This is a genomic window from Chitinophaga sp. (assembly GCF_017745275.1).
Taxonomy (GTDB): Bacteria; Bacteroidota; Bacteroidia; order Chitinophagales; family Chitinophagaceae; genus Chitinophaga.
In genome coordinates, this window is record NZ_JAGHZS010000005.1 from 57,672 (window position 1) to 173,014 (window position 115,343).

The window sequence follows — 115,343 nt, forward strand, 5'->3', positions numbered from 1 at the left end:
TTAGCAAAAATGCAGCGGAGAACATAGTATATGTTAATCTCCGCTGCATTTTTGCTAAAAGCTAAAAGCTAACTGCTAATAGCTCTAATAGCTCTAATCACCGCCTGAGCGCTGAAAAATGGTAAGCCCAGAACAGGGCCAGCAGTAAAAAAAGGACACTGAGAATAATAACGGTGAGGTATATATAATTATCCGATTTTCTCCTGGTGCGGTACCGTTTATGCAGTTTTTTTAACAGCTCCCATTTCATCTCTCTGATCCATCCGGGTATCTTCTCTTTTTCTTTGATGGCAGCCAGTCCTTCGAGTGCATCACTGCAAAGTTCGCAATCGGCCAGGTGCATTTCTACTTCATGTTGTTCTTCAGCAGTCAGCTTACCCTGTACATAGTCCAGCAGCTGCTGTTGAGAAGGACAGCTAGTAGTTACAAAGATATCGTTGAAATGCTCGTTCATATCACTATTGTGCAAATTAACTTTTGTTTGCGCGTTGTTGTTTTTCCAGTAAAAGTTTCAGGTTTCTTTTGCCATTCTGGATATAGCTTTTTACCTGTAGCAGGTTATATCCGGTTTGATCAGCAATTTCCTGGTATGATTTCTTTTGCAGGTAAAACAGCTGTACACAAACTTTCTGTTCAGGGTTTAGCAGGTTGATGGCCTGTCCCATATTTTCCAGCAAGATATCCTTTTCCTGGAATACCCGCTTATCTTCTTCCTCTGCAGCGATGCCTCCCATATGTTTATCGGAAATTTCTTCCTTGTATTTCATATGCTTTTGCCGCAACTGCATGAGGCAGTAGTTTTTAGTTACCTGGTAAATCCAGGCCCTGAAATATTGAATCTCATGTTTATTGATGTCGGATAACATCTTGAGAAAGATTTGCTGCACAGCATCGCGTGCATCTTCTTCGTTCTTCAGGTACTTCATGCACATACCCAATAATAGTACGGCATAGCGGTCAAACAGCACACCTATCCAATCACTGTTGTTATCAGCTTTGAACCGTTGCAGTAGCTCCTGGTCTGTTAGTTGTTGTATGTCTGGATTATTCACAGGCTAATAAATGGAATGCTGCATATAGGATGCAGCATTCACAAAAGTCCATAATATTTTTGATATATTTTTATCACATACTGTCTAAAGCCTGCTGGGCCGCACTTTTCATGGATCCTTCCATGCGTATCACTTCCCGGAACATACGGCGAGCCTTGCCCATCTGACCCTTGCTGCGGTAGCAGATGGCCAGCTGGTAGCGCGCCAATTCCACGTACTTGCCTGAGCTCACTGATTCAATTCTTCTGTACCGGTCGATGGCCTCACCGAGGTTGCCCTGTTGTTGGTATACCATGGCTGCCTTGTAAAGATATTCATCGCTGTTAATAGCGGTAGCCGGTGTTTCTTTTTTAGGAGGATCCGGGGGAGGAGCGGGTTTATCCTCTTTGGGAGCGGGCTTTACCTCTGGTTTGGGATCCGGTTTTTTATCATCGTCTTTCGCTTTGTCGGCGGCAGCCTTTTTCAGTGAGTCGGCCTGCTTTTGTAATGCCTGTTGCTTTTTCACACTATCTGCTGCATGCTTCTTTTGCAAAGCCTTTAATGCTGCTGCTTTTTTCAGTGCAGCAGAATCGGGGTGGGGGGTATTGGCGGCAATCAGCGGTTTGGCGGATGTTTCAGCCGGATGCGTTACCGGTGCAGTGGCTGACGGCGTATTGTGTTCCGGAGTAATTACCGGTGCAGTGGTCACTACTGTATCCTTAACGGAGTCTTTGGCTGGCAGCGTAGCGGCCATCACTCTTACCGGCGGCTGGTTCCGCATATGACCGCGTAGTACGTATATACTGCCAATGCCCAGGCCAATAAATGCTACCATCCAGAAGTAGGTGAGCAAATGTTCTTTGTTCTTTTCCTTGCGGGTGTATTGCGCAACTTTCTGTACATGCGAAACAGGTTGAATACTGTTGTGTACGTAGCGTTGCAACTTATTGGTGAGGTCCTGGTAATTATCGGTGTTCTCTTCTTTCTCCAATGCCTGCAGGGCATCATAACACAGATCACAATCTGTGAGATGTTGTTCTACAAGATGTCTCTCCACATCAGTCAATCTGCCGTCCAGATAGCGGGGCAACTGATCTCTGCTGAGGCAACGGATAGCGGAAAAAATCTTTAGTACTTTATCATTATTCGGTTTACTACTTAACATATCCCTGGTTCATAAATAGCTTGGCAAGTTTTCCTTTGGCTGCTTTCAGCTGGGATCTCAGCTTATCACGTGATAGGCCGGTGGCGGCTGAAAGATCTGCAAAAGATTTATTTTCAAGATAAAATTGCGTGATAATGGATTTGTCGTCTGGATGAAGTCGTTCCAATGCCTGTTCCAGGCGTACAATCAGATCCTGCCGGTCAATAATGTTGGTAGCGGCTTTGTCCACTGTATTTTCAATGTGTAATAAATCTCTGCCATCGCGTGATGGATAGAAAGGGGTGTTTTTTTCCGGTTTACCCAGGTATCCTTTCTGAATATGCAAGATCCATTCATTTGCCTTGTAGATAGTCTGCGTTTTAAGACTGGCACTCAATCTTTGTAGCAGGGTGGGAAAAACAATATTGGGGTCCAGGTTGGGGTTGTTCTTCAGATGTGGAATGGTAACAGCAACCAGGAGATGACTGTACCTGTCCATCAATACGCCTTCTGCCTCGCGATCACGTTGTTTCCTGGCGCGGGATATTAGCTCTTTGTCCGATAAATTGGTTAACTGTTGTTGCATAAACTTATTACTTTATATTTACGTACAAAAGCGGAAAAAGTTCATTTAGCGCATTAATTTATTGAATAATAAAACGGATTTATACAATTAATATGCCATACGCCATTGTCATTGTGCCAGTTGCGCCATTACGGGCTGCAGCGTCACATAAGAGTGAAATGATTTCCCAATTGCTGTGGGGGGCCTGTGTAGAAATCATGGAAACGGCTCCCGGTGGTTGGGTGCAGGTGAAAAACCAATACGACGAATATACTGGCTGGGCTACTATGGCTCACCTGGAACCTATTGAGGAAGTATTATTCCGGACACCGGCTACCTGGTATTTTCCAGGCTGGGTGAACCGTGTTACCATGAACGGACAACCCATGCAGGTCCCTTTTGGTTGCCTGGTAAAGAGTCCCGATAATAACGCCACGCAATGGGGAAATATTACCGTAAAATTCGAAGATAAGCCACTTCCCTATACGAATACTGCGGTAGCAGATGTAACGGCGTTAAAACAGGCTGCGATGCAGTTTTTAAATACGGCATATCTCTGGGGAGGCGTGAGTGTGTTTGGGATAGATTGCTCCGGGTTTACCCAAAATGTATTTAAATTATCCGGTATTCCGCTCTGGCGGGATGCTTATCAACAAGCTACCCAGGGGCACCTGGTGGATTTTTTACAGGAAGCCCGCCTCGGTGATCTGGCTTTCTTCGATAATGAAGAAGGCAGAATTACGCATGTAGGCATCCTGCTCAATGATCACGAAATCATCCACTCTTCCGGTAAAGTCCGTATCGATCCTATCGATAACCAGGGTATTATTAATGCGGATACTGGTCTCCGTACGCACCAGTTGAGGATTATAAAAAGATATTTCTAAACCGGGAGCAGAAAGCAAAAAGCAGAAAGCAAAAAGCTATTGTCGCGTATATCATTCGCTTCAATAGCTTTTTGCTTTCTGCTTTTTGCTTTCTGCTCTTTATCTAGCTCTGTTTGAAAATCTTGCGATAGTCTTCAAAGCTTTGTGTGATAATTTCTTCTGCTTTGGTTTTGTCCTGGAATTCTTCTACCACAACGGTTTTCTTTTCCAGTTTTTTATATTCTTCGAAGAAGTGACGCATTTCATCGATGAAATGAGGCGGCAGTTCAGAAATATCGTTGATGTGGTTTACGCTCATATCATTAGCAGCTACGGCGATGATTTTATCATCTGCTTCACCACCATCTATCATCTGCATTACACCGATTACTTTCGCTTCTACAATACACATAGGCACACACTCCACTTGAGACAATACCAGGATATCCAGTGGATCATGGTCGTCGCAGTATGACTGTGGAATAAAACCGTAATTGGCAGGATAGTATACAGAAGAATAGAGAACACGGTCCATTTTCAGTAAACCGCTTTCTTTATCCAGTTCATATTTGGCACGGCATCCCTTTGGAATTTCAATAATTGCATTTACAACATTTGGCACTTCAGAGCCAGGGCTCACACTGTGCCAGGGATTTGTCATCATAATAATGTTCTTTACTTTAAGGTTTATTGTTCAATATTGGATTAATGTAGAAAAGTGAATAAGGTATTCACCTCACTTTTCATGAAGATATGGTTAGGTTTCCGGTAAGTAAAAACAGGAAAATCGCCACACATTCAATTCATTAATGCGTGGCAAAATTAAGGGAACTACCCGTTAATAGCTAAAAATTATCCTTTCCTTTTGTGTAAAAAGAATGAATTTATTTAGTTTCAGGCATAATAATACCGGTAGCGGCGGCAGAATCTGCGGATAAAACCCCGGTAGAATCTAATGCATTACCTGTTTGCGGTGCGTAGTTAGGTATGATACTGTCGAACGTCAGGGATATTTTCCATTGTCCGTTTTCTTTTACCATCTGAAGCACTTCTTTCTGGTGGGCAGAGGAGTTGAGTATAGTGACGGCAGCTTTGTCGCCGTTTTCTTCAATATTGACAACCTCTATCCTTGCATTCTTGATCTTTTCTCTTTCAGCGCCACTGCGGCGGCCATCAAAAATAGCATAGATCTGTATTACCTGTTGAGACTCCTTGGTGGCATAGTCTCTTGCCTGGTCGTAGTTCGAATCCTGAATCGCATGCATAAACGCCAGCGCTACCTCTTCTGGGGAAGCTCTCTTTTTACAACTGCCCAACAGCAACGTTGTAGTCAATGCCAGTGTCATGATTCGAAAAAAATTGGTCATGCGGTCGATAAATTATGATATATCACAACAAAAATAGGGGTAAACTTCAATTCTGCAAAGTCGTACAACAATAGTATAGCTCATTCACAGGCTTCCGGACTGAATCTTTCCCTTGGATAAAAACAGGTGAACTTACGGCAATCGCCGTTAACAAAGAGTTAATATTTTAATATTTGGCTATTTTGCTACCGGATATTTTTTCCCAACCCAGCAGTTGTGGTGGGAAAAAATATCCGGCAAACGCCATAGCCAAACAGTAAAATCATTTATTTGTCCTTATTGGCTTCATATGCCTTGATGATGGCTTTCACCAAACGGTGTCTTACCACGTCTTCTTCATCAAGTTCCACATGTGCAATACCCTCAATGTTGCGAAGGATGCGACAAGCCCTGTCCAGACCGGATTGTTGATTTTTAGGTAAATCTATCTGCGTAAGGTCACCGGTGATAATGGCCTGGGCAGATGCGCCGATACGGGTTAGAAACATTTTGATCTGCAAATCAGTAGCATTCTGCGCCTCATCCAGGATAATAAATGAATTATCCAGGGTACGACCACGCATATACGCCAATGGAGCAATCTCAATAACGCGGTTGGTCATGTAGTAACTCAACTTCTCCGCAGGGATCATATCATCCAGCGCATCGTACAATGGCCGCAGATATGGGTCAATCTTTTCTTTTAAATCTCCCGGAAGAAAACCCAGACTTTCTCCTGCTTCTACAGCAGGGCGGGTGAGAATAATCTTCTTTACGGCTTTGTTCTTTAACGCACGAACCGCCAATGCCACAGCAGTATAGGTTTTACCGGTACCAGCAGGTCCAATCGCGAAGATGATGTCATTCTTCTCCGCCAGGGCTACCATCTTTTTCTGGTTAGCGGTACGGGCTCTTACCGTACGTCCGTTAGGACCAAATACCAATACTTCATTGGGGTTACGCTCGCTGAAATTGTCAATTTTTGTGCCTTCCTCGTCTCCAAGAATCTGTTCAAAATAGTTCTCCGTCAGATTACCATTTCGCTCCAGGTATTTAACGATCTGACCAATTTTTTCCTCCGCTGTAGCCACTTCTTCCGGTGCCCCACTCAATTTTAACTGGGTACCCCTGGACAGGATCTTAAGCAATGGGAATTTCTTTTTCAGCAGATCTAGTTTTCCGTTGTTAACACCGAAAAACTCAATGGGATTAATACTGTCTAAATTGATAATGGATTCAGTCAATGATTCTTGATTTAATTGTCCAGGAAATGATCGGTATTTTTCAATCCGAATATATTTAAATCTTGTACAACCTGGAAGACGCAATTGTTAAGCTATCACTAAATTCTGTACCCGTTCTGTTTGAAGGTTTCCACTTTAGCTGCAATATCCTTATTGCTCAAAGCGATGATACGGGCTGCCAGAATAGCTGCATTGCGCGCTCCGGCTTTTCCTACCGCCAGGGTACCAACTGGTAAGCCTGCAGGCATCTGTACAATGGAATATAAAGCATCAATGCCGCCTGGTAAACCACCATCTAATGGAACTCCCAGAACTGGCAGCGAAGTGTAAGCAGATACTACTCCCGGTAAGGCTGCTGCCATGCCCGCTGCGGCAATAATTACGCCAAATCCTTTCTCCTGTGCGGTTATACACAATTCCCTTACTTTATCAGGATTACGATGAGCCGAAGCTACCACCATTTCGTTTTCAATGCCAAAATATTGAAGGTGCTTCTGTGATTCTTCCATTACTGGCTTGTCACTCTCGGAACCCATGATAATCAAAACTTTCATCTCTACTAGTATTTAAAAAAATGATAATCTATATAACCAGCCCAAAGATATCGATCGATTAGCAATTTCGGAAAACTGAAAATCCACAACGCGTGGATAAATGATTAAACCCCGCCATTCATCTCCCCATTAAACGTGCATTAGTAAAGAATTGACCTTTATTCCAACATTTTATTACTTTTACCTGCACAATAGGGATTTTTTATTATATAATGCCTACTTTAGGATTTCCTGATACAACGATCTTAGATTCTGCTATCATATGAATGTAGTTATGCTGGACCAGCACTACCGGCACTTACAGCATCTCGAAGCCGCTATTAATGCCTGTGCACTCTCTGTTACAATAGATGCCGCCGGTACGGTGACTGCGGTAAATACGCAGGTGGTAGCCGCTTTGCAGCAATCATCCGATCATATCGTAGGCCAACCTCTGACCAGCATACTCCGCCCCGCTAACGCAGACCAGTGGCAAAAAATATGGAATACTCTCCTGGCCGGTCAACCGGTACAGGAACAATGCTGCTTTCTAAAAAATGAACATACACCGATCTGGCTCGAAGCCGGTATCAGCCCGCTACTCAATAGCAGCGGTACCATGGAACACTGTATGCTCATTGGTATCGATATCACCTCCCGCAAACTCGCCGAAATAAAAAGAGAACAAAATGAAATCTATTACAGCCAGGTACTGGAAAATCTTCCTCTCGGCCTGCAACAGTTTACAACCGACGGCAGGAGCATAGACATGAACAGTCGCCAGCGCGAAATATGGGGCGACGCGCATCCTTTCTTCACCAAACCGGAATACCAATGGCTGCAGGACCCGTTCTACCGCCTCAATGGCCTCTCCGATCTGTTTGAAGAAGTGATCACTTCTGGTAAAACACTCAAACGGGAAATACTACTCAGCTACCGCGAAAAAAGAAGCGAAAATATTACCCGGCTTTATCCCGTGTACTTCGAAGCCACCCTGTTCCCGCTCACAGATCAGCAGCGGAATATGGTCAATGTATTCCTCATCCTGGACGATATCACAGAGAAAAAACTCTCTGAACTCAGTCTCCAGAAAAGCGAACGTCTCCTCGATAATATCATCGAAAACCTGCCCATCGGCTACATTCAGTTTGATAACTTCGGGTTTATACGGCGCATCAATCAAACTCAACGCTTCTTCTTTAATTCGCCGTATCCCGCAGGGCGACAGCCTTTCAATGTAATGAACGACGACCTGTCCACCATGTTTGAACTGGACAAACTCTTCATCCAGGCACTGGAAGAAAACAGGTCGCTGCGCGTGGAAAAGAAAATCGACTTCTCCCAGGATAAACGCTGGACCACCGTTGGCCGCGAAGTGTACCTGGACCTTACCGTATTTCCTGTGATAGAACCAGTAGACAAAGAGATGATTGTAGTGGCGCTGGTGAATGATATCACAGATAAAAAAATGCAGGAACTGGAAAACAGGAAAAACCAGGAATTCCTGCAACAAACCGGTACCATCGGCAAAATCGGCGGCTGGGAACTGGATATAGAAAGCAATAAAGTACGGTGGACAGACGAAGCCTATCATATTCACGACTGCCCCGTAGGGGCTGAAATTGACCTTAAAAGGGCCATGGGATATTATACTCCTGAGTCCAGGGAAATACTCGACACGCTGGTAAAGCAGTGCCAGGCCGGTAAACCTTTTGATGCACAACTTACCATCGTATCTGAACGGCAACAAACCAAAAGAGTGCGCTCCATCGGGCAGCCCGGCTACGTAGATGGCCGCCTTGTCAGAATGTACGGTGTAGTACAGGATATTACTGAACAAGCGGAAATCAGGGACGCCCTCAGCCGTAATACAGAACTGATGCGGCTTTTCTTTGATACCATCGACATGGGATACGCCGCCATGGAGAAAAACGGGAATGTTAATTTCCTGAACCGCAAGGCCGAAAAAATGATTGGCCACCCGGTAGCCATAGGCAGCAATATCTTCGAAGAATTCCCCCGCCTCAGTGGTACCGTATTCTTCGCCCGTTTGCAGGAATGTATTCTCCAGCAGGCATCTCAGTCGTTTGGCATTTATTTCCCCGGGGTGGATAAGTGGTACGACTTCCTCCTCACACCCATGCAGGACGGCGGGATCTCCGTATTCATGCGCGATATCACCGACAGCCGTAAAATGCAGAAGGACCTGAGAAAAGCCAATGATCAGTTGTCGAACCTGAATAAAAACCTGCTCAATCAGAACAAGCAGCTGGAAGACTTTGCCCATATCACTTCCCATAACCTGCGGGCGCCAATCGCCAACCTCAAGGCTTTGATGCAGATGCACAATGAAGCCATCGCGCAGCAGGAGAGAGACCTGTACCTCGGCATGGTACATGAGGTGATTAAAAAGATAGATGAAACGCTGAACGACCTCGTGGAAGTGGTACAGATCCGGAAAGATGTGAATGTGGAGCGGGAGAAGCTGTTGTTCTCCGAACGGTTGCAGAAAGTAAGGGACGTATTGCTGGTAGATATTGAAACCAGTAATATCCAGATTACATATAACTTTGGTGAAGAGCCGGTCATTGAATACCCAAGGGTATACCTGGACAGTATTTTACAGAATTTTATTACAAATGCGATCCGTTACCGTTCTTCCGAGCGTACTCCTGCCGTACATTTGCAGACCTGGAAGGAGAATGAAAACATTATATTAAGTGTGCAGGACAACGGTGTAGGCATAGATATGGAACGTTTCGGCAACAAATTATTTGGCTTCCGTAAAACGTTTCATAAGAATAAAGACGCAAAGGGAATAGGCTTGTTCATTACCAAAACCCAGGTAGAAGCAATGGGTGGAAGTATAAGAGCAGAAAGCCATCCTGGACAGGGAACAAAATTTATTATTACATTTAGATCAGAATAAACCCCCTTTATGAAGTTGATCAATACGATTTTTATTGTTGATGATGACCCGATTCACCAGCAGATTGCTAAAATCATGATCGAACGGCAGGCTATCAGCACTAATATCCGCGTGTTTTCAGACGCACAGGATGTGCTGGACTATCTCCGCGAAAACGCGCAGGATGTTGCCGCGTTGCCGGATCTTATTTTGCTGGATTTGAACATGCCGGTGATGGATGGCTGGGAGTTCCTCGAAGAGTATGCCGCGTTTTGCGGTCAGCTCCCCAAAAATATCCGGATCTTTGTGCTCACCTCTTCTATCGATGAAAAGGACCGTGAGCGGGTAAGCGGATATGATTTTGTTACAGGTTATCTCACCAAGCCACTATCCAAGGAAATTATTGCGCACTTGTCTTAAGTGTGTGGATGGTTTTCTCCGGATCAGCAGATGAAAACACCGCGCTACCTGCTACCAGTACATTAGCGCCTGCATGAATGAGCTGCCCTGCATTTTCGGTTCCTATTCCTCCATCTACTTCAATCAATGCATGTGCATGGGTGTCTGATATGAGCTTTCTCAGCTGCTTAATTTTATGATAGGTTTGTTCGATGAAGGTCTGGCCACCAAAGCCGGGATTTACACTCATGACCAGTACTACGTCAATATCGCGGATCACATTTTCGAGCATGCTGATGGGGGTATGCGGGTTTAATGCAACACCGGCTTTCATGCCCAGTCCTTTTATCTGTTGTATGTTTCTGTGAAGATGAATACATGCTTCGAGGTGCACTGTTAAGATATCCGCCCCGGCTTTTTTGAAATCTGCCGCATATTTTTCCGGCTCTTCAATCATCAGGTGTACATCGCAGGGCTTGTTCGCTCTCTTCTTTATCTGCGCAATCACCGGCAGGCCGTAACTGATATTAGGTACAAATCTCCCATCCATTACGTCCAGGTGAAACCAGTCGGCTTCACTGCGGTTTACCATATCAATATCTTTTCCCAACTCGAGGAAGTTCGCTGCCAGTAAAGATGGCGCCACTAAAACAGGATGTTTTTCCAATGCTGTATTTTTGAGTCGTGTAAATTTAAGCAATTAAGGCTTCAGTCTTTGCAACGCTTCTTTCGCTTCCCTGAAATCTTTTTTAAATGAAGTTGCCTTGGCATAATCATCAATTGCCATTGCCTTATTGCCTAATTGTTCCTGGGCCTGGCCACGGTAATAATAAGCCCAGGCATCGGTGGGGGCTGATTTCGCAGCCAGGTTATAATACGTATACGCCTCTTTCCAGGCTTTTTTATCACTGTAAATTTTTCCCAGTGCCAGGTAGGCTTTTTCAAAGCCAGGATCCGCTATAATGCATTTCCGGTAGGAGAGCTGTGCATTGGCCGGGTCTCCCAGTTCTTCCTGGAACTGTGCGGCTTCATATAAGGGCCACGCATTGGTAGTATCCATACGCCATGCCTGGGTATAATAACCTAATGCAGCAGGCGCCTTGCGGCTGCGCAACAGGTCGGCCAGCTCCATTACCGCCTCAAATTCAGGTTGTGCACCGGCGGCATGAATGGCAGAGGTGAGGTGGCGGATAGCGGTAACGGTGTCCTGCTTATCTTCCGCCATGCGGGCTTTTAAGTAAAAGGCTTTGTCGCGTCCTTCCGTGGTAGCTGCCAGCACGTTGGCTATACTATCTGCGGAAGCATATGCTTTATTTTCTATCAGTACTGTTGCCAGCCGGTATTGCAGGTACGTATAGCCGGGGGCGGTAGTTAATGCCTGCCGGAAGTAATCAGCGGCTTTTTTATAGTCGTTTACCATCAACGCGGCTTCACCCGCGCCGGCCCAGTAATCTGTATTGGCAGGCGTTAATTTGGCTGCTTTTTCAAAGTCGGCTTGCGCTAATGCAGGATTGGTATTAAACAACAGTAAAGCACGGCGGTAATACAACTCCGGGTTGTCCGGAAACTGCCGGATAGAGTCCGTAACAGGACGGATGATATCACTTTGCAATACTGAGTCGGCATTGGCTGTGGCAGCCGGTTGCCGGGTGCCGCCATTGTTACAGGCCACGGCACCCGCTAATAACAGGAGGATAGATAAATACTTCATACGAGCGCCAAAACTACAGAATCCTTATCGCATTAACCACTTTTTGAATGTGGTGTAGTCTGCGGGTAGTAAAGTAGCTTCTTTTTCTTTGCTGTATAAAGACATCACCTTGGCCGGTGTATATATTTCTTCGCGGATCGACTTCGGCGCAGTGTCTTCAAATTTCACCGGGTGTGCGGTTTCCAGGAACACACCGGTGAAGGCAGGGGCTTGTTCCAGGTAACGTTGCAGGCCCATGAAACCTACGGCCCCATGCGGATCCAGCATATAATGATTTTCTTTCCATACCTGCTCCATGGTACGGGCGGTATCTTTATCATTAAAGCTATAGGCCGTCAGCTTTTCCGCAAGGGCAGGCAAACTATTGCCGAATAATTCCAGTATCCGCACAAAGTTGCTGGGATCAGCCACATCCATGGCATTGGACAGTGTGGGTGAGGCTTTACCCGGCTCATATTTCCCACTGGCCATGAAGCGGGGAACGGTATCATTGATATTGGTGGCTGCCACAAAATGAGCCACAGGTAAGCCCATAGCCGCCGCCATCATGCCGGCGCAAATATTACCAAAGTTACCGCTGGGCACAGCAAATACCAGTTTAGGATGAGCGGCTTTCATCTGTTTATAAGCCAGGAAATAATAGAACATCTGTGGCAGCCAACGGGCCACATTAATGGAGTTGGCACTGGTCAGCGAACGATGATCCTGCAGCTCTTTATCCAGGAATGCCGTTTTCACCAACTGCTGACAATCGTCGAAAGTGCCCTGTATTTCCAGTGCATGGATGTTTTTTCCTAGTGTGGTCAACTGTTTTTCCTGCAGGGTACTCACCTTTTTGGAAGGGTAAAGTATCACCACTTCTACGCCAGGAACGTCATAGAACCCGCTGGCCACGGCTCCGCCGGTATCGCCGGAAGTGGCTACCAGCACGGTAACGGGTTGACTGCTGTTGCGGCGGAAATAGCCCAGGCAACCTGCCATAAAGCGTGCGCCTACATCTTTGAAGGCGAGGGTAGGGCCATGAAATAATTCAAGGGCAAAGGTATGACCGGTAACTTTCTGCACAGGGAAAGGAAAGTGCAGGGTGTCGGCCACAATCTTTTTTAAAGCTGCTTCGGGTATTTCGTCACCTACAAATGGGCGGATAACCTGTAAGCCGATTTCATGATCCGTATATTCGTGCAGGTGAGTAAGGAAGTGTGGGTCTAACGTAGGAATCTGTTCCGGAAAATATAACCCTCTGTCTGGCGCCAATCCCTGTACTACTGCTGTTTCGAAATTTACCTGGTGCTGCTTGTTTTGTAAGCTGAAATACTGCATGGATAATACGATAATTTTTGTTAGTCAATCACTTTAACACCGGCGGTGTTGATTTGGGACACATAGATTTTATAATCTACTCCCAGTGGTGCGTAAACGCTATCCATAGTAGCCGCTACTTTGCGGGCATTTTCTTCTCCTTTGCTCAACATAAATACAGAAGGGCCGGAACCTGAAATACCGCCGCCGAGTGCACCGGCTTCTTTGCATTTCAGTTTCAGTTCATGAAAGGCCGGAATGAGAATGGCGCGTACTGGTTCTACAATCACGTCTTCCAGGGAGCGGCTGATCAGTTCGTAGTCGTCCTGGTACAAACCTGCTACCAGTGCACCCACATTACCCCACTGCCGGATGGCATCAGTCATCAGTACTTTCTGCTTCAAAATTTCACGGGCATCCGAGGTTTTTACTTCTATTTGCGGATGTATAACGGTTACCCATAAGTGTTCGGGTGTATGCAGCGTGGTGATATCCAGCGGACGGTAACTCCTCACCAGTGTAAATCCACCGAGAATGGCCGGTGCTACGTTGTCGGCATGTGCGGAGCCACAGGCCAGCCTTTCTCCTTCCATGGCAAATCGCACCAGTTGTTTCCTGGTAAAAGGTTCGCCCAACAGGTGGTTCACGCCTACCACAGCGCCCGCGCTGCTGGCGGCGCTGGAGCCAATGCCGCTGCCGGGATGTATCTTCTTAAAAATCTCTACTTCAATCCCGATATCCGGTTGATCATATTTCTGCAATAAGGCCTGTATCGCTACGCCTGCTACGTTACGGGACGGTTCCAGCGGCAGATCTGCACCATGGATGGCGGTAATACGGATGCCCGGTTCAGACACCCTGCGAAGGATCATCTCATCTCCCGGCGCATCCAGCGCCAGCCCGATTACATCAAAACCACAAGCCACGTTCGCTACAGTTCCCGGCGCAAATACTTTTATACTATCCATATAAAGGTTTAGTTAGTTTAATTTAATAATTGATTCCTACGTTTGCAAGGCTTTGGTAAGGATTAATGAAAAGTTCATTACCTGGCGCTGCGGATAATATCTGCAAAAATGCCGGATGCAGTAACGTCTGCACCAGCACCGGCGCCTTTTACAATCAGTGGCTGGTCTTTATAGCGACTGGTAGTATACAACACGATATTATCTTTTCCTTCCAATTGAAAAAACGGGTGATCCGGTGCTACACTTTGCAATCCTACCGATGCTTTGCCATCTACATAGCTGGCCACAAATTTCAGGCGTTTGCCTTCGGCAGCGGCTTTTTCCCGAAGGCCCTGGAAATGGCCGGCATGTACATCCAGTTCTTCGTAGAAGTCGGGTACGGAAGGCGCATCCAGGCAGGCAGCGGGGAGAAAGGAGTGGTTGGTGATTTCATCCATTTCAATGGCGGCGCCGCTTTCCCTTGCCAGGATGAGTATTTTTCTCATTACATCTTTACCACTCAGGTCTATACGTGGATCCGGTTCAGTGTATCCTTCGTCCTGTGCGGCTTTTACTACTTCGCGGAAGCTGGCGCCATTCACAAAATGATTGAATACAAAGTTCAGGCTGCCGGATAACACGGCTTCGATACGATGTACTTTGTCGCCACTTCTGATCAGGTCATTGAGCGTGTTGATCACCGGTAACCCTGCGCCTACGTTGGTTTCAAAAAGGAAGGAGGCATTGTATTTCCGGGCCAGGTCTTTCAGTTGTTTATAATACACATAGTCGGAAGAGCAGGCAATTTTATTGCAGGTAACCACGGAAATACCATGTTGCAGGAACTCGTGGTATACGGCAGCGATATCCCCACTGGCAGTATTGTCTACAAATACGCTGTTACGCAGGTTCAATGCTTTTATTTGCTGCACAAAGTCGGCAGTGCTCATGTGGCTGCTGCCTTCCAGTTGGGGACGCCAGCTTTCTAGTGCAATACCGCTGTCGGCTATCAGTGTATGTTTGCTGTTAGCGAGACCAATAACGCGCACCTGTAAGCCCAGTTCATCACGCAGGTAATGCTGCTGTTGCTGCAGTTGTTCCAGCAGCTTGCTGCCTACATTGCCTACACCGGCGATGAAGAGGTTTACCTGTTTCAGCGGGGTTTCAAAGAAGGTTTCGTGCATCACGTTCAGGGCTTTCTTGATGTCGGCCTTATTGATCACAGCAGAGATATTTTTCTCGGTAGAGCCTTGTGCAATGGCGCGCACGTTAATCCCGTTGCGACCCAGGGTGCCAAAGAGTTTGCCGCTGGTGCCGTGATGGTTCTTCATTTTATCACCTACTACTGCTACAATGCAGAGGTCTTTTTCCACATGCAGGGGCTCAATGCGTTTTTCCAGGATTTCCTGGCCAAATTCACTGTCCACCGTAGTTTTGGCTTTGAGCATATCCGCTTCATGAATCCCTACGGTAATAGAGTGTTCAGAAGAGCTCTGGGTAATCAGGATTACGTTGATCCGTTCCCGTAAGAGGGATTCAAACAGTCGTTTCGAGAAGCCGGGAATGCCCACCATGCCGCTTCCTTCAAGGGTCAGCAAGGCAATGTGCTGGATGCCGGAGATGCCGGTAACAGGGAAGCTGCGGTCAGCACTGTCTTGTATGAGGGTGCCGTGATCTTCTGGAGCAAAAGTGTTTTTGATCCAGATGGGAATACGTTTACTCATCACCGGTTGTATGGTAGGAGGATAAATAACTTTGGCGCCGAAGTGCGACAGTTCCATTGCTTCCACGTAAGAGATATGTGAAATAGGAATGGCCTGGGATACAATACGGGGATCGGCAGTCATCATACCGCTTACATCTGTCCAGATGTCAAGTACATCTGCGTTTACAGCGGCGGCGATGATAGCAGCGGTATAGTCGGATCCGCCGCGGCCCAGGGTAGTGGTCTCCCCTTCGGCGGTAGCGGCTACGAAGCCTGGCAGCACTACATAATCAACGGTGGATTGTGCGAAGTACTGGGTAATATTATGATTGGTGGCAACAAAGTTAACGGCGGCGTGACCGAAGTGATGATCGGTGACAATAAGTTCCCGGCTGTCTTTGCAGGTGGCGGAGAGCCCCTGTTGTTTTAATTTTTCCGCTACAATGGTACAGGACATCAGTTCACCGTAGCTCATGATTTTATCCAGGGTACGGGGACTGAGTTCTGCTACCTGGAAGATGCCATCACAGAGGTTTTCGAGGGCATTCAGTTTTTTCTTCAGTTGGCTGATCTGGCTGCTTTGTGCAGTAATAGGGAACAGTTCACGGATCGTATCCAGGTGCCTGGCTTCAATTTCCTGTAATATGTTTTTGTAATCTTCCTTGCCCTGTTCTGCGAGTTGTCCGCAGCGTATAAGCTTGTCCGTTACTCCGCCTAATGCAGATACGATGATGGCATATTGTCCGGCCGGTTTATATTTTTTGAGGATGTGGCAAACCTGTTCTATTGCTTTGGCGCTTCCAACTGAAGTGCCGCCAAATTTTAATACTTGCATATGGAAAATTTATACGTAGATAAACTCCGGGTCCTCCCGGTGAAGTACCACCTTCGTGGTCGTTGGATCATATGTGAAAATTAACCCCGCAGTGGGGTTGTAATAATTGTTGTGGACGTTGTTGCCATAATAGTGTCCGTGTCCTGCTGAGTGGCAGGAGTAACAGAGAATTGATATGTATAAAACGGTATCACTATTTGAAATATGACGATTGTGTAACAAAAGTCTACAATTACACCGGTAAATAAAAGTGCAGTGGATATTTTTAGAAATATTTTAAAAAATTGCTTTTTTATTTGTTTTTGTACCTGTTTTAGTGTTGTTTATTGAGTTTAGTGTAATAAAGTTAGTGTTTGTATATGTTTTTGTTATTTCAATATGAACTGAAAATTATAGTTGTATGACTTTTGTGTGACAATAAAGATGCTTTCTGCAGGAAACGACGGAAGGAATTGTCAGCCTTGCAGGTAGTTTTTAGTGAATACTATTTGAAACACTATTTTGGATAATATAGAATTATATCCTTAACTTAGTTGCCTAAACAATTGCCACTTGTATACAAGTAACAGTCAGCTTAACTACTACTTTCTCATGGCCACACTCGCCATGGATTCGACTTTGGCATAACCTCTTCCAACGGCCGCTACCGGCCATTCTTCGTATTTATATACCGTAACTTTGTATTGATAGTTTTGGCTATCCGGGTGCATGTGTATCTGATATTTTTTTACTGCCTTTACGGGTTGCGCGTGGACATATAATTTCGATCATACACCAACAGGAATCATACACCCATTCAATTTTAATTGTACACCAAATTTTAATTGTACACCAAAACAATTCTTTTTCAATTTACCTGTTATGCCACATTATCATAAACTCGGACAAATACCGCATAAACGCCATACCCAGTTTCGCAAACCGGATGGCCAGCTGTATTCGGAACAGTTGTTTTCCACGGAAGGATTCTCGTCTCACTCCAGCTTATTATATCACTGTCATCCCCCTACGGAAATTGTGAAAGTAGATGAGCCTTATTCCGTAGCCCCTAAGGTAGCGGAAGAAAAAATGCTGAAACACCGCAGTTTTATGGGCTTCAACATCAAACCGGAAGACGATTTTCTGCAAAGTCGCAAAGCAGTACTGGTCAACAGCGACCTGCATATTGTACTAGCCTCTCCCCGCAAAAGCATGGAAGGCTACTTCTATAAAAATGCAGACGCAGATGAAATGATCTTTGTACATGAAGGCAGCGGCGTACTGAAAACACAATACGGACAACTTGAATTTGGCTATGGCGATTACCTCGTAATACCACGTGGTACTATTTACCAGATCTCTTTCAACAGCGCAGATAACCGCCTGTTTATTGTAGAATCGTTTAGCCCTATCCGTTACCCAAAAAGGTACCTGAGCAAATACGGACAACTGCTGGAGCATTCCCCGTATTGTGAGCGGGATATCCGGCAGCCGCAAAACCTGGAAACCATCGATGAAGCGGGCGACTTCCTGATTCGTATCAAAAAGAAAGGCGTGATATATCCGATCCACTACAAACATCATCCGTTTGATGTGGTAGGATGGGATGGATGCGAATATCCATTCGCCTTTTCCATTCACGACTTCGAACCTATCACCGGCCGCGTGCATCAGCCACCTCCGGTGCATCAGACATTTGAAGGCAACAACTTCGTAGTGTGTTCTTTCTGTCCCCGTTTATTTGATTACCATCCGCAGTCCATTCCGGCGCCTTATAACCATAGTAATATCGACAGCGATGAGGTATTATATTATGTGGATGGCGACTTTATGAGCCGTAAGCACGTGGTACGCGGTATGATCACCCTCCATCCGGCGGGTATTCCGCATGGCCCGCACCCGGGCGCTGTGGAGAAAAGCATTGGCGCAAAGGAAACAAAAGAACTGGCAGTAATGGTAGATACCTTCCATCCCCTGCAAATCACAGAAGAAGCGCTGGGCATCGAAGATGGCAGCTATGTAGTGAGCTGGGCAGAGTAACAGATTAATTTGAACGGCAACCAACCACCTTATAAACACCAAAACAATTGAATGTTATGGAAACAGCATTAATGAATGCAGACAACTTAACCGGTCAGCAGGATTTTTTACCACTCAACGGAACAGATTATGTTGAGTTTTATGTAGGCAACGCCAAACAGGCCGCCCTTTACTACAAAACAGCTTTCGGCTTTCAGTCAGTCGCCTATGCAGGCCCTGAAACGGGTGTGAGAGACAGAGTATCCTATGTACTGGTACAAAATAAATTGCGCTTTGTACTCACTACTTCGCTGCTTCCCGATACAGAAATTTCCCGTCACGTGGCAAAGCATGGTGACGGTGTAAAAGTATTGGCATTATGGGTAGACGATGCCCGTGCTGCTTACGAGGAAACTGTAAAACGCGGTGCTACTCCTTATATGGAGCCAACCGTAGAGAAAGATGAGTTTGGAGAAGTAGTACGCAGTGGCATTCACACTTACGGTGATACTGTTCACGTATTCGTAGAACGCAAAAACTATAAAGGCTTATTCCTGCCAGGTTTCAAAGAATGGAAAACGGCGTATCAGCCAACTGATACCGGGTTATTATACGTAGACCACTGCGTAGGTAACGTGGGTTGGAATGAAATGAATACCTGGGTAGCGTTTTATGAGCGTGTAATGGGCTTCAGAAACCTGCTCTCGTTTGATGATAAGGATATCTCTACCGAATATTCTGCGCTTATGAGTAAAGTGATGAGTAACGGTAACGGACGTGTGAAGTTTCCGATTAATGAACCTGCAGAAGGCAAAAAGAAATCACAGATAGAAGAGTACCTGGATTTTTACGGCGGCCCCGGTGTACAACATGTCGCCATTGCTACCAATGATATTGTGAAAACGGTATCTGAACTGCAAAGCAGGGGAGTAGAGTTCCTGAAAGTGCCGGGAGAATACTATGAAACGCTGTTGGATCGTGTGGGTAAAATAGATGAAGCGATTGCACCACTGCAGGAACTGGGAATCCTGGTAGACAGGGATGATGAGGGATACCTGTTGCAGATTTTCACCAAACCATTGCAGGACAGACCTACTGTATTTTTCGAAATTATTCAGCGCAAAGGGGCACAGTCTTTTGGTAAAGGGAACTTCAAAGCCTTGTTTGAATCTATAGAAAGAGAACAGGCATTGCGCGGTAACTTATAATTTATCTATGCTCGCTTTAGTGCTCCTGTAAGGGAGCGTCCATCGGCCCCGGCTGATGAAGTTTACAACAATTTACCTGCAGGAGGGTGTTTCAAAATTATATTTGAGACACCCTCCTTATTTTTTGATATTGATAATCAATTATTTATTACTTCTGAAACAAAGGTTAAACTACATTTATCTTCTTTACAATTTATTAATAAACACTGCAGTAAAATGTTAATAGAAACTAATTTGAATTAGTTGTTATATATAAAAATGTGCAGTTTGTGTTAGCGAATTCATCTGTTCTGGCCGATACATTTGAAAAATAATAAGCAGAACTAACTTTTTTCTTTTGTTTTAATAAATATTTATTATTTTTAATGTGTAATTAATAACCATATGAAAACCGTACATGTAAGAGTCAGTTTGCTTTAAGTTGTTTGTTGTTAACAACTTAATAACCATATCTCTCTTCAGTTCGCCATAGTTTTGCGTATTCTTTACACAAAGTAAATATTTAGTATTTGTAACCTAACATTTGTAATCTATGCTCAACATTTCTGCTGCCCAACGGGCCGGGTTTGCCGTATTGGTAATGGCATCAACAATCGTTTTCTCATCATTCCGCTCCGACAGGAGCAATCAACCAGGTACTTATCTGCATAAAATATCTTCTCCTGCCGGTCAAACCGTGCTGGAATATAATGCCGATAAAACCATTCAGAAAATTACACAGTTCCGTAAAACGGAAAACGCTACTTACACCGATGTACAGCTTCCGGTATATGAAAAAGGCCGCCTGGTAAAAAGCCTGTTCGCAGACGAAGAAAATGCCACTACCGGTGACCTTTACACGTCGTTTGACTATGCCGGCGACAAAGTAGCTAAAATCAGCTACTATCGTAATAATGTTGTGTATACTTACGATTCACTCGTATACAATGAAAATGGGAAGCTGGCAGTTCGCTACCAGTTTGGCAAAAATCCGCTGAAAGGTAACTGGGAAAACACCGGCTATCAGCAATTGACCTGGGATAACGAGGGTAACGTAGCGCAATTGGATAACTTTGCTAAACAGCCAGGCTACTCTAAATTTGTACATACCTCAGCAGTGAGCTACACGTATGATAAACAGCAGAATCCTCAGCAGTTACAGCCTGAGCTGGGCTACCTGATGGACCTCAGCGCAGCTAATTTATCTGCACATAATATCCTCACAGAAAATATCAGCAGCACCAACTCTTCCCGCGTAGTTACCAGCACTTATTCGTATGCCTATAACGGTGCGAAATACCCGGTACGTGGTACCTACACTTCCGGTATGGACGCGGCTGTAGTAAAACTGGAATGGATTAAACTACAGTAAAGCAATAATCACTTAACTTTACAATATAAAAATAACTGTTCCGTTTTTTATGAGGATACAAACGCTGTTCGGTGTATTGTTTTTGTTAGGTGGGATTTTCCAGGCTTTTACGGCTATATTGATCTATCAGGGGCACAAGCACTATATATTGAAGATTGCCAGCAAGAGAGTGAGTATGGTAATATATTTTATTTTTGCCCTCTTATTGTTTTATCTTGCCTACGTAAACCTGGTTTAAATATTAAAATTTGTTGAATTAGTATATGAAGCGACTTGTTGTAATCGTTTTGGTTTTATTAGGTGCAGGCAACCTGTTTGCCCAGCAATCCTTCCTCGAAAACCAGAAAATGTTTCCCAAAGTAGGGGAGGCATACCGTGAGAAGGAAGAGTTGCTGAAGAAAGAGTTCGAAAAGAAAGGGTTGACTTATCCTGCAAAGTATATGTTTATCCGCTCCTTCAAGCTCGACAGTGAAATGGAGATCTGGGTGAAAAATAACGCCTCTGATACGTTCCGCCTGTTTAAATCGTACCGTGTTTGTACACTGTCCGGAAAAATGGGCCCTAAACGCAAGGAAGGCGACCGCCAGGTACCAGAAGGATTCTACTATATCAACGACTTTAATCCTAACAGCAACTACCACCTGTCGCTTGGTATCAACTATCCCAATTTTTCAGATCGCATTCTGAGTGACGCCAAAAATCCAGGTGGCGAAATTTATATTCATGGTAACTGTATCACCGTAGGTTGTATCCCGTTAACAGATGAGTTCATTGACGAAGTATACATCCTCGCCGTAAACGCCAAAAATGCCGGACAGGACTTTATTCCGGTACACGTTTTCCCCGTGAAATTTGGCAACGCAGGATCCATGAATTACCTGGGTACATTTACACTGACAGATGGTTCCTCCAAACAATTCTGGACTGAACTCAGAGGTGCCTACGATTACTTTGAAAAACATCACCGCCTGCCGGTAGTACTGGTAGATGATAAAGGGAAATACGTGATGTAAGCAGATAAGAAATTTTTGAAAAATGGAAAATATTTTGGGAGATAAGAAACGCTAAAGCGGTTTTTATCTCCCAAACTTTTTTTAAAGCAAACACACCCGGAAAGCCTTAAAAATCAGGTAGTTCCGGTATTAAAAGCCCCCTTAGTGTAACTTTTACACCATTATTCCTGCCTTTTACCCATATTAATTTGGTTTTTAGCAATATTTTTTCCAACTTGTTCGGAGGTCAAATCAATTTACCAGTATGCACAGAAGAGACGCAATAAGGAATGTGGCGATTTTGTTAGGCACCGCCATTTCCGCTTCCACGTTATCAGCTTTAGAAAGCTGCACAGGCTCCGCACCGAAAAACTATGATTTGCAAAAGCCGGAAACCAAAACGTTACTGGCGGAAATCGCGGACACCATCATCCCCCGAACCGATACGCCCGGCGCTAAAGACGCCAAAGTAGAGGAATTCATCATTGTAATGATGAATGACTGCTATAAAAAAGAAGACCAAAAGGTATTCCTGGACGGCCTGTCGAAAATTGACGCCGCCAGCAAAAAAGAATTCAACAAAAGTTTCATGGAAATCACCCCTGAGCAACGTACCAAACTGCTCACGGCGATTGAGGAAGAACGCGTGAACTATAACAAGCGTAAAGACAAAAAAGAAGGAGATCCTACCCATTACTTCCAGTACCTGAAAGAATTAACCCTCCTGGGCTATTTCACCTCAGAGCCAGGCGCTACCAAAGCCCTGCGCTATGTACCTATTCCAGGGAAATACGAAGGCTGCATTCCTTACACCAAAGGAGAAAAAGCCTGGGCGGTATAACACCTCTTTTTTAAGCTTAAATCTGATCTTACATGAACCTGAATATAAAAGCACAGGAAGAGCACACCTATGATGCCATTGTGATTGGCTCAGGTGTGAGTGGAGGATGGGCAGCAAAAGAGCTGACCGAAAAAGGACTTAAAGTATTAATGCTCGATCGTGGTAAACCGCTGGAGCACGTGAAAGACTATGATACGGCCACCAAAGATCCATGGCAATTCAAACACCGCGGCCGTATCACGGTAGATCAGCGCGAAACACATCCCAAGCTGAGCCGCGACTACCCTTATTCTGAACACAACGAGAAATTCTGGATCAACGATTCAGAAAGTCCATACAACGAAGTAAAACGTTTCGACTGGTATCGTCCGGACATCGTGGGTGGTAAATCCATTATGTGGGGACGTCAGTCGTACCGCCTCAGCGATATCGATTTTGAAGCCAACCTGAAAGATGGTATTGCTGTTGACTGGCCTATCCGCTACAAGGACATCGCTCCCTGGTACGACTATGTAGAGAAATTTGCCGGTATCAGTGGTACCCGCGAAGGCCTGCCACAGCTCCCTGATGGCCAGTTTATGCCCGCCATGGAAATGAACTGTGTAGAGAAGGACCTCAAGAAATCAGTAGAAGATAAATTCAAAGGCCGTATCATCACCATGGGCCGTGTGGCTAACATCACACAGCCATTACCAGGTCGTGAAAAATGCCAGTATCGCAACCTTTGCAGCCGCGGATGTCCGTTTGGTGCCTACTTCAGTACCCAATCGTCTACACTGCCTGCTGCCAGAGCTACCGGCAACCTCACGCTGCGCCCGGATTCCATCGTAAACTCCGTGATCTACGATGAGAAAGCCGGCAAAGCTACCGGCGTAAAAGTAATCGACAAACACACCAAACAAATGGTGGAATACTACGCTAAAATCATCTTCATCAATGGATCTACACTGGGTTCTACTTTTGTGATGATGAATTCTATCTCTTCCCGCTTCCCGAACGGACTGGGAAATGATAGCGGCGTACTCGGTAAATACCTGATGGATCACCACTTCCGCACCGGCGCCTCCGGCACCGCGGAGGGATACGATGACAAATATTATTTCGGTCGCCGTGCAAACGGTATCTATGTACCACGTTACCGCAACATTGGCAGCGACAAACGCGATTATATCCGCGGATTTGGCTACCAGGGTGGTGCCAGCCGATCAGGATGGAGCCGTGGTATTGCCGAAATGGGTGTAGGAAAAGACTTCAAGGAAATGCTCACCGAGCCAGGTCAATGGAGCGTTGGTATGGGCGGTTTCGGTGAATGCTTACCTTATGAAGCCAACCAGGTAACGCTGGACAACTCCGTGAAAGATGCCTGGGGCCAACCGGTATTGAAGTTCGATGCAGAATTCAAAGAGAACGAAAAGAAAATGCGCGTAGACATGATGAATGATGCCGCAGAAATGCTGGAAGCAGCCGGATTGAAAAACGTAAAAACATACGACAACGGCTCTTATCCTGGTATGGCGATCCATGAAATGGGTACCGCACGTATGGGACGTGATCCGAAAACCTCTGTGCTCAACGGCTTCAACCAGATGCACGCAGTGAAAAACGTATTCGTAACCGATGGTTCTTTCATGACTTCCGCTTCCTGCGTAAATCCTTCCCTCACGTATATGGCTATGACAGCCCGTGCAGTGGATTACGCTGTAAAAGAATTAAAGAAAGGAAATATTTAACATGATAGTACTTAGCGGTCAGGAGATGGCTTTTTGAGTAAAAAGTCATGCCCTGGCCGCTAAACACTTATAACACCCTTGTAACATGAACCTGAATATAAAGGCGCAGAAAGAAAATACCTACGATGCTATTGTGGTAGGATCCGGTATCAGTGGCGGATGGGCGGCGAAAGAGCTGAGCGGAAAAGGATTGAAAACCCTGGTGCTGGAAAGAGGCCGCAATGTAGAGCATATCAAAGATTATACTACCGCGTTGAAAGCGCCCTGGGAATTCGCCCACCATCTCAATACTACCAGCGAGATGCGCGAAAACCATCCTATCCAGAGCCGCTGCTATGCTTTCGATGAAGCTACCCAACAGTTCTGGGTAAACGATAAAGAGAATCCTTACAATGAAGTAAAGCCTTTCAACTGGTTGCGTGGCTATCATGTAGGTGGACGTTCGCTGATGTGGGGCCGCCAGGTATACCGCTGGAGTGACCTCGATTTTGAAGCCAACGCAAAAGACGGTCACGGTGTTGACTGGCCTATTCGTTATAAAGACATTGCGCCCTGGTATGAATATGTAGAAAGATATATCGGCGTAAGTGGACAGGCAGAAGGGTTACCACAATTGCCCGACGGCGTTTTCCTGCCACCCATGGAAATGAATTGCCTGGAAAAACATGTGGCAGCAAGAGTAAAGGAAAAGTATAACGACCGTATCATCACCATTGGTCGTGCTGCACACCTGACCAAGGGATTGAATGGTCGTGGTCCTTGCCAATACCGTAGTCTTTGCGCCCGTGGTTGTCCGTTTACCGGCTACTTCAGCAGCAACGGCGTAACGTTGCCAGCTGCTGCCGCTACCGGCAATATGACGCTGCGCCCGGATTCTATCGTATTGGAGGTATTATACGACAAAGATAAAAGCAAAGCCACTGGTGTAAGAGTGATGGATTCCCACACCTTACAAACCGTAGAGTATTATGCAAATATCATCTTCCTGAATGCCTCTACACTGGGTACCGCCTGGATTATGATGAATTCTGTATCTGACCGTTTTCCGAATGGCTTTGGAAATGATAGCGGACAATTGGGACATAACCTGATGGATCATCACTACGGCGTAGGCGCCGGTGGCGAATTTGAAGGTTTCGAAGATCAATACTACAGCAGTGGTCGCCGCCCTAATGGCATCTATATTCCACGTTTCCGTAACACCAACGCACAAACGATGCGCACCGATTATGTACGTGGATTTGGCTACCAGGGTGGTGCAGGTCGTGGCAGGGGTACCAGCGGGGATGGTATCGGTGTACAACTGAAAGCTGCGCAAACTGAACCTGGTAAATGGAGTATGGGAATTGGCTCATGGGGCGAACATCTGCCTTATTTTGAAAATAAGGTGACCATGAACAAAGAGAAGAAAGATAAGTATGGATTGCCAACATTAGACATCGACTGCGAGTTTAAGGAGAATGAAATGGCCATGCGTAAAGACATGAAAGCAAGTGCCATTGAAATGCTGGAAGCTGCAGGATTGAAAAATGTGGGCGGTTACGATGGCGCACCACCTCCGGGACACTGCATTCACGAAATGGGAACTGCCCGTATGGGTAAGGATCCTAAAACATCCGTGCTGAATGGTTTTAACCAGGTACACGCGGCAAAGAATGTATTTGTATCTGATGGCGCCTGCATGACTTCCTCTTCCTGCGTGAATCCTTCTATCACCTATATGGCGCTTACCGCCAGGGCATGTGATCATGCCGTTAATGAACTAAAGAAAGGGAATATTTAGAAGCAGAGAGCTGAAAGCTGAAAGCTTAAAGCCGAAAGCAAAAAGCAAAAAGCTATTAAAGCGGTTGATCATTGCGGATATTATTATTCGCTCCAATCAACCGCTTTAATAGCTTTTTGCTTTCAGCTTTTTGCTTTCTGCTATTTTTCGCGTATTTTGTACGCTTATCTGCAACATATTATTTGAACAATGAAGAAAGTAATTTTAAGCGGTATGCTGGCGCTGTCTTGCTGGATGGGACAGGCTGTACAAGCACAAAGCAAACATTCCTTTGCCTTGAGTAAAACTGATTTTATGCTGGATGGTAAGCCATTCCAGGTGATTAGTGGTGAAATGCACCCGGCACGTATTCCCCATGAATACTGGCGTCACCGTATCCAGATGGCGAAAGCGATGGGCTGTAATACAATTGCAGCTTATGTTTTCTGGAATTACCATGAGCCGGTGAAAGGGCAGTTTGATTTTAGCAGCGGCAATCACAATATTGCGGAATTTATCAAAATAGCACAGGAAGAAGGAATGTGGGTATTGCTTCGCCCGGGTCCTTATGTATGCGCTGAATGGGAGTTCGGCGGACTGCCACCTTACCTGTTGCAAACACCGGACATCAAGGTACGTTGTATGGATCCACGCTATATTGCAGCAGTCCGTACATACGTAGACCGTTTGTCGGAAGAAATAAGGCCTTTACTGGTGACGAATGGCGGACCAGTAGTAATGGTGCAGATAGAAAATGAATACGGTAGTTATGGTAACGATAAAGATTATCTGAATACCTTGAAAGAAATGTGGGTGAAGAACGGTATCAATGTACCGTTTTACACAGCAGATGGTGCCACCGCTTATATGCTGGAAGCTGGTGGGGTAGAAGGAGCCGCCATAGGACTGGATTCCGGTGGTTCCGAAGCAGATTTTGCTGCAGCTAAAAAGCAAAACCCGAACGTTCCCGCCTTCAGCAGTGAATCGTATCCCGGTTGGTTAACCCATTGGGGCGAGCAGTGGCAACGTCCGGGCATAGAAGGAATTTCCAAAGAAGTGAAATTCCTCATGGATACAAAACGCTCTTTTAACTTGTACGTGATTCATGGTGGAACCAATTTTGGTTATACTGCCGGCGCCAATTCCGGCGGTAAAGGCGGTTATGAACCCGATGTAACCAGCTACGATTATGATGCACCTATTAACGAACAAGGAGCCGCTACGCCGAAGTACCAGGCATTGCGTCAACTCTTAGGTACCTATCTCCCGAAGGGTAAAAAATTACCGGCTATCCCGGCACCCATTCCTACTATTACCATTCCTGAATTCCAGCTTAGTGCATTTACTTCCGTATGGGATCATTTGCCAACAGCTACAAATACACCGCAGCCCAAGCCCTTTGAAGCTTTCGGACAGGACTATGGCTTTATGTTGTACAAAACCACACTGATCGGGCATAAGAGCGGTAAATTGACCATTAAGGATTTGCACGATTATGCTACTATATTTATCAATGGAAAATATGTAGGTAAACTGGATCGTCGTTTGGGAGAAAAAACCATTGATATTCCGGTAACCGATGTGCAAAACCCGGTGCTGGAAATCCTGGTGGAAGGTATGGGCCGTATTAATTTCGCAGATGCTATCATCGATCGCAAAGGGATTACGGATCGTGTAGTCCTCAACGGTATGACCCTGATGAACTGGGAAGTATACGGTTTACCAATGACAGAAAAATTTGTAGAAGGCCTGAGTGCTTCTGCTGTTAATACCACTAAGCCGGGACAGTTCTTTAAAGGTACTTTTAATGTCGAAAAAACGGGGGATACTTATATTGATATGTCTGCCTATAAAAAAGGCATTGTATGGGTAAATGGTCATAATCTGGGCCGTTTCTGGGAAATAGGACCACAGCAAAGACTGTACTGTCCAGCTCCATGGCTGAAGAAAGGTGCCAATGAAATCGTTGTATTCGATTTGCACCAGGAAACGGCAGCACCGGTGTCCGGAGCAGCAACGCTGTAAAGCTGAAAGCATAAGGCACAAAGCAAAAAGCTATTGAGGCGATTGATCGAAGCGTAGGATTAAATATCCGCTCTGATCAATCGCCTCAATAGCTTTTTGCTTTGTGCCTTATACTTTCAGCTTTTTTTCCCCTGTCTTGCTTTTAACAGCGAAAATTGGTAACTTAGAAAGACTGGTTTTTCATTTATTTACTGTCTTAAAAGGCTTGCCATGGGAAAAGTACGTAATATCCTGCAGGTAAAGGGTCATGCAGTATACTCAATAAACCCGGACAACACCGTTTTTGAAGCGCTTGAAATGTTAGTAGATCATAACGTAGGCGCACTTACGGTAGTTGATAGTCAGGAGCAGTTCCTCGGTATCTTTTCAGAAAGGGATTACGCCCGCAGAGTCATACTAAAGGGACGAGCCTCCAAAGAAACACTGATCCGCGAAATCATGACGGAACACCCTATTACAGTAACGGAAGAAGATTCTATTGAAGACTGTATGGCACTCATGACAGATAAAAGAATTCGTCACCTGCCTGTTGTAGATGCACAGAGCCGGTTAATAGGCCTGATATCCATTGGTGATGTGGTGAAGTTTATTATAGATGATCAGCGCCATATCATTAATAGCCTGGAACATTATATTACAGGAACACATAGGTAAAGCAGAAAGCAAAAAGCAAAAAGCAAAAAGCATAAAGCTATTGAGGCGATTGATCGAAGCGTAGGATTAAATATCCGCTCTGATCAATCGCCTCAATAGCTTTATGCTTTATGCTTTCTGCTAAGAAATCATCCCGCTCTGTTTTGCTCGTCCGTAGTACCTGTTTTCCTTTCTCTGGCAGCTTTAATACTCGCACTGCCAAATTTATAACTGAAGGTAAGATTCACCGTTCTGAACTGCCAGGTATTGAAGATACTCATGTTGAGGTTGGCGAATTCTGCTGCACCACGATAGGCTTCATTACGAAGGATGTTATTGTAGCTTACTTTGACGGTAGCGTTTTTATTCAGGAACATCTTCTGTACGCCCAGGTTCAGGTTGTACTGGCTGTAGCCTCTGAAAATACCGAATACAAACGGAGAGTTGTAATATCCCATTACTTCTACTTTTATATCATGTGGCAGCGTGATGGTATTGGTGCTGCTGATATAGTAGTTAAAATTATAACGGAAGTAAGGCGCATTGGTAGCAGGATCTTCAAACTTATATTGGTTATAGGAAAGATCTACACTGTTATCACTGGTCCACCATTTGGTTACTTGTACCGGCAGTGTGAGTAGCAGGCTATAGATATCTGTTTTATCGTAGTTACGTTCTGTACTGATGGATGCCTTTGTACTGTCGTTTTGCGTAATAAACTCCTCCATCATATCCTTAATCCGTGAGTATCGCAGGGTAGCAATATACTTATCTTTAAATGTATAGGATAATTCAGCGATGTTACTGTATTGCGGCTTTAAGTAAGGGTTTCCCTGGAAATAGGTGTATTTGTCGAGATAGAACATAAAGGGATTTAATTGCCCATATTGCGGCCGCTCAATTCTGCGTGACATTGCCAGGCTGATCTTATTTTTATCATTTATTTTTTGTTCTATGTTGAGGTTAGGGAAGTAGTCGGTATATGAACGTTTTACATACTTATCTACCGAAAACGAATGCCCGGTAGACTGGGTATTTTCTACTCTTAAACCCAGCTGCACTACTGTTTTATGTATTTGTTGTTTATAGTTGGCATAGGCTGCGTATACATTTTCCTGGTAGTTAAACCGATCGCTTCTGGAAGGTGCAGGAACGAAGATTCCTTTATACAAGGAGTCAAATTCCAGTGCGTTGGTGGTAGTGACAAAGCTGGTTTTAGCTCCTGCTTCCAGTTTGATGTCTTTATTGACAGGCCAGCTGAGGTCGGCCTTTAAACTTTTAATGATTACCTGGGTATTTCCCAATGTTTGAATGCTATTCGGATTTCTGTTTAATTTCGTGTGGCTGTCAAATACACTGTCGTTCAACTGCATCCGGCGGTGGTTATTGAATTGGGCGTAGTCGGCATCAAAGCTGATTTCACGGCCGCCGGCGGTGTCAATAATGCCTTTGTAATTAAGATTAACTGCAATGTTGTCGAATTTATTCTGGTTTACCGTAAGTGAATTCAACACAGAATCCGGCGGCAGATTAGGCCTGCCCAGGTGAGTCTGGCTATAAATCTGGTTGTTGAATGCATTTTTAAAGCCATTGGCCAGCACGCCAATAGTGTGCTTCTCATTGATGAAGTAATCCATCCCGAGTTTGAGGTAGTTATTTTTGAAGCGGTTACGCTGAAATACATCCTGTTGCATAAAAGTAGTGCTGCCGTCGTTTCCCGTTACGGAACGCTTATAATCGCGGGTTACCTGCCGGGGATAGTCGCCCTGGTCGAAGTTGCCGAAGATGTTGAATTTCTCTGTTCTCCAGTTAATATTGCCGGATAAGCCGTAGCGGCCATATCTTGATTGGGTAAGGGTGGCGCTGATATTACCGTTTATCCCGGTCATTTTCCCTTTTTTAGTTTTGATATTGATGATACCGCCGTTACCGGAGGCATCGTATTTGGCAGAAGGGCTGGTAAGGATTTCTATGGAAGCAATACTTTCCCCGGGAGTAGTTTTCAGGAGATTGGTTAACTGTTCACCGCTTAAATACGTCAGTTTACCATCGATCATTACGGTAACACTTTGTCCCTTCAGGGTTACGTTTTCGTTGTTATCTACCTGTACACCGGGTGCTCTGCGCAATAAATCCAGGGCGGTGTTACCGGAGGCAGCCATGCTATTTTCAATATTCATCACGGTCTTGCCTGCGGAGCTTTCTATGTAAGGCTTCTGGGCTGTTACGTTGATGGCCTGCAGGTTTTTACCCAGCGGGGGTAATGCCATATTAGCCAGGTTGATCGTTTTATGGGTGGCATCTATCTGAAAGGCAGTACTGTAGGAGGTGGTATACCCCATTTGAGAGGCCTGTACAAAGTAATGCCCGGCGGCAATTTTGTCGAATGCGCAGGTGCCGTTTTCGGCGGTCATTTCTCCTTTTACAAGGGCGGAGTCTTTTGCCTTCCGCAGCATGACGCTGGTGAAGGGGAGGGGCTTGCCCGCATTATCTGTTACGGTAAGGGTAATTTTTCCTGTTGCGTTAGATTGTTGTGCAATAGCCGAATAGGCGCAGCAAAACAGCATTCCCAGGGCTACGATGATTGTTTTCATACTATCGTTTCCGTTATATGTTTTCTCAAAAGCTAAACCAGTAAATAAGTAGGGGGCTTACGTTCTATTTCTTCGGGTAACTATGCTGAAAGTATCTGAATACCAGGTCTATCATATTATTTGCTGTTTCCAGCGGCATTTTCTCTGTGTCATTCACTATGCAGGCAGTACTGGCAGGTGCAGCGGGTGTTTCCCGGAAATTTCCGAGCGTAATCAGATATATAGGCAGTTCATACGGTCGGTTAGCCGTATGTGGGCCATGGGCTGCCAGTTTTCCCCCGAGTACTACCATGAGCATCAGGAAAGTACCCAGGCCTAAAACGATAGCAACTTTTTTCATACCTCATTCATTTTAACTAAAGACGAACAGGTAAAAAAAAAGTTGCACGAAAGGACGGAATAATTTTACGGGATAAGTTTATTTTTTCCAGAGACGTTGTATGGTGGCTGGCGAACGCTGCTCCAAAAGAACAGTATGCCCGTTACTGAGTTCTTCCAGTAAGCTGGGCTGGTAATAACGTACGGTCAGCAGCTCCAGCCCCTCATTATACACGATTTTGAATTGCTGATGCAGGGTTTTGATCAGCAGTTCTATCTTTTCCGGGTTATTATCTATGCAGCAGGAAAAGTTAATGGCCCCGTTCTGCATCAGGTTTATTTTCACCTTCAGCCCGTGGAAGATCTCATAGATATCGCTAATCTTATCTTCTGTAATAAAAGAGTAGTCTTTGGAGGTGATATTCAGCAAAACCTGGTTCTTTTTCAGCACAATAATGGGAGGCAGTTGTTTTACATCCGCTGTTTCCCTGATCACGGTACCTGGCAGGTTTTTATCCAGGAAGCATTTTACCAGCAATGGTATCTGTTTGTTTTGCAGCGGTTTAATGGTTTTAGGGTGGATCACCTGGGCACCATAGTAAGCCATTTCAATCACTTCTCCATAACTGATCTCTGGTATATTGACGGTATTAGGGAACTGCTTTGGATCTGCATTTTTCAGGCCTTCCACATCTTTCCAGATGGTTTGGCTTTCAGCATCCAGCATATTGGCAAAAACAGCTGCGGAATAGTCGCTGCCCTCGCGGCCCAGGGTAACGCTTTCATTTTGATCGGTAGCGCCTATAAAGCCCTGTGTAATCACTATGTTGGTATTCCCGAAAAGCGGCAGCACTTTTTCTGTTACCTGCCGTTGGGTATAGGTCCAGTCAATGTTGGCATCCCGGAAGTTGTCGTCTGTCCGGAAAATATCCCTTACATCTAACCAGATGTTGGTAAGACCAATGCTATTAAAAAAGGCACTCACAATGGCGGTACTCAGCAGCTCACCCACGCTCACGAGTTGATCGTAGTAGTAATCGTAGGTACGCAATGGCTTTTCTCCCAGGGTCCATTCTGCTTCGGTAAAGAACTGCTGCAGTTGTGTGAACAGCGGATGCTCCCGGGTACCCAGCAGCGCTTCGGCCACATTCAGATGATGTTGCTCAATATTAAACAGCAATTGTGCGGCAATTTCCCTTTTCCGCTGGAAAAAGTTTTCCGCCACTTTTTCCAGCTCATTGGTTGTTTTTGCCATGGCAGAAATAACAATGAGGAGTTTTTCATCCGGGAATGACTGTACTATTTGCGCCACCTGGCGGATACGTTCAACACTTTCTAAACTTGCGCCACCAAACTTGAAAACCTTCATATGATAGTTTATCTTCTATTAAAAAATTATTTGGCAAAGTAAAACAAGTTTAGAATTGTTTTAAAATCTGTTTGCGGATAAATGACACCCCCGTTAAAATAGTGGCAATTCCTTTAATTTCGTTCATACAACCTAACGTTATGAATCTTAAGCAAAAAGTAATGACCCTGGATGAATTCACTATCCAGGAATTGCGGAATTATCCGGGTGCAACCGGACAGCTATCCGGTTTGCTGCGCGATATAGGGCTGGCAGCGAAAAGGGTAAATGTGGAGGTAAATAAGGCTGGTATTGCGGACATCCTCGGAGAAGCCGGTAAGACCAACGTGCAGGGCGAATCCGTAAAAAAATTAGATGAATTTGCCAACGAACAATTTATCAGTTCCCTGGAAACCAGCATCTATTGCTGTGGGGTAGCCTCCGAAGAAAATGAAAACTTCATCCCTTTCCATGATGAGCATTCCAAAAAATCAAAGTATGTGGTACTGCTGGATCCATTAGATGGTTCCAGTAACATAGATGTAAATGTATCTATCGGTACCATTTTCTCGGTATATCGCCGCCTTAGCCCTGAAGGTACGGAATGTGAACTGGAAGACTTCCTGCAGCCAGGTACCTACCAGATTGCCGCCGGCTATATCATTTATGGTTCTTCTACGATGATGGTATATGCTACCCGCCGCAGTGTACAGGGCTTCACACTCGACCCTTCCATCGGGGAGTTCTGCCTGTCGCATCCTAACCTGAAATGTCCGCCCGACAGCGATATTTTCTCCGTTAACGTTGGCTACTACCACTTATACGAGGAAAAGATCCGTAAGTCTATCGATCATTTCATGGCCCGCAACGAAAACGAGCGTATTTATCGTCATCGTTTCGTGGGATGCATGGTCGCGGAAATACATCGTACCCTCATCCAGGGAGGGATCTTTATGTATCCGGCTTTCGGCAAATATTCCTCCGGACGTTTAAGACTTTGTTACGAGTGTAATCCCATGTCGTTTATCATGGAAAAAGCCGGTGGCGTAGCCATGGCCAATAGTAAGCAGCGACTGCTGGAACTTAAACCGGTGCAGTTGCACCAACGGATGCCTATTTTCATCGGCTCCAAAAACATGATGGATGCCTGGCAGCACATCATGAACGGTTAACAGCAAAAAATATGTAAAAAAACGGTGTACCCGGAATACAAAACATTCCAGGTACACCGTTTTTAATTTCTGGTACAACAGTTGTTAAACATGAGGCTGTTTTAATAGTCTTAGTATTAACCATCATTTATTTTTAATTATTAACCATTTTTATTCTATGTTGATTTTGAAGAACCAACGGATCCTTACGTTACTGTTAGCGATGTTTGCTTTTTTCCAGGCCAGCGCGTGTTCACGTGCCACCACCCGTTCGGCAGACAGCAGTAACGCCGGTGGTAGTATGACCGAGCAAATCCTTTACTACACCAATAAGTTTCGTCAGTCCAAGGGGTTGAAGCCTTTACAGCTGGATGCCACCATCAGCCAGCAGGCGCTCCGCCATAGCCGCGATATGGCCAACGGCAGCACCGGCTTCGGGCACGAAGGATTTGAAGAACGGGTAGCCAATGTCTCCAAAAAAATGGGCCGTGTTTCCAGCGCCGCTGAAAACGTAGCCTATGGTACACTTGACGCGGAAGCAGTGGTTAACGGCTGGATTAAAAGCCCTGGCCACCGCAAAAACATGCTGGGCGATTACACCCTGATCGGTATTGGAACCGCTGATAAAGGCAGAATCACGTTCTTTACACAAGTCTTTATAAAGCAGTAAGTTGATCAGCGCGGATTTTGTCTTTGTACAGGATTAAACTGATTACACTGATTTTTATTTTTTTACTAAGAAAGATGGGAGATCGGAGCGGGTATACCTGCTTCGATCTCCCATCATCTTTTTAAATCATTAAAATATCCTCTATCTTATCAGTATAATCCCGCGCAACGACAAAATCCGCTCTGCTTTCTGCTCCACTTTTACTAATTTGCCCCCATGGAAAAGAAAAAGATCATTGAGGTAAGTAACCTGGTTAAAAAATACGGGGATTTTACCGCGGTAAAAGGAATCAGCTTTGAGGTGTATGAAGGGGAGATCTTCGGCCTGCTAGGCCCTAATGGTGCGGGTAAATCAACTACCCTGGAAATTATTGAAACACTTCGGGATAAGACGGAAGGAAAGGTAATTGTTGGCGGCTATGACCTCGACAAAGATCCTAACGACATCAAAAAGATTATCGGTGTACAGTTGCAAAGCTCCGGCTATTACCCGGGACTGAACCTGGTGGAACTGATTGAAATGTTCGGCGGCCTTTATAACCAGCCGGTATCGCCTATGCAACTGCTGGGGATGTTCAACCTGGAAGATAAGGCCAAAGCAAAATTCAAAGAGCTTTCCGGGGGCCAGAAGCAACGCTTTTCCATTGCTACCACCCTGATCAACAAGCCACAGATTATTTTCCTGGATGAACCTACCACCGGGCTGGATCCGCAGGCCAGACGTAACCTCTGGGACCTGATCCAGCAGGTACGCAACCAGGGCACTACTGTAGTGATCACCACCCACTATATGGATGAAGCAGAATTCCTCTGCGATCGCTGCGCAATTGTTGACAGCGGGCGTATCATTGCCATCAACTCACCGGACGCACTGATCGATCAACTGGTATCTTCCGGTTTCGAAAGACAAAAAGAAGTAAAGAAAGCCAACCTGGAAGATGTGTTCATTCACCTTACAGGCAAGGATCTGCGGGAAGAATAAAATCAATATCCAATGGAAGCACTGAAATATCCTATTGGCCGTTTTGTAGCATTGCCGGAATATACACCTGCTATGCTGCAGGGGTTTATTAAAGACATTCACTATCTGCCTCAGCTGATAGAAATCGCAGTGCAGGACCTGGATGAATACCAACTGCAAACACCCTATCGCCCCGAAGGCTGGACGGTAGCGCAGGTAGTACATCACCTCGCCGACAGTCACATGAACGGGTACACCCGCATGAAGCTGGCTCTCACAGAAGACGCGCCCATCATCAAGCCATATGAAGAAGGCGCCTGGGCACTATTGCCGGATGTGAAGTTTACACCTATCAATATGTCCATTACGCTGCTACATGCACTGCATACCCGCTGGACCTCCCTGATGGAACACTTAACGCCGGCCGAGTGGGAACGGACATTTATTCATCCGGCCAATGGAACGCAGCATAATTTGAAAACCCATGCGGCCAATTATGCCTGGCATGGAAAACATCACCTCGAGCACATATTGCGCCTGAAGGAAAGAATGGATTGGTAAAGCTTTGATATATGAATATGGATTGGAAATTATTGTCGTCGGAATACCTGTTTAAAGACGGCTGGCTTACTGCTCGCAAGGACAAATGCGAAACACCTTCTGGTAAAATAATAGCACCGTATTATGTACTGGAATACAATAACTGGGTAAATGGTGTGGCATTGCGGGAAGACGGACAGGTGATTATGATTCGTCAATACCGGCACGGAATAGGAAAAACACTGCTGGAAATTCCCGGTGGTACTATGGACCCCAGCGATCCTTCTCCACTATTTGCCATGCAACGGGAAATGCTGGAAGAAACCGGTTACGAATTTAAAGAATGGATATCATTAGGGACTATTGCGCCCAATCCTGCGTCCAGCAATAATTATACGTATATGTTCCTAGCTACCGGCGGCGTAAAGGTGCAGGAGCAGCAACTGGATCATAACGAAGAAATTGAAATTGTAACGATGCCGCTGGGAGAACTGCAGCAACTGGTATTGGACAACAAGATCGAACAAAGTCTGCACACCACCTGTATCTTCTACGCGTTGCTGCATCTGGGTAAAATGGGCATGAAGTAGTTTACATCACTTCCGCCACCACAAAAAAGCTTCCACATACCAGGATCAGATCATCCTGCTGGGCATGTTGCCTGGCTGCCTGTAAGGCTGCCTGCACAGAAGCATGGGCATGTCCATGTAATCCGCTGGCTGCCGCCATTTCTGCCAGCGCTACTTCGTCCAGGGCACGGGGAATTTGTGCTTTACAAAAATAATAATGGGCAGTAGTGGGAAATAAAGGCAGCACTTTTTCTACTTCCTTGTCTTTTACAAAGCCCACTACAATATGCAACTGTTGATAGTTGACATGGCCCAGTTGTTCCATGATTTCCCGGATACCCGCCTCATTATGTCCCACATCGAGCACTGTGAGAGGATGCTGCTGAATAACATCCCAGCGGCCTCTTAAGCCAGTAAGTTTTTTTACATGCGACAGGGCGGCACTGACGTGTTCCCAGGTAATATGCCATCCGTTTTGTTGTAATACTTTAACAGCAGATAATACCCCCATCACATTTTTTTCCTGGTATTGGCCATTCAGGTCGAGTTGTAACTGACGCATTATTTGCTGGCGTGTATCCAGTAACGTTATATCCAGGTGGCTACCGTTGATAGCACTGGAAGACTCCATCCATTCCTGGTCCGCAAAGTGAATAGGAGCGTTTAGCGCGGCAGCTGTATCGATAAAAACAGGGGCTACTTCTGATTGCGTTTCACTGATAACTACCGGTACGCCTGCTTTGATAATACCGGCTTTTTCTCTGGCTATCTGGGGGAGGGTATCTCCTAAAATATTTTTATGGTCAAAGCTGATATTAGTGATCAGCGATAGTTCAGGGGTAATAACATTGGTACTGTCCAAACGTCCGCCCAGTCCCACTTCTATGATGGCGATATCTACGGCCTGTTCGCGGAAATACTGGAAGGCCATAGCTACCGTCAGCTCAAAGAAAGAAGGTTGTATATCTCCGATATGCGACCGCATTTGTTCTGTAAAACGGATCACAAATTCTTCCGGCACTACCTGGCCATTGATGCGGATACGCTCTCTGAAATCCAGTAAGTGTGGAGAAGTATATAATCCGGTTTTGTAGCCTGCCTGCTGGAAAATAGCCGCCAGCATATGGCTGGAAGAGCCTTTCCCGTTGGTACCGGCAACGTGGATGGTTTTAAAGTGATGTTGCGGATGATCCAATATCTCCAGCAACGCCAGTGTATTATGTAAATCTGTTTTAAATGCACTGGCGCCCACCCGGGTGAACATGGGTAGCTGCGCGAAAAGATAGTCCAGGGTTTCTTTGTAAGAGGCCATATTTTTAATAATTAACCGGGCAACCCAGTTGGCCTTTGCCACCTTTGCTATCGCCCCGTTGGAACATGCTTGAATTTAACCGCAAAGCTACGAAAGCGGCCGCATGATCGATACGTCTTTCAAAAAGGTTGGTAAAAAGAGTAGAAGAGCCCAGCAGCAGGGGGCCTACACGAAATGCAGCACCAATATCAGCCTGGCCGTTATGGTTGATAGACATAGGTAGGTAGGCTCCAAAGATCTGTGTTTCATAACGCGGCGTAATATTCAATTGGGTAAGTGCATAGGTTTTGCTGATATCTGTCTGACCAGCGGTTAATGCAATCACTACCTGTGTACTTACAAAAAATCGACCGTCAATATTGTAATCACCCATCAGGTTCAGGGCAGTTGGCAAGGTCATATTGAAAGTAGAGTCGCCAGGCAATGGAGTGAAATATTTATTCAACCGGCGTGCATATTGTTGCAGGCTCTCGTTTTTCCGGTATTCAATGTCTTTGGGCACTATATGGTCTTTCACCAGGCTAAGATCTGTATTAATGGATCCTTTGGTGTATTTGATTTTACCGATATCTGTAATGGAAACGCCTATACGAAATTTGTAGTCGTCGGCATCTGTGTTTTCATAAGAGCCGAAGCCGCCATTGTCGGGGCGGTACTCATATATTACGCCGATATCGGCACCCACACCGGCGTTTTCAAACAGTTTCAGGTTGCTTTGTGCAGGCGATTCCCAGTGATCGAGTTCTTTGTTATAGCCATAGCGCAGCGTACCGCTGCTAATAGTAGCATCCTGGTTATTATTGAGGCGAAATGCCACATCCTTTGCAGAAGCGTAACCGGCCGCCACACCGCTCAGCAGTTTAAGGGTAACGCCGGCTTTCCAGCGACCTGTATAAGTTTCTTTTAAAACACGCGCATAGCTTAATCCCAGCTCATGCCAGATATGGGCGCTAACACCTGTTTGCGGAATACTTAAATTAACATTACGATACCCGGTGTTGGGGTAATCTACTCCAAAGAAATTAGCGATAGGGGTAGTTACATTTCCGGCATTGCCACTGCTACGCATGCGCCACACAAATGATACTGATTGTTTTTCATCGATCGCGTATAATACAGAGGGCAGCATCACTTCTGCCATTCCCCAGCCATTTTGTTTCCTGTTGGCACCTTCATCCAGGAAATAATCGCGGTTGCGGCGGAGGGTGTCGGGCATACTGAACAATACAGACTTGGGTATACTCGCATACGTGTTGCCGGCATTTACGTCTACTCCCACGATATTGACATCCCATTTATAACGATAGCCAGCAGCACTGGCGGGGTTGGATAGCACGCCATAAATGCCCGCATGGTTGCTGTTATTGTATCCCGGAAAAGTTTGTGCCATAGCGGCATAAGTCAGTAGTAGCAGTACTGATGTGCTGAAAAGGATACGGTTTAGTCTTACAATCATTACTGGCGATAAAAAATAGGTTTCTCGAAATGACACGAAAATCTTGCTCTTTGTTGCTCTTGAAGTCATAGGTAGAGTTATAGGAAATCCGGGTCCGGTTTTTAATACGGCGATAGCAGTGAATACACAGCTATACGATATTTAAAACACGGTAATTATTATTCAGCTTTAAAATAGAAACGTATGGTCCCAAACTGTTCTTCAGGAGCATCCGGATTGGCATTATATTTCAGTTGTCCGCTTCTGGCTGCTTTTTTTGCAATTTCAATCAGCTGTGGATTGCTGATGGTGGACCCTTTCATACTAAAAGTGGCAGCCGTCACATTTCCTTGTTGGTCTACTTTAATATTGATGGCTACATAGCCTGTTTCGGTACCATCGTAGGTGACTTGTGGTCGTCCGATCAGGCTTCTGCCATTGAGGTGAAAATCGGAACGTCCTCCTCCGAGTCCGCCGCCCGTATATCCGCCGCCGTTAGGGTTGCCTCCCAGTTGGCCACGATCGCCGGGTTTGCCGGTATTTCCTTCTCCGGTGGCATTGTTGGAACCGTTGGCATTGTTACCGCTATTAGCACTGTTACCGGTACCGCCGCCAAATACTGCTTTAGGTTTAGGAGCAGGTGGTGCAGGTCTGGGAGGTGCTTCTGTAGGCTTTTTAGCAGGTTTCACCACCGGTTTGGGTTCCAGTTTTTTAGGAAGCTCTTTGGGCTTCTCTACTGGCTTTTCCGGCTTTTTCACTTCGGGAGCTTCTTCTTCATCCTGTGTGGCAATGTCCTGAGGAGGTTCGCTGGCATCTTTTGCAGCAGTAACAGGGCTTTCGGCAGGTGCCGGTTCCGGAGCTGCTGCGCTGGGTGGATTGGGATTCAGTGGTTGCTCGGTTCCCATCCCTTCATCAGAGGTACCCAGGTTCACTTCCATCCCCAGATCCTGGTCGGGCAGGGGTGGAGGAGCAGAAAAGCCGGTAAATATAAGCGCTACTAACAGCAACGCATGAACGCCGATAGTAATGCCTAGTGCCTGAATATTTTTTTTACCGTTTTTTTCCTCCATGATAACTCTATTGAGCGCCTGTTTTGACCAAAGTTAATGTTTTGATCCAGAAAAAATAATCACTCATCAAAAGATGAATTCCGGATCTTTGCAAAAACTGTGCTGTTAATCCGGTTTTTGCTATTTATTTTTTTTCGCCAATTTTATGAACCTCGCAAAACAAACTATCCGTCTTTATCAGAATGCCTACACCGGCCTTTCCCCTGCTACCTGGTGGTTATCACTGGTGTTGCTGATCAATCGTAGTGGTACCATGGTCATTCCTTTTATGACGGTGTACCTCACACAACATCTACATTTCTCTATTGCCCAGGCAGGCCTTGTGATGGCTTGTTTTGGCTGCGGCGCTATTGTGGGCGCGCTGCTGGGCGGATGGTTATCTGACAAAATTGGCTTTTACCAGGTACAGTTCTGGAGCCTCTTCTCTAACGGATTATTGTTCCTTTTATTGGGTCAGATGCGCACGTTTGAGCAAATATGTATCTGTGTATTCGTGATGAGCTCTGTGGGAGATGCCTTCCGGCCGGCCAACAGCATTGCTGTAGCGGCTTATAGCGCTCCTGAAAACCGTACCCGCTCCTATGCATTAAACCGGTTGGCTGTGAACCTGGGTTGGTCGGTAGGCCCGGCTGTGGGCGGTATTCTGGCCAGCTTCAGCTACCAGTTACTTTTTTGGGTAGATGGATTTACCTGTATGGCGGCCGCAGTACTGATGCGAATTTTCCTGCCACCGGTGCCTGCACCGGCTAAAGCCGAAAAAGCAAAGGTGATGAAGGAAGATAAAGTATGGAAGGACGCTATTTACCTGTGGTTCCTATTATTTGCTACCGTGAATGCCATTTGCCTGTTCCAGTTCAGCAGTATCGTTCCCTTGTATTTTAAAGACGTGATGCACATGGAAGAATGGCAGATAGGCCTGAACATGTCTATCAACGGTATTCTCATTGCCCTGGTGGAAATGATCATGGTGTACCGGCTGGAGGGTACACGCCCCAATCTTGTATTCATCGCGAGGGGGGCGGTGATGGTATGTATCTCCTACCTCTTGCTGAGTATATTGCCGCCGTTCTGGGCGGTAGCGGGCTTGTTTATGGTCGTGATCACCTTCGGTGAAATGTTCTGCCTTCCTTTTATGAACAGTTTCTGGATTGCCAGAAGTAAGGATCATAACCGCGGACAATATGCAGCCCTGTATACCATCTCTTATTCGCTGGCCAATATCGTATCGCCTACTACCGGCGCTTTTGTGGTACAACATCTCGGATTTAAGCCCTGGTGGGTGCTGACCGCCCTCGGTTGTGTATTGTCAGGAGCAGGGTTCTGGTGGCTGCAAAAGAAGCTGGCAACGCACAAAGCTGCCGCGCCGGCATCCAGCCTGGCACAGTAGGGAAAACATATGATGCCCGGCCCGGGATATGGTCGAAATTGTTAAAGACTTTACAATTATTGTCCTCAAAATGCTAATTTTGCTTAAAAAGTAGTAAAATTGGTTAATGAAAGTAATTCAATTTACTGTTCCCGTGGCCGAGCAAGGTGCTGTAGTGATACAGGAAGATATTCTCCCATACTTCTATAATTATCTGCATCGTCATAAGGAGGCACAGGTTACACTCATCATAAAGGGAGAAGGCACACTCATTGCCGGCAATTATACCCAGCCATTTAAGGCCGGGGAAATTTATGTGATTGGTGCTAACCAACCGCATATGTTTAAAGGGGATGCCCGGTATTTTGAAAATTTACAGGAGAAGAATATTCACGCTATTCATATTTTCTTCGATCATGAACAGGCGTTGCAGGGATTGTTTTCCTTAAAGGAAATGGAAACGGTCCGCAAATTCTTACAGCTTACTGCCAACAGCCTTCAATTACCTGCTGATCACGCCGAAAAAATAGGCGCAGATATTTTAAAAATCTCGCGTCTCAGCGGTGCAGAGCGGCTCCTGGCATTTGTGGGCATGCTGGTGTATTTCTCCAAACAGGTGAAGGAATGGAAGTCTTTATCCACCGGGTTCTCCAGGCACTCCTACAGCGAATCGGAAGGATTGCGCATGAACGATATTTATCAATATACACTGGAGCATTACGCGGAGAATATTTCACTCGGGCAAATTGCGGGAGTAGCCCATCTGACAACCTATGCCTTCTGTAAATATTTTAAGAAACATACCCGCAAAACTTATCTTGAATTCCTGAATGAAATCAGGATTAATGTGGCTTGTAAGAAAATCATTAATGGAGATTTCGATAGTATCGCTGCTGTAGCCTATGCCACCGGCTACAACAATCCTATCACCTTTAACCGGGTATTCCGCAAGGTAACAGGCATGTCGCCTTCGGCGTATGCACGCCAGTATCGGTTTGAAGAAGTTGAAAGTTGATATAGAAGCATAAAGCATAAAGCCGAAAGCAAAAAGCTATAAAAGCGAATGACCAAAGCGAGTATTTAAACTTTCCGCTTTGGTCATTCGCTTTTATAGCTTTTTGCTTTCGGCTTTATGCCTTATGCTTAATCAATGTGCGAAATCCTCCATATAGTCACCCGTAATGCGCTCCATTGGCGGATTGAAATAACCGAATTTAAGATCGGGGAATTCCTCATGGATCAGTTCCTGTAATTGTTTCACACCCAAACATTCTCCGGTTTCTGTGATGCCCAGTTTACCCAGGTACCAGTCCGGATCGATGTTGAAGTTACGCCACTGAATCATATTCAGGCCCGTTTCGCGGATCAGTTTGCGCAGTGCCTCGTATTCATCTGCACTATCGGTCATGCCCGGGAATACAAAGTAGTTGATCGATGTCCAGCCACCAAATTCGCGTACTACTTTCAGGCTTTCGATGATATCTTCAAAAGCATAGTTGTTAGGACGGTAATAAGGGGTATAATATTTTTCCTGGGCAGAGTTCAGGCTCACACGGATACTGTTCAAACCTGCTTCACACAGGGCTCTTACGGCATCAGGCTTGCTCCCGTTGGTGTTGATATTGATACTGCCTTTAGGTGTATGTTTACGTATTTCGATGATAGACTCCCGGATGGTTTCCCACATCAGTAAAGGCTCGCCTTCGCAACCCTGGCCAAAGCTCACGATAGGGAAGGGCGCAGTTTCCAGGTGTGGCACGGTGTATTCTACAATTTCTGCTGCAGTTGGTTTAAAACGCAAACGGTCCTGCGTAGAAACAATGCTTTCTTCCTCCGGCTGGAATGAAATGCAGCCAACGCAGTTGGCATTACATGCGGGTGAGGAAGGAATAGGGCATTCCCATCTTCCCATAAAGTAATTACGCGCAGCAGGACACTCATAAGTCAGGGCACAGTTCTCTGCCAGGTGCTGTACCAGCCTGTTATGCGGATAGGCTTCTGTCAGTGTTTTTACGCCTTGTTTCACCTTTTTGGCGTCGAATCCGGCGCATTCCTGGCGGATATCGGCTTCAATACGGGTAGCGGGTACATAAAACTTGCCATCCAGCCAGCCCACAGCCGTGTAGCAAAACAGCGGCAGTGTAGGCGCGTCCGGCATGGTTTCGTATGCTGCCAGGTAAAAACCGGTATGTGCCGGCGGAATGAAGGCAGCTACGGCCCATCCTTTATCACAAAGCTGCATATCGCCGGTGGCGGCATTGATACCAATACCACGGCGTCCGGGCAACTCATACAAATTACCTCCTTCCGGTAATTCGATCCACTCATCTGCTTCCACCGGCCATGCATCCCAGCCACTACGGCCGGTTACATACATGCTGGTATCTTCAAAAATATTCCCTTCACCGTCAGAATATAATATGTAAGGTGTCTGTTTTAACATTTTGTGATTTTATGGCCTGCTGGCGGAAATTGTTTACTGAACCCTGCTCTGAAAGAAAGTATTTAATGTTTCTCTTTCTTCTTTGCCCGGTTCATCCAGTATTTCCAGCTGCAGAATCTTGTTATTTTTATAGTCTATTGTCAGTAAGTCGTTCCGCAAAATTACGTTATTCAGCTCGTTCCAGCCAACCAGCTTTTTAGAGAAGGTGGTGGGGAGTGTAATACCGGTGGTATCCAGTTTTACATAGGAAGGCTTAAAGATGATATATTCCATCCAGCCTACATACGCTAAACCAATACCTGTCAGGAACGAAAACAAAGCGCTCAGTGGCTGCAGGTGCGACAAAAAATACAAACTACCTGTAAAGCAGATCAGTGCTTCTATCATCCGCGCGACAGTATTGGCTTCCGAAAACTGTTTAAACCGCTTCATGCTGAAGGGAAATGCTATCGCCAGTAACCCTACTGCCAGGAAAAAGACCACCAGGAACCAGTTAGGCTGCGGACTGCGGTATACGGCAATCGCGTTAATCAGGAACAGGATGCCAACCAAACCGTGCATTACCGGTAATAACCGGATTCTACTACTGGTGTTGGGATGCAGGATGCGCAAACTATGCATGTACAGGAATGTAAGATTAAGAATTAGAACTTATCAACAGGTTACACAGTTTGAACAATACGCGGGCACCTACGTTAGCATCCCATTCGTCGTGGGAAGCGCTCACTTCATTCAGATCAAACCCAATCAGCTTGCGGCCGCTGGCCAGCACCCGCTTAAAGAGATAATATACCTGTTCTACTTCAAAACCACCCGCTACCGGCGTACCTGTATGCGGACACAGTTTAGGATCCAGCCCGTCGATATCAAAGCTGATATATACCTGCTGTGGCAGGGTAGCTACAATGCTGTCGCAGATCGACTGCCAGGTTTCCCCTTCAAATTGTCTTTCTTTGATTTGTTTATCGAAGAAGGTCGCTACGCGGCCTTCGCTGTTATTAATATAATCTACTTCTTCTTCACAATAGTCGCGGATACCTACCTGTACCAGTTTCGACAGTTGCGGTACTTCTGCCAGGGCATTGTACATAATAGAGGCATGGGAATAAGTGAATCCTTCGTAAGCGTCCCGCAAATCGCAGTGTGCATCGATCTGGAGAATACCGAAGTCGCCGGCGTGTTCACCAATGGCTTTGAAGAAGCCCAGTGGTGTACTGTGATCACCGCCTACCAGTCCTACCAGCTTGCCTTTTTCCAGCAAAGCTTTGGTTTGGGTGTATACCCATTCGTTCATGGCACGGGTACCGTTCCCTACGTCTACCAGTGTTTTTTTCAGAAATTCATTTTCAGAAATATCTCCCCCTTCAGTCAGGAATTTCAGGTACAGCTCTGCTTCTTTACGCAGGTAATCGCTGCGTAGTAACAGGTGCTTATCTGGTTCACGCATGTAAAAACCCTGTTTCCAGCCATCTTTCACATCAGCATCATAAAGATCGATCTGAAAGGAGGCCCTGAAAATACGCTCTGGTCCACGGGCTGTACCATTATTATAAGATACGGTTACTTCCCAGGGAACAGGTAATAATACCAGCCGGGCTTCGTCCTCAGAAAAAGGTAAGCCAAAAACGTTGTTGGATAAAAGACCAACTGAGTTAGGGTCAAATTGTGATAAATCTGCCATGATAAAATCGTACTTTTCTAAATTCCGCGCAAAGATAGGATTATGTTTACTTACAGCCCTCCTTCTGTTAAAAAGAATTGCCTTTTATATAAAATTTGTCCGAAGAAGGTCATTTTGACTTAATTTTGCCGATTAATCGGAAACAATTAAAAGAAAGGAAAAGGCAAGAGAGGTTAGGTGCGCGCTGGTAAAGGGTTTTGCTGTTTGAATCAAATCAATAGGGAAGATAATTTTCATATGAAAAAAACAAATATTATTCTGCTGGTGGTAATTGCGGTAGCAATTGGAGTGATAGTAACAATGGTGGGGGATTTCAGTACCTATGAAACTTTTGCAACAGCCCGTGAAAAGGAAGGAAAAGAGTTTCATGTGATCGGGAAGCTCGATACATTAAAAGCTATGAACTACGATCCCATCAAAGATGCTAACTTATTTAGCTTCTATGTACACGATAAAACCGGGGAATCACATAAAGTAGTATTCTACGGAGCCAAGCCAACCGACTTCGAGAAAGCTGAATCCATTGTACTCACTGGTAAAATGGAAGGAGGCGAATTTCATTGCAGCAAAATTCTGATGAAATGTCCTTCTAAATATAAAGACGACCAGGTGGTGGTCGGCAATAAACAACTTTAAAGTAACTATTTGAACATTTTGAAGGGTTGTCCGGCATACACCGGCATGAACAGTTATTTCAAAATGCGCAATGCCGGAATATTCACATCTCTAGAGGAATTTTATGAAGTTTGTAGGGGAACATTTACTGCCGGGCCAACTAGGCCACTTCTTTGCCATACTGGCATTTGTAGCATCTATAGTAGCCACGGTTGCTTATTATAATGCCGTTAAATTAAAAGAACCTTCTTTACAGGAATCCTGGAAACGACTGGCACGCTGGTCTTTCGTCATCCAGTCTGCTGCCGTGATCGGTGTTTTCTCCTGCCTGTACTATATTCTGTATAATCACTTTTTTGAATATAAATACGCATGGCGTAATACGTCCCGTGACTTGCCTATCCAATATCTTTTATCCAGCCTTTGGTCCGACCAGGAAGGTAGCTTCCTGCTCTGGAGTATCTGGAATAGTATACTGGGCATTGTCTTGATCCGTACTTCCAAAAAATGGGAAGCGCCGGTAATGACCATTTTTTCGCTTGCACAGCTGATTATGGCCAGCATGCTGCTTGGCATATTCATCCTGGGTTACAAAGTAGGCAGCAATCCGTTTATGCTCCTGCGTCAGGCGCCCGAAAACCAACTGGCACCTATTTTCCAGACGGCTGACTACATGCAGCATATCCACGATGGAAACGGTCTGAACGTAACCCTCCAGAACTACTGGATGGTGATTCACCCGCCGATCCTGTTCCTGGGCTTTGCTTCCATGATCATTCCTTTTGCCTTCGCTTTTGCCGGGGTTTGGACCCGCGATTATACCGGTTGGGTAAAACCAGTACAGCCATGGGGCCTGTTTGCCATTGCCTTACTGGGTACAGGCATCATGATGGGTGCCGCATGGGCTTATGAATCCCTGAACTTCGGTGGTTACTGGGCCTGGGATCCGGTAGAAAATGCCTCCCTGGTACCGTGGCTTACCATGGTAGCTGGTGTACACACCCTGCTGGCCTACAAAGCAACCGGGCACTCGCTGAAGTCTACCATCTTCTTTTTCTTTATTTCTTATGTAATGATCCTCTATTCCTCCTTCCTTACCAAAAGCGGTGTGCTGGGAGATACTTCCGTACACTCGTTTACGGACATGGGGATGACAGCACAGTTACTGTTTGCGATGCTGGTATTTACCATACCATCTATCACATTGCTGGTCATACGCAGAAAAGAAATTCCATCTGTGAAGAAGGAGGAAAACAGCTACTCCCGTGAGTTCTGGCTGTTCGTGGGTTCCCTGATTATGCTGATTGCCGCTATCCAGGTAACCTTCACCACTTCGATCCCGGTGTGGAATAAGCTGATGAGCTTCACCGGCCTCAAAGGACTGCTCAATACGAACGATATTGCGCCGCCATCAGATGTCATTTTCCATTATAACAAAATTCAGATCTGGATTGCCATTGTACTGGGTGTATTAACCGCCATTGTACAATTCATGAGATATAAGGATACTCCCCGTGGAGAACTTACCAAAAAACTGGCAATTCCTACATTGGTGTCTTTACTGTTGACCGGCCTGATCGCCTGGAAAGGTACCATCACCTTCGATAAATATGGCGCCGGGTTCCTCACGGCTATTTACATGATGCTGTTTGCCAGCATTTACGCCATTGTGGGTAACGTGACTTATATTTTCTCCGGTCTGAAAGGCAAGCTGAAAAACGCAGGTGCTTCTGTAGCACATATCGGTTTTGGTATGGTGCTGTTAGGTATACTCATTTCTTCCGCCAAAATGGAAGTGATCTCCTATGATCGCATGAAGATGCTGAATGATGGCTTCTTCAGGAAAGAAAGCAAGCAAAATCCGCGCGAAAACATCATGCTGCCAAAAGACGTACCGGTACAAATGGGCGATTATCATGTAACCTATACCGGCGATTCTATTGCAAAAGGTGATGCGAAAACCTATTACAAGGTAAATTATGAGAAGAAGGATAAAGCAACCGGTAACGTTGTAGAACGGTTTACCCTTTACCCGGATGCGTTTGTAAACAGGAAAGAAAACTCTATTTCCTCCAATCCTGCTTCCAGACACTATCTGACAAAGGATATCTACACCTACGTATCTGCTGCACCTAACAAAGAAGAAGAAGCGAAAGCGGATACTACTCCGTACGTATCACACCTGATGAAACAGGGTGATTCCGTATTCTTCTCCAAAGGATTTATTGTACTGAAAGGATTGAACACCAAACCGGAAAGCCGCAATTATGTGCCACAAAATGGTGACCTGGCGGTAGGCGCAGAGCTGGAGGTATACACTCAAACAGACGACCACTTTAAGTTACAGCCGATCTACTTCATCCGCGACAGCAGCTATCAGTATAGTGTGGAAGATACGTTGGCGCCGCTGGGACTGAATGTAAGGTTCTCCAAGATAATGCCTGCAGAGAACAAGATCGAGCTGAAGGTCAAAGAAGCCGCCGGTTTCAGCGATTATATCGTGATGAAAGCCCTGATATTCCCTTATATCAACGTTTTGTGGTTAGGGATCATCATTACCGTGGTGGGTACTTTTATGAGTATTTATCAGAAAGTAAGAAGAAGATAGGCGCTGCCTGTATTTTATAAGAAGAAATCCTCCGGTGGCGATGCTGCCGGAGGATTTTTTCTTTATTAAATCCGGTTCCGGTGCATGTCAATATCAGAATTCTTATCTACATTTAGCTATTAAATGTCCTTATGATGCGTAGGTGGTTGCGTATAGCCCTCATCGTTATAGCCACGCTTGCCGTGGTATATTTGCTCGGACCCAAACCGGCAACACCCGTATATAATCACACATTACCACCTGTCCCGCCAGCCGGTCCGGCACTGGAAGCCTATATCCATAACAAGGAAGCACAACACCGGCTGAAACCGGATAATGAAGCACGCATTGTGTGGCATGATTCCCTGCACCGTAAAACACCTTATGCGGTAGTTTATCTCCACGGTTTTTCCGCCAGCCAGGAAGAGGGAAATCCTGTGCATCGTGATTTTGCGAAACGTTTCGGCTGTAACTTGTATTTATCACGACTGGATGGACATGGCATAGATACTTCTGATCCGTTGTTACACATGACTGCGGAGGGATTATGGGAAGACGCAGAAGAAGCATTGAGCATAGGCAAAGCACTGGGCGACACAGTGATCCTGATGGGAACCTCCACTGGCGGAACACTGGCGTTGCAACTGGCAGCCGCTTATCCCCGCGACGTATATGCGCTGATAAATATGTCGCCTAATATAGCCATTAACGATAAACTGGCATTTCTGGCGAATGGTCCCTGGGGACTGCAGCTCGCCCGGTGGGTCAGTAAAGGAGATTTTCGCCGTGGCACAGATACGGACACTACACGGGCAAAGTACTGGAATAACAGTTATCGCCTGGAAGCTGTAGTGCAACTGCAAAATCTGCTGGCATCCGCTATGACGCCTGCCACCTTTGAAAAAATACAGCAACCGGTATTGAATCTCTATTATTATAAAGATGAAACCCACCAGGACCCCACTGTAAAAGTATCTGCCATCCTGGAGATGGAGCAGGAGCTGGGTACGCCGGCTACCATGAAAGCTGCCATCCCTGTTCCGGGCGCCGGCGCTCATGTTATGGGCTCCGCGCTCACTGGAAAAGATCTGCCTGCGGTAGAAAAAGCGATCAGTGACTTCGCCATCAATAAGTTAAGAATGACGCCGGTTCGGTAACACTATTTAGTTAGGCGCAAATCTGAAATCTTTTATAACTTGTGGTAACATTCTATATCTAAGCAACGTTAAGTAAACTATGCGCCTTCGTTTCAAACAAATTATCGTTTCTGTTTTCCTGGTATTGGGGATATCCCTTTGCCATACAGGCGCGATGGCCCAGGAAGCACATGGCGCAGACGTTATCCCATTACACGCTATCGTGGTGGGAAAAGATACCATCCCGGTGATCACACTGGCCATATTCGACGTTGTGGAAAAAATGCCGAAAGCATTGCGCAAAGAACGCGAACGCTGGAGCCGTTTACGGAATGCGGTATATGTTACCTATCCCTATGCCAGGTCTGCAGCAAAAGTGCTGAAAGATGTGAATGCCAGCATGGCCAACATGAATAAAAGGGAACGCAAAGCTTTCCTGGCTACTAAAGAAAAAGAACTGAAAGCCCAGTTTGGTGATAAACTGGAAAATCTCTCCGTATACCAGGGTAAAGTGCTCATGAAACTGATCGACCGTGAAACAGGTCAGAATTGTTATGAAATTATCAAAGAATTGAAAGGTGGTTTTAATGCCCGTGTATGGCAAACCGTTGCTTTTTTCTTTGGCGGTAATCTCAAAAGCGATTATGACAAACAGGAAGATAAAGACATTGAAGTCATTGTACAGGAACTCGAAATGTACCAGCACTACCGCGCCTATAATTAATTCATTTATCTTCGTAAGATTCGCCTTTAACCCAACTGGTTTATTATGATGAAAGCATGGATCTTACTTGTCAGCTCCCTTTTTATGTTCACAGGTGCTATGGCGCAGGCCGTAGCAGACGATGATCCGGTGTATGTACTGGATAGTGTGGTGGTGACCCAGGCCGTTGTTGGCCAGGTATCTCCGGATCGCATTGGATTGATGACCATTGCCAAAGGGTCCAAAGCGGTATTGAAATACGGCAGCCAGGCCGAAAATGGCGTCGTATATATAGAAACCAAACCTTTTGCCCGCAAAAGGGTACAGACACTATTACGCAGCAAATCGCCCCAATACGACAGTTTGTTGAACAAATACGGAAACGACAGCTCATTTTTATATGTGGTAAACGGTCATCCTATGGAGCCGACAAATGAAACCCTCTTCATGACATTAGATCAGAAAACTTTCCGCTCCATCAATATTCTTACAAGGGAGCAAATAGTAAAATCATTTGGGGAAGCAAAACATGAAGCTGTTATTGTGATCACCAGCTCAGAAGAGTAATTTATTTCCCATCTTTGCACCTCAATTTACAGCATATGAAACTAGATATACTGGCAATAGCGGTGCACCCGGACGATGTGGAGCTGGGCTGCGCAGGCACATTGATGATGCATGCACAACAGGGGATGAAAGTAGGAGTGGTAGATCTGACCCGTGGAGAACTGGGTACTCGTGGTACACCGGAACTGCGCATACAGGAAGCTGCTGCTGCTGCTGAAATTATGGGGCTGGAAGTAAGGGAAAACCTTGGCCTGGCCGATGGGTTTTTCAGAAATGATACGATGGAGCAAATGGCCATTATTACCGCCATCCGCAAGTATCGCCCCGATATTATACTGGCGAATGCTATAGACGATCGCCACCCGGATCATGGACGTGCCGCCCAACTGATATCCGATAGCGCCTTCATGGCAGGATTACGGAAAATTGAAACTACACTGGACGGCCAATTACAGGAAGCATGGCGCCCAAAACAGGTGTTCCACTTCATACAGGACCGTTATCATGAACCGGATTTTGTGATCGATATTACGCCGGTGATTGACCGGAAGCTGGCTGCTATCAAGGCTTTCTCTTCACAATTCCTGGCGCCGAAAGACAATGAACCGCAAACCTATATTTCCGGCTCCAGCTTTTTTGATAGTGTTGTTTACCGTGCCAAGATGTTTGGCAAAATGGTAGGGGTGGAATATGCAGAAGGTTATACCTCTGCCAAAAAGATTGGTGTTCGCAGTTTTGCAGATCTGATTAATATTACTACCTGAGCATAAAGCTATTGTGTTTTGTTCTAAAGAGCGGAAAGTAAAAACTAATGTGTTTTTACTTTCCGCTTTCTTTTTTCCGCTTTTACTTTTAGATTTATAGTAAACCAAAGGAAGATTTTTTTTCGCTTCATCAATCGCTTCAATCGCTTTATGCTTTCAGCCTTATAAAATATGAGAAAACTATCCATCCTGGCGTTATTGCTGATCATTGCCTTTACTGCCAACGCCCAAAAAACAGACAAGGCGCTTACCGCCATTTTAACGCCTCTTTTAAAGGACTTTCACGGTCAGGTGGGCATTTATGTGCACCACTTGAAAAAAGACCGCACGGTGGCTATAAAGGCAGATACCACGTTTCCTACTGCCAGTATGATTAAAACTGCTATCCAGGTGGGTATTTTTAATAAGCTGGCCAAAGGGGAACTGCAATACCATCAAAACCTGGTGTATCGCGATTCTTTGTTGTACAAGGGCGAAGATATCCTGGGTTCATTCCGCGACAGTGAGCAGATCGCTCTGGATAAGGTGGTGATGTTGATGTTGACGATGAGCGACAATACGGCGAGTTTGTGGCTGCAGTCGTTGGCCGGGGGCGGATTAACCATTAACCAGTGGTTGGAAGAGCATGGATTTGAACATTTACGGGTCAATTCCCGCACAAAAGGGAGGGAGGCCAACCGGCAGGAGTATGGATGGGGACAAACCAGTCCGCGTGAAATGGCGCGGCTGATGGAAATGATATACAAGGGGGAAGTGATCAATCCTGCTGCCAGTGAGCGGATGTACCGGAATCTTACGCGTAATTACTGGGATACACAGGGATTAACACAGGTACCCCCAAACGTTCGCACCGCGTCGAAAAATGGCGCGGTGGACGAATCACGTTCAGAAGTAATAATGGTGAATGCACCTCACGGTGACTATGTATATTGTATTATTACCAAAAACAACCAGGATCAACGTTGGACTCCTGATAATGAGGCGTGGCAATTGTTGCGAAAGGTGGGTTTTGCAATCTGGCAGCACTATGAACCGGACAGCCAATGGAAACCCGACCCCGCTTTGGGGCAGTTTTAGATACGGTCAATGGGACCCGCTAAACACTAAATGAACAGATCTCGTGTAGCGTCAAATTCATCGTGTTTAATGATACTGTTTTTAATAAACGGAATCAAAGCAAGTCCAATCGTTATAACCACCAGTAAAAAGTATTTTTTCTTCATTTCCATGCTACTTGTGTTAAAAAAGTTCCACTTATATAACTAAATAACGTGCCAAATTGTTACAGAAATACCATGAAAATGTTAACTCCGGGATATTTTTTTTGAGTATATAAGCCCAAATTATTCCATTGTTCCTGCCTGTACTGTGGAAAACAGGATATATAGAGAAACTCAATGTCACATTTTTAAAATCTATTTGATTACTAATGAATGTAATGTGATCTTTGCGCCGTCAAAAAGTATATAATCATTAGTCTGTAAATCAAAAAGAGAATAGTTATTATGAAAAATGTTATCTTATCCGTAGGGTCAGAGTTTCCCGAATTCAAAAAAACGGCAGTTGTATCTATTGAAAAAGGTAAAGAATTCTATGAATTGTCTTCTGAAGAACTGAAAAACTCCGGCAAATGGATGGTGATGTTCTGGTGGCCTAAAGACTTTACTTTCGTATGTCCTACTGAAATCGCTGAATTCAACAAACACGCACAGGATTTCGCTGACCGTGATGCAGTATTGATCGGTGCTTCTACTGACAGTGAGTTTGTACATGCTGCATGGAGAAGAGATCATGAAGACCTGCGTGGTTTGCAGTTCCCTATGCTGGCAGACACTTCCAAATCTCTCGCAACTGAACTGGGTATCCTGGAAGCAAACGAGAAAGTTGCTTACCGTGCTACTTACATTGTAGACCCTCAGGGTATTGTACGTTGGGTTTCCCTGTACGACCTGTCTGTAGGCCGTAGCGTAAAAGAAGTTTTACGTGTACTGGATGCACTGCAAACAGATGAACTGTGCCCTTGCAACTGGACTAAGGGAGAAGCTACGCTGACTGTTTAATCATTAAGTCATTTTTTATTTTATTGACTGGATATTTTGCCGGAAAGGGTATTACCCTCAGGCCGGCAAAATATTCAGGCGGTAAAATCATGAAATAAAAAAAATACATATTATGTTTGCAACTACGAATCAGGATACGGCAGTACAATTGCTGGAAGCGGTGGGGTTGACAGGTGAACAGGTATCCAGTAAACTGCAGTCACTCGTAAATGTGGATGCGCGTTATTTGAAGGATCTGAAGATCAATGTAACTAACTCTCTGGCTGCAGCTACGCTGTCGAAGAAAGAGGCTTATATGATCGGTGTTGCGGTAGCGGTGAATGAAAAGCATGCAGTACTGCAGGCCGCTTTTGAAAAGCTGGCTACCCAGGAAGGTGCAACCGATAAAGAGATTGCAGAAGTAATTAGCTGTACTTCCCTCATGAATGCCAACAACGTCTTTTATCGTTTCAGGCATTTTGTGAATAAGGAATATTACACCAATACCCCTGCCGGTATCCGGATGAGCATTATGGCTAACCCGGTATTAGGTAAAGAATTTTTTGAGTTGCTGAGCCTGGTGGTATCTGCACTCAATGGTTGTGAAATGTGCGTGACTTCCCACGAAGAAGCGTTGTTAAAACATGGAACGGATCAACAGCGGATTTTGGAGTCAGTAAGATTAGGTGCTGTTTTACGTAGCCTTGTTGTATTATTGTAAATTATTTTTTCGGCAAAAGACAGATGAAAATTTGCCTGATAGTCATTGATTATCAATCTTTTGCATTGTGTTCACATCTTAAGTAAAGGCTTTTTGTAAAGGCTTTTAATGTACTTGTGAATAAATTCATTTAATAATATTTGCAAAATCCATAAAAAAATTGGACTTTTGCATTCCTAAATTTTTAGATCATGGCAAGAGTATGTCAGGTGACAGGAAAGAAGCCGATCACGGGTCACCATGTTTCCTTCTCCAACATTAAGACAAACAGAAGGTTTCTTCCTAACCTGCAAAAGAAACGTTTTTTCCTGGCAGAAGAGGACAAATGGATATCATTGAAAGTATCTGCTGACGGTTTAAGAACCATCAACAAGAGAGGTTTGTATGCAGTTGTGAAGGAATTGCGTGCAGCTGGTCAGGAAATCTAATTCTAAGACTCACTTAATTTGTAATACACAATGGCAAAAAAAGGTAATAGAGTACAGGTAATTCTGGAGTGCACCGAGCACAAGACTTCTGGTCAACCAGGAACTTCCCGTTATATCTCTAACAAGAATAAGAAGAATACTCCTGAGCGTCTGGAGTTGAAGAAGTACAATCCTATCTTAAGGAAAGTGACTGTACACAAAGAAATTAAATAAGTAATTGTTGATGGTGACTGGCTGTATTTGCATACCAGCCAATGAGCCGTTAGACCATAAAAACAATAGAATACAATGGCAAAAGTAGCTTCAAAAAACGCGAAGGTTAAAGATGCTAAAGCAGCAGCTGAGTCTAAAGTATGGACCAAGGTAATCAGAGCAGTACGCTCTCCTAAAACCGGTGCTTATACTTTTAAAGACGCAATCGTACACAAGGACAAAGTCATGGAGTACATGAATCAAAAGTAATTCGGCTTTACTAATAATACTGAAAGGCTGTCCCGTTATACGGACAGCTTTTTGTATTTGGAGTAGCTGTTACCTTTAGGTTAATGTAGCGGAGCTTCCGGCTATCCTTTAACATTCATGCAGTAATGACTGACTGCTGATTGCTAAAAGCTAACAGCTATTGCTTATCTTCGCAGCATTCACTAACTGCTGGCTGCTAAAAGCCAACAGCTGTTTCGACCCAACTAAACTAAACTATGAGCTTTTTCAATAAACTATTTTCCAGGGAGAAGAAGGAAAATCTGGATCAGGGTTTACAAAAAACCAAAGAGAGCTTCCTGAGTAAAATAGGACGCGCCATTGCAGGAAAGTCAACGGTAGACACCGAGGTATTGGATAACCTGGAAGATGCCCTTGTTTCTGCAGATGTAGGCGTAGATACCACTGTAAAAATCATTGACCGCATTGAACAACGTGTGGCAAAAGATAAATATCTGGGAACCAGTGAGTTGAATAGGTTGTTGCAGGAAGAGATTGCAGCTATACTGGTAGACGCCCCCGATAGCGGATTCCGTGATTTTGATGTACCCGCTGGTAAAAAGCCTTATGTTATTATGGTAGTAGGCGTAAATGGCGTCGGAAAAACCACTACCATTGGTAAGCTGGCCTATAACTTTAAGAAAGCCGGTAAATCAGTGATGTTAGGAGCTGCGGATACTTTCCGTGCCGCTGCCGTTGATCAGTTGACTATCTGGAGCGAAAGGGCGGGAGTACCTATTGTTAAACAACAAATGGGGTCTGACCCCGGAGCAGTGGCATTTGATACCGTACAAAGCGGCGCTGCAAAAGACGTAGATGTAATTATTATAGATACTGCGGGCCGTTTGCATAACAAACTCCACCTGATGGATGAGTTGGGTAAAATCAAGCGGGTGATGAAGAAAGTCATTCCTGATGCCCCACATGAAGTATTACTGGTGTTGGACGGATCTACCGGCCAGAATGCATTAGAGCAAGCCAAACAGTTTACCGCTACTACAGAGGTAACTGCACTGGCTATTACCAAACTGGATGGTACTGCCAAGGGCGGGGTAGTATTAGCCATTGCCAACCAATTTAAAATACCGGTAAAATATATTGGTATCGGTGAAAAAATGGAAGATTTACAGGTGTTTAATAAAGAGTCTTTCGTAGAATCACTCTTTAGTGTAAATTCTTGATTTTGTGATGTTTGTGAATGTTATCTCCCAATTGGCATAAATCCTGCCTGCTTTTCTATTTTGTATAAATCATTGCCCGGGCTCCTGGTATGGAGCCCGGTGTTTTCGTTAACTTTCAACCAGATTCTTTGTTTTAATAAATAACACTGCTTTCCTTAAATTTGAATAATTGTTCCCTTTTTGTACCCTTTTTAACAATTCGTAAGTATGATAGTACAGCACATAGATCGAGTTGAAGATATTACACCAGCGGAATTCAAGAAGAACTACTACACTCCACGTAAACCTGTCATTATCTCGGCAGGGGGCCTTAGTAAAAACTGGCCGGCTTATACAAAGTGGACATGGGATTATTTCAAATCAATTGTGGGAGACAAAACGGTAGGGGTATATAACAATGAACGCGCCGGCGAAAATACCCTTGTGAACGGAGCGGATGATTACATTTCTTTTGGTGAATACCTGGATATGGTGGAGCGGGGACCGGTAGCCCTCCGCATTTTTCTCTTTAATATTTTTCAGCACGCACCACAGCTGGTGGAAGACTTTACCTGGCCCGACCAGTTCTCTTCCGGCTTTTTGAAGAAGTACCCCATGCTGTTTGTAGGTGGTGCCGGTTCAGTGGCGCATATGCATTATGACATTGACCTGTCGCACATCTTTCATACCCAGTTTGTAGGCAGAAAACGGGTACTGTTACTGGAAAATAGCCAGTCGCCCTTCATTTACCGTATGCCTTTTACCGTGGAAAGCGCTGCCAACTTCGTGAACTGGCATGAAAAGCTGGACATGGAGCAGTTCCCCGCGCTGAAGCATGCCCGTGGCTACACCGCCATCCTGAACCATGGCGATACCATGTTCATGCCCGCCGGCTACTGGCATCACATGGAGTACCTCGACGGCGGTTTTGCCATGAGTTTACGCGCCCTGGATCCGTCTCTTTTAGGTAAATTAAACGGACTTTACCATATAGTGGGATTGAGAGGTATGAACAACCTGATGATTAAGATGGCCCCCAAGTGGTGGTATCATTATAAAAGAAAACTGGCCAGAGCACGTGCCGACAAGGCACTGCAGGCCATGGGGTAGTAAGTGTCATATTTATGCTAAGTGACTAAACAGCAGTTACTTAGCATAAATTTCTAATTATCAATTCTTTTCGCTACCTTTGCACCTTCCTTATTCAACCCCCACTAAGACTCAAGTCACGTACAGTAAGTCTGCTGTTAAATTCAATTAGTGTCTGTGTGTCTTCGTGGCGGTAGCGGCTCAGAGAATGCCTGTCCGCTTGTTAAAAACAATTCGCGCTTGAAGACAAAAACTTTAAAGAAAGACAAGGTTAATATTATTACGCTTGGTTGTTCCAAGAACATGGTGGATTCGGAGGTGTTGAGCGGACAGCTCGCAGCTAACGATATCGACGTAGTGCATGAAAGTGCCAAACGCGATCACAATATTGTGGTAGTGAACACCTGTGGTTTTATTGACAAGGCCAAAGAAGAATCGATTAACACTATCCTGGAGCAGGTAGAACTGAAACAGCGCGGCAAACTGGACAAAGTATATGTAACCGGATGTTTGAGTGAACGTTATCGTGGCGACCTGGAATCAGAAATTGCCGGTGTAGACGCCTGGTTTGGTACCATGGAATTGCCCCTGATCCTCAAGAAATTTGATGCAGATTATAAAGCAGAGCTGGTAGGAGAAAGATTATTGAGTACCCCATCTCACTATGCTTACCTGAAAATAGCAGAAGGTTGTAACAGAACCTGTTCTTTTTGTGCTATTCCGCTGATGCGTGGTTCGCATGTTTCCAAGCCGATTGAAGAATTGGTAATGGAAGCAGAAAAACTGGTGAAATCAGGCGTGAAAGAAATTATGCTGATTGCACAGGAGCTGACTTATTATGGTCTGGACCTGTATAAACAACGTCGCCTGGGTGACCTGATGCGTGCGTTGGCTGGCGTACAAGGGCTGGAGTGGATTCGTCTCCACTATGCTTATCCCACCAAGTTCCCGATGGAAATTCTGGATGTGATGAACGAGTTCCCCAATATCTGCAACTATATTGATATGCCATTGCAACATGCTTCCAATGCTATGTTAAAAGCAATGAAACGTCAGATTACACGCGAAGAAATAGAAGAACTGGTACATAATATCCGCGCAAAAGTACCTGGCATCTGTTTACGTACTACTCTGATTGCTGGTTTCCCCGGCGAAACAGAAGAAGATGTAGAAGAACTGAAAGGCTTCCTGGAAAGAATGCGCTTTGACCGGGTTGGGGTATTTACCTACAGCCATGAGGAAGGCACCAGCGCTTATGCACTGGAGGATAATATTCCGGCGGAAGAAAAGGAGAGAAGAGCGCAGGAAATTATGGAAGTACAGCAGGAAATCTCCCTGGAAAAAAACCAGGAAAAAGTAGGGAAGATCTTTAAAGTAATAATAGACAAAAAAGAAGCGGGCAGATATCTGGCCCGTACCGAGTTTGATTCGGTGGAAGTAGATAATGAAGTGATCATCGACACGAACAAGCGCCTCAAACCAGGTGATTTCGTAGAAGTTCGTATCACCAAAGCATTTGACTACGACCTCGAAGGAGAACTGGTGTAAGAGCGTTTAGCCGTTAGCCCCCAGCTATTAGGTGCGCAATTTATATAGCTGATTTTAACTGCTAAGAGCTCATGTGAATAGCCAATAGCTAACCGCTAAAAAGCTAAAAAAATATTTCTAACGGCTGATAGCTAAAAGCTAGAAGCTATATCCACAGCTCCCGACGGAGCTTGATTAATGCAAATCAATGACAACATTTGAATCACTGGGCTTACAAGAGCCTATTTTGAAGGGAATTACGGACCTGGGCTTCGTTTCCCCAACTCCCATCCAGGAACAGGCAATACCGGTATTGTTAGGAGGTGACCGCGATTTCGTAGGTCTGGCCCAGACGGGCACCGGTAAGACAGCAGCATTTGGTCTGCCTTTGCTGCAGCAACTGGATCTGAAAATAAATAAACCTCAGGGCCTGATTTTGTGCCCCACCCGTGAACTCTGTCTCCAGATTACCAATGATCTGAAAAACTTTAGTAAATACCTCGGCGATGTAAGCATCGTAGCGGTATATGGCGGTTCCAGCATTGTACAACAACTGCGTGAACTGAAAAGAGGTGTACACATTGTAGTGGCCACTCCAGGTCGTTTACTGGATATTATAGACCGTGGCGCTGTTAACTTTGATAACGTTCGTTACGCAGTACTGGATGAAGCAGATGAGATGCTGAACATGGGATTCCAGGAAGATATCAACAATATCCTGTCCAACACACCAGAAGGTAAAACTACCTGGTTGTTTTCGGCTACCATGCCACAGGAAGTTCGCCGTATCGCCAAGAAATATATGGAAGATCCGTTTGAACTGACCGTAGGTAGCAAAAACAGCGGTAACGTTAATATAGAACACGAATACTATGTAGTGCGTCCGCGTGAAAAGTATGCGGCCCTGAAACGTATCGTGGATTTCAACCCTGAGATTTTTGGTATCATCTTTACCCGTACCAAAATTGAATCACAGGAAATTGCGGAGTCACTGATTAAAGATGGCTACAACGCAGATGCGTTGCATGGCGATCTGACCCAGCAGCAACGTGATAAAGTAATGAAGCGTTTCCGCGAAAGAGCACTGCAGGTGCTGGTAGCTACTGACGTAGCTGCCCGTGGTATCGACGTAGACAACGTTACGCACGTAATTAACTACGATTTACCGGATGACGTAGAAAACTACACCCACAGAAGTGGTCGTACCGGTAGAGCAGGAAAATCAGGTATCTCTATTGCTATCATCAGCAGCCGCGATATCGGTAAAATCCGCCAGATCGAAAGAGTTATCCAGAAGAAATTTGTAAAAGCAGAAGTACCGGATGGTTTTGCAGTATGTGAAAAACAACTGTTTGGCCTGGTACACAAAGTACATAACGTAGTAGTAAACGAAGAACAGATTGAACCTTACATGGAACGTATCAACGAAGAGTTTGCGTCTATGACCAAGGAAGAACTGATCAAACGTTTTGCTTCCCTCGAGTTCAACCAGTTCCTGGAATACTACCAGGATGCGCCAGATCTGAATGCAAAAGACGACAGACGTACATTCGGTGAAGAAAGAGGTCCGCGTAGAAGCGACGGTAAATTCACCCGCCTGTTCATCAACCTGGGTTCAGTAGATGATTTCAACCGTGGCGATATGCTTCGTTACCTGTGCGACAACACCGGCTTACGTGGCAACAAAATTGGCCGTATCGATTTGAAAGGCGTTTATTCCTTCTTCGAAGTAGAGAACGAAGAGTTATCTAAAGTAACAGAAGCGTTCAAGAAAGTGGAATACAATGGCCGTAGTGTTAGGATTGAAATGTCGCAGGATGGCGACAGACGTCCCCGCACCGGTGGCGATCGTGGTCCGCGCAGAGAAGATGGTCCGCGTAAAAGAAGCTGGAGCTCTGAAGGTGGCAGCCGCCCAGGTGGTAGCCGTCCAGGTGGCGACAGACGCGAATCTTTCGGTGGCAGCAAACCTCCGTACAAGAAGAAATACTAATCCGGTTTAACGGAATAGCGATATAACAAAAGGTCATCTCATACGGGATGGCCTTTTTGTTTTTTAGTTGCCTTCATGCTATCAGTTTATCATGTCGTTCAAAAAATTATTTCCACGAATCATTTTTTAATTATTTTAGAGAGCTTATTGTATAGCAACGCCTGTATTTTCCAACCCTGTAAAACACTCTTTTGTATTGCTGAATAGCGAACACGATATGGAATGGAGCCGTTTGAAAAACGGTGATGTAATGGCGTTGGAAGCCATTTACAGGGCGCATGTCAAAGCAATGATACGGTATGGACTAAAAATAACGGACGATATAGACCTGATCCGCGACAGTATACAGGATCTTTTTCTTGAAATCTGGAAGCACCGGCAAAACCTGGCAGATACCACACAGCCCCGGTTCTATCTATTCCGGGCATTACGCAATAAACTGGTTAAAGTGCAGGGTAAACAGTCGTATGTAAGTGAAACTGAAATGCAGCTGGCTTTTGACAACTTAAGTGCAGAACATATTGAGCTGGAAATTATGAGCCGGGAGGTTGCTTTGCAAACAGCCCAAACATTGAAACAATTGCTGGAGAAGCTCCCCCAACGCCAGCAGGAAGCCGTTTTCCTCCGCTTCTATCAAAATATCCCCTACGAAAAGATGGCCGAAATCATGAACATGAATTATCAGTCGGTGCTAAACCTGATGCAGCGCGCATTACAGTCTCTCAAAAAAGGATATCCGAACTATTTTTCCAAAAAATAAAAAAAAGTCGCCGGCAAGTGAGTATATAAATGTAATTACAGACATTACTGTATAGACACCGCTATTGCTATGGATCAATCCGAAGAAAAGATAAATGCACTTTTACTCGACAACCGCTTTGTTGATTGGGTAGCCAACCCTAACAGTCCTTATGCGGGATATTGGCAGGAATGGCTGGCGGCAGATCCTGAAAATGTATTACATGCTACTGCGGCCAGAAAGTTTCTGCTGGACCTGCAACTGGCAGAGGAGGAGGCGGAGATGCCTGTTAACGAGGACGGATTAGAGCAAATGCTGGATCACATCAAAGCTGGCATTGTAAAGGTACCCGTGAAAAGAAGCCATACTATCTATAAATATATCGCGGTAGCTGCCGCCGTAGCAGGACTACTGCTACTGGTGAAATTAGTGAAATATCCGGCGCATACTGTTGGAATGGAAGCAGAAAAAACCGTGGCCTATAACGGAGAGGTCATTCGTTATAACGGGAATAAAAAAGACGAGTTACTGTTTTTACCGGATGGTTCTAAGGTGGTGCTGGCCAGTGGCGCCAGGATAACCTATAACCTGTTGATGAACGGAGATAAGCGGGAAGTAACACTATCCGGAGATGCTTTTTTTGATATTGCAAAAAATCCCCAGCAACCTTTTTATATATACACAAACAAGGTAGTTGTAAAAGTATTGGGTACCAGTTTTCGTATCACCAGTTCAGGCCAACAGGAGTCTGTAGCTGTGGCGTCTGGTAAGGTATCCGTGTATTTAAAAGGACAAGACCTGGAACAACTGGCCGCTAAAATTGTGTTGCCACAGCAGGTCTGTACTTATTCCAAAGAGCAATCCGGATTGGTGACCACGGTCAATACCCATCCTATGGAAGTTGCCAGCGTACTGGAACCCAACAGCGCATTGAATTTTGAGGATGCCCGACTGGATACCGTGATTAAAACACTGGAGAAAATGTATGCCATCCCTATCAGGTACAATGCAGATGTATTTGCCAATTGCTACCTGACGGTTTCATTAGGCAATGAGAGCCTGGAAGATATACTGAAAGTCATCACAAAAACCGTGGACGCATCCTATACAATCAGTAACTATGGTATCATCATAAAAGGGAATGGCTGCCATTAGCGAGGGCTGACTGATACAATGCACGTTTGAAATTACCGGGAGCAATCACTTCGTTATTAAATAACCTGTAAAAAACTGACAACCAGGATCAGGCGGACTTCCCATGGATATACTCCGCTGAATTGCTATGCACATATACATCTTCAACCATTATTCAAGGATCGCTTAATCGTTTTAGTTATGCAAAAATTTCACTTTTATTGTGGCACGATGTCTTTCTTTATGAAGGCAGCCCTGATACCTTATTTTCTGACACTGGCGTTCCCCGCAGTTGCTGTTTCCCGGCCGGTGACAGAGCAGGGTATTTTAGAGAAGAGAATTTCTCTATCTGTACAGCGCGAAACATTCGGTCTGGTATTGCAAAAGATCAGTACGCTGGCGAATGTGAAATTTTCCTATACACGTAATACGATTCCGGAAAAAGAAAGAGTTTCCCTCTCAGCAAAGGAGGAAAAACTGGGAAAAGTATTTACAGATTTATTCAGCCCATTTGATATCCGCTTTGAAGCCATCAGCAATCAGATTGTATTAAAGAAAGAAAGGCCTGACGATGCAGAGGTCGCGGTATTTTTATCAGAAAGCATCGACGGGGTTAATACGCGGCAGATAAAAGGTACCGTGAAAGACGCTACTGGCAGTATTGTTCCTGGTGTTACCATTGCTGTTAAAGGTACTTCGAGGGGCACTACCTCCGATGCGAATGGTAACTTCTCGCTGGAAGTAAATGAAGGTGATGTGCTGGTGATCACGGGAATTGGATTTAAGCGGAAGGAAATACCGGTTACAACAGCATCTACCTATGCTGTTATACTGGAAACAGATGAGCAGGCATTGGGAGAAGTGCTGGTAACAGCGATGGGTGTAAAACGCACTCCCCGCTCGTTGGGATATGCCGTACAGAAAGTAACCGGCAATGATATTACCGTAGCCCAGGCGCCTACCATTGCGCAGGGCCTCATGGGTAAAGTGGCTGGTTTAAATATCAGCCAGGCATCCGGGGGAGTGGAAGGTGGCTCTTCCCGTTTGGTGATCCGTGGTAATACTACGCTTACCGGCGATAACCGGGCGTTGATTATTGTAGATGGCGTTGCGCTGAACAACGACCCGATCAACAATAATAAAAATAATGGTGGCGGTGGCGCCGTGGGTACAGAACAGGGCGCTGATGTTTCTTCCTATAACGATTGGGGAACAGGGCTGAACTTTATTAACCCGGAAGATATTGAAGATGTGACCGTGCTGAAAGGACCTGCAGCAGCGGCTTTGTACGGAGCAAGAGGTGCCAACGGCGTTATCCTGGTTACTCGCAAAAAAGGAGAGCGACGGAAAGGATTGGGCGTAGATTATTCTTATTCCAATCGTTTTACTAAAGCATACGAATACCTGGATTTCCAGAATAAGTATGGTTCCGGATTAGTAGGTTCCCTGTGGACTGCTGATCAGGAAAAACAATTCCCGGTTAAAAATGGTAAACGTACACAAATTGGTACGTATACAGGTAGCTATGCTGCCGGAGACTATCAAACCGGAGCTTATGGCATGTTACCCTATAATAATAGTACGCAGGCATGGGATTTATTTTCCTTCCCCAGCGGACTTTCCTGGGGGCCTCGTTTTGATGATAAAGACATTTTATGGTATGATGGCGTTACCCGTTCTTATTCTGCACAGCCGGATAACTGGAAAGCATTTTTTCCTAATGGGAATGTAAGTCAGCATAACGTTTCTGTTTCCGGTGGTGGTGATGTGGGTACGGTACGCTTTTCTTATACAAGAGATGATAGTAAGGCTAATATTCTTAATAGTAATTACAAGAATAATACCTTCAACATTGGCTCCAGTCTTAAGATCAGCAAAAAATTACAGGCAGATATTACAGGTAGTTATATCAATTATCAACGTTTGAACACTCCACCTGTAGGAGCGGGCGCTTTTATGGCCGGCTTTTCCTACGCGGCAACGCGTGATTACCGTTCAGATGTAGAAATGTTAAACGACTTCGGATTGAATGGTACGCAAAGAGATGTGACCAACAGCAGTAACTTTCCTGCGGGCTCACCGGCGTATCCCTATTATTCTTATATGGCGAATTCCTTCTGGAATATTTATAAGAACAACACCGTGTTTAACCGGAATCAGTTAATCGGCGGTATACGGTTAACATCGGAGTTGACCAACTGGTTAACTTTAACCGCACAGGGAAGTGTTGATAATTCCAGTGATGGAACTGAGATTCGGGAATATCCCAAGAACATACAAGGTACTCAAGGTGCCTACAAGGAAGCCATGGCCCGTAATTTAAGCCGTAACCTGAATGCGATGGCCAGAATATATAAGGATGGGCTGTTTACTAAAATGTTTAATGCCAGCTTCACCGCAGGAGGGGAATCTTACTACCGGAAAGATTATATCGTAAGCAACAAAACCAATGGAGACTTCATTAACCCTTTCATTTTTGCTTTAAACAATGGCGCAGATGCTCCGGGGGCCGCAGAAGAAACCCGGTTTGCTAAAAAGATTAATTCTGTTTTTGGATTCCTGGACCTGTCTTATCACAACTACCTCTTTTTGCAGGTGACGGGTAGAAATGACTGGTCATCTACACTGGTTAAAGGAAACAATGCTTATTTCTATCCTTCTGCCAATTTGAGTTATGTATTTACGGATGGTATTGCAGCCATGCATAACATCTCCTGGCTGAATTTCGGAAAGTTGACATTGTCTTATGCAGAAACAGGCAGTGATACCGATCCGTATTCTGTTTTTAATGTACTGAATACAGCAGCCTTTAATAAACAGGCGGCACAAACCTATCCTTCTATGTTGAAGTTCCAGGGGATACAGCCGCAACGGAGCCGCCAGTATGAAATTGGTTTAAGTACAGCCATGTTTAACAGCCGTTTGAATGTAGAGATCACCGCTTACTCTATGAAGACCTTTAACCAGATATTGACTAATCCGTTACCTATTTCGTCCGGATTCAACAATATTCAATTGAATAGAGGCTCTCTGGGTAATAAAGGAATTGAATTTGTGATCAGTGGTTCGCCGGTACGCACCAAAGATTTTTCCTGGAATGTATCTGTGAATGGTGCGCATGCACAGAATAAAATATTGGCGCTCGACAATGGTATTGAAGAGCTGACACTGGGTACTTTTTTTGGAGGCAGCGGTATTTCCCAACGCGTGAGAGTGGGTGATAATTATGGTACCCTGTATGGTAAAGACTATACGTATAAGGACGGGGAAAAAGTAGTAAAGCGTGCTGTAAATCCACAAACCGGTGCCTTATTGAGCTATGATGTAAATGGTAAAAACTATGTTGCCGGTACGCAGTGGGTACTTACAGATAAAGAAGTGCCTATTGGTAATTCACAACCATTTTTAACCGGTGGTATTGCGAACACTTTCAGGTATAAAAACCTGTCCCTGTACGTGATGATGGACGGCAAATTTGGAGGAGATACTTATTTCGGTACTTATGCGGCGGCAATGGGTAATGGTCTGCTGAAAGAAACATTGAAAGAACGTGATGGTGGCGGATTGCCTATTGTATATCCTGATGGTAGTACTGCCAATACCGGCGTTAATTTCGGTGGTGTTTTTGCAGATGGTAAACCCAATACAGATGTAGTGAGTTATCAATGGTATTATCTCGGTACTTACTCTTCCTGGAACCACCTCGGTGTACCCCGTTCTGCCGCTGTATTTCAGAACAGCTGGATGAAACTACGGGAAGTAGCATTAAGCTATCAGCTACCTCAATCATGGGTGAAGAAAACCAGGGTGCTTCAGCAGCTCAGCGTTTCCCTGATAGGCAGAGACCTGTTCTATCTCTTTACTACCATTCCAAAAGGATTGAATCCGGAAGGCGTAAACGGTATTGGTAACGTACAGGGTATTGAGTATTCTTCCATGCCACGTATCCGTTCCTTTGGTTTCACAGTGAAAGCATCTTTATAATATCAAAAACATTCCATGATGAAGAATATACAACGATCTATATATAGTATGCTGATAGGTGCCGCCCTGGTGGGAATGGGATCCTGCACAAAAGATTTTGAGGAAATAAACAAGCCTTATAAGCAGGCCGATGAACAAACAGCTTCCATTCCAGGCTTGTTTAACGGCTTGGTGTCTTCACTCGGCAAATATGGAGATGATGCACTTAACGTAAGTCTCCTTTACCCGATTACCAATCAGCAGGCGCGTCAGAATACAGTGGCGCCTTATATCAACTATAGTGGTACCTTCTGGAGCCAGTATTATCCGGATTTGCTGACCTATAAAGCATTGCTGAAAAAGATAGCTGAGCAGCCCTCTCCGAAGGCATTTGATAATGTACGGCATATGGCCACTGTATTATTGGCATCGAAAACATTACGTATGCTGGATTATTATGGAGATATCCCATATTCACAGGCTTCTAATGCGCGTGATGGTGCTGGATATTATCGTCCGGCCTACGATGCGCAGCAGGATGTATATAAGAGTGTGCTGCAGGGCCTGAAAAATGCTGCAGATAGTATTACTTCAGATCCTTCCCAAACCAGTATTGGCGCTTCAGAGAGTTACCTGAAAAATGATTTCAACGCCTGGCGAAAATTTGCGAATGCATTACGTTTACGCTATGCCGTTAGACTTTACAACAAAGAGAACGCCTTGTCGTCCGCCATTATTAAAGAAATCCTGGAGGGGAATAAGCCATTGCCGGCCAACCAGTCGGTCACTGCTTTGCAGAACGATAATTTCGGGTTATGGCCCAACCTGATTGCCGGAGCCAGTGGTGCTATATTGGAAAGATTAAGCAGTAAATGGGATTCTTACCGGGAATTGTCTATTTCCAATATCCGGATGAGCAGCAATGTATGGAAACAGATGTCTTCCTCTGATGATCCTTCCGGTAAAGACATTTATGATCCCAGGTGTGTGGTATTCTTTATGACCAATAACGCCGATAAGTGGGTGCCGCAACCCCAGGATGGCTCTGTGGCAGATGGAGGACGTCCGTTTGATAATGGAACAGAAAGAAAGGCGATAGGCAGTGATCCGCAGAACAAATTTGCTACGTTTAATTATTTCATCGCCTACGATAGGCTTTATTACCCTATCCTGGTGATTACGGAAGCGGATGTACATTTCCTGAAAGCGGAAATCTACCAGCGTGGAATGGGAGTTGCAAAAAATACAACATTGGCAAAAACGGAATATGAAGCAGGATTAAAGGCTTCGGTGGATTTTTGGTATGCCTACACGCAGCAATCGCAGATATGGCTGCAAAAACCGCCGGCACCCGATGCTACAAAAATGAATGCATTTATCAATCACCCGGCAGTGGCTTATAACGGTGCCAACGATGCGGACGCACTGAAGAAAATTGCTACGCAGGCATGGCTGGCTACGATGTTCCAGCCGGCAGAGGCCTGGGCAATTGTAAGAAGAACCGGTTTAACGCCGAAAGATCCACTTTACAACCCCGGTAGTATTAACAAGCTGCCTTATCCGGACGATGAAAACGTGAATAACCACGAAAACTGGAATAAAGTGACCAAAGGAGCTACCCCAGCCGAACAGGTAGCTACCAAAGTATATTGGATGCAATAACTGCAAAATCAGGATAGTGACCAGTTAAAGTTAAAGAGGCTGCCAGGGAATCCGGCAGCCTTTTTTCTTTTAAAAATAACTGTTTCCCGGGATCCTCCATTTTCCCAAATTTTGCCTACCTTGTTTAGAACACATCCAATTCACACGTTACTATGATCGGAGATACTAATCGCGCTTTACAGTATGTTGAACCGTTTACCCTATTTTCTTCCACGGATATTACCCTGTTTCAGGCCGGATCACACTACCGGCTATACGAAAAATTTGGTGCTCACCCTATGGAAGTTGAGGGAGCCAACGGTACCTATTTCGCAGTATGGGCACCGGATGCTGCCTTCGTAGCAGTAATGGGAGATTTCAACGAGTGGGACCATTACAGTCATACGCTGTTTCCCCGTTGGGATAACTCCGGGATCTGGGAAGGGTTTGTACCTGGCGTAAAAGCGGGATCGCTGTACAAGTATTTTATCCGGTCGCATAGTGGGGAGGAGTTGATAAAGGGGGATCCTTATGCCAATTATTGGGAAGTACGCCCTAAAACGGCCTCCATAGTATATCCGCTGGATTATGAATGGGATGATAAGAAGTGGATGACCCAACGGGCAAAGCGGAATTCCCTCCATAGTCCTTTTGCTGTATACGAGGTGCACCTGGGTTCCTGGCGGCGTCCGGACCCTACCGATCCGGAGCGGGTGTATTCTTACCAGGAAATAGCGGAGATGCTGGTGCCTTATGTTAAGGAAATGGGTTTTACCCATGTGGAGCTGATGCCGGTGATGGAGCATCCGTTCGACGGTTCCTGGGGCTATCAGCTCACGGGGTATTTTGCGCCTACTTCCAGGCATGGTACGCCACAGGATTTCATGGAAATGGTGGAAGCCTTTCACCTGGCCGATATCGGAGTGATCCTGGATTGGGTGCCTTCGCATTTCCCGTATGATGCGCATGGGTTGTATCGTTTCGACGGCTCTCACGTGTATGAATATGCGGATATGCGGAAGGGTTATCATCCGGATTGGAATAGTTATATTTTTAATTATGCGCGGAACGAGGTAAGATCCTTCCTGTTGAGTAATGCAGTGTTCTGGTTCGACCGGTTCCATGCGGATGGCTTGCGGGTAGATGCGATTGCGTCTATGATTCACCTGGATTATTCGCGGCAGCGGGATGCCTGGGTCCCTAATGAGCTGGGCGGCAATGAAAACCTGGAGGCGATCAGTTTCCTGAAGAAGCTGAACGAAACTGTGTATGCGCTGTTTCCCGATGTTCAAACCATTGCGGAAGATTCCACTTCCCACTATGGTGTTTCCCGGCCTACGTTTATGGGAGGATTGGGTTTTGGGATGAAATGGATGATGGGTTGGATGAATGATACCCTGGATTATTTTAAGAAAGATCCCATTCATCGCAAGTGGTATCAGAATGACCTGACCTTTAGTTTGGTATATGCTTTTGGCGAGAACTTCATGTTACCGTTGAGCCATGATGAAGTAGTACATGGGAAGTCGCCGATGCTATATAAAATGCCGGGCGATGACTGGCAGAAGTTTGCCAATCTCCGTTTGCTGTATAGTTACATGTATACACATCCGGGTACCAAGCTGTTGTTTATGGGAGATGAGTTTGGGCAAACGTCGGAGTGGAATTACAAGGGTGAGTTGGACTGGCACCTGATGCAACATGCTACCCATAAGGGATTGAAGGCATTTGTACAAGATTTGAACCAGTTGTATACCAGTGCCAGTGCGTTATATGAACAGCAATTTGATGCCGCCGGATTTGAATGGATAACTGTTAATGATTATGATAATTGTGTGTTGGCATATGTTAGAAAAGGAATACAGCCGGGAGATGTATTACTGGTAGTACTGAATATGACACCGGTAGTGAGAGAGAATTACCTGGTAGGCCTGCCGGTGGCAGGAGCGTGGGTAGAAGTGTTGAACAGCGATGCGCCGGCGTACTATGGAAGTGGGGTAGTAAACACCGGTATCTTACAAACAGTTAAACAAACTTATAACGGTAGAGACTATACGCTTTCTTTACGTTTGCCTCCTTTGGGTGTAACGATATTGAAGTTGCAGTAGGGCGTAAACGTCATCCTGGTATACTATTCCCGGTTTAAAAATATTTTATGTGCTAAAAGCTTGTCTCCCAGGAGACAAGCTTTTTTTTTGATATAAATTTTTATTACGGTTAAACTTTCTGGTCTTAATCTCATCTATTATCAGGCTGCTCCGGAGCAGCAATAATGCCAAAGGATCGAACGTTTGATATAATGCGTAATCGTTCAGCCAAAACAGTACAAACCATATAATTTTATTAGACACTTAAAACCGTTCATTTATGAAAAACTTTCTCCGTAAGCCGGGGCTTGGTTTCGTGATGGCAATTGTTGTTGCCTTCTCCATTCTGGAGTCTTGTTCAAAGGACAATTCGGCTTCCTCCCCCAATACATCTGCGAATCAGCAGAAAGTAAGCTTATTCCTTTCTGATGATCCAGGTCTTTTTGACAAGGTATTACTGGATATCAGGAAAGTAGAAGTGTTGGTAGATACGTGTGGTAAAACAGATGACGACGGATGGAACGATAGAGACAGATGCTGGTGGGACGAAGACGGGGACCACGACAGGAAGCCTAAGCCGGATAGTTGCCAGGTGTGGGATTCACTCGGTATTCATCCCGGTATCTATGACCTGCTGACCCTGCGTAACGGTGCAGACACGCTGCTGGCGGGTGGTCATGTTCATAAAGGCATTATGAAACGTATCCGTATTACTATTGGTGACCAGAATTCCCTCGTGAAAGATGGAGTTACTTATCCGTTGAGATCTGTATCCGGTCAATCAAAGATTATCGTAAGAGTACGTCATGATGAATGGGATCAGCTGAGCTCTGATGACCTGCAGCTGTGGCTGGATTTTGACATACAACGCTCTATCATTGACGTAAGAAACGGCCATTTCGTCCTCAGACCCTACATTAATGTATTCACTATCCTGAAAATGGGAAGCCTCTCTGGTCGCGTAACGCCATGGGAAGCATATCCGGTGATTTCCGTATACAATAATAACAATGATACTTTATATGCGCTGCCATGGAGAGATGGTAATTATAAAGTACGTGGCCTGAAAGTAGGCAACTGGAATGTATTTGTAAATGCTTCCAATGGTTACAAAGACACTACCATTACCAATGTGAGCATACAACGAGGTAAAGACACACGCGTAGGAGATATTAGACTGCATAAATAATTGAGATAGACCCTATCGCATCCTGCTGTTGGCGTTTTTTCGCCGGCAGCAGGATGTTTTTTATATGTGGAAAATATTTAACTTGTGCAAAAGACTTCAAAATGATACAAAAGGCGTTTTTATATCTATTGCTGCAGATAGTGGTGGCCGGCAGTTGCCTGGCACAGGTGAAAATCAACCAGCGTGACGCCCAGGGGCGTAAGCAGGGACGCTGGGTGGAAGAAGTAGGGGAAGTCAGGGGAGAACCCGGCTACAGTTGGGAAGGGACTTATAAGAACGACCGTAAAGAAGGGGTGTGGAAGAAAACATCGTCTATCGGAAATTTAATAGCGGAAGAAACTTTTAAGAATAATGTGTTGGATGGCTATTGCCGGTACTTTTACCCCAATGGAAAGCCAAGTGAAGAGGGGGCTTATATTTCTATAGAGGTAGAAGGGCAGCGGGATACCATTATGATTATTGATCCCGTTACTAATGTGGAAACACCTACAGAAATCATCCGGAAAGGGAATTCCGTGCGCAATGGTGTATGGAAATTGTATGATGAAGAAACGGGCAAAATAGCGAAGGAATATTACAAACGTGGTGAAACCGTTACTGCTGGCGAGTTGGGAGATAGTACTACCGAAGCGCCGGCGCCGGTGAAAAAGGCAGTGCTGCAATTGCCGCATGAAAATGAAGGCAGGCATAAAAAGAAGGGATAAACAGATTATTTAAAAATGAACAGCGAAAAAGCTAAAATGAACAAAAAGATTTGTCCATTTTAGCTTTTTTTCTGTAATTTCATTTTAGGATGTTAATCTTCTGGAACCCCAAGTCCACGATTTATTTTTATTGTTTAATCCTTTTAATTTGTTTGTATGAAAAGCCTAAGTATCAGCCAAGGGGAAAATCCGCAGGAATTGCACGCAATCGATTATAACGCAACTGACAAAATGGAAATCCTTTTCAGGGCCATATTTATCTTTTTAGTGTTTTGCGCATTGACATCGATCATTTTTCTGTCTGTTATATATTAATCAAAATATTTAAAAAGTGTTGTCACAGGCAACACGCAAAAAATCAACGGCGCCACCGGAATTATCCGCCTGGCGCCGTTGATTTGAATACCATTCCTGCTGATTGCTAAATTGATTTTTTCTGCTAAAAATCCCTGTGGTAAATAGTTTGAAGCGAATTTATTTTTTAATGTTTGTTTGACATTCTTAATTCAATGTTAACAACTTATTCATTTTGTTCATTGTGAATTTCAAGGCCGCAGACATTTTGTACAGTCAGATTTAGCATCTAATTTCGTATCTCTAAAGTTGGCATAGGTTATGAAACCGGCGCGAGATCTCTATCTGAAGTGCCTTTTCTTTTTCTCTTTAGCTATCATCAACGCATTGTAATCTCTTCAAAATTTCTTGGTACCACAAAAGAAACCGTATTATTTGCCTGCAGATTTTCGGGTAATAATGCTACTGCCTGCCCATCTACTATCAGTGAAGCAGGTTGAAACGGTAAGCCATGCACCGTAATACGGTGGTGCGTATAAGACGTTTCATAATTCACATAAAACTGTTTCTTCAGGTGGAATTCCTGGGCGGTAGATTGTTGCCGGAAGCGGATAACATTGTATTGCCCGTTTTTGTAACCGTAGTGATCACCTGCATCTTCATATAATACACTCTTCACTTCCTGGTCAGCATAGTATACATGCAGCAGCATTTCAGTTACCGGCTTTTCCTGCGTGTATTGCATATCCGGGTATTGCGGCAATACAACGCCTGCCTTCACAAACAGCGGCATTTCCTCGAGTGGTGTAGCTACGGTAACCGCTTGTGCACCCGTATACAGGCGATCATTCCAGAAGTAATACCAGTTGCCGGCCGGCAGGTAAACAGATTTTTCCTTCATGCCTTTTTCGCTGACATGACTGAGCAACAAGGCATCTCCAAACATAAACTCATGCGAGCAGTTATGGGTGGCAGGATCCTGTTGTGCCACAAAGGCCAATGGGCGCAACATAGGCGTACCCTTGCTGGCATACTGCCAGAAGGTAGTATATAAATAAGGTTGCAGCCGGTATCTTAACTGAATAAACTTAGTGACTACTTTTTCATAATCCGCTCCAAAGCTCCACGGCTCCTGGTTAAACCCGGTTTCATTACTGGCGGAGTGCGTACGCATCAGCGGATGGAATACTGCCAGCTGAATCCAGCGGGTATACAATTCGCCATCCGGTTCGCCGATGAAACCTCCAATATCACTGCCGGTAAAAGAAATGCCGGAAACGGATAAGCGCTGACACTGCACACTGGCCAGCCACAAATGTTCCCAGCTGGATACATTGTCGCCGGTCCATACGGAAGACCAGCGCTGTGCGCCGGAATAGCAGGAACGGGTAATAAGGAAAGAGCGGTGCGGCATCAGGTATTTTTTCATACCGGCAGCCGTCGCCTTGCTCATCAGGTGACCGTAAATATTATGTGCCTTCCGGTGACTTACCTCTTCTCCATCATAGTCGTGGCGTACGTCTTCAGGGAAAGTACCCATTTCAAACACCGCCGGTTCGTTCATATCGTTCCACACGCCACGCACCCCGATTTCGGCCAGGCTTTTGAACAGGCTGCTCCACCATTCGCGGACTTCCGGATTGGTATAGTCAGGAAATACACATTTACCCGGCCATACGTCTCCTTCCATCAGGGCGCCATCCGCACGTTTGCAGAAGTAGTTATTTTTAATGCCTTCTTTATATACGCTATAGTCCGGGTCTACTTTAATACCGGGATCAATGATCACCACTACTTTAAATCCTTCTGCTGCCAGCTCTTTAATGAGGCCCACCGGATCAGGGAACCATTCCTTATTCCAGGTAAAACAGCGGAAGCCATCCATATAATCGATATCCAGGTAGATAACATCGCAGGGAATGTTGCGTGTCCTGAATTCTTTGGCAATTTCCTTTACCCGCGTATCCGGATAGTAGCTCCAGCGACACTGGTGGTATCCCAATGCCCACAGGGGCGGCAGTTCCGGCGTACCTGTAATTTTAGTATAAGATTCGGCCACTTCCAGCAGGTCGGGACCATAAATAAAGTAGTAGTTCATTTCCCCGCCACGTGCCCAAAAGCTGCAGGCATCCTCCCTTTCCTTTCCAAAATCGAAAATGGTGCGGAAGGTGTTGTCGAAGAAAATACCGTAGCCGATACCATGGTGTAAACCATAATAAAAGGGAATATTGCGGTAAAGCGGATCGGTATCTTTCTGGTAGCCATAAGCATCCGTACCATAATTTTCCAGCCGTTTGCCCCGGAGATTCAACTCTGTAGGCTTATCTCCCAAACCATAAAAACATTCACCTTCCTGTACCAGTTTACTGCAATACTGGATTTTTCCACCCTTGAGCAGGTAATGCTGCCAATGGTAGCCCATCTCATCCTGGTTGATCACCTTTCCTTCTTTATCAGAAATAGTGATACGCAGGTTATCCCGGGCAATAAATACCCGGAGAACATCGGTATATATCTCAAAAGTTTCTTCCCATTCCTTTATCCCAAATGAGATGGGAGATTCTTCGAGCGTGTCACTGGTTGCGTAGGAAAAGTCTCTCTGGAAAGTGCCGTCAGCCGCATATCTGAAGCGAATAATTTTGTCGGCAATGACCCTGATTTCCAGTATAGTTTCGGTAGTGTAAAAGCAAAAATAATTTCCTTCTTTTTTCCATTCCCTGATACTATCGGGATAATGTTTGGCGCCGTATTTACTTGACGAGGTTTCAACTTGCATAATCTCTTTTTCTGGATCCCAGGTAATATCTAACAGGACTTAAATTACATAAAAAATCAGAGTAGTTATAGTCAATTCGCGTTAGATGCTGATATTTCTGCGTTTACCCTTTAAATTATATGGTTGACAAAAAATACTGTGTAATGAATAAATTACTTATTAACTTCATATCAATAAATATACTTTTTGCTTTAACCTATTTTAATGGGTGCACCTTTCCAGGAGCACCTTTTTATTGATAATTAGCGGGTACTGCTTAATTGTGCAATATCCTTTCCTGCCAGGAACACCTGGGTTCCTTTTCTGGCCCTGGCCACCACATTAAATTTACCTTCCACACTTTTCCAGTGGCGACCGCCATCTTCTGAAATGTCTGTCCCGGAGGTACCGGTAGCAATTAATATTTTGGGTGAGATGTAAGTCACACCAGACCGGAATCCGCCCGGAGCGGAAACAGGTGGATACCAGGTGCGGCCACCATCACTGGTGAGCATACAATTGCCTTTACGGGCGGTATCCTGCTTATAGTCACCACCTACGGCAATCCCCTTCTGACTATTCAAAAATGCAATCGAGAACACGCCTGTAGTAGGCGTACCCTGCACTACCGGAATCGTATAGGCCTGCCAGTTATTACCTGATACGAAAAGACGTGCTACACTGCCACCGGTGGCAAAATACACTTTCTTTCCCGCAAATGTAACCATGCTGGTACCGCTGGCCGCAAAAATGGATTCGCCGGGAGTAGCGGCAGGAGCGGCGCCGGGAGCATCAGCTTCCCAGGATTGTCCACCATTATGTGTCCGGATGACAGCAAATTTATCTCCCAGGGGATCACCAACGGCAATACCTTCCTGTTCATTGAAAAACTGTATGGCATCAAAGAAAATGCCCGGGCGGTCATCGAAGTATACGCGTTTCCACGACGTACCTCCATCTTCCGTTAAAAAAATATGCGCAGGAGCACCCGCATTCAGGACAATAGCCTTACGGGCATCAAAGGCATATAGCGAACGCCAGTCGCAACTATCACAACCAGGTACTACCGTCCAGTTCCAATGGGCGCCGCCGTCTGTACTTTTACCCACCTGGCCACCAGTGCCGGACGCCCATATAATACGGTCCGTTACCACACTCAGCCCCCGGATGCTCTTAGCAGGAGGATGGGCAATGACGTTTATCTGGTAATTGACCGCCGGCTTTTGGGCTACCGCCGGTAAGCCGGCACTTCCGAAATAAAACAGGACAAGGAACATACAGCACATCATGCGCTGGCGCCTGCTGGCGGTAAGAAGCCATGGTAAAGTATTTAAGGCGATTAAACAGGTATAGCGGTTGTTTGTCTTCATAAAGTATATCATTTATTTCCAATCTGTTATCGGGAAGAAAATTACAAAATTGCTACAAAGTGTGGTACAGATTTATATATTTGCAAATTACCTAACCTGCTTACTCAATAAATAACTATAGTGCATCAACCGCATCGTTTAAAAATGTTCATCCTATGCTGTATTTGGGGACTATTCTCCAGGCAGTTGCATGCACAGGATAAACCGTACATTTTCGACAGCTACAGCGTCAACGATGGACTTTCACAAAGCACTGTATTCGATATTACACGGGACGATCAGGGATTCATGTGGATTGCCACCAGGGATGGTATTAACCGTTTTGATGGCTATACTTTCAATGAATACCGTTATAAGCCGAGTACCCTCTATAAAGCTGGTGAAGGGAAAGGCGAACTGGTGCCGCGGGGCTCAACGGGCAACCGGGCGGTGATCAACCGGTTTGACCTCAAAGGATACAAGGGATTCTCTTTTTATAAAGACAGCCGTCAACAATTGCTGCTGGCCCACAACAATGGTATCAGCGTGTATGACAAATATCGTAACAGCTTCCGGACATTGCTGGAGGATACTTCCAATGTAAACGCGCAGGAGCGCGATAATAATGTGAAGTTTAAGATACTGGGAGAAGATACTGCCAGCAATTCCCTGTGGGTATGGCGTCCTATGAAAGGACTCTATGTACTGGACAATACCACCTATGCCATTCGACGTATTATTCTTTATCCACCACAGTTCCGCCAGCGGGGAATATTACCCTCCACGGTGATAAAAGATGACAATACCATCTGGATGAACGGGGAGGCGGGCGAATTGCTGTCGCTGAACACCAAGAATCTGCGGCTCGCCACTTATTGTTTGCCGGGAATAGGAGCACAGCCGGTAATACGGAATCTTAATAAGGATTCCATGATTATTGTAAGCACCGGGCATGTCACCGTCTTCAATAAACAACGGAATAAATTCAGTGACCTGGCTTTCGATATGAGCAACGAAAAGGGGGAGCCGTTTATTCCGGCAGTAACCGAGGTGGATCAGTTTGGAAATGTATGGATCGGAGGGAATAATGGCGTGCTTATTTATAGTCTTACCCGCAATGAAATTCTGCGGCATATTGTGAGCTTCAATACGTTCGAAACCCGTTCTTTTAATAATGTATCCTACCTGTATCGCGACATTTCTGATAACATGTGGGTAGGCACAGACGGTGATGGACTGAAAAAATATTCTCCCCATAAAAAAGTATTCAATCTTTACCGGTCACCCTACATCACGCATAACATGGTGCAGGCTGTGTATAAGCATGACGACGGCAAACTCTATGTGGGCCTGATGCGTGATGGGATGAATATTTATGAAGATGGCGGAAAATTCCTGGAGCGTATTTCCAATGAATTATATCCCGGGAAGTTTCCGGCGAATGACCTGGGGGCTATTTGCCGGGAAAATGCAGACCACTTGTGGTTGCATTTTGCGGACATGCACATCGGGTTATTTAACGTACAAACCAAATCGTTCCAGGACCTGACGGGTAAAGTAACTACACTGGGGCTACCGAGGCAGCGCGCTCCGTACCCCTTCCTGTTTAAGCGCACCAATGGCGAAATATACTTCAACTACGGCGGCTACCTGCTGATGTTCGACAATAACGGGAAAGGTTATGAAGTATCAGTCGTACACAACTTTGCAGATGAGCTGTTGACTACCTACTATGAAGATTTTATGGGTAACCAGTACGTGGGTACGAAATCGGCCCTGTATGCTAAAAATGCGGTGGATTCCCGCTGGAGATCTATTCCGTTACCATCCGGCACTACTGTAAAATCAATTAATAAGAACGCACACAAAGAATTACTGGTAGCTACCAATAAGGGATTATTCATTATTGATGAAGCCGGTCGTATTAAGCAGCACTATAACAGTTATGATAACCCAAAACTGATCAATGATTACATGTATGGGGTGTTGTTGGACGATAAAGACAGAATTTGGGTAAGCCACAATAAGGGGTTATCACAGATTAACCCGTTAACAGGAGAGATCACGACTTATAATTATGAAGATGGGCTTCAGTCGAACGAGTTTAATACAGGAGCATTTTACAAATCTATTGACGGAGAGCTTTTTTTTGGCGGGATTCGCGGAGTAAATGGATTTTATCCAAAAAATTTCCGGGATAACCTGTCTAATTCCAAAGTAATTATCCGGCGTATGGAAGTGCTGGATAAGCCGTATGAGTCCGATACTGCCGTTTCACTCCTGAAGAAGGTGGAATTGCCCTATAACCAGAATACCATTGCCATTGAATTTGTGGCACTGGAATATACCAACCCGTTGAAAAACAAGGTACAGTATAAGCTGGAAGGTGCCGATGAAGATTGGGTGCAGGCAGGTACATTCAGGATGGCGCGTTATACCAATCTGCATCCTGGCAGTTATATTTTTAAAGTAAGGGGATCCAATAACGATGATATCTGGAGTACCATTCCTACCACGTTGGAAATTGTGATTAAGATTCCGTTTTGGCAGTCGCTGTGGTTCCGCTTCCTGTTGTTGTTGCTGTTGCTGGGGATTGCCTATTATTTTTCCACTCTTTACCTGGATTATAAGATACGGCACGAGAAATTGAAACTGGAGAAGGAACAGGCGGTAGACCAGGAGCGGGCGCGTATTTCCAGTGATATGCATGACGACCTGGGATCAGGCTTATCTACCATTCGTTTGTTGAGCGAGGTAGCGAAACGGAAAATACAGGATCCTGCGCAGACACGGGAGGTAGAACGTATTTCTGAAACCGCCGGGGAGATGGTGGATAAGATGAGTGAAATCATTTGGGCGATGAGTTCAGCCAATGATTCGCTGGCTAACCTGATCGCCTATATGAGAAGTTTTGCGGCAGAATTCCTGGAGCATGCACACATTACGCACCAGTTTTACATACCGGAAAGTATTCCAAATATTAAGCTGAGCGGAGGTACCCGGAGAAATATTTACCTGGCAGTGAAAGAATCATTGCATAATGTAGTGAAACATGCGAAGGCAACCGAGGTGATTGTAGAAGTAAAAGTGCACAAAAATATGACGATCATGATCAAGGATAACGGGAAAGGATTTGATCAGGAAAAGGTGAGGTTATTCGGTAATGGATTGAAAAATATTCAGAAGAGAATGATATCTGTAGGGGGTAATGCGGATATTTCCTCGAACAATGGAACAATAGTTTTTCTCGATATCCCACTAAATTAACATACATTTGTTTTTAATAACATTTAAGTGTTATAATTCCTTAAAACATGACGGTATACTCAAAGAAGAAGTCCCAGGATAACATGGACACTATCACTATTGCGATAGTAGAAGATAATCATGATATCCGCACGGCTATGGAATTGCTGATTAATGGTTCTGACGGTTATGCCTGTGTAGGGACTTTTAATAATGCAGAAACCGCAGTAGAACAGATCCCTCAATTGATGCCAAATGTAGTACTGATGGATTTCAATCTGCCTGGTGGTATGAATGGTATTGAATGTATTGCGCAGTTGAAGCGGGAACATCCCGATATGCAATTTATGATGTTAACGGTATATGAAGATGACGATAAGATCTTCATGGCGCTGGAAGCAGGTGCGAGTGGATATATTCTTAAGAAAACATCGCCGGGCGAGTTACTCGAAGCTATTCGTGATTTGTATGATGGAGGGTCTCCCATGAGTTCGCAGATAGCGAGAAGGGTAGTGGCATTTTTCCAGAAACAGGCCAAACCAAATCCTGCGCTGGAAGCACTGACTACGCGTGAAAAAGAAATCCTGGACCAGCTTTCCAAAGGATACCTGTACAAGGAAATTGCCAGCAACCTGTTTATCAGTATTGAAACGGTGAGACGCCACGTACACAACATCTACGAAAAACTGCACGTAAGAAGCCGTACAGATGCGGTGAATAAATATTATAACAGGTAATTGGAGCAGAAAGCTAAAAGCTTAAAGCAAAAAGCTATTGTAGCGAATAATGGAAGCGAAAAATTTAATGATTATACGCTTTATCATTCGCTACAATAGCTTTTTGCTTTACGCTTTATGCTTTACGCTTTATGCTTTACGCTTCTGTGTCATGCTTCTCTTCAGCAAATGCACCGTTAAGACTACTGCTGCAATCAATAAACAAGCAAGTTTAAATACTAGACCAGTTTTCATAGGATAGGGATTATACGGTTAATAGGTTTAATACCATTAAATATTAGACATAACACTCCCTGATGGCTATTGCCAGACTGATGTAACTTGTTGCGGATATTGTAAAAAGCCGGTTATAAATAAAAATAGCAGTACTAGCGCATCATTTGCCAGGAATCAAATTTCCGGATTAAACGGAGGAATTTGTTACCAATGCTGTTTTCCTGTTCTTTTTTAATGAAATAGGTAGCTACAAACGCTACTAAAACTACTACGGTGAGTAGGGTAAGGAATAGTATTTTCATAAGGACTAGGTTAGGTTTTCTCTGTAAAGTTGACTTACGTAAATATAGAGAAATATTTGATATAATATTTATTTCAAATAAATTTTTTTTATACCATTTTCATGTGATCTGCTTATAAAATACCCCGAAAAGATGATTATCTCCCGGAAATATAAAAATTATAAGTCTTAATTAATTGGTTACTAATAGTGTAAGCATAGTGTATAACTTATACTTGGGATGATTCAATGAATCCTTTATTTTTGCCAGCAATCTGATTTTGCTAAAAGATTTAGTATCCTTGCAGATCATTAATAAACCCTTGAAACAGTAATATTTAGGAAATTTTAATATATTATGGCAAATACGGACAAAACGGATAACAAAGATCTATTTGCTTCCTATACGGAAGACTCCATACGGTCGCTGGACTGGCGGGAGCATATCCGCCTCCGGCCTGGTATGTACATCGGTAAGCTGGGAGACGGCTCCAGTATGGATGATGGTATTTACATCCTGCTCAAAGAGGTAACGGATAACTGTATTGATGAGCATACGATGGGCTTTGGTAAGCAGATAGACATCAAGGTAACAGAGCATCATGTGACTGTCCGCGACTATGGACGTGGTATCCCGCTGGGAAAGGTGGTGGATGTAGTGAGCAAGATCAATACCGGCGCCAAATACGACAGTAAAGCCTTCCAGAAATCAGTGGGATTGAACGGGGTGGGTACCAAAGCAGTGAATGCCCTGTCGAGCTATTTCCGCGTGCAATCCATTCGTGATGGCCGCACCAAAATAGCAGAGTTTGAAAGAGGTGTATTGGTAAAAGAACATAAAGAAGCGGCTACTACTGAACCTAATGGTACATTGGTAACGTTTACACCCGATGATACCGTATTCAAAAATTATCGCTTTATACCGGAATTCCTGGAAAACCAGATCTGGAATTATTGCTTTTTGAATGCAGGTCTTACCGTTAACTTCAACGGGAAAAAATACATATCGAAAAATGGTTTGCTGGACCTCTTACAGCGCAAAACCAATGAAGAAGACCTGCGCTATCCCATCATACACCTGAAAGGTGAGGATATTGAAGTAGCCATCACCCACGAAAGTCAATATGGAGAAGAGTACTATTCCTTTGTGAATGGACAACATACCACACAGGGAGGTACACACCTGGCGGCTTTCCGGGAAGCATTTGTAAAAACTGTCCGCGACTTTTATAAAAAGGATTATGAAGCCACCGATATCAGGGCTTCTATTTGCGCCGCAGTAGCCATCAGGGTGCAGGAACCGGTGTTTGAGTCACAAACTAAAACCAAACTGGGTTCCCAGGTGATTTCAGAAGGGGGGCCTTCTGTAAAAGCTTTTGTACTGGAGTTCTTATCCAAACACCTCGATGATTACCTGCACCGCAACTCCGCCATTGCAGAGGCGTTGAAGAAACGCATCGAACAAAGTGAGCGCGAACGCAAGGAGCTGGCAGGTATTAAGAAACTGGCCAACGAAAGAGCAAAGAAAGCCAACCTGCATAACCGCAAACTGCGTGATTGCCGTTTACACCTCAACGATGAGCTGACCGGGAAAGATAAAGCAGAACAAGAGGCACGCCGCCTGGATTCTACTATCTTTATTACGGAAGGTGACTCTGCCAGCGGATCTATTACCAAATCCCGTAACGTGGAAACACAGGCGGTATTTAGCTTACGTGGTAAACCGCTCAACAGCTTCGGTTTAACAAAGAAGATTGTATACGAAAATGAAGAGTTCAACCTCTTACAACACGCATTGAATATTGAAGAAGGCCTCGAGGGACTGCGCTACAACAACATTGTAGTAGCTACCGATGCCGACGTGGATGGTATGCACATCCGTTTGCTGCTGCTGACCTTCTTCCTGCAGTTCTTCCCGGACCTGGTAAAAAACGGGCACGTATATATCCTCGAAACACCGTTGTTCCGCGTACGTAACAAGCAGGAAACAATTTACTGTTATACAGAAGAAGAGAAACAGAAAGCCGTGAAGAAACTGGGCAGCAAGCCGGAGATCACCCGCTTTAAAGGTTTGGGAGAAATTTCTCCGGAGGAATTTGGTCGTTTCATTGGGGAAAATATCCGTATTGAGCCTATCATTTTATCGAAAGATATACATGTCCAGAAATTGCTGGAATACTATATGGGTAAAAATACCCAGACCCGCCAGGAGTTTATCATCAACAACCTGCGGTATGAAAAGGATTTAATTGAAGAAACAGTATAGTAAGGCATATGGGCTTAATACACATTGTTTTTGGTCAATCTTCGGTTCCGGTGCTGGAAGAGGCGATTGCGATGGACGAGAAAATGAGCGGAGAGGTACTTTGTTTTGAAGATGATCTGTCTGTTGGACCCTTGTTCATACTGGACACTAAAGAGGGCAGGGCCGGACGTAAAATGTTCTGGCAGCAGCTGGCGGGTATATCGCCGGCACCCGCCCCGGAAGGAGATGCACCGGTGCCTGCACCTGTTGTAGAAGAAGCACCGGAAGATGCAGATCGCTTTAGTGCACTGAAAGCACAACTGAAGGAAAACCCCGAACTGGAAGTGTGGATCTGGGCCGGACAAAATGCCCGTGATGTTTGTGGCTATTACTGGCTGGTGAGTCAACTCTATGACTTCGCCGGACGTATACATATCATCTACCTCAATAACCTGCCTTTCCTGAATGAGAAAGGGGCGGTATTTTATCCTACACACCTGCACCAGATATTGCCTAAGGAGTTTTTGAAGGCGAAGAAACTGGCCCGTGCTATTTCGCTGGCAGAATATGAGCTGGATGGTGATGAATGGCATCGGTTGATGAATGAAAATGCCGGCATCCGTTTACTGGAAGGCGGTAAAAAAATAAAAGGAGAGCCCACCCTGTTTTATGATAAAGAATTGCTAACGCAAAGTGGAAAAGACTTTGTGAAAGCATGGCGCGTGGTGCAGCAGGTAACAGGTAAATTAAAGTATCCTGTGATGGACCAGTTCCTGGGCTGGCGGCTGAAAGAGCTGATCCGCGAAGGCAAATTGGAAAGCAAGGGGGAATTAAAAACTATCCGCGATTTTGAGGTGAAGTTGCCTGGTGAAGGTGGAGAAAGTGCGCCTGCGGAAAACACTGAAAATCCAACTAACCTATGATAAAGGTAACCTCCCTGGACTTGTTGGGTGCAGATGACCGCGGCAGCGGCTATTTCTGGAACTGCAACCGCACCGGCGATTTTTTGGTATGTTACCGTAATGCCGGTAGCAGCAGCGGACAGCACTACCACGAAGGAAAAAGTGATAACAAAAACCCGGAAGTACTTTATCTTTTTACCGGTAAGGCCGCCTTGCACTGGTGCCCGCTGGATGGAAAAGAAATTGTGGTAACGGAAATAACAGCGCCGGCCAGGGTAGAAGTGCCGGTGAATGTCTGGCATCAACTGATAGCAATAACAGATTGTTGCTTTATAGAACTGAACTCCCTGGAAGATGTGCAAAAGGACAGTGTACGCATATGGAGGGAAGATTTTGAAAAAATGATTAACGTAAAACCGTAAGTGTATTATACATGGACATGGAAAATAAAACACCAGACGAATCTCTGCACAATGTCATCCACGTGGGGGGCATGTATGAGAGCTGGTTCCTGGATTACGCCTCTTATGTAATCCTGGAGCGGGCAGTGCCCAGCGTGGAAGATGGGTTGAAGCCCGTACAGCGTCGTATCCTGCACGCCATGAAAGAAATGGATGATGGCCGTTTTAATAAAGTGGCAAACGTCATCGGGCAAACGATGCAGTATCACCCGCACGGGGATGCTTCTATCAGTGATGCTATTGTTAACCTCGGCCAGAAAGACCTGCTTATTGAAACGCAGGGTAACTGGGGCGATATCAGAACCGGAGATGACGCAGCAGCAGCCAGGTATATTGAGGCACGCCTGTCGAAGTTTGCACTGGATGTAGGCTTTAACCCTAAAACTACTTCCTGGCAACTGAGCTACGACGGCCGTAAAAATGAACCCCTCGCATTACCGATGAAGTTCCCGCTGTTATTGGCACAGGGAGCAGAAGGTATCGCCGTAGGTTTATCTACCAAAATATTACCACACAACTTTATAGAGCTGATAGAAGCTTCTGTGAAATACCTGCGTGGTAAGAAATTTGAGTTGTTCCCCGATTTCAGTACCGGTGGAATGATTGACGTAGCCAACTACAACGATGGTAAACGGGGAGGTAAAGTACGTGTACGCGCACATATTGAAGAGAAAGATAAAAAGACCCTGCTGATAAAGGATGTACCTTACGGTATCACCACTACCCAGCTGATGGAGTCTATCGTGAAAGCCAACGACAGTGGTAAAATCAAAATCCGTAAAGTAGTGGATAATACCGCTGCAGAAGTGGAAATTGAAGTACAACTGGCGCCAGGTATTTCTCCGGATATCACCATTGATGCGTTATATGCATTCACCGATTGTGAAATATCCATTTCTCCAAATGCCTGCGTTATTGTAAACGATAAGCCGCAATTCCTCACCGCTTCTGATTTATTGAAAGCGTCTGCCGATTACACCAAAGACCTGCTCAAACAGGAACTGGAAATCAAACTGGCAGAACTGCAGGAAAAATGGCACTATACCTCCCTGGAAAAAATCTTCTTCGAGAAAGGTATTTACAAGGAACTGGAACAAAAGCATAAGGACTGGGAAGCAGTATTGGTGGCGATCGACAAAGGATTTAATCCGTATAAAAAACAATTGAAACGTGAAATTACCCGCGAGGATATTGTGAAATTAACGGAGAAGCCTGTACGTAGAATTTACCGTCTCGATATCAATGAACTGAACGAACAGATCAAAAATATCGAAGGAGAAATCAAAGACGTAAAGCATCACCTGGCTAACCTGGTAGACTATACCGTTGCTTATTACGATAACCTGCTGAAGAAGTATGGTAAAGGCCGCGAACGCAAAACCCTGATCAAAACTTTTGATACCATACAGGTAGCACAGGTGGCTATTGCCAATACCAAAATATATGTAAATCGTGCCGACGGATTTATTGGTACCTCTCTGAAGAAAGATGAGTTTGTGGCAGATTGTTCTGACCTGGATAACATCATCGTATTCCGCCGGGATGGTAAAATGCTGGTAACGAAGGTGGCCGATAAAACCTTTGTAGGTAAGGATATTATTCACGTGGACATCTTCCGTAAGAATGATGAGCGTACTACCTACAACATGATTTATGTAGAAGGAAAAACCGGCGTGAGCTATGCGAAACGTTTCAATGTAACAGGTGTTACCCGCGACAAAGAATACGAGCTGGCACACAAAGGAGAGAAGAATTCAAAAGTGCATTATTTCTCTTCTAATCCAAACGGAGAAGCGGAAGTAGTGACCATTAAGCTGAGTCCAAACTGTAGCGCGCGTAACAAGGAATTTGATATGTTCTTTGAAACCATTGCTATCAAAGGGCGCAGCTCTATGGGGAACGTGGTGACCAAGTACCCGATCCGTAGCGTGAAGTTTAAAGAGAAAGGCGTGTCTACACTGGCCGGACAGAAAATCTGGTATGATACAGAAACAGGTCGTTTGAATACGGAGGAACGAGGCGTGTACATCGGTGCTTTTGAAGGAGAAGACAAGATTTTTGTCGCCTTTAAGAATGGTACTTATGAGCTCACCAACTACGATCTTACCAACCGTTATGAATCAGGAGATGTAGTATACATCGAGAAATTCAACCCGGAAAAAACGGTGACGGCTATCTACTTTGACGCCGATAAAAAACAGTTTAATGTGAAACGTTTCCGTATTGAAACGCAGACACTGAACAATAAATTCCTCTTCATTAAAGAAGGCGCGGCTAACTACCTGGAAATGGTCACTACCCATACCCAGCCTATTGTGTTGCTGAAAACCGGCAAGAAACGGAGTCCGGAAGAAGAGGAAATCGATCTCTCTGAATTTGTGGAGGTGACCGGCTGGAAAACAGTAGGAACAAGGATTGCCGGCGATGACCTGATTAGTGCTGAATTGCTGTCTGAAGATGAGGACCCGGATCCGAATGAAGACGGACAAGCTGGTGCGCAGGGCGAATTGTTTTAAAGAGTTGAAAGCATAAAGCGTAAAGCAAAAAGCTATTAAAGCTGTTGACAAAAGCGAATGAGTAATTAATACTCGCCTTTGTCAACAGCTTTAATAGCTTTTTGCTTTACGCTTTATGCTTTATGCTTTTTTTAGATCTTGCCTCCCATGTTTTTGATAATGATTTCGAGGAAATCAATAGTAGCCAGGTAGGCGTCTATGGAGGTGCCGTTGAGAATTTTTTTGTAGTTCTCGTCCTGATCATCGGCTATTTTCGCAAATTCGGCAGCGCCAAGTGGTGTAAATGAATACAGGTCATCATTGTGCTGCACCCAGTTACGGGCCACCAGCGAATCCAGTATTTCATCCAGTTCGGCTTCAGTAAGAAACCTGTTTACCTGGTAGTAATACAGTTCCCGGCTGATTTTTCCGTGTGTATCAATTTGTTTGAGTACCTGCCAGTGAAATCTGTTGATCCCAAAAACTTCAAAGGCGTTGTTGATATATTGTGTAATCAGGCTGTCAGCTTCTTTCAGGTACCAGCCGATGGGTAGTTTGTGTTTAATGTCAGATGGCATAAAATATATTACTCTTTAACTGGTGTAGTAATTTCAATCATGATACTATCAAAGGTCATGTAAAAACCGAATGTTTTGCGCATAGGCTGTGGTGCTTGTTCCAGTACTATGCCGCCGTCTTGCAGGCGCTGGTACATAGCCATTACAGCCTCCTGGTTGTCCAGGTAAAAGCCAATATGAAAGGCGTCCGGATAAGTATGATTTTCTTTGTCGTTGAAGCGTTGATTCATCAGTACAAGCAAAAAACCATCCGGGCCGGTTAACACAGACAGGCTATCATTGAGTTTCGGGTCAGTGCAACGGAAATTAAAGTAGGTTTCAAAAAAGGTGCGTGTTGCAGGCACATCTTTTACAGTGAGGTTTAAGTGATTGAGATGCATAAGTCAAAGGCAATAAATGAATGTTCGCTCTTTTATAATGCAAATATAAAAGAACAATCGTTCTTTTTAATAAAAAAAGCAGAAATTTTTTTTCGGGAGATAGATAATGCCGTCATCATTCAGGAGCTCCGCTCCCGGCACGATGCCAGCAGTAGCCTCCTGGCGTTTCTTTCCCGGTTGGGTTATTGTTTTTTCTTTGATGCGGGTGGTTTAGGTGTTTCCAGGTAGTCTTCCGCCGATTTAGGCTGGGTCATAATCTTTTTCTTCTGATCCAATGGCTGCGGGGTGGGAGCGCCTTTCCCCATGGGAATGGCATCATGAAAAATCTTGTTGACATGCATCCATTTGCCAGCCTGCCATTTAAACCCTTCGTAGTCCATATCAGATACATAGGTGAACTTCTTCATGGGCTCATTGGTCTCCGAAATAAGATGGTCATACACAATCATGTCCAGTTCTTTGTTATAATTGAGTGTGGCCGTACTTTCCTTTTTATATTCTATGATAAAGCGGTTTTGAGTGGGCTTGGGTGTGCTATCTTCTGCAAAGCTGAAAAATGGTCCGCCCAGCACGGGTTGCCCGTTTTTGAAGGTGAGCATTTCTACGATCTTCTTTTGGCTGCGGGGATTATTGGCATCCCAGCCAAACAGCGTATAGAACTCCTGGTTGAAATAATGGCGGTGTGTGATGTTATAATACAGGCAGCCATACCAGTATTTATTATCAGTAACCGTATCGGTATTGGTGATATAATCGGAGGCATCAAAGAGTGGGAACAACTTGAGTGCGCCATCTGCGGTGTTCATTTGTATGGCGCCAAAGTGCCGGTAGAAGCCATTTTCCCGTTCCAGCGCCCAGGTGAATATCCTGAAGGTGCTGTCCTGCGGATATTGAATAGAAATAGTTTTCAGGGAGTCAAAAGGAAACTTAAAAGAATGTTTGGTTTTTAATGCACGTACCAGCAGGGGAATAAATGCATCTTTCGCCCTTTCGCGGCCATCATCACCTTTACCTTCAAAGATAAGCCGGCTGAGTACCTGCAATGTATCCTGGTCCCGTTTCAATTGTTTCATACCTGTGGCATCTGGTTGCTGCGCGTAGGTCAGTAAACTGGTGATCAGCAGTAAGAGTGACAGTAATGATTTTTTTGCCATATCTATTATACGGTTCGGGACTGGAATTATTGTATAGACTGTGCAAACTGCAACAGGTTTTGGTATCGCTGGTCAATCAGCGGATGAGGAAACGGTACTTCCGGGCGGGTAGATGGAATAAATACGGTTTGCATGCCCAGGCTTTTTCCAAATTGCATATCGCTCAACGTATTGCCTACCATGACAGCCTGGGTAAAATTGATCGCGGGAAAATCCTGTTTAGCCTGTAGCCCCATACCGATGGCCGGTTTGCGGCAAGGACTGCTGCTATCCACATCCGGACAAAAATAGATGTTGTCTATCCGTCCTCCTTGTTGCTCAATTTGCTGTAACATGTGCGCATGAATTTCCTGTAACCCTGCTATAGTGAGTAAGCCGCGGCCAATGCAGCGTTGATTCGTCACCACCAGGATACGTTCAAAATGTTTGGCCAGTATGGGCATTGCGGCCAGCACGCCTTCACTGAATTGAAACATATCCGGGCGAAGCACATATCCATCGCGGATTTCCTCATTAATTACCCCATCTCTGTCGAGAAATAACGTCATGATACCAATACTTTTTGGGCGGCCTCATAATCTTCCGGAATGCCGATATCGATGAAATAAGTATCGCTGACGAAGCCGAATAAGCGGCCCGCAGCGGCGCCTGGCTCCAGGACTTCCTTCTCAAAAGAAAATTTTTCCGGTAAAGACAAGCTATGTAAAAAGTCGGTATTCGTCAGGTAAATGCCTCCGTTGATCAGTCCTGCTGCACAGAACTTCTTTTCATGAAAAGCGCTGATGCGTTGTTGTGCATCCAGTTCTATGCTGCCATAGCGGTCAAATTGCTGCATGGGTTTCAGTGCCAGCGACAGTGGACTTTGCCGGTCGTGATGAAACCGGGAGAATGCTGCCAGATCTACATCGAAGTAAGTATCACCGTTGACAATAAATGCTTCTTTGCCTTCCAATGCCGGCAAAGCGTGTAGTATGCCGCCACCGGTGCCCAGCGGCTCCGGCTCAACGGTAAAGGATACACGTAGCGGCAAGGCCGTGTTGTTGCACCAGCTGATCACTTGTTCGGATAAATACCCCAGGGATAATACGGCGTGGGTGATGCCTTGTTTGTGGAGATACTGCAGCAGGTAGTATAAAAACGGATGATCGCCCAAAGGCGCCATACATTTGGGCTTATCAGCCACTACACTACGCAGGCGTGTACCTAAGCCTCCGGCAAGTACAATACATTCGTGCACCATCAGGCAAACAGGTTGTTTTCTACTATTTCACAAATAATATGTCCTACGGTGATATGTGCTTCCTGTATGCGCGGGGTATCTGTAGAAGGAATATTGATCAGGTAGTCGCTTCCTGCTTTCATCTTACCACCGGTGCTGCCAGTCATGCTCACTATGATCATACCTTGTTCTTTCGCCACTTTGATAGCTTCCAGGAGGTTCGCAGAATTACCGGAAGTAGAAATCGCTACCAGCACATCGCCGGGGCGACCTATTCCTCTCAGGATGCGGGCGTATACCTGGTCGTAGCCGTAGTCGTTGCCTACCGCCGTCATATACGAAGTGTTGCAGTGGAGCGCTTCAGCGTACAAAGGCATGCGGTCTTTATAAAAGCGACCGGAGAACTCTGCTGCCAGATGTTGTGCATCCGCTGCGCTACCGCCGTTGCCACAAAAAAGAATTTTATGATCTGTTTGCAGGCTGTGGGTAATGGTATCAGCTACCACTTTTATCGTGTTCAACAGTGGCTCATCCTGGCAAATGGCTTCTTTTACCGATATACTTTCGCGGAGCTTGTTGATAATTTGTTGTTTCATAAAACAGGTTTTTGATTTGGTGTAGCCTTAAATACTCCAGGTTTGAATACCATGGTTGGTAAAGGTATAGCGTTTTACATCGCCACCAAAACCACTCAGGGCATCTACTACTGCGAAGCGGGTATTTTTAGGGCAATAGAAGATCATAAAGCCACCGCCGCCTGCACCTGAAATTTTGCCTCCGCTGGCGCCGGCTTTGCGGGCTGCTTCGTATATTTCATCGAGTTGGGGATTGGTGATGCCTTTGGCCATCTTCTTTTTATATTCAAATCCGTAATCCAGGATTTCACCGATTTTATCAATGGTACCTCTTAATAATGCTTCCTTCATCATCACCGCCTGTTCTTTCAGGTGGTGCATGGCTTCAATGGAAGCGTCTTTTTTATCAGTTACGTTTTTCTGTTGTTCTGAGATGATGGAGGACGATAAGCGGCTGGTAGAGGTATAGAATAATACCAGGTTGTTTTCCAGCTCGTGCAGGTTGGTTTCCTTGATGCGGAGCGGGTTTACAATTACTTTATCGCCTTTGTAAAACTCCATGAAATTTACGCCGCCGAAAGTGGCTGCATACTGATCCTGTTTACCACCAGCCTGTTGGAGGTCTTCCCGCTCAATAGAATACGCGAGGTGAGCCATGTCGTACTCCCCCAACGGCAGTTTCAGCCATTCTGCAAATGCGCCAAGCACGGCTACTACCAGGGTAGAAGAAGTGCCTAAACCGGATCCGGCAGGTGCATCTACAAAGGTAGTCAGCTTAAAACCAGTGGCCGGCAGTGAACCATAATCATTTTGCACCCGGTTAATCACTCCTTTGAGAATATCCAGTGTACCATCTAACGGTAAAGGGTATACGGCATCATAGGAAGCGGTTTCTCTTCTGTCGGCACATTCAAAAATTATTTTACCATCCGTACGTGGTTCTATTGCAGCACGGGCATATAAAGAGATGGTAGCATTGAGAATGGCGCCACCGTATAAATCCGAGTACGGACTTACATCTGTGCCACCACCAGCGAGGCCAATTCGTAAAGGAGCTTTGCTTCTGTATATCATGGTCGTTTTTTTGAGCGGAAGGCTGAAAGCATAAAGCAAAAAGCTATTGAAGCGGTTGATGAAAGCGAAAGATGGTATTTAAATAATCCGCTATTATCAATCGCTTCAATAGCTTTTTGCTTTATGCTTTCAGCTTTCTGCTAAATGATGTATTTCTTTCGCCAACCGGCTCCAGGAGTATTGTAATTTTTCTTTGCGCAATGCGGCAACCATATCGGCTTCCCGGTTGTCCACGAAGTATTTTTCAATGGCAGCAGCAATGGAAGCCGGATCAGGCTCGGCCTGGAAGCCTACTACGCCATCAGGCACCATTTCTACCAGTCCGCCTACATTGGTGACTACCATTGGTTTTTCGAAATGATAGGCAATCTGCGAAATACCGCTCTGTGTGGCGCTTTTGTAAGGTTGTACTACAAGGTCGGCCGCGCAGAAGTAATTTTTAACGGCTTCATTGGGAATGAAATCGGTGTGCATCAACACCCGATCTCCCAGGTGCAGCTTATTCAGCAGCTCCAGGTAAGGAGCGGAATCTTCGTAATATTCACCGGCAACGATAGCATGAACATCCAGTTTTTTCAGGCGTTCGTCAGCCATGGCTTCCAGTAGTAAATCCAGTCCTTTATACTGGCGAATGAATCCAAAAAACAGGATATATCGTTTGCCTGGCTGGAGCTTCAACTGGGCCCTGGCGGCTTCTTTGGTAATCAGCGCGCCGTAGTTATCGTAAATAGGATGGGGGATGAGCGTGGCTTTCTTCACCGGCTCAAATACACGCAAATCGTTCAATACTGACTGGCTCATGGCCACGAAAGCATCTACAGGCTTGAGAAAGTATTTGGTAAAAGCTACATCGCCGGGGCGTTTTTCATGCGGTACTACGTTATCCAGTACTGCAATCACTTTCGTGTGTTTGCGTTTACCCAGGCGAAGGAGAGAACCCAGTGAGGGGCCCATAATAGGCAGCCAGTATTTGGAGATGATGATATCCGGGTTCATTTTCCGGATTTTCCGGCCTACTATTAACCAGTTCAGCGGGTTCACAGAATTGATGAGCCGTTTGATGGTCAGGTGTTTGGGCGCAGGATCAGTAGAGTATTGGCTTTTGCCAGGGAAAAACAGTTTGGGATACTGAAGGGTGAACGTCCATATTTCCACTTCGTCTGTTTGCTGTAATTCCTCTGCCAGTCGCTCGTTATAAGCAGCCAGCCCACCCCGGAAAGGATAGGCTGTACCTAAAATCAGTATTTTCTTCTTGTTAGCCATAGTTACAAATTACGAATAATGAATTACCGGATTAAAGCTGGCGGTCAGCGAGCTTCGACAGTTGTAAATCGTCATCCGTAACATTTTGGGTATGGTCCATCCGTTCTTCTACCAGGTAAATATTACGTTCGGTAGCGTTACGGGTAACCAGTTCACCGATAAACCCGGTCAGGAATAACTGGGAACCGATGATCATACATAACAGCCCAAGATAAAACAGGGGTCTGTCTGTCATATTCACTTTATCAAAAAATATTTTTGCAATTGCCAGGTACAGTGCTATCACAAAACCCACAAAAAACGACAGGGAACCCAGGGCGCCAAACAGGTGCATAGGGCGTTTGCCGAATTTGCCGATAAACATGATGGTGGCCAGATCCAGGAAGCCGTTGATAAAACGTTCCAATCCGAATTTGGTAACACCGTATTTGCGGGCGCGGTGCTCTACTACTTTTTCGCCAATTTTACGGAAACCGTTCCATTTGGCGATGACCGGAATGTAGCGGTGCATTTCGCCATATACTTCTATTGACTTCACCACTTTTTTGCGGTACGACTTCAAACCACAGTTCATGTCGTGCAGCTTTACACCGCTCATACGGGTAGTGGTAAAGTTGTATAATTTAGAAGGCAGGTTTTTAGTAACAGCGTTGTCGTAACGTTTCTTTTTCCATCCGCTCACGAGGTCATATCCATCTTCCACAATCATGCGGTATAATTCAGGAATTTCGTCGGGACTATCCTGCAGGTCAGCATCCATTGTGATGACAACATCTCCCTGGGCAGCGCTGAAACCTTCATTCAGTGCAGCAGATTTACCATAGTTGCGTTGGAATTTGATGCCTTTGATATGTGGGTTTTTCGCAGCCAGTTGTTGAATTACTCCCCACGAGTCGTCGGTACTTCCATCATCGATCATCCACACTTCATAGGTGAAGTGATGTGCATCCATGACTCTTTCAATCCATGCAGCCAGCTCTGGTAAAGATTCTTCTTCGTTTTTTAAAGGAACGATTACGGATATGTTCATCTTAATAGAATAGTATTATAATTGCTGCCCTTGGGCTGGTTTCTTACGTATGATCAGTGAAATAATCGCTGATATAATAAAATAGGAAATAACCAATTTCAGGAAATCCATGAACGATTTGGCCAGGCCAACATGGAAATCTGTTTTTGCCAGTTCATCCAGTTGTTTGTCTATTTCCTCCTGTGGCGCCTTAAACCTGTGCAATAATTTGGCCGTAGATTCCAACAGGTTTTGTTTTAATGCATCTACCAATTGCGGATCAATGTATTTATACAGGATGTATTGGTAAACTGTTATGATAGCAGCACCAATAATAAAAGTAGTAAATACAGGTTTCAATGCGTCTTTAAAAGAGATCAGCCCGCCCAGTTGTTTTTTCTTTTCTTTTCCAGCCAGTACTGCAAATACAATAAAAACAGCCATTTGGATAAGACCATTCCACCAGGAGAATAATATTTCAGGTCCTGCCACGTAAGTCAATACATTTAAAAATACGATGACAATACCACCTACTATTCCCCATTTCACGCCTGGGTTAGAGTTTTGCTGCATATAGGTTAATTATTTATATGAAAAACGGGTCCATTCACAGTGGCATATACTTTACCCTTCAGTTGTTCGCCAATATACGCTGAATTTTTGGACCGGGAAGCAATATGTCCAGTGGTAAACTGCCAGCTGGTTTCCGGATCAAATACGGTCAGATTAGCGGTGGCGCCTTCCTGCAGCACGGGTTGTGTGAGCCCGAATATTTTACGTGGCTGTATGGTCAGCATATTAATCAACTGCTCTAATGGTAGCTGGGGCAGGTATTGTCTGAGTACACCAAAGGTGCTTTCCAGGCCGATCATACCATTTTTCGCATATTCAAATTCCAGCTGTTTGGCGTCCCAGTCCTGCGGCAGGTGATGGGTCGCAATGCAGTCGATAGTACCATGTAATACGGCTTCCTGCAAAGCTTTCACGTCGTCTGCAGTACGCAGTGGCGGATTTACTTTCAGGTGGGTATCGTAATTAATGAGGCGGGCGTCAGTGAGTGACAGGTGATACGGCGTAACAGAGCAGGTAACTTTTACACCGTCTGCTTTTGCGGCGGCAATCAGTTCCACGGCTTTGCGGGTGCTGATGCCGGTAAAGTGAATGCGGGAGTCGGTGTATTTAGCCAGCTCAATATCGCGTTGTATAATCAGTTCTTCCGCCAGCGCAGGTTTCCCTGGCATGCCCAGCTGGGTAGAGTAAATGCCTTCGTTCATGAGTCCGTGGGCAGAAATGCTCTGGTCGTCAGGTAATTGTATCAGGGTGCCGTCAAAAGCCTTGATATATTGCAGGGCTTTTAGCATTAACCCCGGCGATTGTAAAGGTTTCAGGCCATCAGAAAATGCAACGGCGCCTGCCTGCTGCATTTCATACATTTCCGCCAGGCCGGTGCCTTCCACATTTTTAGTGGCTGCGCCAATTGGCAGAACAGTTGCAGCCGAATGGCGGGTTCTGCTCAGTACATATTCGATTTGCGGTTTGGTATGCAATGCCGGCTGGGTGTTAGGCACAATCATCACGGTAGTATATCCACCGGTGGCTGCTGCCTTGATGCCGCTTTGCAAGTCCTCCTTATGTTCCTGTCCGGGATCGCAGAAATGTGCGAAAACATCCATCCAGCCGGCGGAAACATGCAGGTTATTACCTGAAATGACCGTCGCACGTGCATCTTCAAGGTTGTCTGCCACCTGTTGAATGATGCCGTTCTGGATAGAAATATCTTTTTGCTGCCCATGCAGGGGAGAGGAAGGCGCTATAATCTTTACGTTCTTGAGTAGTATGTGCATGCTTTACGTTCTATACCTGTCCGAAAATACAGGGGCAAATGTAACATAAAACTGTTAATTGTTGAAGTCGGCCTGCCCGGACTTGTTCAGGTTGGTATGATAATTGAAAATGCAGGGGTAGCAGATCAAAATAACTAATGATGATTGACTATCTTACTAACCTCGTAGCTCGGATATGCGACCGCTCGGAACAATTGCATAATGGCCAGACCACCAGCTGGCAGGCACTTCGCGAGGCGGAGCAACTCGCAAATCATGCATATATTCCCCTGCTGTACCAATACATTGACCAGGAATCCGACAAAGATAAACGTCGCGCCGCTTTATTTATCATCACTCAGCTCTCCAGAAACACCAATGACCCTGAAGTAATCCGGTTTTTATTAGATCGCCTCAGAATAGAGCAGGATGCTGATATGATTACCGCTATTCAACAGGACCTTGAACGCGGCCTTACTATTCCGGGATATATCAACCTGGAACCATTGCTCAATAATACTTTATCGGTTAATAATAATATACGTCGTTCCGCCCTGCTGGCGCTGAAAGGCACCCATAACCCCGCAGTGGAAGACTGGGCATTGTCCCTGTTAAAACGGACGTCCAACGAGTACGACATCTACTATATTACTTTATTACTGCATAAAATAGGTACGCAAAAAAGCGTTCCTGCTTTGCGCAGACTACTGGAATACCACCGGCAGGACGTTAAAAGTCTCGCTTTCGCTACCATGGCGGACATTGAAAAGGAAAAAGAAGCGATGTTTTACCAGCGCTATCTTTTGCGTGGACAATTGAAATTTGAGGCCATGGAAGCTATCTACAAATATGCAGATGAAAAGGCCATACAAGCCGTGACCGCAAGGATTACGGAGCTGTTGTCGAAACGGCGCAGCAGCGCGCGTATGACCATAGAAACGGTGAAGAATGGATTTACGGACCTGATGCTCGGCATGGAGTTTCTATTCCGGTTCCGTACTGCAAAAGCGGAGATCAAAAAAACATTTTCCTGGATCACCGAAACCAGGGCCGATTACTTACTACCAGAAGAAAAAGAATGGGTGAGAAGACACCTGGCAAGTAACCAACAGGCATAAATATTTCTAATGATAGCTACATGCAGCGGGGAACACGTTTCCTCGCTGCATTTTTTGTTGAACGGCAGGGAAGCTAACAGCTAAAGCCTTAATTTAGCTCCCCAAAAAGAGAGATGAAGAAAGCTTTTCTATTGCTTTTGACAGGATGGATGACTAGTGGGTTGTACGTAACAGCACAGCAACGCCAGTATACCATGGCAGAAGCCACCAACGGGCTTCGACAGCAACTGGCGCCGGAACGGCTAAAACTGTTTGAATGGGTGCCCGGTCAAAATGCTTATAGCCAGGTGGTGATCGCAAATGGTAGCGTAGCCTGGATAAAGAATACCCTCAATGGTAGCACCATTAAAACAGATACTTTACTGCGGCTCGCAGATCTTAATCAACAATTATTTGCAACAAAGCCTTTGCGTGGATTACCATCCCTGCACTGGATATCTGCGGACAATGCCTGGTTTAGTGCAGGCAATGTACTGTATAAAGGCACTTTGCAAAACGGTGCTATGCAATTTTCCCGGTGGTGCGAACTGCCGGAAGCAGCAGAAAATATTACCGTGAATACCAAAAGCAGCCAGATTGCCTGGACGGTAAAAAATAATCTCTTTATCCGTACCGCAGATGGCGCGGTACAAGCAGTCACCAACGATGCGGATGAAAATATTGTGAACGGTAAAAGTGTGCACCGTGAAGAATTTGGCATCGACAAAGGCATTTTCTTTTCCCCACAGGGTGACCTGTTAGCGTTTTATCGCATGGATCAGCGCATGGTAAAGGATTATCCTATCATTGATTGGTCTGTAACCCCCGCGCACAACAACAATATCAAATATCCGATGGCAGGCGGCACTTCTCACGAAGTAACGCTGGGTGTTTATCAGCCATCTACCCAAAAAACTATTTTCCTGAAAACAGGCGGACCGGCAGATCATTACCTGACTTGCGTTACCTGGTCACCGGATCAGCAGTATGTATATATCGGCTTGCTGAACCGTGAACAGAATCATTTGTGGCTGAACCAGTACAGTGCCACCACCGGTGATTTGGTAAAAACACTGTTTGAAGAAACAGACGTGAAATATGTACATCCTACACATCCGCTTACTTTTGTTCCAGGCAAGCCGGATGAATTTATCTGGTTCAGTGAAAGGAGTGGTTACCAGCATTTATATCTGTATAATAACCAGGGTAAGCTGTTAAAACAAATTACATCAGGTGATTGGCTGGTAAATGAGTTGGTAGATGTGAAACAAAACGACGTGATTTTCACCGCTTCGAAAGAAGGGCCGATGGAAAAGCATATTTATATCACCAATTACCGCAAACCAGCGTCCGCCACGCCATTTGTGCGCCTCGACAAAGCAGCAGGATGGCATGATGCGCAGGTGAGCAGCAATGGTAGTTATGTATTGGATACTTATAGCTCCGGCACTACACCATATGTAGCGAGAATAACCGCTACTTCCGGTAAATGGGAACAAAACCTGATCACCGCAGCAGATCCGCTGAAAGATTTTCAACGTCCTCAAATCAGACCGGTTACGCTGAAGGCTGATGATGGTACACCGTTGTATGGTAAACTGATATTGCCGGTGAATTTTGATTCAACCAAAACCTACCCGGTGGTGGTATACCTGTACAATGGCCCGAATGTACAATTGATTCGTAACACATATCCATTCAGTGGCAATCTCTGGTATGAGTACATGGCGCAGCATGGCTATGTTATTTTTACGATGGATGGCCGTGGCAGCGATAACCGTGGAAAGGCTTTTGAACAGGCTACTTTCCGGCAGTTAGGCACTGTAGAAATGAATGATCAGTTACAGGGAGTCGCTTACCTGAAATCACTGCCTTACATCAATCAAAAGAAGATGGGTGTCCATGGCTGGAGCTTCGGGGGCTTTATGACCACTTCCCTGATGTTGCGCCATCCTGGTGTATTTCAGGCAGCAGTAGCGGGTGGCCCGGTGATTGACTGGAGCATGTATGAAATTATGTACACGGAGCGCTATATGGATACACCCCAGGAAAATCAAGAGGGTTATGCCAATGCCAATTTGCTGACAAAAACTAAAAACCTGCAGGGGCACCTGATGCTGATTCATGGCACCAATGATGATGTAGTGGTATGGCAGCATTCACTTGATTTCATCAGGGCTTGTGTAGATAATGAAGTGCAGGTTGACTACTTTGTATATCCCGGACATTTACATAATGTATTGGGAAAAGACAGGGTACATCTGATGCAGAAAATCACTGATTATTTTGATGCACATTTGAAATAGCAGAAAGCATAAGGCTTAAAGCAAAAAGCTATTAAGGCGACTGATGGGAGGGAGTATTGAAATTACTCATTCATTCTTGTCAGTCGCCTTAATAGCTTTTTGCTTTAAGCTTTGCATTTTAAGCGGGTTACGCAAACGCTTGCGCTGATAACGCAAGCGTTTGCGTACATGAAATGTTAAAAAAAACGTGTAGAATCGTTGTAGCAATTAATAGAACAGTGAACATTTTTTAGAACAGTGAATTTAGCTTGAAAAGCAGCAGAATAGACAGCGAACAATGAAGTCGATAAACCTGTGCCACGGTTACCCGCTGTGGCAGGGTTGTCGATAACCAGCGGTATTTTAGCGGTGATGAATCACCAGTTGTGACTCCATAATAGTGCGTTGATAATCGTTCAGCGCGTGTTCTCCATTTAAAATAGCTAACAGCATATTGGTAGCCGCCTGTCCCTGTTCGTACGGGAATTGCTCTACAGAAGCAGCAGGAGGGAATGCTGTATAACCGCTTACCGGTGTATTGGCGTAAGATACAAAAGTTATATCCTTATTTATTTCCAATTTTTGTTTCAGGGCGTATTGCACGGCGTCCATGGCTACATAGTCATTGAACGTAACGATGGCAGTTACTTTTCTTTTCAGTGACAACAGGTATTTCATGGCGTCTTCGGTGCCAGCGGCTGTGAGGTCGGCGTTGACAATCAGTTTAGGGTCGTATTTCAGGCGATGCTTGTGTAATGCGCGGCTATAGCCGGCAGCGCGTTCTTTGCTGGCAACCATGGTTTCTGGTCCATTGATCATGCCGATAACGCGATGACCTTGTTTGAGCAGGAAATCGACTGCCTGTACTGTACCTGATTCGAGGTTACAGGACACGGAGTGCATATTGGGCAGATCCGGGATGCGGTCAAAAAACACTACCGGAATGCGTGCCTGTTGCAGCATTTCAAAATGTTCGTAGTTGCTGGTATTTTTTCCGATAGAAACGATGCAGCCGTCGACCCGGTGCTGTTTCATACTTTGAATGATTTGTTTTTCCCGGGCTTCGTCATCATGCGATTGACCCAGCAATACGGTGTAATTGTTACTATAGGCAGTATCTTCAATACCACTGATGGCACTGGCAAAAAAAGCTTCTGACAATTCCGGCAAAAGGATGCCTATGGTGAAGGTTTTACCTTGCTGGAAATAGATCGCCGTTTGGTTGCGTTCATAATTCAACTCAGCAGCCAGTTCTTTTACCCTTGTTTTGGTTCTCAGCCCAATACTGTGATGATCATGTAACGCCCTGGAAACCGTAGATACAGAGATATTCAGCCTTTTTGCAATTTCCTTTATTGTTGGTTGACCCGAAGAAACCACCTTTCTCATACATTTCAGCAATTAATAGAAAACAGATACAGCATGTACTCTGCCGGACAAGTTACTTAGATATTGGAAAACATTAACTTTTTTTTATGAATAAAGCAGGTTAAACAGGCGTGGCCCGTGTTTTTGCGTTTCCTGAAAATGCTTTTCCCGGCTTCTAATCACTTTATAACGGACTGATGGGTGCTTCGGCCTGTTATTTGCTGTATAGCGGATACTTCCATTGCATCCCTAATAAATCATATATACTTTTTTGTTAGATTATTTAAATATAACATTTTTATGAAAGTAGTACAATTAGCCTTGCCGGTAGCTTTAGTAACCATTTTCGCTTCTTGTTCCGCTCCGAGAAAATTAAGGGAGTCACAGGCAAGAAACGCGCAATTGGATAGTTTGTACCGTGCTACCTATGGTAAGCTGAGAAATTGCGAAGAAGATGCTGCACGCGCAGCCGCTTCGTATAAAGATAAAGTAGCGAATCTGACAGAGCAGCAGGAACAGTTGAAAACCAACAACTCCCAGATGCTGGATCATTTGAAAGAACTGTCTGTTATCTCCAGTTCCCAGGCAGAAAGTATTAAAAAATCACTGGATAATATTGGTGCGAAAGACGCTTACATCAAGGATCTGCAATCTGCCATCGCTCGTAAGGACTCCCTGAATATGCAGCTGGTGATGAACCTGAAAGGTGCTATTGGTAATATGGATGATAAAGACATCAACATTAAGGTAGATAAAGGTGTGGTGTATATTGATATCTCCGATAAACTGCTGTTTAAAAGCGGTAGTTATGATATCAATGAAAGAGCAAAAGAAGTACTTGGTAAAGTTGCCAAGGTACTGATTGCACAACCGGATATTGAATTTATGGTAGAAGGTCATACAGATAATGTGCCTTACCGCCCGAACGTATTACTGGACAACTGGGATCTGAGTGTAAAGAGAGCGACTTCTGTAGTACGTATCCTGCAAAATCAGTATAACATTCCACCGGCACGTATGACAGCTGCTGGTAGAGGAGAGTACCTGCCGATAGCCTCTAATGATACACCAGAAGGCAAAGCAGCGAATCGCAGAACCAGGATCGTGATATTGCCACAACTGGATCAGTTCTTCAAGTTACTGGAGAAACCGGCAAACTGATTATAGAGCAGAAAGCATAAAGCAGAAAGCAAAAAGCAAAAAGCTATTGTAGCGAGTAATAGGAGCGGATATTTAAGTATTCATTCGCTCTTTTCACTCGCTACAATAGCTTTTTGCTTTCAGCTTTATGCTTTCTGCTATCTTTGCCACGCGTAAATTCTTAAGTATGAAAGAACCTATATTTTGTGATCCGGTGAGCGGTGTTTGTGAGATTCCGGGTCTGGCTATTACAGATGCCACTGCTACAAATGGCTTACAATCGGCCGATAAACCATTAAAACTGATTTATTTTACGGATCCCATCTGTTCCACCTGTTGGGGCATTGAACCGCAATGGCGCCGTTTAAAGCTCGAATATGGGCATGTGCTGGATATCAGTTATCATATGGGCGGATTGCTACCCGGCTGGGATGTTTATAATTCCGGAGGGATCAGCGGGCCTTCAGACGTGGCGCATCACTGGGATGAAGTAAGCCTGCATTACCAGATGCCTATTGACGGGAACGTGTGGCTGGAAGATCCCTTGCCATCTTCTTATCCGCCGTCTATCTGGTTTAAGGCGGCGCAGCTGCAGGATAAGCATCGTGCTGTGATCTTTTTACGACGTATGCGGGAATTGTTGTTTATGGAAAAGCAAAATATCTGCAAGCCGGAACCGGTATTAAAAGCAGCTGCTTTTGCAGGGCTGGATATACTGCAGTTACAGCAGGATTTTGACCGGCAGGGGAAGGCATTGTTTGATGCGGATCTGGCATTGGGTAAGCAGCTGGGTGTGCGTGGATTCCCGTCTATCTTTTTTATTGATCAAAGCGGCCGTTCAGAGTTGGTATATGGCGCCAAGCCTTACCAGGTATTTACGACCGCCCTGCATAAATTATTACCAGCCGCAACTGCCCGGACCTATGCCAAAGACCTGGAGTTGTTCACCTACTTTCCTACGTTGACCACCAAGGAGTATGCGATATTAAATGATCTTTCTTTTGACGCTGCGGAGGCGCAGTTGAAGGGTTACCAGGAGGGAAATAAAGTGTGGGTGAATACTATTGCGAACGGGCAGCTCTGGGGGCTGACTGGTACTCTATAAAGTACGGGGACCAGGCGCTGCAGCCGCTTTTTTCTTACCAAAAAACCAGGTAGCACTGAGCAAGCCATAGCGGGACAGTACGGTATTGCGTTGTTGTTCTATGTAATACAGTGTTTGCAAGGTAAGCAGCGCCTGATTTTCCCGGAACAGATCATACACGTATATCTTTACCAGTAGACTTTTATCTGGTAAAAACGTTTTGGAAATCCAGGTGTTTACAACCACATATTGCTGCCGTTGATTGGTATTGTTGTAATAAGTAACCGACGCGCCGTAGTTGAAATTAAGCGGCAGAAAGAGATTGGCGGATGTTGACAGGCTATAATTGGTGTAGTCATAATACCGGTTGTCCTGGATAGAGTAGGAATTACCCATATACTGTACATTAAATGCACCTTCTATTTCCAGCAATTTCTTATAGGTCCAGGATCCGTTTAATGATTGCAGCGAGGTAAAAGTGGATGTGGTGTTTCTGACTTCATTGACAAAAGAGATGGCGTGTCCGAAGCGGTTTGCGATAAAGTAATTCAATGTGAGGCCCGATTTACTGAAGCGTTTGCCCAGTGCGATGCTATGCGTGATGTCATAATTACCGTTTGTATTGACCAGCATGCTGATTTGTTTACCGCTGGAGTCAGAGGATATGGAGGCGGTGGTTTCATTTTCGGGGAGGTTGAATCCTATATCGGTGTTAAATGTGAGGCCGTCTACACTAAACGACTGGTAGCTGATATTACCTGAATTGTTGATGGTTGGTTTCAGATCCGGGTTGCCAAGTTGAATGTACAGCGGGTTTTGGATGGAGATGACCGGTAGCATGGAAGTGCCTGTATTAGGGATCCTGGTATCCCTGGAGGCAAATAAATTTAGTGATTTATAGTTATTGATTTTGTACGTCATAGAAATGTTGGGTGCGAAGTAATTGATTCGCTGGCGGTATTCTTTCCCTTCTGTATAATTATTGCTGACAGAACTGGTGGTATTATATGCCAGTTGCAATTGCCCCTGTAATTTGTTTTTGTTGACAACAATGCCGGTACTGAATATGTGAATAGTGTACCTGTTCCGGAAGTCGTAGGTCAATGGTTTATTTAAGATGTCATAGCCTCTTTTGATGTTATCAAAATCAAATGCCTGTTGATTACTTTCGGTCACGGCATTGCTGTATTTGTAACCGGCGCTCAGGAAAATACCGTTACTGATCGGATATTGATATCCTGCTCCCAGGTTGATTTTCCGGACATTTAATCTGTTAGATAGTTTCTGATCGATGGTGTCTGCCCGGTTGGTTGCCTGCAGTGAATTAAGGCTGTAGTTATTTTGATTGTTGCGTGTATTATTTTGTTCTATGTTCATGTTAAAGTTGGCACTACCCAGTTCTTTACTGAAGGTGTGAATAAAGCTACCTCCGGTATTAAAGGAATTTCTTTTCCGGGTTTCCTTGTTGAAGATATTTCCAAAATTGATGGTATCATTATTTTTTCCTCCCAGTGAAGTATAGTTATTATTACTGTTGATGTCATTTCTTCCAAGGTCACCCATAAAATCCATGGTGATGATATTGTTGTCATTTGGTTGCGATACCACGTTGCCATAAAGTACATTAAAACTGCTATTGCTGGTGCTCCGGGTGCTGTTGTTGTAGCGGAAATTGCTGTCTGGTAGTATGTTGTCACGTTGCAGCAGCTGGTTGTTACGCATATCAAAGTCGTTATGCCAGTAGTTTGCCGTCAGTTTTGTTTTTTTGGTGAGGTCAATAGAGATGTTTCCCCGGGCATTGGTTTTGGTCATTATTCCTCCAAAATTGTCCAATTGGTTCTGGTTTTCGTCGGTGGAGGAGGGGGCGGTAGAAGTGTTGATATTATTGTGGATGACATTGGTAATGATCTGTTTATTATCGCGGAACATGTTGGCGGCACCGGCTATATTGTAATGATCGTCTGAGCCGTATCCTGCACCTATGGATCCGTTGATCCCTTTCTTTAATTCTTTTTTGATGGTGATGTTAATGACTTTTTCGTTTTTTCCGCCTTCCTGCAAACCATCTAGTCCTTTTTTATCAGCTATTTGTATTTTATCCACCAGGTTAGCCTGCAGTAATTGCGAAATTTTTTGAGGATCGCCGGAGGAGTTGGCAGCGGTTTGAAATACGGCTCTGCCGTCTATGTACAGCTCGTGGATTTGCTTGCCCATATAGAAAAATTTTCCGTTGGCATCTACTGTAAGGCCGGGGATCTTTTGCAACAGGTTTTTCATGGAAGCATTTTCTGCGGTTTGGAAATCACCCGCGGAAAACTCAATGGTATCTTTACGGATGGTGAAGATAGGTTTGTTGAGTTTAATGCTGATGCCTGCCAGGGTGATGGCGTTTCTTGTCAACCCTGTTTGTTGTAACGAGAGGGTATGTACTTTCACTTTTTCAGTGAAGGATAATGGAATGGTAGCAGCCGTATATCCCATATAGCTGATGGTGAGCATGAAGTTTCCGGCAGGTACATTCTTTATTTCGAAGTTACCGGCTTTATCCGATTGACTCTGTCCTTTCAAAATCGATTTTTCGGCTGTAAATAGTAGTACAGTTGCTCCTTCCAATGGTTTTCTAGTATCTTTATCATATGCCAGTCCTTTGACTTCTCTCTGCGCAAATAAAGCCAGATGAATGCTACCTAATAAGATGGTTAACGTTAAAGCGAATTTTACCATTGCATGGATTTGGTTGAGTATATAATTTTATGCAATGATAATCCCTGCCGGAAGGAGATTTGTAAATCAAAACAGAAGGTTATCAGAATGGTGAAAAAGCGATTAAAATGAATTTAGATTAACATCTCGTTAGCAACTTTGACCGATATTGATTGTTAAAGCGTTAATTTGTTAACGCATCTCACTTTCAGGAAGCATAATAAAGGCGCCTGATATTATCAAGATCAAAACACATCTTATGAATACGCCTACTTTGGTAAAATCTTTAAAGGACATGTTGCTGAAAGCAAATGCGCACGTCACATTTGCAGATGCGGTGAAATCATTGCCAGCGGAATTAAGAGGAGAAGTACCTCCACGTATGCCCTATAGTATCTGGCAGTTGGTAGAGCATATCCGCATTACGCAGTACGATATCCTTGATTTTTCGAGGAACCCGGAATATAAGGAAATAGAATGGCCAAAGGCTTATTGGCCGGAAGCCGTGGCGCCGGCCAATGATGCGGAGTGGAAGCATAGCATCAGCCAGGTAGAGAAAGATCTCCACGCATTTATCGGGTTGCTGGAAGCGCCGGGGGCGGATATATTTAGCCCGTTTCCCTGGGGAAACGGGCAGCATTTGTTCAGAGAAGCAATTTTATTATTGGATCATACCAGTTATCACACGGGTGAAATTGTAGCCGTACGCCGTATGTTAGGCGCATGGCACTAGCCTGCTTTATATGCATTTCCAGAGACAATCGGCAAACCAGTGTTTCCTGTCGAAAAAGCGGGCCACTGGCTTAAATCCTGCAAAAGCGGCCAGTTGATCTGTTTCTTCCAGGCTGTACTTCTGTGAAATTTCCATGTAAAGCGCTTCATTTTCTGCGAAATTAACGGCGAAGTCGTCACCAATATGCACTACCTGGTCTTCCAGGCTGACCAGGTAACTCTTACAGGCACCGGTTCCGGGGTCGTAAGTCGGGAAGTGATCAAACTTTGTGGTATCAAAATCCGCCTGCAGTTCCCGGTTGATGCGATGCAGCAGGTTGAAATTGAATGCACGGGTAATACCGGTGCTGTCGTTGTATGCATTGAGGATTACCTGCGGATGTTTTTTCAGATCAAAGCCGGTGAGCAACAAATCGCCTGGCTGAAGATACTGCCGTAGCTGCTGGCAGAAATTACTGGCAGCGGTTACGCTGAAGTTGCCGATGTTGGCGCCCATAAACAGCAGTACTTTTTTGCGGGATGTATACCGGTTTGCCTGCTGCAGCATATGGAAGTATTCCCCATGCAGGCCATGGAGCCGCAGCCCCGGTAGTTTTTCGGGGAGCGATGTTTCCAGGTTTTGGATAACGTTGCCGGAAATATCTATGGGGAAATACGTATAGTCTACCCCGTTGTCCAGTAGTTGCCGGAGCAGGTGTACTGATTTGGTGGCATCGCCGGCGCCTAACTCTACAAGGTCGAATTCACCTGCATAGTTTTGCAGTGCAGTAGCTATTTGTGCCGATTGGGTACGGAGGATTTCCATTTCGCAGCCTGTCAGATAATATTCATGGCATTGCATGATCTGCTGGAAGAGGGCATCGCCGGCGGCGTCATAAAAATATTTAGGATCCAGGTACTTCTGCGGTGCGCTGAGCCCCTTTATTACATCATGGTAAAATGTGTCGGTGGCGGGCTTCCGCTTACACGTCAGCATTGTTGGAATTACAGTCATACAAGGGTTTTGATGTTCGAAAGTGAATTTGTCTGATCACAGGAGGCTGTCTCAAAAAATTCTTTTCATTTCATAACGATTGCTCAATCATCTTGCCAATCTGATCCCGGTAAATTGCCATCTTAGCGAAGGATGGAAAAAATTACGGTAAGTAATACGGCTGTGGTTGGGAGAAGTTACCTCTGATCCGCCTCTTAATACCATCTGGCTTACCATAAATTTGCCATTGTATTCGCCGATTGCTCCGGGTGCTTTGGCAAACCCGGGGTAGGGCAGATAAGCACTTTCTGTCCATTCCCAGCGAAGTCCCCAGTTTAGCTGAGGGGCAGCGGCTTCCCATTCAAATTCTGTGGGTAGCCGGGCATTTTTCCAGGCGGCGTAGGCCGCCGCTTCATAATAGCTAACATGGGTTACAGGTGCATCCGGCATTAAGGGCTGCAGCCCCTGCCAGGTGTAATGCATCCATTGACCATCGATACTGTACCAATACATGGGTGTTGTGACCTGGTTATTCTTTACCCAGTCCCATCCCTCTGCATGCCAGTAACGGAAATCCTGGTAGCCGCCAGCCTGGATAAAGTCGAGATACTCGGTATTGGTCACCACGGCATGACTGATGCTGTAATCTGCGAGATATACTTTATGTCGGCCCAGTTCATTATCAAAACAAAATCCATCTCCCGAAAATCCAATATCATATATACCGGCACTCATATTTAACCATGAACCGGGTTGATTGTTCACCGGGATAGTATCTTTCCGTGACGGGTCATAAGCCGGAAATAGGGGATTATGTCCGAGGATGTATTTAATGTCGGTGTATAATAGTTCCTGGTGCTGTTCTTCATGGTTTAGCCCTAATGTAAAGAGCGCCTGTAGTTCCGGTGTCAATGGCGTACTATCCAGGAAAGCCAGCATAGCTTCATCCACATATTTCCGGTAACGCATAATGTCTTCCACTGCAGGGCGGCTGAGATTTCCCCTGTTGGTGCGGATCACCCGCGCGCCTACTGACTCGTAGTAGCTGTTGAACACATAATTGTATTGCGGATCAAATACCGTATATCCTTTAGCGTTAGGCACCAGTATAAATGTTTCGAAGAACCAGGTAGTATGGCCCAGGTGCCATTTGGGCGGACTTACATCTACGATAGGTTGTACAACGTAGTCTTCTGTTTTCAGTGGCGCGCAGATATCTTCTGTTCGCCTGCGCACGGTTTCGTATTCTTTTTGCAAAAGCATATTACAGGTGGTTACTGTTGGTTCACGTAATGGGTAAATGCGGAAATACTACTGATATGTAATTTTTCTGCGTCTGCTCTGCGCATCATCAATGCGTAGGTATTATTAAAGCCGATAGGTTTGAGCCATTTGATGTCATATTGTTTTTTAAACCCGGTACTTACATAGTCGTATACTTTTTGCGGATCGCTGATAATACTGTCTGTTACCTGTTGTGGGGCCTGTAGTATTACCAGTAAGCCGGTACCGGTGTATTCCGGGTACATATCTATCTGGTTATTGGTTAAGGCATCGAACACTATTTTGGTGCCACCCAGCCCTGTTTTGGTGACAGCAGAAAGATCGGTATATCCTTCAATCAGCATTTTGTACATATTGGCAAGGATGTAGCCATCGCCGAATATTTTTGAGCCGATGCGGATGCTGCCTTTGCTGCGGCTACCAGCCGGTTTCCATAATTTTTGCGCTACCAGGAAGTCTTTCGCCACTTTCTCCGGGTTCTCTTTCAGATAGTCGACGTGGTAGTTCAATTCCGTCATAATGCTATCATTAATTGTACCAGACAGCCGGTTGAGTGCCGGTTCCAGTTCCGGGTATTGTTGCAGTGTTTCGTTGCGCACAATAGGTGCCGCGTAGTAAGGAGGAAAGATATGTTTATCATCTTCCAATACCATCAGATCAAAGGCTTTTACACGGCCATCGGTGCTGCTGCCACTGATAACGTCCAGCTTTTTTTCGTAGGCCGCTTTATACATGATCATATCGCTGATGACGAGTGTGGGTATACGTAAACCATATACGGATTTCAGCCCGAGGTAGCCATCTTTCCGGCCCATGAATTCCGGCGTAAAGCCTGCCAGCATTTTGGAATGATAAGTGTTGGGCAGCAGGTAGAAAGAGGATAGCCCCAACAGGATCACTGGCAGGAGATACAGCATTTTACGCGCTTTCCGGACATTGATATTTTGCAATAACGACAGCAGCCAATCGAATAAGATGGCCAGTAAAGCGGCGGGTATTGCCCCTGCCAGCATCATATGGGTATTGTTTAATGCGATGCCGCCGAAAATGAATTCTCCCAGGCCGCCGGCAGCAATATACGCCGCCAGTGTGGCTACGCCAACGTTGATAACGGTGGCGGTACGTATGCCTGCCATGATCACCGGGAGTGCCAGTGGTAATTGTACTTTATAGAGCAGTTGCCGCCTGCTGAGGCCCATGCCGGTAGCCGCTTCTGTTACGCTGGGATCTACGCCGTTAATACCGGTGAAGGTATTGCGTATAATGGGCAGCAGGGCATAGAGGAATAATGCTACAATGGCTGGTTTTGGGCCGATGCCAAGCAATGGAATCATGAATCCCAGCAGGGCGATACTGGGAATGGTTTGCATGACGCCGGCAAATCCCAGCACCCAAACCGACAGTCTTTTTCTGCGGGTAATCAGGATGCCGGCAGGCACGCCGATGGCCACCGCCAGCAATACAGATATAAAAGTAAGACCGGTATGCGTGAGTGTTTGTTCCAGCAGTTTGCCGGATTGTTGTTGTATAAAGTCCAAAAAGGTTTCCGGTGTTTCCATGCAGTTGTATTATTTTTTGCAGGCAGCTATTGCCGCCATTAATCCATTCCCGTCAATTACTTTTTGTTCCTGTTGATATACCACGGTGGCCGGGCTGGAAGTCAGTGTTTCCAGGGCTTCCCAGCAGGTACTTTCGGCCGTGAGGGGCACCGTATTGCTTGTACTGGTATGTGCCGGAAGCCATGTCCAGAGATCTTTTATGGCAAGCGCTTTTAGTTCCAGTTGCAGGCGTTGCGGATTAAGGAAGGAGCGTACAAAATCATTGGCAGGGCGAAACAGCAGGTCTGCCGGCGCGCCGATCTGTTGAATGCGCCCTTCGTTCATGAGGCAAATGCGGGTACCTAGTTCAAAGGCTTCTTCTATATCATGGGTGACCAGTATAATTGTTTTGTTATTGATTTCATCGAGGGCTTTGAATTCTTTTCGTACGCTGATGCGGGTGAGTGGATCGAGTGCACCGAAAGGTTCATCCATCAGCAGCGCAGGCGCATCTGCGGCCAGCGCACGGGCGAGGCCTACACGTTGTTGTTGTCCGCCACTGAGCTGATGCGGATAGAGGTCGGCGTAATCTGCTGCCGGTAAACGGAGTTTGTCCATTAACGTGAAGGTACGTTCATGGATACGTGCTTTATCCCATTTCAGCAGCGTAGGTACGACACCGATATTTTCGCTGACGGTATAATGAGGAAACAAGCCGGTATTTTGCAGTACGTAGCCAATGCTGCGACGAAGTGTTTCCGGAGGTAATTGTCGTACTTCCTTTCCATTTACATAGATGTGACCGCTACCTGGTTCCAGTAGCCGGTTGATCATGCGCAGGGTAGTGGTTTTGCCGCAACCGCTGGTACCTAATAACACCAGCGTTTCTCCCGGTGCTACTTCAAAGGAAATATCATTTACCACTTTTTTTTCCGGGCCGAAGTTTTTCGAGACATGCTCCAGTTTAATCATTTGCTTTATAGGATAATATGGGGAAAAACTTGCTCAATTTGAAGCCTATTTTTCCAGGGTCATAAAGAGGTTGTTCAATGATTCCGCATACAACGGATGCGCAAATACCATTTCACGTAGTTGCGCAGCAGTGATGCCACCCAACATGGCCATTTGTAACAACGACATGATTTCTCCTCCTTCCGCACTAATGACGGCAGCGCCCAGGATCGCATCCGTTTGCGGATGCACCAGGGCTTTCAGAAAGCCTCTTGTTTGCCCGGTTTCGATGGCTCTCGCCACTTTGTCCATAGAGAGATGCGCAATTTTAAAGGGAATGCCTGCTTTCATCGCTTCTTTTTCGGTCATGCCTATACGACCCAGTTGAGGATCGGTAAACATGCAGTAAGGTACCTGTCGTGATTTGGCGGAAAAGGTACCATTTTCAAACAGATTTTTATAAATAATGAGGTGATCATTGTAAGAAATATGTGTGAAGGCAGGACCACCTTTTACATCTCCCAGTGCGTAAATGCCTGCTGCTGTTGTTTCCAGCTGATCATTTACCTGTATATATCCCTTTTCGTCGGTGAGTATTTGTGTGTGTTGTAATTGTAATGCAGCGGTTTGTGGTGTGCGACCGGTAGCTACCAGTATATGCGTGCCGGTGAGTGTTTCCCGGCTGGTACCGGTCACAATATCTACGAGGATATCTTTCCCTTTTTTTGTGACACGTTCGGCCTGTGTGCCGGTATAGATTTGAAGTCCTTCAGATTCCAGCATTTTTTTTATCACGGCTGCCACATCAGGATCTTCCCTGGACACTAATTGCGGCGAGGTTTCAATAACAGTAACGTTACTGCCTAAACGCTGATAGAGTTGTCCCATTTCCAATGCCACATAACTGCCACCCAGTATGATCAGTGAGCGGGGAACTACTACTTCATCGAGGATGGTGGTAGAGGTGAGATAGGGGACATCAGTCAAACCGGGAATAGGTGGTATATGAGGCGTAGTGCCGGTATTGATAAAAATATGATCTGCAGTGAGGAGGGTTGTTTCGTTGTTATCCATGGTTACTTTCACTGTTTTGTTATCTGTGAAAGCAGCGGTGCCATGGAACCAGGCAACGTCTTTAGTGTGTAATCCTTTGACGGTGGAGTCCCTGAATTCTTCCACTATATTATTTTTCCTGGCTACGATAAATGGAAGATCTACCATGCAGCCATGGCTGTGTATTCCCCATAGCTTGCTGTGAAAAACAGTATGAGCAACCTTTGCGCAGGCAATCATGGCTTTGGTGGGGGTACAGCCATCGTTGATACAGGTGCCGCCGGCGTAACGTTGTTCCACCATGGCTGTTTTCCAGCCTTTTGCTGCCATTTTTTTGGCCAGCGGGTTGCCACCCTGACCAGATCCAATGACAATTGCATCAAATTTTTGCATATGGAGTATTTTAAGGAGCGGGGCCAAAGATTATACCAATGGAATGTAGCGATTTTTTGGGAGCTTTTAGCCGTTAGCTTTTAGCAAAATGCAGCGGAGGATATATTATATGTTTATTTCCACTACATTTTGCTAAAAGCTAAAAGCTAACGGCTAAAAGCTATATAATGCTTATCTTTGCGGCCTGCTGTGAAAAATTATAGATTTTGGTAAAGATTGACAACATAACGCTACCTGATTTTCCTTTGCTGCTGGCTCCTATGGAGGATGTCAGTGATCCCCCGTTCCGGGCGGTGTGTAAGGATGCCGGTGCTGACCTGATGTATACTGAATTTATTTCCAGTGAGGGATTGATCCGTGATGCCATCAAGTGCAGGAGAAAGCTGGATATTTTCGAATATGAGCGTCCGGTAGGCATACAGATCTTTGGCGGAGATGAGGACAGTTTGGCGATGGCTGCTAAAATCGTGGACGTCACTAATCCGGACCTGCTGGATATCAACTTTGGTTGTCCGGTGAAGAAGGTGGCTGGAAGAGGTGCAGGTGCGGGTGTGTTGAAAGACCTGGACCTGATGGTGCGTTTGACCGCCGCCTGTGTAAAGGCCACTAAGCTGCCGGTAACGGTAAAAACGCGACTGGGCTGGGATGAGGATTCCAAAAATATTGAAGAAGTAGCAGAACGTTTACAGGATGTGGGCATCAAAGCCCTGGCCATTCATGGCCGTACCCGCTGCCAGATGTACAAGGGACAGGCAGACTGGGACCTGATCGGAAAAGTAAAGAATAATCCCCGTATACATATTCCCATTTTTGGTAATGGCGATATCAACAGTCCGCAGAAAGCCCTGGAATATAAGAACCGTTATGGCGTTGACGGCATTATGATTGGCCGCG

General features: G+C 45.1%; 98 protein-coding genes (1 of these 98 only partly in view). 54 read left to right on the top strand and 44 right to left on the bottom strand.

Features of this window, described 5'->3' with window-relative positions; translation table 11 throughout:
* Positions 1-97: 97 nt before the first annotated feature.
* The 4 genes from J7623_RS15295 to J7623_RS15310 form a co-directional block, all read right to left on the bottom strand.
* Complete coding sequence (locus J7623_RS15295) at positions 98-454, bottom strand: anti-sigma factor (RefSeq protein ID WP_291921649.1); 357 nt, start codon at positions 452-454, stop codon at positions 98-100.
* Positions 455-470: 16 nt separating this feature from the next.
* Positions 471-1,052 (bottom strand): sigma-70 family RNA polymerase sigma factor, encoded by a 582-nt coding sequence (locus tag J7623_RS15300; protein WP_291921652.1) that lies wholly within the window; start codon positions 1,050-1,052, stop codon positions 471-473.
* A gap of 73 nt (positions 1,053-1,125) precedes the next feature.
* On the bottom strand, positions 1,126-2,196 hold the full coding sequence (locus J7623_RS15305) for a zf-HC2 domain-containing protein (protein ID WP_291921654.1): 1,071 nt from the start codon (positions 2,194-2,196) through the stop codon (positions 1,126-1,128).
* On the bottom strand, positions 2,186-2,761 hold the full coding sequence (locus J7623_RS15310; RefSeq protein WP_291921656.1) for a sigma factor-like helix-turn-helix DNA-binding protein: 576 nt from the start codon (positions 2,759-2,761) through the stop codon (positions 2,186-2,188). The genes J7623_RS15305 and J7623_RS15310 overlap by 11 nt, the downstream gene beginning before the upstream one ends.
* Positions 2,762-2,853: 92 nt before the next feature.
* Between J7623_RS15310 and J7623_RS15315 the strand changes: the two genes are divergently transcribed.
* On the top strand, positions 2,854-3,627 hold the full coding sequence (locus J7623_RS15315; protein WP_291921659.1) for a C40 family peptidase: 774 nt from the start codon (positions 2,854-2,856) through the stop codon (positions 3,625-3,627).
* 103 nt (positions 3,628-3,730) lie between these two features.
* On the opposite strand, the gene J7623_RS15320 is transcribed toward J7623_RS15315, so the two are convergent.
* The 4 genes from J7623_RS15320 to purE all read right to left on the bottom strand — a co-directional run bounded on the left by J7623_RS15320 (position 3,731) and on the right by purE (position 6,750).
* The gene (locus tag J7623_RS15320; RefSeq protein WP_291921662.1) at positions 3,731-4,270 is read right to left on the bottom strand and encodes an inorganic diphosphatase; all 540 of its coding nucleotides are present in this window, start codon (positions 4,268-4,270) and stop codon (positions 3,731-3,733) included.
* 220 nt (positions 4,271-4,490) lie between these two features.
* Positions 4,491-4,973, bottom strand: coding sequence for a DUF4878 domain-containing protein (locus tag J7623_RS15325; protein WP_291921665.1), 483 nt, complete (start codon positions 4,971-4,973; stop codon positions 4,491-4,493).
* Between the two features lie 266 nt (positions 4,974-5,239).
* A complete protein-coding gene (locus tag J7623_RS15330; RefSeq protein WP_291921668.1) occupies positions 5,240-6,196 on the bottom strand; it encodes a PhoH family protein in 957 nt (318 codons plus the stop codon).
* Between the two features lie 98 nt (positions 6,197-6,294).
* Positions 6,295-6,750 (bottom strand): 5-(carboxyamino)imidazole ribonucleotide mutase, encoded by a 456-nt coding sequence (gene purE / locus J7623_RS15335; protein WP_291921671.1) that lies wholly within the window; start codon positions 6,748-6,750, stop codon positions 6,295-6,297.
* A gap of 262 nt (positions 6,751-7,012) precedes the next feature.
* Here purE and J7623_RS15340 point away from each other — a divergent pair, with 262 nt between their 5' ends.
* On the top strand, positions 7,013-9,658 hold the full coding sequence (locus J7623_RS15340; RefSeq protein ID WP_291921673.1) for a PAS domain S-box protein: 2,646 nt from the start codon (positions 7,013-7,015) through the stop codon (positions 9,656-9,658).
* A 9-nt stretch (positions 9,659-9,667) separates the two neighbouring features.
* Positions 9,668-10,057, top strand: coding sequence for a response regulator (locus tag J7623_RS15345; RefSeq protein ID WP_291921677.1), 390 nt, complete (start codon positions 9,668-9,670; stop codon positions 10,055-10,057).
* Here the strand turns inward: J7623_RS15345 and rpe are convergent.
* The 6 genes from rpe to J7623_RS15375 form a co-directional block, all read right to left on the bottom strand.
* Entirely contained in the window at positions 10,038-10,703 is a 666-nt protein-coding gene (gene rpe / locus J7623_RS15350; RefSeq protein WP_291921680.1) for a ribulose-phosphate 3-epimerase, read from the bottom strand. The two genes, J7623_RS15345 and rpe, sit on opposite strands and share 20 nt — an antisense overlap.
* 33 nt (positions 10,704-10,736) lie before the next feature.
* On the bottom strand, positions 10,737-11,747 hold the full coding sequence (locus J7623_RS15355) for a tetratricopeptide repeat protein (protein ID WP_291921683.1): 1,011 nt from the start codon (positions 11,745-11,747) through the stop codon (positions 10,737-10,739).
* A gap of 24 nt (positions 11,748-11,771) precedes the next feature.
* Positions 11,772-13,067, bottom strand: coding sequence for a threonine synthase (thrC, locus tag J7623_RS15360; RefSeq protein WP_291921686.1), 1,296 nt, complete (start codon positions 13,065-13,067; stop codon positions 11,772-11,774).
* 20 nt (positions 13,068-13,087) lie between these two features.
* Complete coding sequence (locus J7623_RS15365) at positions 13,088-14,014, bottom strand: homoserine kinase (protein WP_291921689.1); 927 nt, start codon at positions 14,012-14,014, stop codon at positions 13,088-13,090.
* A gap of 77 nt (positions 14,015-14,091) precedes the next feature.
* On the bottom strand, positions 14,092-16,533 hold the full coding sequence (gene thrA, locus J7623_RS15370) for a bifunctional aspartate kinase/homoserine dehydrogenase I (RefSeq protein WP_291921692.1): 2,442 nt from the start codon (positions 16,531-16,533) through the stop codon (positions 14,092-14,094).
* A gap of 581 nt (positions 16,534-17,114) precedes the next feature.
* On the bottom strand, positions 17,115-17,243 hold the full coding sequence (locus J7623_RS15375) for a hypothetical protein (protein ID WP_291921696.1): 129 nt from the start codon (positions 17,241-17,243) through the stop codon (positions 17,115-17,117).
* A 151-nt stretch (positions 17,244-17,394) separates the two neighbouring features.
* On the opposite strand from J7623_RS15375, the gene J7623_RS15380 reads away from it, so the two are divergent.
* The 9 genes from J7623_RS15380 to J7623_RS15420 all read left to right on the top strand — a co-directional run bounded on the left by J7623_RS15380 (position 17,395) and on the right by J7623_RS15420 (position 29,094).
* Positions 17,395-18,552, top strand: a complete 1,158-nt coding sequence (locus J7623_RS15380) for a homogentisate 1,2-dioxygenase (protein WP_291921699.1) — start codon at positions 17,395-17,397, stop codon at positions 18,550-18,552.
* 56 nt (positions 18,553-18,608) lie between these two features.
* A complete protein-coding gene (gene hppD, locus J7623_RS15385) occupies positions 18,609-19,739 on the top strand; it encodes a 4-hydroxyphenylpyruvate dioxygenase (RefSeq protein WP_291921702.1) in 1,131 nt (376 codons plus the stop codon).
* Between the two features lie 532 nt (positions 19,740-20,271).
* Positions 20,272-21,090 (top strand): hypothetical protein, encoded by an 819-nt coding sequence (locus J7623_RS15390; RefSeq protein ID WP_291921704.1) that lies wholly within the window; start codon positions 20,272-20,274, stop codon positions 21,088-21,090.
* Between the two features lie 263 nt (positions 21,091-21,353).
* A complete protein-coding gene (locus J7623_RS15395) occupies positions 21,354-22,103 on the top strand; it encodes a L,D-transpeptidase family protein (RefSeq protein WP_291921706.1) in 750 nt (249 codons plus the stop codon).
* 244 nt (positions 22,104-22,347) lie between these two features.
* Positions 22,348-22,923: a gluconate 2-dehydrogenase subunit 3 family protein gene (locus tag J7623_RS15400; RefSeq protein WP_291921708.1), complete on the top strand. Its 576-nt coding sequence runs from the start codon at positions 22,348-22,350 to the stop codon at positions 22,921-22,923.
* 32 nt (positions 22,924-22,955) lie between these two features.
* Positions 22,956-24,653: a GMC family oxidoreductase gene (locus tag J7623_RS15405; RefSeq protein WP_291921711.1), complete on the top strand. Its 1,698-nt coding sequence runs from the start codon at positions 22,956-22,958 to the stop codon at positions 24,651-24,653.
* Positions 24,654-24,738: 85 nt separating this feature from the next.
* A complete protein-coding gene (locus J7623_RS15410) occupies positions 24,739-26,436 on the top strand; it encodes a GMC family oxidoreductase (protein ID WP_291921714.1) in 1,698 nt (565 codons plus the stop codon).
* Between the two features lie 189 nt (positions 26,437-26,625).
* The gene (locus J7623_RS15415; protein WP_291921717.1) at positions 26,626-28,440 is read left to right on the top strand and encodes a beta-galactosidase family protein; all 1,815 of its coding nucleotides are present in this window, start codon (positions 26,626-26,628) and stop codon (positions 28,438-28,440) included.
* Positions 28,441-28,650: 210 nt separating this feature from the next.
* Positions 28,651-29,094 carry a CBS domain-containing protein gene (locus J7623_RS15420; protein WP_291921718.1) on the top strand — a complete coding sequence of 148 codons (444 nt, stop codon included), beginning with the start codon at positions 28,651-28,653 and terminating at the stop codon, positions 29,092-29,094.
* Positions 29,095-29,222: 128 nt separating this feature from the next.
* Here the strand turns inward: J7623_RS15420 and J7623_RS15425 are convergent, their stop codons facing one another.
* From J7623_RS15425 to J7623_RS15435, 3 genes are all read right to left on the bottom strand, one after another.
* Positions 29,223-31,667, bottom strand: a complete 2,445-nt coding sequence (locus tag J7623_RS15425; RefSeq protein ID WP_291921722.1) for an outer membrane beta-barrel protein — start codon at positions 31,665-31,667, stop codon at positions 29,223-29,225.
* 64 nt (positions 31,668-31,731) lie between these two features.
* Positions 31,732-32,007, bottom strand: coding sequence for a hypothetical protein (locus J7623_RS15430; protein WP_291921724.1), 276 nt, complete (start codon positions 32,005-32,007; stop codon positions 31,732-31,734).
* A gap of 78 nt (positions 32,008-32,085) precedes the next feature.
* Positions 32,086-33,354 (bottom strand): aspartate kinase, encoded by a 1,269-nt coding sequence (locus tag J7623_RS15435; protein WP_291921727.1) that lies wholly within the window; start codon positions 33,352-33,354, stop codon positions 32,086-32,088.
* 140 nt (positions 33,355-33,494) lie between these two features.
* On the opposite strand from J7623_RS15435, the gene fbp reads away from it, so the two are divergent.
* From fbp to J7623_RS15460, 5 genes are all read left to right on the top strand, one after another.
* Positions 33,495-34,505 carry a class 1 fructose-bisphosphatase gene (fbp, locus tag J7623_RS15440; RefSeq protein ID WP_291921729.1) on the top strand — a complete coding sequence of 337 codons (1,011 nt, stop codon included), beginning with the start codon at positions 33,495-33,497 and terminating at the stop codon, positions 34,503-34,505.
* 157 nt (positions 34,506-34,662) lie between these two features.
* Positions 34,663-35,154, top strand: coding sequence for a CAP domain-containing protein (locus J7623_RS15445; protein WP_291921732.1), 492 nt, complete (start codon positions 34,663-34,665; stop codon positions 35,152-35,154).
* 216 nt (positions 35,155-35,370) lie between these two features.
* A complete protein-coding gene (locus J7623_RS15450) occupies positions 35,371-36,135 on the top strand; it encodes an ABC transporter ATP-binding protein (protein ID WP_291921735.1) in 765 nt (254 codons plus the stop codon).
* 12 nt (positions 36,136-36,147) lie between these two features.
* The gene (locus tag J7623_RS15455) at positions 36,148-36,675 is read left to right on the top strand and encodes a YfiT family bacillithiol transferase (RefSeq protein WP_291921737.1); all 528 of its coding nucleotides are present in this window, start codon (positions 36,148-36,150) and stop codon (positions 36,673-36,675) included.
* 17 nt (positions 36,676-36,692) lie between these two features.
* Entirely contained in the window at positions 36,693-37,244 is a 552-nt protein-coding gene (locus J7623_RS15460) for an NUDIX hydrolase (protein ID WP_291921739.1), read from the top strand.
* Position 37,245: 1 nt separating this feature from the next.
* On the opposite strand, the gene J7623_RS15465 is transcribed toward J7623_RS15460, so the two are convergent.
* The 3 genes from J7623_RS15465 to J7623_RS15475 form a co-directional block, all read right to left on the bottom strand.
* The gene (locus J7623_RS15465) at positions 37,246-38,535 is read right to left on the bottom strand and encodes a folylpolyglutamate synthase/dihydrofolate synthase family protein (RefSeq protein ID WP_291921741.1); all 1,290 of its coding nucleotides are present in this window, start codon (positions 38,533-38,535) and stop codon (positions 37,246-37,248) included.
* A gap of 4 nt (positions 38,536-38,539) precedes the next feature.
* On the bottom strand, positions 38,540-39,991 hold the full coding sequence (locus tag J7623_RS15470; protein ID WP_291921744.1) for a DUF5723 family protein: 1,452 nt from the start codon (positions 39,989-39,991) through the stop codon (positions 38,540-38,542).
* Positions 39,992-40,149: 158 nt separating this feature from the next.
* Positions 40,150-41,040: a hypothetical protein gene (locus tag J7623_RS15475; protein ID WP_291921747.1), complete on the bottom strand. Its 891-nt coding sequence runs from the start codon at positions 41,038-41,040 to the stop codon at positions 40,150-40,152.
* A 145-nt stretch (positions 41,041-41,185) separates the two neighbouring features.
* On the opposite strand from J7623_RS15475, the gene J7623_RS15480 reads away from it, so the two are divergent.
* Positions 41,186-42,427, top strand: a complete 1,242-nt coding sequence (locus J7623_RS15480; protein ID WP_291921750.1) for an MFS transporter — start codon at positions 41,186-41,188, stop codon at positions 42,425-42,427.
* A gap of 106 nt (positions 42,428-42,533) precedes the next feature.
* Entirely contained in the window at positions 42,534-43,421 is an 888-nt protein-coding gene (locus tag J7623_RS15485) for an AraC family transcriptional regulator (protein ID WP_291921753.1), read from the top strand.
* A gap of 132 nt (positions 43,422-43,553) precedes the next feature.
* Here the strand turns inward: J7623_RS15485 and J7623_RS15490 are convergent, their stop codons facing one another.
* Genes J7623_RS15490 through J7623_RS15500 form a run of 3 tightly spaced genes read right to left on the bottom strand, consistent with a single transcriptional unit; the run spans position 43,554 to position 46,530 of the window.
* Positions 43,554-44,849, bottom strand: a complete 1,296-nt coding sequence (locus J7623_RS15490; protein WP_291921755.1) for a radical SAM protein — start codon at positions 44,847-44,849, stop codon at positions 43,554-43,556.
* A gap of 33 nt (positions 44,850-44,882) precedes the next feature.
* Positions 44,883-45,470 (bottom strand): hypothetical protein, encoded by a 588-nt coding sequence (locus J7623_RS15495; protein ID WP_291921759.1) that lies wholly within the window; start codon positions 45,468-45,470, stop codon positions 44,883-44,885.
* 16 nt (positions 45,471-45,486) lie between these two features.
* Positions 45,487-46,530, bottom strand: coding sequence for an agmatinase family protein (locus J7623_RS15500; RefSeq protein WP_291921761.1), 1,044 nt, complete (start codon positions 46,528-46,530; stop codon positions 45,487-45,489).
* Positions 46,531-46,767: 237 nt separating this feature from the next.
* Between J7623_RS15500 and J7623_RS15505 the strand changes: the two genes are divergently transcribed.
* The 23 genes from J7623_RS15505 (at position 46,768) to J7623_RS15615 (ending at position 73,793) form a co-directional block, all read left to right on the top strand.
* Positions 46,768-47,166 carry a cytochrome c maturation protein CcmE gene (locus J7623_RS15505; RefSeq protein ID WP_291921763.1) on the top strand — a complete coding sequence of 133 codons (399 nt, stop codon included), beginning with the start codon at positions 46,768-46,770 and terminating at the stop codon, positions 47,164-47,166.
* A 103-nt stretch (positions 47,167-47,269) separates the two neighbouring features.
* The gene (gene ccsA, locus J7623_RS15510; RefSeq protein ID WP_291921767.1) at positions 47,270-49,753 is read left to right on the top strand and encodes a cytochrome c biogenesis protein CcsA; all 2,484 of its coding nucleotides are present in this window, start codon (positions 47,270-47,272) and stop codon (positions 49,751-49,753) included.
* Positions 49,754-49,884: 131 nt separating this feature from the next.
* Positions 49,885-50,889 carry an alpha/beta fold hydrolase gene (locus tag J7623_RS15515; RefSeq protein WP_291921770.1) on the top strand — a complete coding sequence of 335 codons (1,005 nt, stop codon included), beginning with the start codon at positions 49,885-49,887 and terminating at the stop codon, positions 50,887-50,889.
* 79 nt (positions 50,890-50,968) lie between these two features.
* The gene (locus tag J7623_RS15520; protein ID WP_291921773.1) at positions 50,969-51,592 is read left to right on the top strand and encodes a DUF4294 domain-containing protein; all 624 of its coding nucleotides are present in this window, start codon (positions 50,969-50,971) and stop codon (positions 51,590-51,592) included.
* A 45-nt stretch (positions 51,593-51,637) separates the two neighbouring features.
* Positions 51,638-52,138 carry a hypothetical protein gene (locus tag J7623_RS15525; protein WP_291921775.1) on the top strand — a complete coding sequence of 167 codons (501 nt, stop codon included), beginning with the start codon at positions 51,638-51,640 and terminating at the stop codon, positions 52,136-52,138.
* A 35-nt stretch (positions 52,139-52,173) separates the two neighbouring features.
* Positions 52,174-52,902, top strand: coding sequence for a bacillithiol biosynthesis deacetylase BshB1 (gene bshB1 / locus J7623_RS15530; RefSeq protein WP_291921778.1), 729 nt, complete (start codon positions 52,174-52,176; stop codon positions 52,900-52,902).
* A gap of 171 nt (positions 52,903-53,073) precedes the next feature.
* Positions 53,074-53,979 carry a serine hydrolase gene (locus tag J7623_RS15535; protein WP_291921780.1) on the top strand — a complete coding sequence of 302 codons (906 nt, stop codon included), beginning with the start codon at positions 53,074-53,076 and terminating at the stop codon, positions 53,977-53,979.
* Positions 53,980-54,407: 428 nt separating this feature from the next.
* Positions 54,408-54,962, top strand: a complete 555-nt coding sequence (locus J7623_RS15540) for a peroxiredoxin (protein ID WP_291921783.1) — start codon at positions 54,408-54,410, stop codon at positions 54,960-54,962.
* A gap of 112 nt (positions 54,963-55,074) precedes the next feature.
* A complete protein-coding gene (locus J7623_RS15545) occupies positions 55,075-55,662 on the top strand; it encodes a carboxymuconolactone decarboxylase family protein (protein WP_291921787.1) in 588 nt (195 codons plus the stop codon).
* A gap of 191 nt (positions 55,663-55,853) precedes the next feature.
* Positions 55,854-56,090 carry a 50S ribosomal protein L28 gene (gene rpmB / locus J7623_RS15550; protein WP_089759466.1) on the top strand — a complete coding sequence of 79 codons (237 nt, stop codon included), beginning with the start codon at positions 55,854-55,856 and terminating at the stop codon, positions 56,088-56,090.
* Positions 56,091-56,120: 30 nt separating this feature from the next.
* Positions 56,121-56,303, top strand: coding sequence for a 50S ribosomal protein L33 (gene rpmG, locus J7623_RS15555; RefSeq protein ID WP_089896023.1), 183 nt, complete (start codon positions 56,121-56,123; stop codon positions 56,301-56,303).
* A gap of 75 nt (positions 56,304-56,378) precedes the next feature.
* Positions 56,379-56,552 (top strand): DUF4295 family protein, encoded by a 174-nt coding sequence (locus J7623_RS15560; RefSeq protein ID WP_291921809.1) that lies wholly within the window; start codon positions 56,379-56,381, stop codon positions 56,550-56,552.
* A 236-nt stretch (positions 56,553-56,788) separates the two neighbouring features.
* Positions 56,789-57,751, top strand: a complete 963-nt coding sequence (gene ftsY, locus J7623_RS15565; RefSeq protein WP_291921812.1) for a signal recognition particle-docking protein FtsY — start codon at positions 56,789-56,791, stop codon at positions 57,749-57,751.
* A 207-nt stretch (positions 57,752-57,958) separates the two neighbouring features.
* Positions 57,959-58,840, top strand: coding sequence for a cupin-like domain-containing protein (locus J7623_RS15570; protein WP_291921815.1), 882 nt, complete (start codon positions 57,959-57,961; stop codon positions 58,838-58,840).
* A gap of 219 nt (positions 58,841-59,059) precedes the next feature.
* On the top strand, positions 59,060-60,367 hold the full coding sequence (rimO, locus tag J7623_RS15575) for a 30S ribosomal protein S12 methylthiotransferase RimO (RefSeq protein WP_291921818.1): 1,308 nt from the start codon (positions 59,060-59,062) through the stop codon (positions 60,365-60,367).
* A 187-nt stretch (positions 60,368-60,554) separates the two neighbouring features.
* Positions 60,555-62,336 (top strand): DEAD/DEAH box helicase, encoded by a 1,782-nt coding sequence (locus J7623_RS15580; RefSeq protein WP_291921823.1) that lies wholly within the window; start codon positions 60,555-60,557, stop codon positions 62,334-62,336.
* Between the two features lie 217 nt (positions 62,337-62,553).
* Positions 62,554-63,096, top strand: coding sequence for a sigma-70 family RNA polymerase sigma factor (locus J7623_RS15585; RefSeq protein WP_291921826.1), 543 nt, complete (start codon positions 62,554-62,556; stop codon positions 63,094-63,096).
* A gap of 69 nt (positions 63,097-63,165) precedes the next feature.
* Positions 63,166-64,230: a FecR family protein gene (locus J7623_RS15590; RefSeq protein ID WP_291921829.1), complete on the top strand. Its 1,065-nt coding sequence runs from the start codon at positions 63,166-63,168 to the stop codon at positions 64,228-64,230.
* A gap of 180 nt (positions 64,231-64,410) precedes the next feature.
* Positions 64,411-68,193: a SusC/RagA family TonB-linked outer membrane protein gene (locus tag J7623_RS15595; RefSeq protein ID WP_291921832.1), complete on the top strand. Its 3,783-nt coding sequence runs from the start codon at positions 64,411-64,413 to the stop codon at positions 68,191-68,193.
* 15 nt (positions 68,194-68,208) lie between these two features.
* A complete protein-coding gene (locus tag J7623_RS15600; RefSeq protein WP_291921835.1) occupies positions 68,209-69,834 on the top strand; it encodes a SusD/RagB family nutrient-binding outer membrane lipoprotein in 1,626 nt (541 codons plus the stop codon).
* A 152-nt stretch (positions 69,835-69,986) separates the two neighbouring features.
* Positions 69,987-71,921, top strand: a complete 1,935-nt coding sequence (gene glgB, locus J7623_RS15605; protein WP_291921838.1) for a 1,4-alpha-glucan branching protein GlgB — start codon at positions 69,987-69,989, stop codon at positions 71,919-71,921.
* Positions 71,922-72,180: 259 nt separating this feature from the next.
* The gene (locus J7623_RS15610; RefSeq protein ID WP_291921841.1) at positions 72,181-73,089 is read left to right on the top strand and encodes a DUF4382 domain-containing protein; all 909 of its coding nucleotides are present in this window, start codon (positions 72,181-72,183) and stop codon (positions 73,087-73,089) included.
* Positions 73,090-73,190: 101 nt separating this feature from the next.
* On the top strand, positions 73,191-73,793 hold the full coding sequence (locus J7623_RS15615) for a hypothetical protein (RefSeq protein WP_291921844.1): 603 nt from the start codon (positions 73,191-73,193) through the stop codon (positions 73,791-73,793).
* Between the two features lie 673 nt (positions 73,794-74,466).
* Here J7623_RS15615 and J7623_RS15620 read toward each other — a convergent pair.
* Together J7623_RS15620 and J7623_RS15625 are read right to left on the bottom strand one after the other, a co-directional pair.
* Positions 74,467-76,863, bottom strand: coding sequence for a glycoside hydrolase family 31 protein (locus J7623_RS15620; RefSeq protein ID WP_291921845.1), 2,397 nt, complete (start codon positions 76,861-76,863; stop codon positions 74,467-74,469).
* Between the two features lie 242 nt (positions 76,864-77,105).
* Positions 77,106-78,212, bottom strand: a complete 1,107-nt coding sequence (locus J7623_RS15625) for a YCF48-related protein (protein ID WP_291921848.1) — start codon at positions 78,210-78,212, stop codon at positions 77,106-77,108.
* Positions 78,213-78,356: 144 nt separating this feature from the next.
* Here J7623_RS15625 and J7623_RS15630 point away from each other — a divergent pair, with 144 nt between their 5' ends.
* Both J7623_RS15630 and J7623_RS15635 read left to right on the top strand, forming a co-directional pair.
* Complete coding sequence (locus tag J7623_RS15630) at positions 78,357-81,458, top strand: triple tyrosine motif-containing protein (protein WP_291921851.1); 3,102 nt, start codon at positions 78,357-78,359, stop codon at positions 81,456-81,458.
* Positions 81,459-81,505: 47 nt separating this feature from the next.
* Positions 81,506-82,174, top strand: coding sequence for a response regulator transcription factor (locus J7623_RS15635; protein ID WP_079468073.1), 669 nt, complete (start codon positions 81,506-81,508; stop codon positions 82,172-82,174).
* Positions 82,175-82,542: 368 nt separating this feature from the next.
* Here the strand turns inward: J7623_RS15635 and J7623_RS15640 are convergent, their stop codons facing one another.
* On the bottom strand, positions 82,543-82,692 hold the full coding sequence (locus J7623_RS15640; RefSeq protein WP_291921868.1) for a hypothetical protein: 150 nt from the start codon (positions 82,690-82,692) through the stop codon (positions 82,543-82,545).
* 336 nt (positions 82,693-83,028) lie between these two features.
* Here J7623_RS15640 and J7623_RS15645 point away from each other — a divergent pair, with 336 nt between their 5' ends.
* The 4 genes from J7623_RS15645 to J7623_RS15660 are packed head-to-tail and all read left to right on the top strand — an operon-like array spanning position 83,029 to position 88,794.
* Positions 83,029-84,936, top strand: a complete 1,908-nt coding sequence (locus J7623_RS15645) for a DNA topoisomerase IV subunit B (RefSeq protein ID WP_291921871.1) — start codon at positions 83,029-83,031, stop codon at positions 84,934-84,936.
* An 8-nt stretch (positions 84,937-84,944) separates the two neighbouring features.
* A complete protein-coding gene (locus J7623_RS15650; RefSeq protein ID WP_291921874.1) occupies positions 84,945-85,838 on the top strand; it encodes a DUF1835 domain-containing protein in 894 nt (297 codons plus the stop codon).
* Entirely contained in the window at positions 85,835-86,239 is a 405-nt protein-coding gene (locus tag J7623_RS15655) for a hypothetical protein (protein ID WP_291921877.1), read from the top strand. The genes J7623_RS15650 and J7623_RS15655 overlap by 4 nt, the downstream gene beginning before the upstream one ends.
* Positions 86,240-86,256: 17 nt before the next feature.
* Entirely contained in the window at positions 86,257-88,794 is a 2,538-nt protein-coding gene (locus J7623_RS15660) for a DNA gyrase/topoisomerase IV subunit A (protein ID WP_291921880.1), read from the top strand.
* A 131-nt stretch (positions 88,795-88,925) separates the two neighbouring features.
* Here the strand turns inward: J7623_RS15660 and J7623_RS15665 are convergent, their stop codons facing one another.
* From J7623_RS15665 to J7623_RS15715, 11 genes are all read right to left on the bottom strand, one after another.
* Positions 88,926-89,351 (bottom strand): hypothetical protein, encoded by a 426-nt coding sequence (locus J7623_RS15665; RefSeq protein ID WP_291921883.1) that lies wholly within the window; start codon positions 89,349-89,351, stop codon positions 88,926-88,928.
* Positions 89,352-89,359: 8 nt separating this feature from the next.
* Positions 89,360-89,731 carry a VOC family protein gene (locus J7623_RS15670; RefSeq protein WP_291921886.1) on the bottom strand — a complete coding sequence of 124 codons (372 nt, stop codon included), beginning with the start codon at positions 89,729-89,731 and terminating at the stop codon, positions 89,360-89,362.
* Between the two features lie 182 nt (positions 89,732-89,913).
* Entirely contained in the window at positions 89,914-90,885 is a 972-nt protein-coding gene (locus J7623_RS15675) for a hypothetical protein (RefSeq protein ID WP_291921889.1), read from the bottom strand.
* Between the two features lie 26 nt (positions 90,886-90,911).
* Complete coding sequence (locus J7623_RS15680; RefSeq protein WP_291921892.1) at positions 90,912-91,433, bottom strand: HAD-IIIA family hydrolase; 522 nt, start codon at positions 91,431-91,433, stop codon at positions 90,912-90,914.
* Positions 91,430-92,125: a nucleotidyltransferase family protein gene (locus J7623_RS15685; protein ID WP_291921895.1), complete on the bottom strand. Its 696-nt coding sequence runs from the start codon at positions 92,123-92,125 to the stop codon at positions 91,430-91,432. The genes J7623_RS15680 and J7623_RS15685 overlap by 4 nt, the downstream gene beginning before the upstream one ends.
* Complete coding sequence (locus tag J7623_RS15690; protein ID WP_291921897.1) at positions 92,125-92,700, bottom strand: SIS domain-containing protein; 576 nt, start codon at positions 92,698-92,700, stop codon at positions 92,125-92,127. Before J7623_RS15690 ends, J7623_RS15685 begins: the two co-directional genes overlap by 1 nt.
* Positions 92,701-92,727: 27 nt before the next feature.
* Positions 92,728-93,753: a dehydrogenase gene (locus J7623_RS15695; protein ID WP_291921898.1), complete on the bottom strand. Its 1,026-nt coding sequence runs from the start codon at positions 93,751-93,753 to the stop codon at positions 92,728-92,730.
* 129 nt (positions 93,754-93,882) lie between these two features.
* Positions 93,883-95,016, bottom strand: a complete 1,134-nt coding sequence (locus tag J7623_RS15700; RefSeq protein WP_291921901.1) for a glycosyltransferase — start codon at positions 95,014-95,016, stop codon at positions 93,883-93,885.
* A gap of 31 nt (positions 95,017-95,047) precedes the next feature.
* Complete coding sequence (locus J7623_RS15705; RefSeq protein WP_291921904.1) at positions 95,048-96,046, bottom strand: glycosyltransferase family 2 protein; 999 nt, start codon at positions 96,044-96,046, stop codon at positions 95,048-95,050.
* 15 nt (positions 96,047-96,061) lie between these two features.
* On the bottom strand, positions 96,062-96,598 hold the full coding sequence (locus J7623_RS15710; protein WP_291921908.1) for a DUF4199 domain-containing protein: 537 nt from the start codon (positions 96,596-96,598) through the stop codon (positions 96,062-96,064).
* A gap of 5 nt (positions 96,599-96,603) precedes the next feature.
* Positions 96,604-97,869 (bottom strand): dihydroorotase, encoded by a 1,266-nt coding sequence (locus J7623_RS15715; protein WP_291921911.1) that lies wholly within the window; start codon positions 97,867-97,869, stop codon positions 96,604-96,606.
* Between the two features lie 137 nt (positions 97,870-98,006).
* Between J7623_RS15715 and J7623_RS15720 the strand changes: the two genes are divergently transcribed.
* Positions 98,007-98,966: a hypothetical protein gene (locus J7623_RS15720; RefSeq protein ID WP_291921914.1), complete on the top strand. Its 960-nt coding sequence runs from the start codon at positions 98,007-98,009 to the stop codon at positions 98,964-98,966.
* A gap of 113 nt (positions 98,967-99,079) precedes the next feature.
* Complete coding sequence (locus J7623_RS15725) at positions 99,080-101,251, top strand: DPP IV N-terminal domain-containing protein (RefSeq protein ID WP_291921917.1); 2,172 nt, start codon at positions 99,080-99,082, stop codon at positions 101,249-101,251.
* A 342-nt stretch (positions 101,252-101,593) separates the two neighbouring features.
* On the opposite strand, the gene J7623_RS15730 is transcribed toward J7623_RS15725, so the two are convergent.
* Positions 101,594-102,619: a LacI family DNA-binding transcriptional regulator gene (locus J7623_RS15730; protein ID WP_291921919.1), complete on the bottom strand. Its 1,026-nt coding sequence runs from the start codon at positions 102,617-102,619 to the stop codon at positions 101,594-101,596.
* Positions 102,620-102,898: 279 nt separating this feature from the next.
* Here J7623_RS15730 and J7623_RS15735 point away from each other — a divergent pair, with 279 nt between their 5' ends.
* Together J7623_RS15735 and J7623_RS15740 are read left to right on the top strand one after the other, a co-directional pair.
* Positions 102,899-103,759, top strand: a complete 861-nt coding sequence (locus J7623_RS15735; protein WP_291921922.1) for an OmpA family protein — start codon at positions 102,899-102,901, stop codon at positions 103,757-103,759.
* A gap of 166 nt (positions 103,760-103,925) precedes the next feature.
* Positions 103,926-104,843 (top strand): DsbA family protein, encoded by a 918-nt coding sequence (locus J7623_RS15740; RefSeq protein ID WP_291921924.1) that lies wholly within the window; start codon positions 103,926-103,928, stop codon positions 104,841-104,843.
* On the opposite strand, the gene J7623_RS15745 is transcribed toward J7623_RS15740, so the two are convergent.
* Positions 104,838-107,546: an outer membrane beta-barrel protein gene (locus J7623_RS15745; protein WP_291921927.1), complete on the bottom strand. Its 2,709-nt coding sequence runs from the start codon at positions 107,544-107,546 to the stop codon at positions 104,838-104,840. The two genes, J7623_RS15740 and J7623_RS15745, sit on opposite strands and share 6 nt — an antisense overlap.
* A gap of 238 nt (positions 107,547-107,784) precedes the next feature.
* On the opposite strand from J7623_RS15745, the gene J7623_RS15750 reads away from it, so the two are divergent.
* A complete protein-coding gene (locus J7623_RS15750) occupies positions 107,785-108,258 on the top strand; it encodes a DinB family protein (RefSeq protein ID WP_291921929.1) in 474 nt (157 codons plus the stop codon).
* A 6-nt stretch (positions 108,259-108,264) separates the two neighbouring features.
* On the opposite strand, the gene J7623_RS15755 is transcribed toward J7623_RS15750, so the two are convergent.
* The 5 genes from J7623_RS15755 to J7623_RS15775 form a co-directional block, all read right to left on the bottom strand.
* Entirely contained in the window at positions 108,265-109,251 is a 987-nt protein-coding gene (locus J7623_RS15755) for an L-histidine N(alpha)-methyltransferase (RefSeq protein WP_291921932.1), read from the bottom strand.
* A gap of 87 nt (positions 109,252-109,338) precedes the next feature.
* The gene (egtB, locus tag J7623_RS15760) at positions 109,339-110,493 is read right to left on the bottom strand and encodes an ergothioneine biosynthesis protein EgtB (RefSeq protein ID WP_291921935.1); all 1,155 of its coding nucleotides are present in this window, start codon (positions 110,491-110,493) and stop codon (positions 109,339-109,341) included.
* An 11-nt stretch (positions 110,494-110,504) separates the two neighbouring features.
* Complete coding sequence (locus J7623_RS15765; protein WP_291921938.1) at positions 110,505-112,073, bottom strand: ABC transporter permease/substrate-binding protein; 1,569 nt, start codon at positions 112,071-112,073, stop codon at positions 110,505-110,507.
* A gap of 9 nt (positions 112,074-112,082) precedes the next feature.
* Positions 112,083-113,024 (bottom strand): ATP-binding cassette domain-containing protein, encoded by a 942-nt coding sequence (locus J7623_RS15770; protein ID WP_291921941.1) that lies wholly within the window; start codon positions 113,022-113,024, stop codon positions 112,083-112,085.
* Between the two features lie 45 nt (positions 113,025-113,069).
* Positions 113,070-114,449: a mercuric reductase gene (locus J7623_RS15775; RefSeq protein WP_291921944.1), complete on the bottom strand. Its 1,380-nt coding sequence runs from the start codon at positions 114,447-114,449 to the stop codon at positions 113,070-113,072.
* Between the two features lie 206 nt (positions 114,450-114,655).
* On the opposite strand from J7623_RS15775, the gene dusB reads away from it, so the two are divergent.
* Positions 114,656-115,343, top strand: the 5' portion of a protein-coding gene (gene dusB / locus J7623_RS15780; RefSeq protein WP_291921947.1) for a tRNA dihydrouridine synthase DusB. The gene runs 350 nt beyond the window's last position; 688 of the gene's 1,038 nt are visible here — the first part of the coding sequence; the start codon lies at positions 114,656-114,658; the stop codon falls past the right edge of the window.

What these genes read in the sequence shown, in the direction of transcription:
- J7623_RS15295 (WP_291921649.1), bottom strand. Translation starts at nt 454, where the DNA reads ATGAACGAGCATTTCAACGATATCTTTGTAACTACTAGCTGTCCTTCT.
- J7623_RS15305 (WP_291921654.1), bottom strand. Translation starts at nt 2,196, where the DNA reads ATGTTAAGTAGTAAACCGAATAATGATAAAGTACTAAAGATTTTTTCC.
- J7623_RS15310 (WP_291921656.1), bottom strand. Translation starts at nt 2,761, where the DNA reads ATGCAACAACAGTTAACCAATTTATCGGACAAAGAGCTAATATCCCGC.
- J7623_RS15315 (WP_291921659.1), top strand. Translation starts at nt 2,854, where the DNA reads ATGCCATACGCCATTGTCATTGTGCCAGTTGCGCCATTACGGGCTGCA.
- J7623_RS15320 (WP_291921662.1), bottom strand. Translation starts at nt 4,270, where the DNA reads ATGATGACAAATCCCTGGCACAGTGTGAGCCCTGGCTCTGAAGTGCCA.
- J7623_RS15325 (WP_291921665.1), bottom strand. Translation starts at nt 4,973, where the DNA reads ATGACCAATTTTTTTCGAATCATGACACTGGCATTGACTACAACGTTG.
- purE (WP_291921671.1), bottom strand. Translation starts at nt 6,750, where the DNA reads ATGAAAGTTTTGATTATCATGGGTTCCGAGAGTGACAAGCCAGTAATG.
- J7623_RS15340 (WP_291921673.1), top strand. Translation starts at nt 7,013, where the DNA reads ATGAATGTAGTTATGCTGGACCAGCACTACCGGCACTTACAGCATCTC.
- J7623_RS15345 (WP_291921677.1), top strand. Translation starts at nt 9,668, where the DNA reads ATGAAGTTGATCAATACGATTTTTATTGTTGATGATGACCCGATTCAC.
- J7623_RS15355 (WP_291921683.1), bottom strand. Translation starts at nt 11,747, where the DNA reads ATGAAGTATTTATCTATCCTCCTGTTATTAGCGGGTGCCGTGGCCTGT.
- thrC (WP_291921686.1), bottom strand. Translation starts at nt 13,067, where the DNA reads ATGCAGTATTTCAGCTTACAAAACAAGCAGCACCAGGTAAATTTCGAA.
- J7623_RS15365 (WP_291921689.1), bottom strand. Translation starts at nt 14,014, where the DNA reads ATGGATAGTATAAAAGTATTTGCGCCGGGAACTGTAGCGAACGTGGCT.
- thrA (WP_291921692.1), bottom strand. Translation starts at nt 16,533, where the DNA reads ATGCAAGTATTAAAATTTGGCGGCACTTCAGTTGGAAGCGCCAAAGCA.
- J7623_RS15375 (WP_291921696.1), bottom strand. Translation starts at nt 17,243, where the DNA reads ATGCACCCGGATAGCCAAAACTATCAATACAAAGTTACGGTATATAAA.
- J7623_RS15380 (WP_291921699.1), top strand. Translation starts at nt 17,395, where the DNA reads ATGCCACATTATCATAAACTCGGACAAATACCGCATAAACGCCATACC.
- hppD (WP_291921702.1), top strand. Translation starts at nt 18,609, where the DNA reads ATGGAAACAGCATTAATGAATGCAGACAACTTAACCGGTCAGCAGGAT.
- J7623_RS15390 (WP_291921704.1), top strand. Translation starts at nt 20,272, where the DNA reads ATGCTCAACATTTCTGCTGCCCAACGGGCCGGGTTTGCCGTATTGGTA.
- J7623_RS15395 (WP_291921706.1), top strand. Translation starts at nt 21,354, where the DNA reads ATGAAGCGACTTGTTGTAATCGTTTTGGTTTTATTAGGTGCAGGCAAC.
- J7623_RS15400 (WP_291921708.1), top strand. Translation starts at nt 22,348, where the DNA reads ATGCACAGAAGAGACGCAATAAGGAATGTGGCGATTTTGTTAGGCACC.
- J7623_RS15405 (WP_291921711.1), top strand. Translation starts at nt 22,956, where the DNA reads ATGAACCTGAATATAAAAGCACAGGAAGAGCACACCTATGATGCCATT.
- J7623_RS15410 (WP_291921714.1), top strand. Translation starts at nt 24,739, where the DNA reads ATGAACCTGAATATAAAGGCGCAGAAAGAAAATACCTACGATGCTATT.
- J7623_RS15415 (WP_291921717.1), top strand. Translation starts at nt 26,626, where the DNA reads ATGAAGAAAGTAATTTTAAGCGGTATGCTGGCGCTGTCTTGCTGGATG.
- J7623_RS15420 (WP_291921718.1), top strand. Translation starts at nt 28,651, where the DNA reads ATGGGAAAAGTACGTAATATCCTGCAGGTAAAGGGTCATGCAGTATAC.
- J7623_RS15425 (WP_291921722.1), bottom strand. Translation starts at nt 31,667, where the DNA reads ATGAAAACAATCATCGTAGCCCTGGGAATGCTGTTTTGCTGCGCCTAT.
- J7623_RS15430 (WP_291921724.1), bottom strand. Translation starts at nt 32,007, where the DNA reads ATGAAAAAAGTTGCTATCGTTTTAGGCCTGGGTACTTTCCTGATGCTC.
- J7623_RS15435 (WP_291921727.1), bottom strand. Translation starts at nt 33,354, where the DNA reads ATGAAGGTTTTCAAGTTTGGTGGCGCAAGTTTAGAAAGTGTTGAACGT.
- fbp (WP_291921729.1), top strand. Translation starts at nt 33,495, where the DNA reads ATGAATCTTAAGCAAAAAGTAATGACCCTGGATGAATTCACTATCCAG.
- J7623_RS15445 (WP_291921732.1), top strand. Translation starts at nt 34,663, where the DNA reads ATGTTGATTTTGAAGAACCAACGGATCCTTACGTTACTGTTAGCGATG.
- J7623_RS15450 (WP_291921735.1), top strand. Translation starts at nt 35,371, where the DNA reads ATGGAAAAGAAAAAGATCATTGAGGTAAGTAACCTGGTTAAAAAATAC.
- J7623_RS15455 (WP_291921737.1), top strand. Translation starts at nt 36,148, where the DNA reads ATGGAAGCACTGAAATATCCTATTGGCCGTTTTGTAGCATTGCCGGAA.
- J7623_RS15460 (WP_291921739.1), top strand. Translation starts at nt 36,693, where the DNA reads ATGGATTGGAAATTATTGTCGTCGGAATACCTGTTTAAAGACGGCTGG.
- J7623_RS15465 (WP_291921741.1), bottom strand. Translation starts at nt 38,535, where the DNA reads ATGGCCTCTTACAAAGAAACCCTGGACTATCTTTTCGCGCAGCTACCC.
- J7623_RS15470 (WP_291921744.1), bottom strand. Translation starts at nt 39,991, where the DNA reads ATGATTGTAAGACTAAACCGTATCCTTTTCAGCACATCAGTACTGCTA.
- J7623_RS15475 (WP_291921747.1), bottom strand. Translation starts at nt 41,040, where the DNA reads ATGGAGGAAAAAAACGGTAAAAAAAATATTCAGGCACTAGGCATTACT.
- J7623_RS15480 (WP_291921750.1), top strand. Translation starts at nt 41,186, where the DNA reads ATGAACCTCGCAAAACAAACTATCCGTCTTTATCAGAATGCCTACACC.
- J7623_RS15485 (WP_291921753.1), top strand. Translation starts at nt 42,534, where the DNA reads ATGAAAGTAATTCAATTTACTGTTCCCGTGGCCGAGCAAGGTGCTGTA.
- J7623_RS15490 (WP_291921755.1), bottom strand. Translation starts at nt 44,849, where the DNA reads ATGTTAAAACAGACACCTTACATATTATATTCTGACGGTGAAGGGAAT.
- J7623_RS15495 (WP_291921759.1), bottom strand. Translation starts at nt 45,470, where the DNA reads ATGCATAGTTTGCGCATCCTGCATCCCAACACCAGTAGTAGAATCCGG.
- J7623_RS15500 (WP_291921761.1), bottom strand. Translation starts at nt 46,530, where the DNA reads ATGGCAGATTTATCACAATTTGACCCTAACTCAGTTGGTCTTTTATCC.
- J7623_RS15505 (WP_291921763.1), top strand. Translation starts at nt 46,768, where the DNA reads ATGAAAAAAACAAATATTATTCTGCTGGTGGTAATTGCGGTAGCAATT.
- ccsA (WP_291921767.1), top strand. Translation starts at nt 47,270, where the DNA reads ATGAAGTTTGTAGGGGAACATTTACTGCCGGGCCAACTAGGCCACTTC.
- J7623_RS15515 (WP_291921770.1), top strand. Translation starts at nt 49,885, where the DNA reads ATGATGCGTAGGTGGTTGCGTATAGCCCTCATCGTTATAGCCACGCTT.
- J7623_RS15520 (WP_291921773.1), top strand. Translation starts at nt 50,969, where the DNA reads ATGCGCCTTCGTTTCAAACAAATTATCGTTTCTGTTTTCCTGGTATTG.
- J7623_RS15525 (WP_291921775.1), top strand. Translation starts at nt 51,638, where the DNA reads ATGATGAAAGCATGGATCTTACTTGTCAGCTCCCTTTTTATGTTCACA.
- bshB1 (WP_291921778.1), top strand. Translation starts at nt 52,174, where the DNA reads ATGAAACTAGATATACTGGCAATAGCGGTGCACCCGGACGATGTGGAG.
- J7623_RS15535 (WP_291921780.1), top strand. Translation starts at nt 53,074, where the DNA reads ATGAGAAAACTATCCATCCTGGCGTTATTGCTGATCATTGCCTTTACT.
- J7623_RS15540 (WP_291921783.1), top strand. Translation starts at nt 54,408, where the DNA reads ATGAAAAATGTTATCTTATCCGTAGGGTCAGAGTTTCCCGAATTCAAA.
- J7623_RS15545 (WP_291921787.1), top strand. Translation starts at nt 55,075, where the DNA reads ATGTTTGCAACTACGAATCAGGATACGGCAGTACAATTGCTGGAAGCG.
- rpmB (WP_089759466.1), top strand. Translation starts at nt 55,854, where the DNA reads ATGGCAAGAGTATGTCAGGTGACAGGAAAGAAGCCGATCACGGGTCAC.
- rpmG (WP_089896023.1), top strand. Translation starts at nt 56,121, where the DNA reads ATGGCAAAAAAAGGTAATAGAGTACAGGTAATTCTGGAGTGCACCGAG.
- J7623_RS15560 (WP_291921809.1), top strand. Translation starts at nt 56,379, where the DNA reads ATGGCAAAAGTAGCTTCAAAAAACGCGAAGGTTAAAGATGCTAAAGCA.
- ftsY (WP_291921812.1), top strand. Translation starts at nt 56,789, where the DNA reads ATGAGCTTTTTCAATAAACTATTTTCCAGGGAGAAGAAGGAAAATCTG.
- J7623_RS15570 (WP_291921815.1), top strand. Translation starts at nt 57,959, where the DNA reads ATGATAGTACAGCACATAGATCGAGTTGAAGATATTACACCAGCGGAA.
- J7623_RS15580 (WP_291921823.1), top strand. Translation starts at nt 60,555, where the DNA reads ATGACAACATTTGAATCACTGGGCTTACAAGAGCCTATTTTGAAGGGA.
- J7623_RS15585 (WP_291921826.1), top strand. Translation starts at nt 62,554, where the DNA reads ATGGAATGGAGCCGTTTGAAAAACGGTGATGTAATGGCGTTGGAAGCC.
- J7623_RS15590 (WP_291921829.1), top strand. Translation starts at nt 63,166, where the DNA reads ATGGATCAATCCGAAGAAAAGATAAATGCACTTTTACTCGACAACCGC.
- J7623_RS15595 (WP_291921832.1), top strand. Translation starts at nt 64,411, where the DNA reads ATGCAAAAATTTCACTTTTATTGTGGCACGATGTCTTTCTTTATGAAG.
- J7623_RS15600 (WP_291921835.1), top strand. Translation starts at nt 68,209, where the DNA reads ATGATGAAGAATATACAACGATCTATATATAGTATGCTGATAGGTGCC.
- glgB (WP_291921838.1), top strand. Translation starts at nt 69,987, where the DNA reads ATGATCGGAGATACTAATCGCGCTTTACAGTATGTTGAACCGTTTACC.
- J7623_RS15610 (WP_291921841.1), top strand. Translation starts at nt 72,181, where the DNA reads ATGAAAAACTTTCTCCGTAAGCCGGGGCTTGGTTTCGTGATGGCAATT.
- J7623_RS15615 (WP_291921844.1), top strand. Translation starts at nt 73,191, where the DNA reads ATGATACAAAAGGCGTTTTTATATCTATTGCTGCAGATAGTGGTGGCC.
- J7623_RS15620 (WP_291921845.1), bottom strand. Translation starts at nt 76,863, where the DNA reads ATGCAAGTTGAAACCTCGTCAAGTAAATACGGCGCCAAACATTATCCC.
- J7623_RS15625 (WP_291921848.1), bottom strand. Translation starts at nt 78,212, where the DNA reads ATGAAGACAAACAACCGCTATACCTGTTTAATCGCCTTAAATACTTTA.
- J7623_RS15630 (WP_291921851.1), top strand. Translation starts at nt 78,357, where the DNA reads ATGTTCATCCTATGCTGTATTTGGGGACTATTCTCCAGGCAGTTGCAT.
- J7623_RS15635 (WP_079468073.1), top strand. Translation starts at nt 81,506, where the DNA reads ATGACGGTATACTCAAAGAAGAAGTCCCAGGATAACATGGACACTATC.
- J7623_RS15640 (WP_291921868.1), bottom strand. Translation starts at nt 82,692, where the DNA reads ATGAAAATACTATTCCTTACCCTACTCACCGTAGTAGTTTTAGTAGCG.
- J7623_RS15645 (WP_291921871.1), top strand. Translation starts at nt 83,029, where the DNA reads ATGGCAAATACGGACAAAACGGATAACAAAGATCTATTTGCTTCCTAT.
- J7623_RS15650 (WP_291921874.1), top strand. Translation starts at nt 84,945, where the DNA reads ATGGGCTTAATACACATTGTTTTTGGTCAATCTTCGGTTCCGGTGCTG.
- J7623_RS15655 (WP_291921877.1), top strand. Translation starts at nt 85,835, where the DNA reads ATGATAAAGGTAACCTCCCTGGACTTGTTGGGTGCAGATGACCGCGGC.
- J7623_RS15660 (WP_291921880.1), top strand. Translation starts at nt 86,257, where the DNA reads ATGGAAAATAAAACACCAGACGAATCTCTGCACAATGTCATCCACGTG.
- J7623_RS15665 (WP_291921883.1), bottom strand. Translation starts at nt 89,351, where the DNA reads ATGCCATCTGACATTAAACACAAACTACCCATCGGCTGGTACCTGAAA.
- J7623_RS15670 (WP_291921886.1), bottom strand. Translation starts at nt 89,731, where the DNA reads ATGCATCTCAATCACTTAAACCTCACTGTAAAAGATGTGCCTGCAACA.
- J7623_RS15675 (WP_291921889.1), bottom strand. Translation starts at nt 90,885, where the DNA reads ATGGCAAAAAAATCATTACTGTCACTCTTACTGCTGATCACCAGTTTA.
- J7623_RS15680 (WP_291921892.1), bottom strand. Translation starts at nt 91,433, where the DNA reads ATGACGTTATTTCTCGACAGAGATGGGGTAATTAATGAGGAAATCCGC.
- J7623_RS15685 (WP_291921895.1), bottom strand. Translation starts at nt 92,125, where the DNA reads ATGGTGCACGAATGTATTGTACTTGCCGGAGGCTTAGGTACACGCCTG.
- J7623_RS15690 (WP_291921897.1), bottom strand. Translation starts at nt 92,700, where the DNA reads ATGAAACAACAAATTATCAACAAGCTCCGCGAAAGTATATCGGTAAAA.
- J7623_RS15695 (WP_291921898.1), bottom strand. Translation starts at nt 93,753, where the DNA reads ATGATATACAGAAGCAAAGCTCCTTTACGAATTGGCCTCGCTGGTGGT.
- J7623_RS15700 (WP_291921901.1), bottom strand. Translation starts at nt 95,016, where the DNA reads ATGGCTAACAAGAAGAAAATACTGATTTTAGGTACAGCCTATCCTTTC.
- J7623_RS15705 (WP_291921904.1), bottom strand. Translation starts at nt 96,046, where the DNA reads ATGAACATATCCGTAATCGTTCCTTTAAAAAACGAAGAAGAATCTTTA.
- J7623_RS15710 (WP_291921908.1), bottom strand. Translation starts at nt 96,598, where the DNA reads ATGCAGCAAAACTCTAACCCAGGCGTGAAATGGGGAATAGTAGGTGGT.
- J7623_RS15715 (WP_291921911.1), bottom strand. Translation starts at nt 97,869, where the DNA reads ATGCACATACTACTCAAGAACGTAAAGATTATAGCGCCTTCCTCTCCC.
- J7623_RS15720 (WP_291921914.1), top strand. Translation starts at nt 98,007, where the DNA reads ATGATGATTGACTATCTTACTAACCTCGTAGCTCGGATATGCGACCGC.
- J7623_RS15725 (WP_291921917.1), top strand. Translation starts at nt 99,080, where the DNA reads ATGAAGAAAGCTTTTCTATTGCTTTTGACAGGATGGATGACTAGTGGG.
- J7623_RS15730 (WP_291921919.1), bottom strand. Translation starts at nt 102,619, where the DNA reads ATGAGAAAGGTGGTTTCTTCGGGTCAACCAACAATAAAGGAAATTGCA.
- J7623_RS15735 (WP_291921922.1), top strand. Translation starts at nt 102,899, where the DNA reads ATGAAAGTAGTACAATTAGCCTTGCCGGTAGCTTTAGTAACCATTTTC.
- J7623_RS15740 (WP_291921924.1), top strand. Translation starts at nt 103,926, where the DNA reads ATGAAAGAACCTATATTTTGTGATCCGGTGAGCGGTGTTTGTGAGATT.
- J7623_RS15745 (WP_291921927.1), bottom strand. Translation starts at nt 107,546, where the DNA reads ATGGTAAAATTCGCTTTAACGTTAACCATCTTATTAGGTAGCATTCAT.
- J7623_RS15750 (WP_291921929.1), top strand. Translation starts at nt 107,785, where the DNA reads ATGAATACGCCTACTTTGGTAAAATCTTTAAAGGACATGTTGCTGAAA.
- J7623_RS15755 (WP_291921932.1), bottom strand. Translation starts at nt 109,251, where the DNA reads ATGACTGTAATTCCAACAATGCTGACGTGTAAGCGGAAGCCCGCCACC.
- egtB (WP_291921935.1), bottom strand. Translation starts at nt 110,493, where the DNA reads ATGCTTTTGCAAAAAGAATACGAAACCGTGCGCAGGCGAACAGAAGAT.
- J7623_RS15765 (WP_291921938.1), bottom strand. Translation starts at nt 112,073, where the DNA reads ATGGAAACACCGGAAACCTTTTTGGACTTTATACAACAACAATCCGGC.
- J7623_RS15770 (WP_291921941.1), bottom strand. Translation starts at nt 113,024, where the DNA reads ATGATTAAACTGGAGCATGTCTCGAAAAACTTCGGCCCGGAAAAAAAA.
- J7623_RS15775 (WP_291921944.1), bottom strand. Translation starts at nt 114,449, where the DNA reads ATGCAAAAATTTGATGCAATTGTCATTGGATCTGGTCAGGGTGGCAAC.